At 46.0% G+C, this 115,343-nt stretch carries 114 protein-coding genes (2 of these 114 cut by a window edge); 51 read left to right on the forward strand and 63 right to left on the reverse strand.

The window, feature by feature from the left end; translation table 11 throughout:
• From BEL04_RS14995 to kaiC, 6 genes are all read right to left on the reverse strand, one after another.
• Positions 1-652, reverse strand: partial view of an ATP-binding cassette domain-containing protein gene (locus BEL04_RS14995; protein WP_066005460.1) — the beginning only. It extends 848 nt beyond the left edge of the window; 652 of the gene's 1,500 nt are visible here — the first part of the coding sequence; its start codon is at positions 650-652; its stop codon lies off the left edge, out of view.
• A 104-nt stretch (positions 653-756) separates the two neighbouring features.
• Positions 757-1,248 carry a hypothetical protein gene (locus BEL04_RS15000; RefSeq protein ID WP_066005462.1) on the reverse strand — a complete coding sequence of 164 codons (492 nt, stop codon included), beginning with the start codon at positions 1,246-1,248 and terminating at the stop codon, positions 757-759.
• 187 nt (positions 1,249-1,435) lie between these two features.
• Positions 1,436-3,100 carry a PAS domain-containing sensor histidine kinase gene (locus tag BEL04_RS15005; RefSeq protein ID WP_066005465.1) on the reverse strand — a complete coding sequence of 555 codons (1,665 nt, stop codon included), beginning with the start codon at positions 3,098-3,100 and terminating at the stop codon, positions 1,436-1,438.
• Entirely contained in the window at positions 3,100-3,432 is a 333-nt protein-coding gene (locus tag BEL04_RS15010) for a circadian clock KaiB family protein (protein WP_066005466.1), read from the reverse strand. The genes BEL04_RS15005 and BEL04_RS15010 overlap by 1 nt, the downstream gene beginning before the upstream one ends.
• Before the next feature lie 11 nt (positions 3,433-3,443).
• Positions 3,444-3,734 carry a circadian clock KaiB family protein gene (locus BEL04_RS15015; RefSeq protein WP_066005469.1) on the reverse strand — a complete coding sequence of 97 codons (291 nt, stop codon included), beginning with the start codon at positions 3,732-3,734 and terminating at the stop codon, positions 3,444-3,446.
• Positions 3,735-3,737: 3 nt separating this feature from the next.
• Complete coding sequence (gene kaiC, locus BEL04_RS15020; protein ID WP_066005471.1) at positions 3,738-5,453, reverse strand: circadian clock protein KaiC; 1,716 nt, start codon at positions 5,451-5,453, stop codon at positions 3,738-3,740.
• Positions 5,454-5,665: 212 nt separating this feature from the next.
• Between kaiC and BEL04_RS15025 the strand changes: the two genes are divergently transcribed.
• The 5 genes from BEL04_RS15025 (at position 5,666) to BEL04_RS15045 (ending at position 10,159) form a co-directional block, all read left to right on the forward strand.
• Positions 5,666-6,568 (forward strand): DnaJ C-terminal domain-containing protein, encoded by a 903-nt coding sequence (locus BEL04_RS15025; protein WP_066005480.1) that lies wholly within the window; start codon positions 5,666-5,668, stop codon positions 6,566-6,568.
• 72 nt (positions 6,569-6,640) lie between these two features.
• Positions 6,641-7,765 carry a cyclic dehypoxanthinyl futalosine synthase gene (mqnC, locus tag BEL04_RS15030; protein ID WP_066005482.1) on the forward strand — a complete coding sequence of 375 codons (1,125 nt, stop codon included), beginning with the start codon at positions 6,641-6,643 and terminating at the stop codon, positions 7,763-7,765.
• A 270-nt stretch (positions 7,766-8,035) separates the two neighbouring features.
• A complete protein-coding gene (scpB, locus tag BEL04_RS15035) occupies positions 8,036-8,596 on the forward strand; it encodes an SMC-Scp complex subunit ScpB (protein ID WP_066005484.1) in 561 nt (186 codons plus the stop codon).
• A 154-nt stretch (positions 8,597-8,750) separates the two neighbouring features.
• The gene (locus BEL04_RS15040; protein ID WP_066005487.1) at positions 8,751-8,942 is read left to right on the forward strand and encodes a hypothetical protein; all 192 of its coding nucleotides are present in this window, start codon (positions 8,751-8,753) and stop codon (positions 8,940-8,942) included.
• A gap of 98 nt (positions 8,943-9,040) precedes the next feature.
• Positions 9,041-10,159 carry a hypothetical protein gene (locus tag BEL04_RS15045; RefSeq protein ID WP_066005489.1) on the forward strand — a complete coding sequence of 373 codons (1,119 nt, stop codon included), beginning with the start codon at positions 9,041-9,043 and terminating at the stop codon, positions 10,157-10,159.
• Positions 10,160-10,163: 4 nt separating this feature from the next.
• On the opposite strand, the gene bshB1 is transcribed toward BEL04_RS15045, so the two are convergent.
• Genes bshB1 through BEL04_RS15060 form a run of 3 tightly spaced genes read right to left on the reverse strand, consistent with a single transcriptional unit; the run spans position 10,164 to position 12,003 of the window.
• A complete protein-coding gene (bshB1, locus tag BEL04_RS15050; protein WP_066005491.1) occupies positions 10,164-10,886 on the reverse strand; it encodes a bacillithiol biosynthesis deacetylase BshB1 in 723 nt (240 codons plus the stop codon).
• A gap of 1 nt (position 10,887) precedes the next feature.
• The gene (locus BEL04_RS15055; RefSeq protein WP_066005494.1) at positions 10,888-11,388 is read right to left on the reverse strand and encodes a glutathione peroxidase; all 501 of its coding nucleotides are present in this window, start codon (positions 11,386-11,388) and stop codon (positions 10,888-10,890) included.
• On the reverse strand, positions 11,389-12,003 hold the full coding sequence (locus BEL04_RS15060; protein WP_066005496.1) for a DUF4294 domain-containing protein: 615 nt from the start codon (positions 12,001-12,003) through the stop codon (positions 11,389-11,391).
• Positions 12,004-12,120: 117 nt separating this feature from the next.
• Here BEL04_RS15060 and BEL04_RS15065 point away from each other — a divergent pair, with 117 nt between their 5' ends.
• The 4 genes from BEL04_RS15065 to BEL04_RS15080 all read left to right on the forward strand — a co-directional run bounded on the left by BEL04_RS15065 (position 12,121) and on the right by BEL04_RS15080 (position 17,668).
• A complete protein-coding gene (locus tag BEL04_RS15065) occupies positions 12,121-14,340 on the forward strand; it encodes a bifunctional (p)ppGpp synthetase/guanosine-3',5'-bis(diphosphate) 3'-pyrophosphohydrolase (protein WP_066005499.1) in 2,220 nt (739 codons plus the stop codon).
• A 103-nt stretch (positions 14,341-14,443) separates the two neighbouring features.
• Positions 14,444-14,911: a Fur family transcriptional regulator gene (locus BEL04_RS15070; protein WP_066005504.1), complete on the forward strand. Its 468-nt coding sequence runs from the start codon at positions 14,444-14,446 to the stop codon at positions 14,909-14,911.
• Positions 14,912-14,956: 45 nt separating this feature from the next.
• Positions 14,957-16,234: an adenylosuccinate synthase gene (locus BEL04_RS15075; RefSeq protein WP_066005507.1), complete on the forward strand. Its 1,278-nt coding sequence runs from the start codon at positions 14,957-14,959 to the stop codon at positions 16,232-16,234.
• A 162-nt stretch (positions 16,235-16,396) separates the two neighbouring features.
• Positions 16,397-17,668, forward strand: a complete 1,272-nt coding sequence (locus BEL04_RS15080; RefSeq protein WP_066005509.1) for an anthranilate synthase component I family protein — start codon at positions 16,397-16,399, stop codon at positions 17,666-17,668.
• 9 nt (positions 17,669-17,677) lie between these two features.
• On the opposite strand, the gene BEL04_RS15085 is transcribed toward BEL04_RS15080, so the two are convergent.
• From BEL04_RS15085 to BEL04_RS15110, 6 genes are all read right to left on the reverse strand, one after another.
• On the reverse strand, positions 17,678-18,058 hold the full coding sequence (locus BEL04_RS15085; RefSeq protein ID WP_175404090.1) for a hypothetical protein: 381 nt from the start codon (positions 18,056-18,058) through the stop codon (positions 17,678-17,680).
• A gap of 140 nt (positions 18,059-18,198) precedes the next feature.
• Positions 18,199-18,924 carry a YqjF family protein gene (locus BEL04_RS15090; protein ID WP_066005514.1) on the reverse strand — a complete coding sequence of 242 codons (726 nt, stop codon included), beginning with the start codon at positions 18,922-18,924 and terminating at the stop codon, positions 18,199-18,201.
• Between the two features lie 35 nt (positions 18,925-18,959).
• Entirely contained in the window at positions 18,960-19,751 is a 792-nt protein-coding gene (locus BEL04_RS15095) for a M48 family metallopeptidase (RefSeq protein WP_066005516.1), read from the reverse strand.
• Position 19,752: 1 nt separating this feature from the next.
• Positions 19,753-20,400, reverse strand: coding sequence for a glycerol-3-phosphate 1-O-acyltransferase PlsY (gene plsY, locus BEL04_RS15100; RefSeq protein ID WP_066005519.1), 648 nt, complete (start codon positions 20,398-20,400; stop codon positions 19,753-19,755).
• A 44-nt stretch (positions 20,401-20,444) separates the two neighbouring features.
• Positions 20,445-21,296, reverse strand: a complete 852-nt coding sequence (gene nadC, locus BEL04_RS15105) for a carboxylating nicotinate-nucleotide diphosphorylase (protein WP_066005521.1) — start codon at positions 21,294-21,296, stop codon at positions 20,445-20,447.
• Between the two features lie 39 nt (positions 21,297-21,335).
• Positions 21,336-21,725, reverse strand: coding sequence for a DUF4783 domain-containing protein (locus BEL04_RS15110; protein ID WP_066005523.1), 390 nt, complete (start codon positions 21,723-21,725; stop codon positions 21,336-21,338).
• Positions 21,726-21,845: 120 nt separating this feature from the next.
• Here BEL04_RS15110 and gpmI point away from each other — a divergent pair, with 120 nt between their 5' ends.
• Positions 21,846-23,375 carry a 2,3-bisphosphoglycerate-independent phosphoglycerate mutase gene (gene gpmI / locus BEL04_RS15115; RefSeq protein WP_066005524.1) on the forward strand — a complete coding sequence of 510 codons (1,530 nt, stop codon included), beginning with the start codon at positions 21,846-21,848 and terminating at the stop codon, positions 23,373-23,375.
• Complete coding sequence (locus BEL04_RS15120) at positions 23,362-23,907, forward strand: hypothetical protein (RefSeq protein WP_066005525.1); 546 nt, start codon at positions 23,362-23,364, stop codon at positions 23,905-23,907. Before gpmI ends, BEL04_RS15120 begins: the two co-directional genes overlap by 14 nt.
• A gap of 3 nt (positions 23,908-23,910) precedes the next feature.
• On the opposite strand, the gene BEL04_RS15125 is transcribed toward BEL04_RS15120, so the two are convergent.
• The gene (locus BEL04_RS15125; protein ID WP_066005527.1) at positions 23,911-24,540 is read right to left on the reverse strand and encodes a tetratricopeptide repeat protein; all 630 of its coding nucleotides are present in this window, start codon (positions 24,538-24,540) and stop codon (positions 23,911-23,913) included.
• A 341-nt stretch (positions 24,541-24,881) separates the two neighbouring features.
• On the opposite strand from BEL04_RS15125, the gene lon reads away from it, so the two are divergent.
• Both lon and BEL04_RS15135 read left to right on the forward strand, forming a co-directional pair.
• Positions 24,882-27,356 carry an endopeptidase La gene (lon, locus tag BEL04_RS15130; RefSeq protein ID WP_066005529.1) on the forward strand — a complete coding sequence of 825 codons (2,475 nt, stop codon included), beginning with the start codon at positions 24,882-24,884 and terminating at the stop codon, positions 27,354-27,356.
• A 65-nt stretch (positions 27,357-27,421) separates the two neighbouring features.
• On the forward strand, positions 27,422-28,366 hold the full coding sequence (locus tag BEL04_RS15135) for a lipid A deacylase LpxR family protein (protein ID WP_066005532.1): 945 nt from the start codon (positions 27,422-27,424) through the stop codon (positions 28,364-28,366).
• An 8-nt stretch (positions 28,367-28,374) separates the two neighbouring features.
• Here the strand turns inward: BEL04_RS15135 and arfB are convergent, their stop codons facing one another.
• Positions 28,375-28,785, reverse strand: a complete 411-nt coding sequence (arfB, locus tag BEL04_RS15140) for an alternative ribosome rescue aminoacyl-tRNA hydrolase ArfB (RefSeq protein ID WP_066005534.1) — start codon at positions 28,783-28,785, stop codon at positions 28,375-28,377.
• A 24-nt stretch (positions 28,786-28,809) separates the two neighbouring features.
• On the opposite strand from arfB, the gene cmk reads away from it, so the two are divergent.
• Positions 28,810-29,490 (forward strand): (d)CMP kinase, encoded by a 681-nt coding sequence (cmk, locus tag BEL04_RS15145; RefSeq protein ID WP_066005536.1) that lies wholly within the window; start codon positions 28,810-28,812, stop codon positions 29,488-29,490.
• A gap of 46 nt (positions 29,491-29,536) precedes the next feature.
• Here cmk and BEL04_RS15150 read toward each other — a convergent pair whose 3' ends face one another.
• From BEL04_RS15150 to BEL04_RS15200, 12 genes are all read right to left on the reverse strand, one after another.
• On the reverse strand, positions 29,537-30,718 hold the full coding sequence (locus BEL04_RS15150; RefSeq protein WP_066005538.1) for a PLP-dependent aspartate aminotransferase family protein: 1,182 nt from the start codon (positions 30,716-30,718) through the stop codon (positions 29,537-29,539).
• Between the two features lie 37 nt (positions 30,719-30,755).
• A complete protein-coding gene (locus BEL04_RS15155) occupies positions 30,756-31,184 on the reverse strand; it encodes an OsmC family protein (protein ID WP_066005540.1) in 429 nt (142 codons plus the stop codon).
• Positions 31,185-31,349: 165 nt separating this feature from the next.
• Positions 31,350-31,526 carry a hypothetical protein gene (locus BEL04_RS24395; RefSeq protein WP_175404091.1) on the reverse strand — a complete coding sequence of 59 codons (177 nt, stop codon included), beginning with the start codon at positions 31,524-31,526 and terminating at the stop codon, positions 31,350-31,352.
• 583 nt (positions 31,527-32,109) lie between these two features.
• Positions 32,110-32,715 (reverse strand): DNA alkylation repair protein, encoded by a 606-nt coding sequence (locus tag BEL04_RS15160; protein WP_066005542.1) that lies wholly within the window; start codon positions 32,713-32,715, stop codon positions 32,110-32,112.
• On the reverse strand, positions 32,712-33,122 hold the full coding sequence (locus tag BEL04_RS15165) for a DUF3830 family protein (protein ID WP_066005545.1): 411 nt from the start codon (positions 33,120-33,122) through the stop codon (positions 32,712-32,714). Before BEL04_RS15165 ends, BEL04_RS15160 begins: the two co-directional genes overlap by 4 nt.
• Positions 33,123-33,195: 73 nt before the next feature.
• A complete protein-coding gene (locus tag BEL04_RS15170; RefSeq protein ID WP_139113065.1) occupies positions 33,196-33,756 on the reverse strand; it encodes a hypothetical protein in 561 nt (186 codons plus the stop codon).
• An 8-nt stretch (positions 33,757-33,764) separates the two neighbouring features.
• Complete coding sequence (locus BEL04_RS15175; protein ID WP_066005549.1) at positions 33,765-34,784, reverse strand: hypothetical protein; 1,020 nt, start codon at positions 34,782-34,784, stop codon at positions 33,765-33,767.
• A 59-nt stretch (positions 34,785-34,843) separates the two neighbouring features.
• Positions 34,844-35,413, reverse strand: a complete 570-nt coding sequence (locus BEL04_RS15180) for a DUF1572 family protein (RefSeq protein WP_066005550.1) — start codon at positions 35,411-35,413, stop codon at positions 34,844-34,846.
• An 8-nt stretch (positions 35,414-35,421) separates the two neighbouring features.
• The gene (locus BEL04_RS15185) at positions 35,422-35,811 is read right to left on the reverse strand and encodes a VOC family protein (RefSeq protein WP_066005551.1); all 390 of its coding nucleotides are present in this window, start codon (positions 35,809-35,811) and stop codon (positions 35,422-35,424) included.
• 75 nt (positions 35,812-35,886) lie between these two features.
• On the reverse strand, positions 35,887-36,147 hold the full coding sequence (locus BEL04_RS15190) for a hypothetical protein (RefSeq protein ID WP_066005552.1): 261 nt from the start codon (positions 36,145-36,147) through the stop codon (positions 35,887-35,889).
• 9 nt (positions 36,148-36,156) lie between these two features.
• The gene (locus BEL04_RS15195; protein WP_066005555.1) at positions 36,157-36,573 is read right to left on the reverse strand and encodes a DUF3052 family protein; all 417 of its coding nucleotides are present in this window, start codon (positions 36,571-36,573) and stop codon (positions 36,157-36,159) included.
• A 3-nt stretch (positions 36,574-36,576) separates the two neighbouring features.
• Positions 36,577-37,020 carry a DinB family protein gene (locus BEL04_RS15200; RefSeq protein WP_066005561.1) on the reverse strand — a complete coding sequence of 148 codons (444 nt, stop codon included), beginning with the start codon at positions 37,018-37,020 and terminating at the stop codon, positions 36,577-36,579.
• 44 nt (positions 37,021-37,064) lie between these two features.
• Here BEL04_RS15200 and BEL04_RS15205 point away from each other — a divergent pair, with 44 nt between their 5' ends.
• From BEL04_RS15205 to BEL04_RS15220, 4 genes are all read left to right on the forward strand, one after another.
• Positions 37,065-38,243 (forward strand): M14 family zinc carboxypeptidase, encoded by a 1,179-nt coding sequence (locus BEL04_RS15205; protein ID WP_066005564.1) that lies wholly within the window; start codon positions 37,065-37,067, stop codon positions 38,241-38,243.
• Between the two features lie 22 nt (positions 38,244-38,265).
• A complete protein-coding gene (locus BEL04_RS15210; RefSeq protein WP_066005566.1) occupies positions 38,266-39,516 on the forward strand; it encodes a nucleoside recognition domain-containing protein in 1,251 nt (416 codons plus the stop codon).
• A gap of 16 nt (positions 39,517-39,532) precedes the next feature.
• On the forward strand, positions 39,533-41,590 hold the full coding sequence (locus tag BEL04_RS15215; protein WP_066006234.1) for a S9 family peptidase: 2,058 nt from the start codon (positions 39,533-39,535) through the stop codon (positions 41,588-41,590).
• Between the two features lie 116 nt (positions 41,591-41,706).
• On the forward strand, positions 41,707-42,315 hold the full coding sequence (locus BEL04_RS15220; RefSeq protein WP_066005567.1) for a hypothetical protein: 609 nt from the start codon (positions 41,707-41,709) through the stop codon (positions 42,313-42,315).
• A gap of 49 nt (positions 42,316-42,364) precedes the next feature.
• Here the strand turns inward: BEL04_RS15220 and BEL04_RS15225 are convergent, their stop codons facing one another.
• The gene (locus BEL04_RS15225; RefSeq protein WP_066005568.1) at positions 42,365-42,553 is read right to left on the reverse strand and encodes a hypothetical protein; all 189 of its coding nucleotides are present in this window, start codon (positions 42,551-42,553) and stop codon (positions 42,365-42,367) included.
• Between the two features lie 194 nt (positions 42,554-42,747).
• On the opposite strand from BEL04_RS15225, the gene BEL04_RS15230 reads away from it, so the two are divergent.
• Positions 42,748-43,773 (forward strand): PorP/SprF family type IX secretion system membrane protein, encoded by a 1,026-nt coding sequence (locus BEL04_RS15230; protein WP_066006235.1) that lies wholly within the window; start codon positions 42,748-42,750, stop codon positions 43,771-43,773.
• Positions 43,774-43,854: 81 nt separating this feature from the next.
• Entirely contained in the window at positions 43,855-44,268 is a 414-nt protein-coding gene (locus BEL04_RS15235; protein ID WP_066005569.1) for an OsmC family protein, read from the forward strand.
• A 67-nt stretch (positions 44,269-44,335) separates the two neighbouring features.
• On the opposite strand, the gene BEL04_RS15240 is transcribed toward BEL04_RS15235, so the two are convergent.
• Both BEL04_RS15240 and BEL04_RS15245 read right to left on the reverse strand, forming a co-directional pair.
• Entirely contained in the window at positions 44,336-44,575 is a 240-nt protein-coding gene (locus BEL04_RS15240; RefSeq protein WP_066005571.1) for a hypothetical protein, read from the reverse strand.
• Between the two features lie 161 nt (positions 44,576-44,736).
• Positions 44,737-45,246, reverse strand: a complete 510-nt coding sequence (locus BEL04_RS15245) for a DUF4126 family protein (protein ID WP_066005574.1) — start codon at positions 45,244-45,246, stop codon at positions 44,737-44,739.
• A 710-nt stretch (positions 45,247-45,956) separates the two neighbouring features.
• On the opposite strand from BEL04_RS15245, the gene BEL04_RS15250 reads away from it, so the two are divergent.
• Complete coding sequence (locus tag BEL04_RS15250) at positions 45,957-46,814, forward strand: BadF/BadG/BcrA/BcrD ATPase family protein (protein WP_066005577.1); 858 nt, start codon at positions 45,957-45,959, stop codon at positions 46,812-46,814.
• Between the two features lie 75 nt (positions 46,815-46,889).
• On the opposite strand, the gene BEL04_RS15255 is transcribed toward BEL04_RS15250, so the two are convergent.
• The 5 genes from BEL04_RS15255 to pth all read right to left on the reverse strand — a co-directional run bounded on the left by BEL04_RS15255 (position 46,890) and on the right by pth (position 53,746).
• Complete coding sequence (locus tag BEL04_RS15255) at positions 46,890-47,786, reverse strand: LysR family transcriptional regulator (protein ID WP_066005583.1); 897 nt, start codon at positions 47,784-47,786, stop codon at positions 46,890-46,892.
• Positions 47,787-47,880: 94 nt separating this feature from the next.
• Positions 47,881-50,103 carry a M1 family metallopeptidase gene (locus BEL04_RS15260; RefSeq protein ID WP_066005586.1) on the reverse strand — a complete coding sequence of 741 codons (2,223 nt, stop codon included), beginning with the start codon at positions 50,101-50,103 and terminating at the stop codon, positions 47,881-47,883.
• A gap of 86 nt (positions 50,104-50,189) precedes the next feature.
• Positions 50,190-50,540 (reverse strand): Spx/MgsR family RNA polymerase-binding regulatory protein, encoded by a 351-nt coding sequence (locus BEL04_RS15265; RefSeq protein ID WP_066005588.1) that lies wholly within the window; start codon positions 50,538-50,540, stop codon positions 50,190-50,192.
• 12 nt (positions 50,541-50,552) lie between these two features.
• Positions 50,553-53,012, reverse strand: coding sequence for a TonB-dependent receptor domain-containing protein (locus BEL04_RS15270; protein WP_066005590.1), 2,460 nt, complete (start codon positions 53,010-53,012; stop codon positions 50,553-50,555).
• 173 nt (positions 53,013-53,185) lie between these two features.
• Positions 53,186-53,746, reverse strand: coding sequence for an aminoacyl-tRNA hydrolase (gene pth / locus BEL04_RS15275; RefSeq protein ID WP_066005591.1), 561 nt, complete (start codon positions 53,744-53,746; stop codon positions 53,186-53,188).
• A 439-nt stretch (positions 53,747-54,185) separates the two neighbouring features.
• Between pth and BEL04_RS15280 the strand changes: the two genes are divergently transcribed.
• A complete protein-coding gene (locus BEL04_RS15280) occupies positions 54,186-54,557 on the forward strand; it encodes a ribonuclease E inhibitor RraB (RefSeq protein WP_066005592.1) in 372 nt (123 codons plus the stop codon).
• A gap of 81 nt (positions 54,558-54,638) precedes the next feature.
• Here the strand turns inward: BEL04_RS15280 and BEL04_RS15285 are convergent, their stop codons facing one another.
• Positions 54,639-55,646, reverse strand: a complete 1,008-nt coding sequence (locus tag BEL04_RS15285) for an aspartate-semialdehyde dehydrogenase (RefSeq protein WP_066005594.1) — start codon at positions 55,644-55,646, stop codon at positions 54,639-54,641.
• 217 nt (positions 55,647-55,863) lie between these two features.
• On the opposite strand from BEL04_RS15285, the gene BEL04_RS15290 reads away from it, so the two are divergent.
• The 3 genes from BEL04_RS15290 (at position 55,864) to BEL04_RS15300 (ending at position 58,552) form a co-directional block, all read left to right on the forward strand.
• A complete protein-coding gene (locus BEL04_RS15290; protein ID WP_066006236.1) occupies positions 55,864-56,817 on the forward strand; it encodes an NAD-dependent epimerase/dehydratase family protein in 954 nt (317 codons plus the stop codon).
• 103 nt (positions 56,818-56,920) lie between these two features.
• A complete protein-coding gene (locus tag BEL04_RS15295) occupies positions 56,921-57,649 on the forward strand; it encodes a YebC/PmpR family DNA-binding transcriptional regulator (RefSeq protein WP_066005596.1) in 729 nt (242 codons plus the stop codon).
• Positions 57,650-57,874: 225 nt separating this feature from the next.
• Positions 57,875-58,552, forward strand: a complete 678-nt coding sequence (locus BEL04_RS15300) for a hypothetical protein (protein WP_066005598.1) — start codon at positions 57,875-57,877, stop codon at positions 58,550-58,552.
• A 216-nt stretch (positions 58,553-58,768) separates the two neighbouring features.
• Here BEL04_RS15300 and BEL04_RS15305 read toward each other — a convergent pair whose 3' ends face one another.
• Positions 58,769-59,458, reverse strand: a complete 690-nt coding sequence (locus BEL04_RS15305; protein WP_083227953.1) for an NUDIX domain-containing protein — start codon at positions 59,456-59,458, stop codon at positions 58,769-58,771.
• A 128-nt stretch (positions 59,459-59,586) separates the two neighbouring features.
• Here BEL04_RS15305 and pfkA point away from each other — a divergent pair, with 128 nt between their 5' ends.
• Genes pfkA through gap form a run of 3 tightly spaced genes read left to right on the forward strand, consistent with a single transcriptional unit; the run spans position 59,587 to position 62,424 of the window.
• Entirely contained in the window at positions 59,587-60,567 is a 981-nt protein-coding gene (gene pfkA, locus BEL04_RS15310; protein ID WP_066005601.1) for a 6-phosphofructokinase, read from the forward strand.
• A gap of 4 nt (positions 60,568-60,571) precedes the next feature.
• Positions 60,572-61,420, forward strand: a complete 849-nt coding sequence (locus BEL04_RS15315) for a BadF/BadG/BcrA/BcrD ATPase family protein (RefSeq protein WP_066005602.1) — start codon at positions 60,572-60,574, stop codon at positions 61,418-61,420.
• A gap of 8 nt (positions 61,421-61,428) precedes the next feature.
• Entirely contained in the window at positions 61,429-62,424 is a 996-nt protein-coding gene (gene gap, locus BEL04_RS15320; RefSeq protein ID WP_066005604.1) for a type I glyceraldehyde-3-phosphate dehydrogenase, read from the forward strand.
• A 146-nt stretch (positions 62,425-62,570) separates the two neighbouring features.
• Here the strand turns inward: gap and BEL04_RS15325 are convergent, their stop codons facing one another.
• The 4 genes from BEL04_RS15325 to BEL04_RS15340 all read right to left on the reverse strand — a co-directional run bounded on the left by BEL04_RS15325 (position 62,571) and on the right by BEL04_RS15340 (position 67,868).
• The gene (locus BEL04_RS15325) at positions 62,571-63,122 is read right to left on the reverse strand and encodes a type 1 glutamine amidotransferase domain-containing protein (protein ID WP_066005606.1); all 552 of its coding nucleotides are present in this window, start codon (positions 63,120-63,122) and stop codon (positions 62,571-62,573) included.
• A gap of 288 nt (positions 63,123-63,410) precedes the next feature.
• Positions 63,411-64,202, reverse strand: a complete 792-nt coding sequence (locus BEL04_RS15330; RefSeq protein ID WP_066005608.1) for a prolyl oligopeptidase family serine peptidase — start codon at positions 64,200-64,202, stop codon at positions 63,411-63,413.
• A 139-nt stretch (positions 64,203-64,341) separates the two neighbouring features.
• A complete protein-coding gene (locus BEL04_RS15335) occupies positions 64,342-65,277 on the reverse strand; it encodes a rhodanese-related sulfurtransferase (RefSeq protein WP_066005609.1) in 936 nt (311 codons plus the stop codon).
• Positions 65,278-65,432: 155 nt separating this feature from the next.
• Positions 65,433-67,868 (reverse strand): DUF5686 and carboxypeptidase regulatory-like domain-containing protein, encoded by a 2,436-nt coding sequence (locus BEL04_RS15340; RefSeq protein WP_066005613.1) that lies wholly within the window; start codon positions 67,866-67,868, stop codon positions 65,433-65,435.
• 136 nt (positions 67,869-68,004) lie between these two features.
• On the opposite strand from BEL04_RS15340, the gene kbl reads away from it, so the two are divergent.
• The 10 genes from kbl to BEL04_RS15395 all read left to right on the forward strand — a co-directional run bounded on the left by kbl (position 68,005) and on the right by BEL04_RS15395 (position 77,062).
• Positions 68,005-69,195, forward strand: coding sequence for a glycine C-acetyltransferase (kbl, locus tag BEL04_RS15345; RefSeq protein WP_066005614.1), 1,191 nt, complete (start codon positions 68,005-68,007; stop codon positions 69,193-69,195).
• An 80-nt stretch (positions 69,196-69,275) separates the two neighbouring features.
• Positions 69,276-70,007: a hypothetical protein gene (locus BEL04_RS15350; protein WP_066005618.1), complete on the forward strand. Its 732-nt coding sequence runs from the start codon at positions 69,276-69,278 to the stop codon at positions 70,005-70,007.
• Positions 69,994-71,028, forward strand: a complete 1,035-nt coding sequence (pheS, locus tag BEL04_RS15355; protein WP_066005620.1) for a phenylalanine--tRNA ligase subunit alpha — start codon at positions 69,994-69,996, stop codon at positions 71,026-71,028. Before BEL04_RS15350 ends, pheS begins: the two co-directional genes overlap by 14 nt.
• A gap of 124 nt (positions 71,029-71,152) precedes the next feature.
• Complete coding sequence (locus tag BEL04_RS15360; RefSeq protein ID WP_066005623.1) at positions 71,153-71,563, forward strand: nitrite reductase (NAD(P)H) small subunit; 411 nt, start codon at positions 71,153-71,155, stop codon at positions 71,561-71,563.
• Between the two features lie 3 nt (positions 71,564-71,566).
• Positions 71,567-72,145, forward strand: a complete 579-nt coding sequence (locus tag BEL04_RS15365; protein WP_066005625.1) for a TetR/AcrR family transcriptional regulator — start codon at positions 71,567-71,569, stop codon at positions 72,143-72,145.
• Between the two features lie 133 nt (positions 72,146-72,278).
• Entirely contained in the window at positions 72,279-73,031 is a 753-nt protein-coding gene (locus BEL04_RS15370; RefSeq protein WP_066005630.1) for a hypothetical protein, read from the forward strand.
• 221 nt (positions 73,032-73,252) lie between these two features.
• Positions 73,253-73,996 carry a ferritin-like domain-containing protein gene (locus BEL04_RS15375; RefSeq protein WP_066006237.1) on the forward strand — a complete coding sequence of 248 codons (744 nt, stop codon included), beginning with the start codon at positions 73,253-73,255 and terminating at the stop codon, positions 73,994-73,996.
• A 711-nt stretch (positions 73,997-74,707) separates the two neighbouring features.
• On the forward strand, positions 74,708-76,120 hold the full coding sequence (gene rlmD / locus BEL04_RS15385) for a 23S rRNA (uracil(1939)-C(5))-methyltransferase RlmD (RefSeq protein WP_066005635.1): 1,413 nt from the start codon (positions 74,708-74,710) through the stop codon (positions 76,118-76,120).
• Between the two features lie 4 nt (positions 76,121-76,124).
• On the forward strand, positions 76,125-76,520 hold the full coding sequence (locus tag BEL04_RS15390) for a hypothetical protein (RefSeq protein ID WP_066005637.1): 396 nt from the start codon (positions 76,125-76,127) through the stop codon (positions 76,518-76,520).
• 32 nt (positions 76,521-76,552) lie between these two features.
• Positions 76,553-77,062 carry a phosphoribosyltransferase family protein gene (locus BEL04_RS15395; protein ID WP_066005640.1) on the forward strand — a complete coding sequence of 170 codons (510 nt, stop codon included), beginning with the start codon at positions 76,553-76,555 and terminating at the stop codon, positions 77,060-77,062.
• On the opposite strand, the gene BEL04_RS15400 is transcribed toward BEL04_RS15395, so the two are convergent.
• The 4 genes from BEL04_RS15400 to BEL04_RS15415 all read right to left on the reverse strand — a co-directional run bounded on the left by BEL04_RS15400 (position 77,063) and on the right by BEL04_RS15415 (position 80,706).
• Positions 77,063-77,587 (reverse strand): shikimate kinase, encoded by a 525-nt coding sequence (locus tag BEL04_RS15400; RefSeq protein WP_066005644.1) that lies wholly within the window; start codon positions 77,585-77,587, stop codon positions 77,063-77,065. It abuts the gene before it with no gap.
• Positions 77,588-77,928: 341 nt separating this feature from the next.
• Positions 77,929-78,987, reverse strand: a complete 1,059-nt coding sequence (locus BEL04_RS15405) for an ABC transporter permease (protein ID WP_066005646.1) — start codon at positions 78,985-78,987, stop codon at positions 77,929-77,931.
• A complete protein-coding gene (locus BEL04_RS15410; RefSeq protein WP_066005649.1) occupies positions 78,988-80,166 on the reverse strand; it encodes a BT_3928 family protein in 1,179 nt (392 codons plus the stop codon).
• 3 nt (positions 80,167-80,169) lie between these two features.
• A complete protein-coding gene (locus BEL04_RS15415) occupies positions 80,170-80,706 on the reverse strand; it encodes a DUF1599 domain-containing protein (RefSeq protein WP_066005651.1) in 537 nt (178 codons plus the stop codon).
• A 125-nt stretch (positions 80,707-80,831) separates the two neighbouring features.
• Here BEL04_RS15415 and folP point away from each other — a divergent pair, with 125 nt between their 5' ends.
• Positions 80,832-81,701, forward strand: coding sequence for a dihydropteroate synthase (gene folP / locus BEL04_RS15420; RefSeq protein ID WP_066005656.1), 870 nt, complete (start codon positions 80,832-80,834; stop codon positions 81,699-81,701).
• An 88-nt stretch (positions 81,702-81,789) separates the two neighbouring features.
• Here the strand turns inward: folP and BEL04_RS15425 are convergent, their stop codons facing one another.
• The 5 genes from BEL04_RS15425 to recJ all read right to left on the reverse strand — a co-directional run bounded on the left by BEL04_RS15425 (position 81,790) and on the right by recJ (position 87,431).
• The gene (locus tag BEL04_RS15425) at positions 81,790-82,335 is read right to left on the reverse strand and encodes a hypothetical protein (protein WP_066005658.1); all 546 of its coding nucleotides are present in this window, start codon (positions 82,333-82,335) and stop codon (positions 81,790-81,792) included.
• Positions 82,325-83,089, reverse strand: a complete 765-nt coding sequence (locus BEL04_RS15430; protein WP_217493649.1) for an intradiol ring-cleavage dioxygenase — start codon at positions 83,087-83,089, stop codon at positions 82,325-82,327. Before BEL04_RS15430 ends, BEL04_RS15425 begins: the two co-directional genes overlap by 11 nt.
• A gap of 235 nt (positions 83,090-83,324) precedes the next feature.
• On the reverse strand, positions 83,325-84,842 hold the full coding sequence (locus BEL04_RS15435) for a GH3 auxin-responsive promoter family protein (RefSeq protein WP_066005663.1): 1,518 nt from the start codon (positions 84,840-84,842) through the stop codon (positions 83,325-83,327).
• A gap of 15 nt (positions 84,843-84,857) precedes the next feature.
• The gene (gene lptB, locus BEL04_RS15440; protein WP_066005665.1) at positions 84,858-85,595 is read right to left on the reverse strand and encodes an LPS export ABC transporter ATP-binding protein; all 738 of its coding nucleotides are present in this window, start codon (positions 85,593-85,595) and stop codon (positions 84,858-84,860) included.
• A gap of 135 nt (positions 85,596-85,730) precedes the next feature.
• On the reverse strand, positions 85,731-87,431 hold the full coding sequence (gene recJ / locus BEL04_RS15445) for a single-stranded-DNA-specific exonuclease RecJ (RefSeq protein WP_066005667.1): 1,701 nt from the start codon (positions 87,429-87,431) through the stop codon (positions 85,731-85,733).
• A gap of 89 nt (positions 87,432-87,520) precedes the next feature.
• On the opposite strand from recJ, the gene BEL04_RS15450 reads away from it, so the two are divergent.
• Positions 87,521-88,297 (forward strand): MBL fold metallo-hydrolase, encoded by a 777-nt coding sequence (locus tag BEL04_RS15450; protein WP_066005668.1) that lies wholly within the window; start codon positions 87,521-87,523, stop codon positions 88,295-88,297.
• Here the strand turns inward: BEL04_RS15450 and BEL04_RS15455 are convergent.
• The 4 genes from BEL04_RS15455 to BEL04_RS15470 all read right to left on the reverse strand — a co-directional run bounded on the left by BEL04_RS15455 (position 88,287) and on the right by BEL04_RS15470 (position 93,075).
• Positions 88,287-88,703 (reverse strand): response regulator, encoded by a 417-nt coding sequence (locus tag BEL04_RS15455; protein WP_066006238.1) that lies wholly within the window; start codon positions 88,701-88,703, stop codon positions 88,287-88,289. The genes BEL04_RS15450 and BEL04_RS15455 overlap by 11 nt on opposite strands.
• 140 nt (positions 88,704-88,843) lie before the next feature.
• Positions 88,844-89,167 (reverse strand): antibiotic biosynthesis monooxygenase, encoded by a 324-nt coding sequence (locus tag BEL04_RS15460; RefSeq protein WP_066005669.1) that lies wholly within the window; start codon positions 89,165-89,167, stop codon positions 88,844-88,846.
• A 152-nt stretch (positions 89,168-89,319) separates the two neighbouring features.
• Positions 89,320-92,211, reverse strand: coding sequence for an aminomethyl-transferring glycine dehydrogenase (gcvP, locus tag BEL04_RS15465; RefSeq protein WP_066005670.1), 2,892 nt, complete (start codon positions 92,209-92,211; stop codon positions 89,320-89,322).
• A gap of 144 nt (positions 92,212-92,355) precedes the next feature.
• Positions 92,356-93,075, reverse strand: a complete 720-nt coding sequence (locus BEL04_RS15470; protein ID WP_066005677.1) for a pyridoxine 5'-phosphate synthase — start codon at positions 93,073-93,075, stop codon at positions 92,356-92,358.
• Between the two features lie 100 nt (positions 93,076-93,175).
• Here BEL04_RS15470 and BEL04_RS15475 point away from each other — a divergent pair, with 100 nt between their 5' ends.
• A complete protein-coding gene (locus BEL04_RS15475) occupies positions 93,176-94,159 on the forward strand; it encodes a polysaccharide deacetylase (RefSeq protein WP_066005679.1) in 984 nt (327 codons plus the stop codon).
• Here the strand turns inward: BEL04_RS15475 and BEL04_RS15480 are convergent.
• The 5 genes from BEL04_RS15480 to BEL04_RS15500 form a co-directional block, all read right to left on the reverse strand.
• Entirely contained in the window at positions 94,156-94,590 is a 435-nt protein-coding gene (locus BEL04_RS15480; RefSeq protein ID WP_066005681.1) for a hypothetical protein, read from the reverse strand. The genes BEL04_RS15475 and BEL04_RS15480 overlap by 4 nt on opposite strands.
• A 13-nt stretch (positions 94,591-94,603) precedes the next feature.
• Positions 94,604-95,248 (reverse strand): START domain-containing protein, encoded by a 645-nt coding sequence (locus BEL04_RS15485; RefSeq protein ID WP_066005682.1) that lies wholly within the window; start codon positions 95,246-95,248, stop codon positions 94,604-94,606.
• 174 nt (positions 95,249-95,422) lie between these two features.
• Entirely contained in the window at positions 95,423-96,742 is a 1,320-nt protein-coding gene (gene ahcY, locus BEL04_RS15490) for an adenosylhomocysteinase (protein WP_066005683.1), read from the reverse strand.
• A gap of 48 nt (positions 96,743-96,790) precedes the next feature.
• Positions 96,791-97,204, reverse strand: coding sequence for a polymer-forming cytoskeletal protein (locus BEL04_RS15495; protein ID WP_066005685.1), 414 nt, complete (start codon positions 97,202-97,204; stop codon positions 96,791-96,793).
• A 7-nt stretch (positions 97,205-97,211) separates the two neighbouring features.
• On the reverse strand, positions 97,212-98,078 hold the full coding sequence (locus tag BEL04_RS15500; RefSeq protein ID WP_066005687.1) for a M23 family metallopeptidase: 867 nt from the start codon (positions 98,076-98,078) through the stop codon (positions 97,212-97,214).
• 212 nt (positions 98,079-98,290) lie between these two features.
• On the opposite strand from BEL04_RS15500, the gene BEL04_RS15505 reads away from it, so the two are divergent.
• The 8 genes from BEL04_RS15505 (at position 98,291) to BEL04_RS15540 (ending at position 108,294) form a co-directional block, all read left to right on the forward strand.
• The gene (locus BEL04_RS15505; RefSeq protein WP_066005689.1) at positions 98,291-98,701 is read left to right on the forward strand and encodes a BrxA/BrxB family bacilliredoxin; all 411 of its coding nucleotides are present in this window, start codon (positions 98,291-98,293) and stop codon (positions 98,699-98,701) included.
• Positions 98,702-98,987: 286 nt separating this feature from the next.
• The gene (locus BEL04_RS15510; RefSeq protein WP_066005692.1) at positions 98,988-102,056 is read left to right on the forward strand and encodes a tetratricopeptide repeat protein; all 3,069 of its coding nucleotides are present in this window, start codon (positions 98,988-98,990) and stop codon (positions 102,054-102,056) included.
• Positions 102,053-103,870, forward strand: coding sequence for a hypothetical protein (locus BEL04_RS15515; RefSeq protein ID WP_066005694.1), 1,818 nt, complete (start codon positions 102,053-102,055; stop codon positions 103,868-103,870). The genes BEL04_RS15510 and BEL04_RS15515 overlap by 4 nt, the downstream gene beginning before the upstream one ends.
• Before the next feature lie 39 nt (positions 103,871-103,909).
• Positions 103,910-104,974 carry a hypothetical protein gene (locus tag BEL04_RS15520; RefSeq protein ID WP_066005696.1) on the forward strand — a complete coding sequence of 355 codons (1,065 nt, stop codon included), beginning with the start codon at positions 103,910-103,912 and terminating at the stop codon, positions 104,972-104,974.
• Positions 104,971-105,681: a MotA/TolQ/ExbB proton channel family protein gene (locus BEL04_RS15525; RefSeq protein WP_066005698.1), complete on the forward strand. Its 711-nt coding sequence runs from the start codon at positions 104,971-104,973 to the stop codon at positions 105,679-105,681. Before BEL04_RS15520 ends, BEL04_RS15525 begins: the two co-directional genes overlap by 4 nt.
• Entirely contained in the window at positions 105,678-106,076 is a 399-nt protein-coding gene (locus BEL04_RS15530; RefSeq protein ID WP_066005700.1) for a biopolymer transporter ExbD, read from the forward strand. Before BEL04_RS15525 ends, BEL04_RS15530 begins: the two co-directional genes overlap by 4 nt.
• 3 nt (positions 106,077-106,079) lie before the next feature.
• Positions 106,080-106,874 carry an energy transducer TonB gene (locus tag BEL04_RS15535; protein ID WP_066005703.1) on the forward strand — a complete coding sequence of 265 codons (795 nt, stop codon included), beginning with the start codon at positions 106,080-106,082 and terminating at the stop codon, positions 106,872-106,874.
• Positions 106,875-107,004: 130 nt separating this feature from the next.
• Positions 107,005-108,294 (forward strand): folylpolyglutamate synthase/dihydrofolate synthase family protein, encoded by a 1,290-nt coding sequence (locus tag BEL04_RS15540; RefSeq protein WP_066005705.1) that lies wholly within the window; start codon positions 107,005-107,007, stop codon positions 108,292-108,294.
• A 143-nt stretch (positions 108,295-108,437) separates the two neighbouring features.
• Here BEL04_RS15540 and dacB read toward each other — a convergent pair whose 3' ends face one another.
• The gene (gene dacB / locus BEL04_RS15545) at positions 108,438-109,832 is read right to left on the reverse strand and encodes a D-alanyl-D-alanine carboxypeptidase/D-alanyl-D-alanine-endopeptidase (protein ID WP_066005707.1); all 1,395 of its coding nucleotides are present in this window, start codon (positions 109,830-109,832) and stop codon (positions 108,438-108,440) included.
• Positions 109,810-111,246 carry an APC family permease gene (locus BEL04_RS15550; protein ID WP_066005708.1) on the reverse strand — a complete coding sequence of 479 codons (1,437 nt, stop codon included), beginning with the start codon at positions 111,244-111,246 and terminating at the stop codon, positions 109,810-109,812. The genes dacB and BEL04_RS15550 overlap by 23 nt, the downstream gene beginning before the upstream one ends.
• 243 nt (positions 111,247-111,489) lie before the next feature.
• On the opposite strand from BEL04_RS15550, the gene BEL04_RS15555 reads away from it, so the two are divergent.
• Together BEL04_RS15555 and BEL04_RS15560 are read left to right on the forward strand one after the other, a co-directional pair.
• Positions 111,490-113,724 (forward strand): sodium-translocating pyrophosphatase, encoded by a 2,235-nt coding sequence (locus BEL04_RS15555; RefSeq protein WP_066005709.1) that lies wholly within the window; start codon positions 111,490-111,492, stop codon positions 113,722-113,724.
• A 114-nt stretch (positions 113,725-113,838) separates the two neighbouring features.
• A protein-coding gene (locus BEL04_RS15560; RefSeq protein WP_066005710.1) for an amino acid permease crosses the window boundary here: on the forward strand, positions 113,839-115,343 show its 5' portion. The gene runs 52 nt beyond the window's last position; the window shows 1,505 of its 1,557 coding nt (coding positions 1-1,505); it begins with the start codon at positions 113,839-113,841; the stop codon falls past the right edge of the window.

Consider the following 115,343-nt stretch of genomic DNA (forward strand, 5'->3'; position numbering starts at 1 on the left):
GCGAAGTTGCCATTACAATAGTAATTCCCGATCGGGCTATTTCGTTGATGATCTGGTCGAAGCCTGCCCTGCTGTGCACATCCAACCCGGTTAAAGGGTTATCCAGCAACAGCAAAACCGGGTGTTTAAGCAATGCCGCTGCAATCATCAAGCGTTTGGTTTCGCCGTTACTTAATTTAATAAGCTGCTTATCGCGAAGTGGCTGCAGGTTTAACCTGTCGATAACCCGCTCAATCGTCCAGAACTGACTGATATGGCTTACCGGTTCGATACCGTTCAGGTAAGCCTCAACAGTCGGAGCATCTTCCGAGTCGGACGAGTTAAAGCGTTGCTGGTAGTAAAAATCGGCCGTGTTCGATAGGTTGCGGAAACTGTGCTTGGGCGACACTATTGCAATCAGTTTATGATGGGTAAGATAAGCGTCCTGATCCGGATTTGCCTTCAGCATGTTCTCAAAATACCAATGATGGATACTTCCTCCAACCACATTAAATTTACCTGCCATAGTTTGCAACAGGGCGCTTTTGCCCGAGCCGCTCTCGCCTACAAGTGCCCAGTGTTCGCCTTTGCTGATATCAAAATCAAGGTTAGTAAAAAGTGTTTGATCGAGGTAACGTACGGTGATATTCCGGATAGACAGCAGCTTATTCATAGCAGTATGGTAACAGGCTGCTAAACTATGTTTTTAAAACTACCGGGCATAAAAAAAGGCTGTTTATTTAGATAACGGCCTTCTTCGTATTCTTTTATCGATGATCAGTTCGAATTCGATTCTTCGTTAATTACCGGCGGAACGTAATACTCGCCATCTTTATAAAAATCAAAATTGAATAACTGCCCGTTAATGTATTCAAACTCGGCAAACTTGTTGTCTTTGTAATTGGTCGCTAACTTGTTATCTGCTGTCTGCTGAAAATCGCGGTCGAGGCCCGACCCCTTTTTATAAAACGTAAAATATACAGCCGGGTACCTTTTCAATTCGTTGTGTAACGAATCTCGTATAAAATCCTTTATCCTGTCTTTAGTCAGTTCGGTATAATCAACACTCTCGTTAATAAGGTAATATTTGATCTTGATGCCGTTACGGCGCTCTTTACCTACATCCTCATCTTTATCAAACTTTACACTATCGATGTAAGGACTAAGCGGGTATATTTTGATGAGGTTGCGGCGTGAAGCCTTTAGCGTACAGCTATAAACAGTAATTATAAAAACAAACAGGGTAAAAAGGTAAAAGTATTTTCTCATCAAGTCAACAAAAGTTTAATTAATCAAGTGTCTACCGGTATACGGAAACAATACTGTTTTGGTTTAGCGCACAGTTACATTTTAAACGTAACTACATCAAATTCACCAAAATAAGCCGCAAAAATACAATTTAAAGTCGAAACCACACCTGGTACCGGCAGTTGTGAATAAATATTTTAGATACCTGCTATAATAGCGGCAAATCGAAATAGAAAGTTGAGCCCTTGCCAAACTCGCTGATCACTCCGATATCTCCACTGTGTGCTTTGATGATCTCGGAGCAGATATAAAGCCCCATACCCAAGCCGCTGGCCAGAAATTTTTTATCCTCTACCCGGTAAAAACGCTCGAATATTTTATCTTTCTGTTCATCGGTTAAGCCGATGCCGAAGTCGGTTACAGATACACGTACATAATCATGATGGCATTGCCCGCTGATAATAATGTGTTTGCTATCCTGAGAATATTTCACCGCATTACTTATAAAATTCATCAACACCTGCTCTAACCGCTCGGTGTTGCCTTTTACAAAAACATCTTCAATGTTTTGGATTTCAAAATGGTGCAGCGGGTAAATATGGCGCGCGTTATCTATACAACTATCTACCAGCTCCCTAACCCCCACTCTATTCATCTGATACTCAAGCCGCCCGGCGTTTATCTTGCTTACATCAAGCAAATCATTAACCAGGTATTGCAGTTTGCTTGCCGCATCGGTTGCTTTATTGATAAACAGTTTAACAGGCTTAGGTACTGTTTCGCCTTTATAGTTATCGATAATTTGCAGATAACCTTTGAGGCTGGTTAAGGGCGTTTTTAATTCGTGGCTTGCAATGCCGATAAATTCGTCTTTCTTCTCCATCGCCCGTTTCTGGTCTTCGATATCCGTAGCAGTTCCCACCCAAAGGGTGATCTCACCGTCCTCGTTATACAAGGGGATGCCCCGGTTAAGGTGCCAGCGGTAAGTACTATCGGATGCGCGTTTATAACGGTTTTCTATTTCAAAGGTATGGCCTGTTTGTAAAGCCGAACGATACCGTCTTAACGTTTCAGCTACATCATCGGGGTGTATAACCAGCTTCCAGCTAAACGCGCTTACAACATCAATATCTATGCCGGTATAGTCATACCATTGCTGATTGTTAAAATTGACCGAACCATCCGGCAAATTGGTCCATATCATTTGCGGAATGTTATTGGCAAGGAACCTGAAATGCTCCCGGCTCGCGAAAAGCTCCTGAGTGCGTGCTCTTACCAGTGTTTCCAGTTCATTGTTAAGCTTTTCGGTCGCGCTGCGCGCTTCCTCTAACTGATCGTTCTTTATCCTTAATTGTTGCTGCGTTTCTTTTTGTGCCGAAAGGTCGGTAACAATGATACTAAGGGCCATACCCTCATCAAATTCGAGCGTTGTGCATGAAAGCAGGAAAGGTACTGCATTGCCGTTTGCGGTGTTAAGCACGATCTCATCTTTACAATCGGCATCCCAACCGCGTTTAAACAAGTTTAAAAACTCCTCTTTAAGCTGCGGGTGTACAAAGGTCTCGAATGCAACCCCCATCACCTTTTCGAGCGACGAATCCAGCATTCGGGCAAAGCGCGAATTACTGTAAAGGATTATTCCGTCCTCGTTAAGCGTAACGGCCCCTTCGGCCATTTTTTCAATAAATACCCGATAGGTTTGGTCGGCGCTTTTTAAAGTATATAACTGGTTTTCGCCGTCCTCGCCCCGCACCACAAGGGTATCAACCTTACCGTTCCTTATCGCATCAATGGTTTCATTGGCTTCCTCCAGCCGGTGCTTCAGCTCCCGGTATTCGCTTAGTAATTGATCATATGCTTTCGGCTCGTTCATCACTCCTCCTGCTTCTTCAACTCAAGTCCGCGTAATACTTTGTCCGTGTCAGACATATCTCCGATCATCCGGCGCTCCGGCAAAGGGAACTTCCGCATTAACATGGGTATGGCTATCAGGTCTTCGCTGGCGGCTATAAAGGGCTGTTGATGAACATCAATTATCTCGAGCTCATAACGGCCGTTCAGATACTTTTCGCAAATATTTTTGGTGTTGGTTATTGCGCGTATAGAATTAGGCGATGCTCCTGTAACAAATAACCTCAGGATGTATCTTTTTTCACCGCTCTCACCAAGCTTTAAATTATCGGGCACTACGGGTTGCTCATCCATTATCAGCTATTTTATAGCGGCCTGATATTCAGCCCTACCAGTACTTTTTCTTCGTTTGATAAATCCCCAATAATTTTCCGTATGGGTTCGGGTACCTTACGCACCAGGGTTGGGATAGCCAGTATCTGGTCGCCCTCGGCAAGCTGCGGGTTAACAAGCAGGTCTATAACCTCAATCTGGTACTGGCCCTTCAGGTGCTCTTCGCAATACTTTTTAAGGTTTTGCAAAGCAGTTACCGATTTGGCGGTTTTCCCGGCAATATAAAGCCTCAGCTCCCATGTAGTATCTTGTTGCTCTGTCATGTTCTATTCCTGATTGGTGCCGTCGTTGCCTTTTCCTGTGCGCTTATCGGTCAGGTCCTGCCTGTTTTTATCCAATATCTCCTGCTTAAGCTGTTCTTCAACGTATGTCTTATTCAGTTCTTCCTCTACCGATTCAAACTCGGTTTGCAGGCTGGCAATCTTCGCTTCAAGCACCTTGCGTTTTCTTAGTATTTCGCGGTCTTTACTTGATACGGCATTGTTCTTAATTACTTCATTAGTGTGCTCTCTGAGCATCTCTGCTTCGCGGGCCGATCCGATCAGAACTCCCTCGGGGCCAAGGAACACGTCGACAAGGTCGAGCCCCTGGTCGGTTATCACAAATTCGCGCACCTGGTTGGAGTGTTTCATCCCGCGCGATTTCATGATATACATCCCGCGGTTACGCTCGCCGTTATATTCGATATCGCGCACGGCCATCCAGGCGTCCACTAACGATGATACCCCTTCGTCGGTCTGCTCGGTCACCGTATTGTTTAAGGTAAGTGCGGTAAACATTACAGTAATCTGTTCTTCCTGTAAAAAGTCAATCAGCCTGATCAGCATCGATTTCACCTCACTAACCGAACCGACTGTTACCAGGTTTGTGATCGGATCGAGTACCACTGCGGCAGGCTTAAATCGTTTTATTTCTTTATATAAGCTAACCAGGTGCATTTCGAGACCATACATAGTTGGCCGCGCGGCGTGGAACTTTAATAAGCCCTGATCAATGTAAGGCTTAAGATCGACGCTGATTGACCGCATATTCCTGACGATCTGTTGCGGCGACTCTTCAAACGCGAAATAGATGCATTTCTCGCCGCGCTTACAGGTTTCGCTGGCAAAATAGGCGGCGATACTTGTTTTGCCCGTTCCTGCCGTTCCGGATACCAGCACGCTGCTACCCCTGAAAAAGCCTTTTCCGTTGAGCATTTTATCCAGCGCCGGTATACCCGAAGATACCCTGTCGGATAAAACAGGTTTTTCGAGCGTGAGCGAGGTTACCGGTAATACCGAAATGCCTTCTTCATCAATCAAAAACGGATACTCATTGGTACCGTGCAAACTTCCCCGGTATTTAACGATCCGCAACCGGCGCGTTGATATCTGGTTGATAATCCGGTGATCAAGCAGGATCACACAGTCCGACACATATTCTTCGAGCCCCTGGCGCGTGAGCTGACCTTCGCCGCGCTCGCCCGTGATAATGGCGGTAACACCTTTTTCTTTAAGCCAGTGAAACATCCTGCGCAGTTCGGCCCGCAAAATGGTTTGATTCACTAATCCCGAAAAAAGGTTTTCAATCGTATCCAGAACCACCCTTTTAGCGCCTATGCTGTCAATTGCGTGGCCTAAACGAATAAATAAACCGTCCAGGTCGTATTCGCCGGTTTCTTCTATTTCACTTATCTCGATGTGTACGTGGTCAACCCTGATCTTCTTCTCATCCTGTAATTTCTGCAGGTCGAATCCCAGCGACCGTACGTTCATATACAGTTCTTCGGCTTTTTCTTCAAATGCCATAAAAACACCGGGCTCATCATACTGCAAGGCTCCCCGTACAATAAACTCTGTCGACAGTAATGTTTTGCCGCTCCCGGCCTCGCCGCAAACTAAAGTTGGGCGACCTGTTGGAAGACCTCCGCCCGTGATCTGATCCAAACCGGCAATCCCGGTTGGCGTTTTAGGCAAGTGATTTCCATTTCTTATTTCACTCATAAATTATCTTAATAATTAATTTTTTAAATTTATACAAGAATCTCAACTTGCAAAATTTTTAATAAAACTTAACCGTTAATTCTTTTTTTTGTTTAAATCAATTTTCCAACAAGTTTGTGATCTTCAACACTTTTGCCTGATATAACCTTCTCCCGCAAACATTGTTGGATGTTTATATGTAAATTTGATATGACAATCTAATACAGATAAAAGTGGATTATAAGGATTATTACAAAGTTTTAGGTGTTAAAAAAAACGCCTCGGCAGATGAAATAAAAAAGGCATACCGCAAGCTTGCCGTAAAATATCATCCCGATAAAAACCCCGGGGATAAGGTAGCCGAAGAAAAATTTAAAGGGGCCAACGAAGCCAATGAGGTTTTAAGCGACCCTGAGAAACGCAAAAAATACGACGAACTTGGCGAAAACTGGCACCAGTACGGCCAATATCAGCAATATGCAAACCCGAACCGCGGCGGGCGCGGCGGGGGGTTTAGCACCGAGGATTTTTATGGCGACGGCAGCCAGTTCTCCAGTTTTTTCGAATCGATATTTGGCAGTGGCGCCGGTTTTGGCGGGGCAAGGCAACGTAGTTCAAGGCCGCAGAAAGGCGATAACCAGGAGGCGACTATTACACTCACCCTCGATGAATCATTCCACGGCGCATCAAAACAGGTGACGCTTAATGGGGCCAAACTCAATCTAAAATTCAAGCCCGGCACCGCACAGGGGCAGGTTTTGCGGCTGAAGGGCAAAGGCGCGCCCGGTTATTTTGGTGGTGAAAACGGCGACCTGCTCATCACCGTAAACATCGCACCTAACCCACGCTATGAGGTTAAGGGTAACGACCTGTATTTCGATCAGCCGCTTGATATTTACACCGCCATCCTGGGTGGCAAAATTACTGTTCAGGGGATAGACAAGGCAGTTACCATGACCATCCCCGCAGGTACCGACAGCCATAAAACACTACGCCTGAAAGGTATGGGTATGCCTGTTTTCGGTAAAACCGACGAACGGGGCGACGCCTACGTACGCATGGTGATCCAGGTGCCCAAGCATCTATCGGCCGAGGAAAAGGAATTATTTACGAAATTGGCCGAACTGAAGAAATAATTGATTCATCGTATTGTCAATTCTGGGCTTCAACCATAAACAACCAATCTGCATAGTACGTATCTTTGTTGTATGAATACGACCGACCTGCTAAAGCACGCCCTCAATTTTGAATTTCTAAGTATCGAAGAAGGGTTATATTTATATCGGCATGCCTCAACACCCGATTTGATGTATGTCGCTAACGAATTGCGGAAGATTCAGGTGCCGCATGGCAAGGTTACCTGGCAGATAGACCGGAACGTGAACACCACCAACGTTTGTATCGCCAACTGCAAGTTCTGTAACTTTTTCCGCAGGCCCGGCCACGAGGACAGTTATATTACCGATATAGAGACCTATAAACAAAAGATAGAGGAAACATTTCGTTACGGCGGAGACCAGTTGTTGCTGCAGGGCGGCCATCACCCCGATCTGGGTCTGAAATTTTACGCCGACCTGTTCAAACAATTAAAGGAGCTTTACCCTGCGCTTAAACTACACTCCCTTGGCCCCCCGGAGATCGCACACGTTGCCAAACTGGAAAGCATGAGCCATTACGATGTATTAAAAGCGTTAAAAGAGGCTGGCCTTGATTCATTACCCGGTGCCGGTGCCGAAATACTGAACGACCGTGTACGCCGACTGATTTCAAAAGGCAAATGCGGTGGTAAAGAGTGGTTGGATGTAATGCGTGCCGCGCACCAGTTAAACTTACCTACCTCGGCTACCATGATGTTTGGCCATGTAGAAACGCTGGAAGAACGTTTTGAGCATTTGGTTTGGATACGCGAGGTACAGGCCGAAAAGCCCGAAGGGCATTACGGCTTTATCGCATTTATCCCATGGCCTTTCCAGGATGACGGCACCTTATTACGCAAAGTCCGCGGCATAACCAACAATGTTAGCGGCGACGAGTATATCCGGATGATCGCCCTGAGCCGCATTATGCTGCCTAACATTAAAAACATACAGGCATCGTGGCTAACCGTAGGTAAACAGGTAGCACAGATTTGTTTGCATGCAGGTGCGAACGATTTCGGTTCGATCATGATCGAAGAGAATGTAGTATCGGCAGCAGGGGCTCCGCACAGATTTACTGCCAAAGGTATTCAGGATTCTATCCGCGAGGCAGGTTTTGAACCACAGATGCGCAACCAAAAGTACGAGTGGCGCGAGATACCGGCGCAGATAGAAGAGCAGGTGATCAATTATTAATCCATCAACATAAGGCAAAAAAATAGCCGGTCACTCTCGCAGTTTCCGGCTATACATCTACCTATGAAAAACTGTCTTTAAGTAAAAAGACTTGTTAATCATTGGTCAAAGCCTGTGCCATTTAATAAAACCTCAATTTTACTGTCAAAACAGCCGCTGTTTTTATCAATTTCATAAAAAATGGGGAATTATTTACAGGGGAACGTGGTGCACATTACCCAAACCGACGATTTTATGGCTTAAACAATTATATTTGCCCGCACAACAATTTTGGAGAATTACGCACTATATATCGAAGCCCTGATTTTCGCCTCCGAAAACAGCATTCGTCTGGAAGAAATTGTTTACTGCCTGCAGTTAAGTTTTGAGCAGGATTTTGCCGAAGCCGATGTAAAAGAGTATATCAAAGCCATCCGTGAAAAATACCAGCAGCCCGATTTTGCTATTGAGTTGGTGCACATTAACAACGGTTACCAGTTTCTTACCAAACCGGAGTATCATATCGTCATCAAACAGTTACAGATACAGCGCTCCAAAAAAAAGCTCAGCCAGGCTGCGATCGAAACCCTGGCCATCATCGCCTATCAGCAGCCGGTTACTAAGCTTGAGATTGAGCAGATACGCGGTGTAAACTGCGATTATACGATCCAAAAGCTGCTCGAAAAGGAGCTGATCGTCATCAGCGGGAAGGCTGAAAGCGTGGGCAAGCCCATAATTTATGCAACCAGCCCGTTTTTTATGGATTACTTTGGCATAAACAGTATAAACGAACTTCCTCAATTAAAGGAACTTACAACAGACGATTCGGCCATAGGTGAGCAGGCTGAATAATTTTTATCCTTTTTTTTCTTGAAAAATGATTTTCGTTATTTTTGGGTAACAGAAATCTTTAAAAAATTTATCCAAAAAAAACTTTGGTTATTCGATTTCTTAGTAAATTTAAATAACCAAAAAACTACAATTGAAACGCTAATCTATTTTCCCGATGGAAACGCCAAAAAAACCGTTAAAGAAAAGTGCAGGCTCTGCAGGAGCTAAAAAGAGTGCCGACAAGCCAGAGGCAAAACCTAAAAGCAGGTTTGTTGATGACGACGATGATGACGAGTTTGACAACACTCTTGACGACCTGTCTGCATACGAAAGCTTTGACGGATTAGAAGAAGACGACGATTATTAACCACTTGCCCTTGCAAGGCGCAGAATAAATTATACATAAGCATCCGGCTTACGCTGGATGCTTTTTTTGTACTTTGGCGAAATACTTTCTGCAAAAACATGACCATTACCGAAGTAAAAACCAAAGCCGATAAAAAGGCTTTCCTGGATGTTGCCCGAATTTTATATAAAAACGACCCGGTTTGGGTATGCCCTTTGGATAATGATATCGAAGCGGTTTTTGATCCTGAAAAAAATAACTTTCACCGGCATGGTAAAATTAACCGCTGGATACTGCGTACACATAACGGCAAACTGATTGGCCGGATAGCCGCTTTTGTTAACGAAGAAAAGGCGTACAAAAATGAGCAGCCAACCGGCGGCTGCGGTTTTTTTGAATGTATAAACGATCAGCAAGCTGCCTTTATGTTGTTTGATACAGCCAAAGAATGGCTAAAACAACAAGGTATGCAGGCCATGGATGGCCCCATAAACTTTGGCGAGAACGATAAATTCTGGGGCTTACTGGTAGAGGGATTTACGCATCCATCGTACGGGATGAATTATAACCCGCCTTACTACAAGGCATTTTTTGAGAATTATGGCTTTAAAAGCTTATATCAGCAAATAACCAACCACCTTGAGGTTTATAAGCCTTTTCCCGAAAGGTTTGATAAGATAGCGAATTGGGTAGCTAAAAAACCCGGCTATGATTTTAAACATTTAGAGACAAATAAAATTGAGCAATATGCTGCCGATTTTATGGAGATCTATAATGACGCCTGGAAGGGCTTTGAAAACTTTGTGCCTATCAATAAAGCTACCATTATGGAAAGCTTTAAGCAGATGAAAGCCATTATGGATGAGAAGCTGATCTGGTTTGCCTATGTCAATGGTGAGCCGGCATCGTTCGTCATTATCCTGCCCGATGCCAACCAGATGATCAAATCGCTTAACGGCAAACTCAACCTGATCGGCAAACTCAAATTCGTGTATAATCGATGGAAAGGTGTGTCGCGAATGCGTGCCATTGTGATGGGTACAAAAGAAAAATATCAGAAACACGGCCTCGAATCGGGCATGTTCATCAAATTAAAAGAATACGTTTTACCTCTTAATCAATATGAGGAACTCGAACTATCCTGGGTAGGCGATTTCAACAACAAGATGATCGCGATACATGAAGCCACCGGCGCGGTGTTCGGTAAAAAACACCTCACCATGCGGTATATCTTCTAATGTATTATTTAAGCGCCGAAAGGTTGTCGACACCCAGTATCTTACGCGAGGTAAAGCCTTCGCCATATTTTACCTGTATAGACTTGCCAAACTCGCGCGCGCGCCCTTCAATCACCTGGTAAAACCCTTCGGACGAAATATAGGTTTGATGTTCTTCCTTCCACTCGGGGTTAAAAAACTGTGAGCCGTAAGCTTTTACACTTTCGATCTTTTTATCCCAGTACTCGGTCACATCAACAATGATATCCGGTTTGATATAATTATCCTGTATAAAATGCAGTACCAGTTTTGGCCTCCACTCTTTCTGCGGGTTACCGTCGAGCTCGGTTTCTATTTTACGCAGGCCCGATAAAAAGGCCGACGCTTCAACCAGCTCGTTCGCACGGCCATGGTCGGGATGCCTGTCATGATAAGCATTGGTGATCACGATATCGGGTTGATATTTGCGGATGGCAGTGATCACTTTCCGTTGGTGCTCTTCATCATTTTTGAAAAAACCATCGGGTAAACCCAGGTTTTCGCGAACTGTCAAACCCAATATTTCGGCGGCGGCGGCAGCTTCCTGCGCACGTATCCCGGCCGAACCGCGGGTACCTAATTCGCCGCGGGTAAGGTCAACAATACCTACTTTTTGTCCTAAGGCCAGGTGTTTCAATATGGTGCCGGCACAACCCAGTTCGGCATCGTCGGGGTGAACGGCTAATACAAGAATATCTAATTTAAGCATATTATACAGCTGTAAGCAGACGCTCTATCCGCTTCTTTATTTTTGATGTTGTGGGTTTGGTAAACGGATAAAAAAAGTCGACCACCTCGCCATTGGCATTAACTAAATATTTATGAAAATTCCAGCGTGGCGGTACGCCTATACGGCCATTCAGTTTCCTGTCGGCCAGAAATTGGTATAGCGGATGTGCGTATGGCCCCCGCACGCGTATTTTGTTAAAAGTAGTAAAATGTACGCCGTAATTGATCTCGCAAAACTCACCGATGGCCGAACCTTCTAATGGCTCCTGCCCGCCAAAATCATTCGAAGGGAATGCCAGTATCTCAAAATCGCGCCCGGCAAACTGATCTCTCAGCAGCTCAAGATCTTTAAGCTGTGGCGTAAAACCACATTCAGATGCTGTATTAACGATCAGTAAAACTTTACCTTTGTAGATAGATAAGTTAATTTTTTCACCGTTCAACTTTTCAACGTCGAACTGATAAATGCTTTTATCGCTCATTTAGTTACGGTGATATTTATATCCTGCATTGTTCAATATCGTCTCAATGTCGTGCTCTTCCTGCGGGTCGTAGGTCTCTTTCAGATTGTGCCCGAACAAGCGCGCCAGCGATTGAAACATAAATGCATTGATACCACCCTTTAACTCTTTTACCAGTTCGTAGCTGGTATCGCCGGTTTCGCGGTTCACCAGTTTGATCAATATCTCACCTTGTGTAATCGTCATGTTTTTAATTTCGTGGTTAAACAGGTCCTTCACTTCTTTCTCACAGGTCTTAACCATCTCTTTTTGTTTTTGTTTATCGTTGGTAGTTGCCAGGTCGCGCTCAAGTTGCCGGTACCGGTTACCTGCAAACATGGCATAAGGCGCCACTTTCAGCACATTATATCTCAACATATTATAATCTGCACGGGCTTTGGCATCTTTAAAAATTCGGGTATCATATATCAATACGTCTTGTAGGGGCAGCCATGGTATGTATTCACCGTCAACAATTGTCATGCCGACCCTTATGGTATCATTTTTGCCTAACTTAGGACGTTGCGGCGTAAGTGTTTGGGCGTTGGCCAGTCCCAAAAAGCAACATAACACAATAAAAAGCCCAATAAATTTCATATTTTTACCTTATACAAAATTAATGCTATTTTTTGTTAAATGTAACCCAACCCGGTAATAATTACTTTGTTACACTCGGATGGCATTTAGCAGATACTTGCAGAAAGCGTGCTGATAATGAAAGAATTAGTGATAGACCTGGAAGCCGAAAAGAACGAGATACTGAAACGGTACCGTGCTCTGCTGCGTGCGTGTAAGCCTACTTTACAGAAGGGTGATAAGCGTATGATACGTAAAGCATTCGATATGGCTTTGGAGAGCCATAAAGATATGCGCCGTAAATCGGGCGAGCCGTACATCTACCATCCTATTGCCGTCGCACAAATAGCGGCCGAGGAGATCGGGCTGGGCACGACCTCGATTGTTTGCGCCTTATTGCACGATGTTGTTGAAGATACCGATGTTTCGCTTGATGATATAGAAAGGGAATTTGGCAAAAAAGTAGCGCGCATTATCGACGGCCTGACCAAGATTTCGGGCGTATTTGATACCAACAGCTCACTGCAGGCCGAGAACTTCCGTAAGATGCTGCTGACCCTTGCCGACGATGTGCGGGTTATCCTCATCAAACTGGCCGACCGCCTGCATAACATGCGTACCATGGAGTTTATGCCGCGCGATAAGCAGCTGAAACTCTCATCCGAAACGGTTTACCTGTATGCGCCTTTGGCACATCGCCTGGGTTTGTATGCCATAAAGTCAGAACTGGAAGACCTCTCGATGAAATACACCGAGCGCGAAACTTACCAGTTCATCAAAAACAAGCTTAACGAAAAAAAGGCCGAACGCGAGCGCTTTATAAGCGATTTCATCGGCCCTATCAAAAACATATTGAAGGAGCAAGGGCTGGATGCCGATGTATTCGGCAGGCCGAAATCTATCCATTCGATATGGAACAAGATGAAGAAAAAGGCTATCCCTTTTGAGGAAGTGTATGACCTTTTTGCCATCCGTATCATTCTGGATAGTACGCCCGATCATGAAAAAGCCGATTGCTGGAAAGCTTATTCCATCGTAACCGACCTTTATCGCCCAAACCCCGACCGCTTGCGCGACTGGATATCATCGCCTAAAGCCAACGGTTACGAATCATTGCACACTACGGTAATGGGCCCGCGCGGGCAATGGGTCGAAGTGCAGATCCGCACCAAACGCATGAACGAGATTGCCGAGAAAGGTTTCGCCGCACACTGGAAATACAAGGAATCATCTACCGACAGCGGCCTCGACCAATGGGTGCAAAAGGTGCGCGATATGCTAAAAAACCCGGATGCCAACGCACTCGACTTTTTGGATGATTTTAAGATGAACCTATTCTCCGACGAGATATTCATCTTTACACCAAAGGGTGCTTTGATACAATTGCCCCTGGATGCAACCGCCCTCGATTTTGCCTTTGAGATACATACCGACGTGGGCGCAAGCTGTATCGGCGCTAAAGTGAACCATAAACTGGTACCGTTGAACTATAAACTGCAAAACGGCGACCAGGTGGAGATCATCACCTCAAGCAAGCAAACTCCTAAAGAAGACTGGCTCAATTTTGTGGTGACGGCTAAAGCCAAAGCCAAGATCAAATCATCGCTCAAAGAAGAGAAACGCAAAGTTGCCGAAGATGGCAAGGAGATATTGGAGCGTAAGCTGAAAACGCTCAAGATCACTTACAACTCCGATAATATTTATAAGCTCACCTATTACTTTAAGCTTACCTCACCGCAGGACTTATTTTACAATGTAGCCAAAGGGCTGATCGATATTAAAGACCTGCGCGAATTTGTAGCATCCGAAAAAACGATCGAAATAAAACCGCAGGATAAGATCGAGGCCGACCAGGTACAAAACCTGCTGCGCAACATCAAAGCTAAAGACAGCGATATACTGCTTATCGGTGAGGATATGCAGAAGATTGATTACAAGCTTGCCAATTGCTGCAACCCTATTCCCGGCGATGATGTTTTCGGGTTTATTACCGTAAGTGATGGCATCAAGATACACCGCACCAACTGCCCCAACGCTACCAAACTGATGTCAAACTACGGTTACCGTATTGTCAAAGCCCGCTGGACCAATCAGCAGGAACTGGCTTTCCTTACCGGCTTGCGCATTACGGGTATCGATGATGTAGGTTTGATCAATAAGCTGACAACGGTTATTTCGAACGACTTTAAGATCAATATCCGCTCTATAACCGTGGATAGCGATAACGGTATATTCGAAGGTTCGATCATGGTGTATGTAAATGATACCAATCACCTGGACGACCTGATCAAAAAACTGAATACCGTGAAAGGCATTACTTCGGTAACCCGTTTTGATTCATTAGAGAAAGCATCGTAGGTACCGAATTCGGGGCTTGCGTTAAGCCTACCAGATCAATCGACATTCTGCCTTTCGCATCAAATAAATTATTAATAACTTTGAACCAGATAATTTTTGATAAATGCCTCAACAGGAAACCATAGCTATGGTTAAAAAAATTTTCGAAGCCTATCTCGAAAATAAATCTCTCAGAAAAACTCCGGAGCGTTTTGCCATACTCGAAGAAATATACTCGCGTACCGACCATTTCGACGTCGAGTCGCTGTATATCCACATGAAAAATAAAAAATACAGGGTTAGCCGCGCCACAGTTTACAATACTTTGGAGTTGCTGGTATCGTGCGACCTGGTAACCAAGCATCAGTTTGGTAAAAACATGGCCCAGTTCGAAAAATCGTACGGGTACAAACAGCATGATCACATCATCTGCATCGATTGCGGTAAGGTAGTCGAGTTTTGCGACCCGCGCATCCAACAGATACAAAGCATGATGGGCGACCTGCTGAAATTCGATATCAGGCACCACTCGTTAAACCTGTATGGCAATTGCGCCAAGTTAAAGGCAGGGGCCTGCGACAGAAGAAATTAAACCTATAAAAATCATTCAATTTTAATTCCGACATAATAACATATAATGGCTGTTGACGTATTATTGGGCCTTCAATGGGGCGACGAAGGTAAAGGTAAAATAGTAGACGTTTTAAGTGCAGGGTACGACCTGATCGCACGTTTCCAGGGGGGGCCGAATGCCGGCCATACTTTGGAGTTCGACGGGAAGAAATTCGTGCTCAATACTATTCCATCGGGCATCTTTTTTAACAATACAATGAACCTTATCGGCAACGGCGTGGTTATCGACCCGATCACTCTGAAACGCGAACTGGATAAGCTGAAAGATGCCGGCCACGACCTGCTGACTAAGAAAAACCTGGTGATCGCCAAAAAAGCGCACCTGATATTGCCGACACACCAATTGCTCGACGCTGCTTCGGAGAAGAAGATGGGCGAAGGCAAGATCGGTTCTACCTTAAAGGGCATAGGCCCGACCTATATGGATAAAACCGGACGGAATGGCCTGCGCATAGGCGATATTTTATCGCCTGAGTTTAAAGGCCAGTACCAAAAGCTGGTTAACAAACATACTTCGATGCTGCAGGCTTTGTATGGCGAAGTGCCTGATTTCGGCGAGCGCGAAGCTGCATTTTTTGAAGCTGTCGATCTGATCAAACAATTCCCGCTGGTTGATTCGGAGCATTATGTAAACGGCTTTATTAAACAAGGCAAAAAAATACTGGCCGAAGGCGCTCAGGGTACCATGCTCGATATCGACTTTGGTTCGTACCCTTTTGTTACTTCGTCGAACACTACTACCGCAGGCGCCTGCACAGGTTTGGGCATTGCACCCCAGCAAATCGGCGATGTGATCGGTATTTTTAAAGCCTATTGCACCCGTGTTGGCGGCGGCCCCTTCCCTACTGAGCTGGAGAACGAAACAGGCGAAGAGCTGCGCCGCATCGGTCATGAATTTGGCGCCACCACCGGTAGGCCACGCCGTACCGGCTGGATCGATCTGCCGGCACTGAAGTATGCGATCATGCTTAATGGTGCTACCCAACTGGTAATGACCAAAGCCGATGTTTTAAGCGGTTTTGATAAGATTTACGCTTGTACCCACTACAAATATAATGGCGAAATCATCGATTATATGCCTTATGATATCTGCAACACTAAGGCAGAACCTGTTTACCAGGAGATTGAAGGCTGGCACGAGGATTTGACAGGGATCACCGCTGTTGACCAGATACCGCAAAAACTGGCTAACTACATCTCTTATCTTGAAAAAGAGTTAGGTGTTCCGGTAAAATACCTGTCGGTTGGGCCTGACAGGGTGCAAACCTTGACATTACATTAAAGACACGTGTCATGCTGAACTTGTTTCAGCACCCCACAGGACAGGTAACAACATGCAATTGCTGAATCTGCCCGAGAGATCCCGAAACAAGTTCGGGATGAGTTAGGAAAATAAAATTAAGGTCGGATAGCCGGCCTTTTTTATTTTTTATAGGTTTGCGTCATGATTCTATACGCCGAAAACGTCGACCCGGAAGCATTTAAACAGCAAGCCCTGCAATGGGCCTCGGGTTTTGAGGTGTCTGGCTGCCTGGACTCGGGGAATTTCGGCGACAAGTACTCAAAATTTAACACTGTTATCGCAGCTGGTGTTCAAACTGAATTGAAGTGTAACGCAGGCAATGCATTTAATTCGTTAGCCGCTTTTCGAGAACAGAATGCTGAATGGCTGTTTGGTTTCCTGACCTACGATCTGAAAAATGAGATCGAAAACCTGTCATCAGCAAACAGTGATCATTTACAGTTTCCGGATCTTTATTTCTTCGCCCCTCAACACCTGATCCTTATTGGAGCAGAGGGTATTGAGATCATTTCGGCAGAAGCTGAAAAAATATTGGAACAGATAGAACGTCAACATACGGCAAACAAGCGAAATATTCCGCACGTCGAGATCAAATCGCGGTTTAATAAGGGCGAGTATATCGACACAATTAAAACTATACAACAACATATCGTTCGCGGCGATATTTACGAAACCAATTTTTGCCAGGAGTTTTATGTCGACGGGGCCTTCATAGATCCTTTGTCGGTATTCAGGTACCTGAACGAGATATCTCCTGCCCCTTTCTCCTGCTTCTTTAAGTTTCACGATCAGTATATTATTTCGGCTTCGCCTGAGCGTTTTATGGCAAAACGGGGTGATCAATTGATATCACAACCGATAAAAGGTACCGCACGGCGCAGTACTGATGTCATCGAAGACGAGCAGTTGAAAAACGGTTTAAAGAACCACCCTAAGGAGCAGCAGGAAAATGTAATGATCGTCGACCTGGTGCGCAATGACCTGACCAAATCGGCAGTACCCGGCACCGTGAAAGTTGAGGAATTGTTCGGCATTTACAGCTTTGAGCAAGTGCATCAAATGATATCGACGGTGAGTTGCATTAAAGACGAGACGATATCGGATGTAGAAGCCATTCGCAATACATTTCCTATGGGCAGCATGACGGGCGCACCAAAGGTTAGCGCTATGCAGCTGATGGAAAAGTACGAGCGCACCAAACGCGGGGTTTATTCGGGCGCGGTTGGTTATTTCGACCCGGATGGAGATTTTGATTTCAACGTGGTTATCCGCACCATTTTGTATAACGCGGCCAATCAGTACCTGTCGTTCCAGGTGGGCAGTGCCATCACCCACAATGCCGACCCCGAAAAGGAATATGAGGAATGCCTGCTGAAAGCGAAGGCTATTTTACAGGTTTTAGGTCAGCAATAGCATTGCTATTTAGAGGCCAGATGTAAATGGGTAAAATGATTTTCTCTCCCCTAAAAACTTTATTGAATTATCATTAAGATAAGTATCCATTATATTCATATCTTTCAGGTTAGCTGGATGTAACTCTCTAAGTTTACCATCTAAAGTTTTTATTACTCTACCGTAAGTCGCTTTTTTAGCATTGTAAAAGCAATTATAATAACCTTCTATTTCACTATTTTCAATCGTCTTTCTTGAAAAAAATCTAATGAACGTTATATGTTGCGAAGCGTTATCTAATTCTATCTTTATTACTCCTCCTAAACCAATTAGTATGACTAAACCCATTAAAGACAAGATAATGCACACGAGATAAGGTATCCAGATATCATCTGTATTTTCTGTTGTCATGGCTTCTTTGAAAAATAAAATTGCAAATACAAAGCAACCCAATACAGTGAATCGTAATAGTATTTTCGTGTAGTTTGTTGAAATTGTTATCATTTATCCAATTGCATTTAACAGTAAATCTAATTAATTGTACTACGGATTTAAGCAACGATTTTACCAGCTATCCGCACAACCACCGGGGAGCCATCGGCAAAAAAGGCCGAATAAGGTTCAACACTTAAATAAGGCACAAACTCTTCGCCATAAAAATGAGCAATATCGGCATCGAAAACCGGGTTAGTTACTTCGCGTACATTCCAGCTGATATGTTCAACAGCATACTCTAAAGTTATTGTGCCGTTGAGTGCGTTGTAGCCCCAATAATGCTCAAAAATGAACTCCTCAGCACTGCCTGGCTGGATAGGACTTATTTCTTTACCGATTGTGGCGCCTAATTTATTCCAGCGTCCTTTTGATTTCCACTCGTACACGTACTCATCGTGGTGCTGATCAGTCTCCGTAACGGAATGCCGCATCGGCATGGCACGGTAGTGCTCATTATACAGCGTATTCGCCATCAGGCTGATGGCAATTTTGGGCACTATTTCGCTGATGAATACGGCGCCGCGCTTCCATTCCTTCCCGTCAAAATGCCTTACGTAGAAACGTAGGTTAACTTCTTCAAAATTGATATGGAACGGCCACCTCACGCCCAAAACGCGGGTATTGTTAAACATAAAACCTACCATGCTTACCAGGGCCTTTCCTTGCCATAAATCCAGTTCGGTTGCCGGTGGTAAATGAGGTTTAAGCAGTTCCGGATCAACCTCATAGTTTAACATCAGCAGGTTGTTCCATTCGGCAGTTAAAAACTTGGGGTTAGGCATAGGGCAAATATATCCATAACAAAAAGGCGGATTATTTAAGGCTTGTAATATTTCATAGCCTCAGGTATACGTGCCCGGATATCCGCTATTCGTTGTGCGTCAGACGGATGATCGCTCAAAAAGGCCGGCATGGAGTTTCCCTGATTTTGTTTCATCATACGTTGCCAAAAGCTTAAGGCTTCATTGGGGTCGTACCCTGCCATAGCCATAAAGGTTAAGCCCAGGCGGTCGGCTTCCGACTCCTGATTGCGCGAATATCCTAACAATACCAACGGTGTGCCTATACCATATAATTGATTGATAACCGAACTTGAGTTGTTATTTGCCCCGGAACCAAGTAAACCGCCAACACTTTGCGCAACCATTTGCTGCGATATCCTCTCGGCGGCATGATGTGCAATTGCATGGCCTATCTCGTGTGCCAAAACAGTTGCCAAACCGGCGTCGGTTTGCGTAACAGGCAAAATACCCGAGTAGACTGCAACCTTGCCCCCCGGCATGCACCAGGCGTTTACTTCTTTACTTTGTATCAGGTTAAACTCCCATTGAAAGTTGTACTGATTGCCATAGCCATTGTCTTTTAAATATCTTTCGATAGCTGTTGACAAGCGAAAGCCGATGTTTTTAACACGCTGGGCATCATTACCATTTCTGATCACGGTGGTCTTTGGATCTGATAATAACTGGGTATAGCTTTGAGCAGCAGACTGGTTAACCTCTGCATCGCTCACAGCATTAAATTGCTTGCGGCCGGTTAAAGGAACTGTGGCACACGAAAACAAAACAGCTGAAAACCCAGCTGTTAAAAGTATGTTTTTTAAATTCATGTTAAGCGGTTTTGCGTTTAAACAGATTTACCTTCGATTCTTTTCCGTTCAATAATCGTTCCACGTTCTTTTGATGAGTAACCAGTATGAGGACACAAATACACATCCCGTAAATAATGACTGACTTGTTATGCAGCGGGAAGATAAACGTAACGCCGATGAGGTAAGTAAAACTGGCGACGATGGAGCTGAGGGATACATACCGCGTAATAATCAGTACGGTGATAAACACCAGCACGCAGAGCAAGGCTGCAGGTAAGTGTACAGCTAAGATCATCCCAAAAAGGGTTGCTACACCTTTACCGCCCCTAAAACCTGCAAATATCGGGAACAGGTGGCCCATTACTGCGGTAATGCCCAATGCAAGCTGGTAATTGGTAAAATCGACAGAATGAGATGACCCTGTTGTGGATACGCCTATGAAATAAGCCAGGTTGGTTGCTCCCCAGCCTTTTAAAATATCGATCAGCATTACCGGGATACCAGCCTTTTTGCCCAGTACCCTGAAAGTGTTGGTGGCACCGGCATTACCGCTGCCATATTCGCGGACATCGACCCCGTAAAAAGCCTGTCCAATCCATACAGCCGTGGGTATCGATCCGAATAAGTAGGCCAGTATGAGTGCTGAAATCGAGTATATAGAAATCATCCCAGTACAATAATACTAATTTGACTTGGTACTATTTAATATTTTTAATCGTTTACAGCTTTCAGGCTCAGGTCGAGGCTTTTACCCGAGTGCGTTAGTGCGGCGCCTATCGAAATATAATCCACGCCGCATTCGGCATAGCTGCGCACATTCCCGGTAGTGATACCTCCCGAGGCTTCGGTTACATAACGGCCGTCAATAGTCTCCACCGCTTTTCTCAAATCAACAAGCGAAAAATTATCCATCATAATCCGCTGAACCCCGCCTGTCTGTAAAACTTCGTCGAGCTCCTGCAAATTGCGTACCTCAATTTCTATATCGAGTGTTTTATTGTTCTGGGCAAGATAGTTTTTAGCGTTGCGGATAGCGTTGGCGATGCCGCCTGAGTAATCGACGTGGTTATCCTTGATCAGGATCATATCGTACAAACCAAAACGGTTATTAACTCCTCCGCCTATTTTAACGGCCCATTTTTCAAAGTACCTAAAGCCAGGTGTGGTTTTACGGGTATCTAATATTTTGGTACCGGTACCTTTAATTGATTCAACAATAGCGTTTGTTTGGGTGGCTATAGCCGACATGCGCTGCATGCAGTTGAGCACCAAACGTTCGGCTTTTAAAATGCTGTGGCTGCTGCCCGATACATTAAGCACAATATCGCCAACCGAAATAGCTGCGCCGTCTTTCAAAAAAACTTCGGTTTTAAGAGCAGGGTCAACGGTGTTGAATATCTCCAACGCTACTTCAACGCCAGCCAGTATGCCGGCCTCTTTTACCAGTAATTTGGCTTTGCCCTGGGTATTTGCAGGTATAGTTGCCAGCGAGGTATGGTCGCCATCACCTACATCTTCAGCAAGGCTTTTCACAATAAAATCGTGGACGAGTGTTTTATCCATTGTGTGTTATTAAGCCGCAAAATTAAAAAATACTTTCAGCTATTTAGCCTTTTCTTCTTCGATGCGAAGTTCGGTAACTTCAAAGTTGCCGTTGCTGCTGCGTAAGGAGACAGAGGTGCGGTAATTACCGTTTTTGGTAACAAGGGTACAAACGGCAAATCTCATTGCTGGGTTCGAATCAACCTGGTGGATAATCCTGATACCCGAAACCTGGTTTTTTGAAAAAAATCCACTCAGTATGGTTTCGGCCTGCTCGCGCGAATACACACCTTCTTCGGAAAGGATGGTCAGTTCGACATTCGGGGCAAAGGTTTTAACCAATTCTTTTACATTGCCCTGCCTGATGAGGCCCGCAGTTTTTTCGACCGGGTCGGCTTTTTGGTAAAATGTAAAAAATGAAAAAACAAATGTAAACAGAAGTAATTTCATATTAATTGTGGATGTTTCCTTTTAGGTAAATGTTTGGGTTAAAAAACTTTACTTATATACTATTGCCCTTTAACCACATAAATATAACAAAAAGTTAACATATCGCCCTATATTTGCACCGTGGAAAATAAAAATAAAAAAGTAGCCTTAATTATTCTGGACGGCTGGGGATACGGCCGTAATGATAAATCTAATGCCATACTGGCGGCCCAAACTCCTTTCTTTGATTCGATGCTGGCTAAGTATCCTAACTCAAAGCTGGAAGCTTCGGGCATGTCGGTTGGTTTGCCCCCGGGCCAGATGGGTAACTCCGAAGTAGGGCACATGAACTTAGGCGCCGGCCGCGTGGTTTACCAGGAACTGGGCCGCATACACAAAGCTGTCGATGATCGTGAATTGGATGAAAACGCTGTGATCAAAGATGCTTTTGACTATGCCAAACAAAATAATAAGGATGTGCACTTCATCGGTTTGGTATCTGATGGCGGTGTGCACTCGCACATCAAACACTTAAAAGGTTTATGCGATGTTGCCGATCGTTTTGGCCTGCCGCATGTATATATCCACGCATTTTTAGATGGCCGCGATACCGACCCTAACGGCGGCCTGGGTTATGTAACCGACCTGGAAAATTACATCAGCAAAAAACAGAATATCCAGGTAGCATCGGCAGTTGGCCGTTACTACGCTATGGACAGGGATAACCGCTGGGAACGCGTGCGCAAAGCGTACGACCTGATGGTGCACGGAGAAGGGAAACAAACCCACAGCATTCAACAGGCAATCTCTGAATCGTATGCTGAAGGTGTTACCGATGAATTTGTTTTGCCGATTGTTAAAACCGGCACCGACGGTAAACCAGTTGCCGTGATTAAAAACGGTGATGTGGTGATCTGCTTTAACTTCCGTACCGACCGTGGCCGCGAAATCACCATCGCGCTTACTCAAAAGCCTTTTCACGAGCAGAACATGGTGCCACTCGACCTGCACTATATCACCTTGACCACTTACGACGAAACCTTTAAAAACGTTAAAGTGGTGTTCACTAAGGACGACCTGGTGAATACCCTTGGCGAAATACTGCAAAATGCCGGCAAGACCCAGATACGCATAGCCGAGACCGAGAAATATCCGCACGTTACTTTCTTCTTCTCGGGTGGCCGCGAAAAGGAATTTGAGAACGAAAAACGCATCCTTATCCCTTCGCCTAAAGTTGCCACTTACGACCTGCAACCCGAAATGAGTGCACAGGGTATAACCGATGCCATCCTCCCTGAACTAAAAAGCGGCTGGGCCGATTTTATCTGCCTCAACTTTGCCAATACCGATATGGTTGGCCATACCGGCGTATTCAGTGCGGTTGTGAAGGCTGCCGAAACAGCCGATAAATGTACACAGGCTGTTGTTGAAACCGGTATCGCCAACGGATATTCGTTCATAATTATTGCCGACCATGGTAATGCCGAATTTATGATCAATGATGATGGCACCCCCAATACCGCACATACCACTAACCTGGTGCCTTGTATCCTGATAGATAATGATTATCACGAAATAAAAGACGGCAAGCTTGGCGACATCGCCCCTACCATCCTTAAAATGTTAGGTGTAGCTATTCCAAAAGAGATGAGCGATAATGCATTGGTGTAAAGCATCGCGCTATAACCTCATCGGTTTGTTTACGTTACTACTTGCAGCGTATGGCTGTAAACCTGATGTTAAACAAAGCAACGGCACTTTAAAATACTTCGATCTTTCGGGGTATTTTAAAGCCGAAGCAGCCCGCTTGAGCAAAAAAGCCAAACCTGTTGTAAAAACTGTCAGCTATAACGGGCAAGCCGAAACCAAGAATATCCTTATCAGAAACTGGCCGCGGGAGCTCGACCTGTTCAGCAGTTCGGATATCAACAAAGCCGCCTGGAAAGATAGTTATAACATCGCAAAAGCGGGCGACTCGGTAGTTTACACAGCTATTGATACTAACCTGCACACCCGCAAGATGGTGATCAGGTTTAGCCGTGGTCGGTTAAGCGGCGTGGCGATAACCAATTTCACCAAAAACATGCTCTACCAAACCGGCGAAAAATTGATCTATTATCCCGATTCGCTTTACTATATCGAAAAGCATCAGCATGTGAAACTACTGGGCGCCAACAATTACCAGATAAGCGGTAAGTTTTAATAATTATTTACCGGCTATAGCTGTAGCGGCAATAAGCTGCTGCCTGGAGATATCCAGCAAAGCCGCGATATCTTTACGATCGGGGTTTTCGTTCAGCACTTTCTCCAGATCGGCTACCGAAGCCCTTAAGGATTTAACGCCCCTGTCCTTATCATAAAACTTCGAGGTTTTTTGCAGTTTGAACAAACCATAATCGCGGTAGAAGATACCACGGTTCTGGTAAAACTTCATGTCAGACGGATTGATCGAAATAGCATTGGTAAGGTCGATAATCGCACCTAACAAACATTTTTCCTTATCGGCGGGCTGCGCAGCAGGATCGCGCGCCAGGAAACTTTTTGCCAGGGCCCTGAAATAGTAAGCCGATTCGTCGGTTGGTTTGAGTTCGAGCAAACGATTATAGGTAGTGATGGATTTTTTGTAGTTCTGATCGTGGTAGTAGGAATAGCCCAGCATCCATAAGGCGTTGGCGTTAGTCGAATCGACCACACAGGCTTTCTCCAAATGATTGACGGCGGTTTTAAAATCCCCGTTCATCAATGCCTGTTGCCCCATTTTAATATAAGCGCTTTGTCCCAGTACAGTTTCGACCGAGGAAATGATCAGAAAGGACAGAATAACCGAAAATTTCATTTGGAGGGGAATCCATTAAACTAACCGCCAACAACAAACACGTATTAATAACTCAATTGTAACTGTTTTATTATTGATGAGTCTGAATCATTAGCATAAAGTTATCAACAGTTACCCAAAAAATGCACGCCAAAATAGTTTTTTACTTTGATGGAATATATTCCGAACTTTGTAAACTGATCTGTTCAAATTGTACTTGAAAAATTATTTTTTACGGATAATAACAAGCTTGGCATAGCTCTTGAAATATACTTATGCTACCGGTTTACCCGGTACCAATACCCGGTTCGTTATACAACGGGCTGACAATTTGACGTTATTACATACATAGATACTACTCCATGAGTTTTGATTCATTTGATTTTAAAAGTGCATTACCCATTATAAACGAAGATTCGGAGTTTTTCCCCCTCATGTCATCCGAAGATGAGGAGGAAATGAACAATGAAGAGCTACCTGAAGTTTTGTCAATATTACCGCTGCGCAACACGGTTTTGTTCCCCGGTGTGGTCATACCTATTACCGTTGGCCGTGATAAATCCATCAAATTAATACGCGATGCCAACAAAGGCAACCGCATGATTGGGGTAGTTGCGCAACAGGATGTGGGGATTGAAGACCCTACTTTTAACCAGCTTAACCAGGTTGGCACCATAGCCCTCATCATCAAAATGCTGCAAATGCCCGATGGAAATACCACTGTCATCCTACAGGGCAAAAAGCGTTTTATGCTCAAAGATGAGGTGCAAAGCGAGCCTTATATCAAAGCTACGATACAACCTTTCCAGGAAGTTAAACTGAAAGAAGATAAAGAGTTCAGGGCTATGGTATCCTCCATCAAGGATATGGCCATGAACATCATCCAGCTCTCGCCGAATATCCCAAGCGAAGCAGGCATAGCTATCCGGAATATCGAGAGCACCTCGTTCCTCATCAACTTTATATCGAGCAACATGAACGCCGATATGGCTGCCAAACAGCACCTGCTCGAAATGAACAACCTGCGCGAGCGTGCCCGTAATGTACTGGAACACCTCACTGTGGAAATACAGATGCTGGAGCTGAAGAACCAGATACAAACCAAGGTGCGCACCGACCTGGACAAGCAGCAGCGCGACTATTTTCTGAATCAGCAGCTCAAAACCATACAGGAAGAACTGGGCGGCAATACGCCCGACCTCGAGATCGAGAACCTGCGTAACCGCGCCGCTAAAAAGAAATGGGGCAAAGAGGTTGGCGAGCACTTTAAAAAAGAACTTGAGAAACTTACACGTACCAACCCTGCAGCAGCAGATTATTCGGTACAGATCAATTATTTAGAGTTATTGCTCGATCTGCCCTGGAACGAGTTCACCAAAGATAACTTCGACCTGAAACGTGCCCAAAAAATTCTGGATAAAGATCATTTTGGTTTAGATAAGGTTAAGCAACGCATTATAGAATACCTGGCCGTGCTTAAATTAAAGCATAATATGAAGGCCCCTATCCTGTGCCTGGTTGGCCCTCCGGGTGTAGGTAAAACTTCACTGGGCAAATCTATCGCCAAAGCTTTGGGCCGTAAATATGTGCGTATGGCTTTAGGCGGCATACGCGATGAGGCCGAGATACGCGGGCACCGCAAAACATATATAGGCGCAATGCCGGGCCGGGTGATCACTTCGCTTAAAAAAGCAGGCGCGGCCAACCCCGTATTTATTTTAGATGAGATAGATAAAGTAGGCAGCGATTTCCGCGGCGACCCGTCGTCGGCGTTGTTAGAGGTGCTCGACCCTGAACAGAACGGTACTTTTTATGATAATTATGTAGAGATGGATTTCGACCTGTCGAACGTGATGTTCATCGCTACAGCAAACTCGTTAAGCACCATTCAGCCTGCTTTGTTAGACAGGATGGAGATCATCGAGGTTAATGGCTATACCATCGAAGAAAAAGTGGAGATAGCCAAACAACACCTGGTGCCTAAGCAGCGCGAAGCACACGGCTTAAAAACCAGGGATGTTACTTTTAAAAATAACGTGCTCGAGAAAGTGGTTGAGGATTATACCCGCGAATCGGGCGTACGCGCTTTGGAGAAGAAGATCGGTTCGCTGATCCGTGGCATTGCCAAAAACATCGCCATGGAAGAGGAATATAATAATGCCGTAACCAAGGAAGATGTTGAACGCATCTTGGGTGCGCCTATTTTCGATAAGGATCAATACGAAAACAATGATGTTGCGGGTGTAGTTACCGGCCTGGCCTGGACACAGGTAGGCGGCGACATCCTGTTCATCGAAGCCAGTTTGAGCCCGGGAAAAGGTAAGCTTACCCTAACCGGCAGCCTGGGCGACGTAATGAAGGAATCGGCTGTGATTGCGTTAGCGTATTTACGCTCGCATGCTGCACAATTTGATATCGACCAAAGATTATTCGATCAGTGGGACGTACATATTCACGTACCGGCAGGCGCAACTCCAAAGGACGGCCCGTCGGCAGGCGTAACCATGCTTACCGCCCTTACATCGGCATTTACGCAGCGCAAGGTTAAACCTCACCTGGCAATGACGGGCGAGATCACCCTGCGCGGCAAAGTACTGCCTGTTGGCGGCATCAAAGAAAAAATACTGGCTGCCAAGCGTGCCAATATCACGGAAGTTATCCTGTGCAAATCAAACCAAAAGGACATCAACGAGATAAAAGGCGATTATATTAAGGATATGCAGTTTCATTATGTAACCGATATGCAGCAGGTAATCGATTTGGCCTTATTGACACAAAAGGTTAAAAACCCGCTTGACCTGACGATAAAAGAAGATCTGAAACCTGTTTTAAATTAAGATAAGTGAAAGCCGGAATAATCGTCCGGCTTTTTTATTTTTGCCCGATTGATTATAACCTGTTGATGAAATTCTATTTTCTTTTTCTTCTTTCGCTTTTGCCGGGCCTGGTGTCTTTTGCGCAAACGAGGTCTTACAAAAACGAAATCGGCTTTCAAACGGATAACGATGGCTTTTTAGGTCAGGGGCAGGACAGGTATTACACCGCAGGCAATTTTTTGCATTTCAATCACGCGTTAAACTTTACCGACACCAATCGCCTGGCCAACAAAGTTTTGGGTTTTGAGCTTGGCCAGAAAATTTATACACCGCAATCCGGACTTATACTCGATCCGCATTTTATCGATCGCCCTTTTGCAGGGTATCTGTATGCAGGCTCATCATTGAACCTGCTTTACAAAAACGAAAGTAACCTGCGATTTGAAGGTCAGCTGGGCTTTGTGGGCCCCCATGCTTACGGCAAAGAAACCCAGGACCTGATCCACAAAACCTTCGGTTTTTACACCCCCGATGGCTGGGAATACCAGATACAGAACGACTTCGAGATCAACCTGTCGGCACAGTACAACAGCCTGCTTTTCCGCATTGATCAGTTTGATATGAGCTTTAGCAGTTATGCCGATTTAGGCACTGGCTTTACAGGCGCCGGATTGGGTGGTATGCTCCGGCTGGGCACAACCGGCCCTTTATATAGCTCTGTCAGCACCGGGAGCACTGTATCCGCTTCGGGTAAACCAGCCGGGCAGGAGCTGTTTATCTATTACAAACCGTTACTCAATTTTGTGGCTTATGATGCCACCATCCAGGGTAGTATGTTTGCAGGCACCCCGGCCCCAAACGAGATTGTCAGCACGATAAAACCTGTAGTGTTCAGCCAGCAGATAGGCGGCGACCTGGTAATGGGGCATTGGGTGATCGATGCATCGGTTATATTTCAAAGCCATACCACAAAACAAATGATCAAAACCGAACAATGGGGCTCAATTAGTGTGCTTTACAGGTTCAATTAAGTAAGGGCTTACTCAAAACTCGTTTTCCGGCGGTTCATTTTCTTCAATGATGCTTTTCTCTTGTTATCGAGCCTTGCGGCGATAGCTGCTTTAGAAGGTTTGCTCTTTTTACGCTTCTTTGGTTGGTGCAGCGCCCTGGTCAGGATATCGGCCAGCTTATCCAAAGCTATCTCTTTGTTGAGATACTGACTGCGCTCCTCATCGCATACGATCTGTAAAAGGCCATCTTTATTTAACCGCGATTGCAGCTTGCCAAGCAAAAGGGCCTTCTCTTCATCAGTAAAAACATCGCTGTCGCTGATGGAAAATAACAGTTCGACCTTGGTTGATACCTTGTTCACATTCTGCCCGCCCGCGCCACCGCTCCGCGAGGTTTTGTATTGGATATTTCTTTGCAGATCGGCTTTAGTAAAGTTCATTTGGTTGCGTATCTTCGTGCCTGTATGAGTAATAATATCGTAGTTGCCATTGATGGATATTCGTCGTGCGGTAAAAGCACCATTGCCAAAGCTTTAGCTAAAAAACTTCACTTTATTTACATCGATAGCGGTGCGATGTACCGCGCGGTAACTCTCTATTTTTTGCGCAATAATATCGATTTAAACGATAGCGGCCAAGTTTCCGAAGCGCTCAAAAACATACATCTCAACTTCCACTCGCGCGATTACCAGACCCACATTATGCTCAACGACGAGGAAGTGTCTGACGAAATACGCCAGATGCCGGTATCCGAAAATGTGAGCGCCGTATCGGCCATACATGCCGTGCGCGTGGAGATGGTAAAGCAGCAGCAGCGCATGGGCAAATCAAAAAACATTATTATGGATGGCCGCGATATCGGTACCGTAGTATTCCCGGATGCACAGGTAAAACTGTTTATGACAGCCGACCCTAAAGTTCGCGCCGAGCGCCGTTTCAAGGAGCTGACAGACAAAAACCCGGATCTTACTCTCGAAGAAGTTTTCGAGAACCTCGCCCACCGCGATTACGCCGATACCACGCGCAAAGAAAGCCCCCTAACCCGCGCACACGATGCGATCATCTTAGATAATACCGACCTGACGCCCGATGAGCAGTTGCAGTTTGCGATTGATAAGATAACACCGTTTTTAAAGGAGGCATAATAACTATTTTACCCCGATCTGTAGACCAGGGTAAATAATAATTAAATCAAAGCGAACTTTTATCCAGTGCCTGGCTGATATCGGCAATAATATCATCAACTTTTTCCAAACCTACCGAAATACGGATCAGGCCAGGAGTAATACCCACGGCAGCACGTTCCTCATCAGTGAGTTTGCTGTGCGTGGTACTTGCCGGGTGCGAGGCTATACTGCGGGTATCGCCCAGATTGGCGGTTACTGACAGCATTTGCAGGGCGTTCAAAAATTTACGGCCTGCTTCTACCCCGCCCTTTACTTCAAGGCAAAACACGCCGCCGCCGCCGCTCATTTGTTTTTTGGCAATATCGTATTGCGGGTGCCCTTTCAAAAAGGGATATTTCACCAAACTTACATTCGGGTGGCTTTGCAAGGCTTCGGCAGCTTTGTAGGCATTTTCGCAATGGCGCTGCATGCGTACCTCTAAAGTCTCCAGGCTTTTGCTTAGTACCCAGGCATTAAAGGCCGATAATGTCGGCCCGGTAACACGGCAAAACAGGTAGATCTCGCGGATCAGGTCGGCACGGCCAACCACTACCCCGCCCAGCACACGGCCCTGCCCGTCGATCCATTTGGTGGCCGAATGCACCACCAGGTCGGCGCCAAACTCAATAGGGCGCTGCAGCACCGGCGTGGCAAAGCAGTTATCCACGTTGAAGATCAGGTTATGCTTTTTAGTGAATTTACCAACCCACTCCAGGTCGAGCACTTCTAACTGCGGGTTAGTTGGTGTTTCAAGGTATACCATTTTGGTATTGGGCTGCACGGCAGCTTCCCATGCGGCATGGTCGCCGGCAGGCACCATAGTATAGGTAATGCCGAAATTCGGCATGTATTTTTTAATAAAGGTATTGGTGTTGCCAAATATCGAGCTGCTCACGATCATGTGATCGCCGTTTTTGAGCAGCGACATGATCGACCCTACCACGGCACTCATCCCACTCGCAGTCGAGAAACCGGCTTCGGCGCCTTCCAAGGCTACCATTTTGGCGGTAAACTCATCCACGTTAGGGTTGCTGAAGCGGCTATAAATATTATCGTCCGATTCTTCGGCGAAAGCCGCGCGCATCGACTCGGCATCATCAAAAACAAAACTGCTGGTTAAATAAACCGGCGTAGAGTGCTCGCCTTGCTGTGTGCGTGGGGTTTGTATGCGTACCGCCTGGGTTATGGGGTCTAATTTGCTCGACATTATAAAAGAGGATATTGTAGATAAAAAACGCAATTAATTAAGCCGTCGGGTGCACAAATACTTTGTATTTGATCTGCGTTCCCGAACCTGATAAAGTAGCTGCGACCGAGCAGTACTTGTTTACCGATAATTCAACAGCACGTTCGGCCTTGTCCTGGTCGACATTACCATAAATATGGAAATCGATAGACACATCTTTCCAAAGCGATGGTTCTTTGCCCGTCTCACGGTCGCCATTCACTACCATCTTGTAATCGGTAACATCCTGGCGCTGTTTTTTCAGGATACTGATCACGTCGATACCGCTGCAACCGGCCAGGCCCATCAGCAACATCTGCATAGGTCGCACGCCGAAGTTTTCGCCGCCGCTTTCGGGGCTGCTGTCCATCCGTACGCTGTGACCGTTCTCGTCCTTCGCCTCAAAACCAAAATCGCCATGCAGGCGTGCCAATTCAATAGTAGCCATTGTCTATGTAATAAGTCGCAAATTTAGCTTTTTTGCCCGAAATTGAAAGCGGGTAAATGTTTGAGAGATGTAATGTTTTGAGGCGGGGTTAGCTGGAAAGTTTGAAGGTTGAAATGTTGTGAGGTTGTTTCGCGTAAGGCATTTATAAAATAAAATCAAGTCATGCTAAACTTGTTTCAGCACCCCACAGAACAGAAACCTTTGCAAAGTTTTTTGACTTTCGAATTTTTCCTTTTGACTTAATCTGGCCAACGCCTGCTCCGGGCCGCGCTTTCCCTGCCCGTCCGGCAGGCGGGCGCTCATACTGCACAAGGCATTAGCCACAGCCTGCGCTGATCCCATCGAAGGACCGGTATCCCTGCCTGCCGGCAGGCAGGCGCTTCAATCTAACGCAGACTTATCTTTACACAAATCAGTTATTCTCCCGCCATCGTCGGTGTCCTCACCGACGATTTCTCCTCACTATCATAACCCATGGTATTTCCAATTATTGATTCTTGACTTGTGGCACATGGGTAAATATGGGTATTTTTATATTGTTTTTTTAACAAATCTACCCATATTAAGTTTAAACAAGGTTTTTGATAGTTGAACACCCATCAAACACATGGGTATGGCATGGGTATTCATGGGTATTCATGGGTATACCCAACTTTCAAATTTAAACTTCAAACAAACGGCATTTAGCTTCTCACTAAACATACAATATACGCATAAATAGCGAATTATTCAAATAAACGGCCCTCAATATACTACGCTTTAGCATTCACCTCAACCGGCATAACCTCAATGAAAATATTTTTTATTTTTTTGAAACCTTAGCTGCAACCCTTCGTACAAGTGGTTGTAGAGTTTGTTTCAAATATTATTTTAGTTAGGGTTTAGTCCCCTGTTTTCGGTTGAAGGCAGGGGATTTTTGTTGATGTTACCCGGTAGCAAGTTTATGCACAAAAGCAACTTTGGGGTCGCTCAGGTCCCACTTGTTTAGCTCTTTATTGATCAATTCAGTATGCTTTTTACCGATATCGCGTAAAGCATTACCCACCGATTTACGTACATATTCACTATCGTGCGCACGCAACCTGGCGATAAGTTTGATGGCTTCCTGTGGTTTGCTTTTAAAATATGGCCGGCCCGTCCAGATACGCAAGCCTTCAACAACCGCGCGGTTGAGGTTGTGGTGCCGGTGCCCGAGCCATAATTTTATCTCGGGCAACGCTGTTTCATAACCTGTATCTTTACAATACTGATCGAACGCTTTAGCCAGCATTTCCTGTACGCGCCAATTGGCGTCATTAGCTACGTTGGTTTTAAGCAAAGCCAGCGCGGCAGTATTGCCAGCAGACAGTTTCCCTAATAAATAAACGCCCAGCATGCGTGCCTGGTAGGCCTTATGGTTGATGAGGCTCCCGGCAATCTGCAAATGTGGCAATGTATCATCGGCAAGCAGTTTGTCTCCTGCTTCAACAATATGCTTAAACCCGTGCTCGGTTTGGGTTAGCCGGTCAATAATTAAATTAAGTTCTGTCAAAGTTTTTCAAAGGTAATGGCTTGGGTGCCCTCCTTCCAAATACGCTCGCCCAAACTTTTCAGCAGGTGCAGGTCGCCCTCAAAAACTTTGGCAAATATGTTACAGCAATCGAGGCCCTTACCTTCGCCATAATATATGCCCATACAGTTAATGGTTTTGGTGCGGAGCGCTTTCAGCGGGCCATAAACCACCTCGCCCGGCTCCGTAAATACCGAAGCGTTCTCCTGGATCACATTCAGCGGCGGGGCATCATCGATCCAGATCTCCTGGCCCGATACCCGGGCGTGCATAAACGCGCGGGTAAATGGCAGCAAAGCATCAAAAGCTTTAGCTGTGAGAGGCGCACCGGCATCATAAGAAAAACGGATGATTGCGCCATCCGCTGTTTTAAGTATAAATCCTGTCATGTTTCGTTTCACTACTCAAATCGCTAATATCGGCTCAACAAATTAATACAGGCATGTGAAAATCATTCCATCTTTAAAAATGCACTCCCGCTGTCACCGTAAAAATATCATTATTGATCTTTTGTTCATCAGTGAAATAGGACTTTAGCATAAAGTTGGTTACACCCAGATTCAGGTAAATAGGCAACGCGTGCTGCGGAAACATGTATCCAACGCCTATATGCGATGTATTTAAAACGATATCATCAAACACGTTATTATCTTTAAAATTATGACCTATCGCGGTATCAAAATAGAAACCCTTCAAAACCAATGATTCTTTTTTGCTAATGCTTTGTATCAGTCGTGCAGGAAACCAGATGAGTTGAGCTCTTACGGAAAACATCTGAAGGTCGCCCTGCCCTGATCTTGTCGAGATTGAGTTTACCGATAAATCAGGGCCTAAATTGAATGACGGCGACAAGCGCCACATATATCCGGCATTTATACCAAACCCGTTTTGATAAATCGATTTTTGAGAGCCAAACATACTGCTTACACCGGCCTCAAAAAAGTTGACATTTTGTTGAGCGGCGAGTCTCGTACTCGCCGCTAAGAAATAAAGAAAAAAAACTAAAGTTATTTTAGTACGCATAGACTATATTATATATTGTCAAAGTTGGCAATGTCTGCATATGGATTATATAGTCCCCAACCGACTAACACTTTATTGACAGCATTTGACACCGAAAATGCTGCTGCTATCCCAGCTATCATCCCAGCTCCTTCTCCCCAATCCGCAACAAATAATGCGGCTCCCAAAATTGCCCCACCAACAACGGCACCAACAAAAACAGTAGTTTTAACTACCAATGTTACAACCGGGGCTAATATATTTTGTTTAATCCATGAAAAAAAGCCATTTATCCTAATCTTTGATTTAAGAGCAGCTTGGACTTGCATCAGCTGTGTAGCAAATGCCGGACCAACATTATTAACAATTTGATCGTTAGCACTTAATAGTGCCACACAATACGCCGAACGTTCGTCATCAGTCATACTAACAGTTTGCGCATATCCAGTGTGTGCTATTAATGCATTTGAAATCGAATTAATATAGGTCGAACCGTCGTCTACGTTTAGATCGGTACTGTCTGCCTGGTATCTTTGTCTTAAATAGTTTACAGAAATGGTATCAATATCCGCATTTAAGCTCTGCATTGCATTTGTTACATTAACTGATGGATTATATGCCTGCGTCATAGCATTTGATACCTGATCATTAACCGTGCTAAGATCATCTATAGTAAAATCATCCGGAAGAGCTACGTTGGATACTCTCAATGTTTCTGTGCCGTTTGCGGTGCCATTGGTTACTATTTTTAGGACGATATTGTTAAATTTCGCTTGAATAGGTTTAAAAACTTTTTTAATATACAAATCACCATATTTTTCTCTTAGAAATTCTTTAAAACTACTATCCTTAGACACTGAAGCTTCAGAATTGGTCTTATTAGAGCTTTGAAGCTGAGTATTTTTGTAGTCTTTTATACTACTAAGAATATCTTTGCTTATTTGATCTACAACTTGTTTGTGATCACTCGTTTTACTGTCGACAGTATTGTCTTTTTTGCACGAAAATAAGGCCATCGATAAGAAGCCTAAAAGGATTATTTTTTTCATATTTATAAATTGATTATAATTAATCAAACATATATAAATATATTAAATAAAAAATATTTTTATTTCTTCAAACCGTCAGTAAAAAATCGGTTCTTTTTATCCGATGCGAATTTATCCTTGTTAAACTCTTTCGATTGTCCTTTCGGGATAGTTAACGACTGCCACGGGTCGTCCGAGATCATTTTAGCGGCGAACACGATTTGCCCTACGTGGTATGGGATATGCGCCAGCTGGCGGTTTATCGCCTCGATCACCGTATGGCCTTCGTTGCGGATGTAAACGGTTTTTAGCAGATCCCCGGCGGTAAGCGGGTCGATGGCGCTGAACAGGGCTTCCCATCCTTTTTCCCAAAGCGCCAGCATATCGGCTTTGCTCATGTCTTCGCCTTCAAACTCATCGTCCCGGTCGCGGGTGGGTTTTTCACCGTCGGAGGTTAAAAAATCCGTCCACCGCGAAATGGAATTACCGGCAATATGCTTTACAACAACCAAAATGCTGTTCGAATCGGCATTATACCGCCAGTGGATGCCTCGTTCATCCACCTGGGCCATAGCCTTATCGCCCACCGATTTATAATAACGAAATAGTTTTCTTACCGTATCGAGATAATTGGTGCTAATGTCTTCCATAGGTTAAATCATTGATTAGGTGTATCGTCCGCAATCTCAACATAATAGCCGTCCAGGTCGCGCAGGGCAAACTCTTTCCGGCCCGAAGCGGGATTAAGCCGCGGAACTTCTTCTATTACGGCGTACAGCTCGCGGGCGTTGTCCCACACCTCGTTAAAATTATTTACCCTAAAGTACAGTATCAACCCGTTACCTTTTTTGCTGTCGGGGCTAACCAGTGTCGAGTGTTCGTGCACGCCCCATTTCTGCAGGCATAAAATCGGCGTACCATCCTGCTTATCAACCAGTATCTCGAAATTATTGCCCCCGTGGGTAGTCGTACAATCCAAAAGGGTCATATACCATTCGGCGCTTTTCGGCACATTTTTCACGCCGATTATTACTTCAGTTCTGATCATTTTATCTGGTATAATACATCGAAGTTAAAAATTCTAACAATGCAATCTCGTTTTGTTACCGGTATGTTTCTTCTATTAAAACGATGCTACATTTTGCGGAGTAACATAAAATATCATTTCTCCATCCTGGCCCGATATCACACATTCAATGTCTTTCCGGGCATAGATTATCGACTTTGCAAATTGCAAGGCTTTGTCTTTGTCATCGAATATGGTGTAGATCTCCTGGTCGGCTTTAACTGCTTCTTTAAACAGTTCATCAAGCACATGGCCTGTTTTAAAATCGGCCCTCAGCAAAGTAACCTGCCCTTCCTTTAACTCTGGGAACTTCTCCATGACATCAATCTATTTAATTCTGTCGGTCAACCTGATCACCAGTTTCAGCCCGCTCCACACCTCGTCTACCGCGCAAACTTTAACATCCACCAGGCCGGTTTCCAGCGCATAATCGCGAATGATGTTTTCGGTAAGATCGGTGGGGACTTTCGATGCCTTTTTGGGCCACGATACCCAGATCATGCCGTTCTGGACGATCTGCTCTTTCAGCACCGGTAGCTTATCAAAATACTCATCCTTGTGCCGCACGAAAAAATGGATCATGTTTTTCAGTTCGTCGGGGTAATGCGTAAACACCACATCAGGCGGCATATCGCTGAACAGGTTGAGGTAATGATCGGGCGCGTTGATCAATTCGATCTTAAACTCCGGTTTGATGCCTAATTTTTTGGCCAGCGGCGTGCCTGAGTATCCTGCAGTTTGCATAATCTAAATAGTAATGATCTGTTTTAAATGATGTTCCAAATGCGCCACGTAGTCGTTGGCCAAAAACTCAACGGTATGTAAATTTACTTCTTGCTTACCGGTGTCGCAAGTATTTTGCAGCATTTGTTGCGGATAGTTTTTCAGAACGGTACTTATCTGTTTGTTGAGTAACCGCCAGAGTGTGAGCAGGTCATCTATCTTTGCTTCGTGGTAATGCTGTGCCGAAACCCATTCGTTTTGTGCATATACCAGTTTAAAATTTTGCTCGTAGGTGCAGCGTACAAAACGGTGCAGGTTATTGGTAGCGCTATCGATCAAATGCCCGATGATCTCTTTTTTCGACCATTTGTCCGCAGCAGGTTTGCGTTCCCAATCGATATCATTAGTGATCATCCATATCAAAAAGTCCTGTACCAACTGGTCGATATTTTCGGCTGCTTTTTCCATCAACGCAAATTATACATTTATATTTACACCTTTAACATTTACCGATGCCGATCGATCACAACACCTATCGCGATACAAACTTTACCAATCGCTTCATCACTCATGCGGATTTGCAGGCAAAAATAAATGCGCTTACCGCAGATGGCATTTTTAAGGTACGGCAGGCTGGATTATCAGCTCAGGGTCGCACTATTTATCATCTGAGCATCGGTACGGGCAAAACTGATATTTTGCTCTGGAGCCAGATGCACGGCGATGAATCGACGGCTACTCTGGCTCTGCTCGATCTGTTTAACTTTTTTAGCGCTGACGATGAGCATAACGGCATCCGGAAGCAGATATTGGATAATTGTACGCTCCACTTTATCCCGATGCTTAACCCCGACGGCGCTGAGATGTTCACCCGCCGCAATGCACAGGGCATCGATATTAACCGTGATTTTTTAGCGGAGCAAAGTCCCGAAGGACGGATACTGAAACAAATACAGCAGCAACTTCAACCGGAGTTCGGCTTTAACCTGCACGATCAGGGTCCGCTATGGTCGGTAACCGGGAGCCGCAAACCTGCACCCATCGCCTTACTCGCCCCTCCTGCCGACGACCGGGCAAGCGTCACCCCGTCACGCCTAAAAGCAATTAAGGTAGTAACGGCGATCAATAACTTTTTACAGGAGCAAATACCCGGACAGATAGGCCGCTGGGATGATACCTTTGAACCCCGCGCCTTTGGCGATAACTTTCAGCGCCTGGGCATGGCTACCGTCCTCATCGAAGCGGGCGGGTACGCCGGCGATCCCGAAAGGCAATTTGTACGTAAACTCAATTTTGATGGTATCCTGTTTGCTTTGCGGCAGATTGCCTCCGGTGATTATCAAAATCAAAGTACCGACGATTATTACCGCATCCCGCAGAACAACAAAGAGATATTTCATATCCTCATCCGTAATTGCCAACTGCAAACACCCGGCGGTGTGATCTCGGCCGATATCGGCCTCAATTACTCAGAGCAGTTAGATTTGCCGAATCAAACCAGTATGCTAATTTATTCCATTGCCGATATCGGCGACCTGAGCACCTGGGGCGCATATGAATATATTGACGCCAGCGGAGCTTTAGTCTCTGGTACTTTAGCTATTGACTACCGGGCCGATTTTACACTAAAAAGCCCGGCAGGTACACCGATTTGTTTTGAAAATGGTATAATTGTTTATAAAAACAATTAACTTCATCGCTTAATTTTTTTGCATGGCCTTAAATTATATCTGGGTAGCCTTTTTCCTGATCGCATTTGTAATTGCGCTGTGCAAACTGATATTTTTAGGGGATACCAACTCTTTTAACGTATTGGTTGATGCGCTTTTCGCAACGAGTAAATCGTCGGTGATGGAAATTGCCTTACCTTTGGCCGGCACCATGACGCTATGGCTTGGCTTTATGAAAATTGGCGAAAGAGCCGGAGCCATCAATTTTTTATCGCGTATCGTAGGGCCTTTTTTTCACCGCCTCTTCCCCGAAGTACCAAAAGATCATCCCGCAACCGGCAATATGATGATGAATTTTTCGGCCAATTTATTGGGACTGGATAACGCGGCAACGCCGATGGGCTTAAAAGCGATGCAAAGCTTACAGGAGCTTAACCCGAGTAAAGAAACGGCTTCGAACGCTCAGATCATGTTTTTGGTGCTGCATACTTCCGGGTTAACCATTTTACCCATCAGTATCATAGCGCAACGTGCAATACAAGGCGCCCATGATCCTACCGATATTTTTATCCCATGTATCATTGCAACCTATGTGGCAACCATTGTAGGTATCCTTGGCGTTTCCATCAAACAAAAGATCAATCTCTGGGATAAGGTGATTATCAGCTGGCTGTTGGGCCTGACAGCTTTTATAGGCGGTATTGTTTTTTACTTTACTTACTTTTTAACTAAAGCCCAGATAAGCGAGGTATCTAAGATAACCAGTAACTTATTGGTGTTTGCGATACCGGTTATTTTCATCCTGGGCGCTGTGCGCAAAAAAGTAAATGTTTTCGAAGCATTTATTGATGGCGCAGTTGAAGGCTTTCCGACCATCATAAAAATTATACCATACCTGGTGGGTATGCTGGTCGGCATCGCTATCTTCCGCACCTCGGGAGCTTTGGATTATATCATACACGGGTTCAAATGGTTTTTCGGTTTGCTTCACCTCGACACACGTTTTTGTGATGCTTTACCGGTAGCTATTATTAAACCTTTAAGCGGTTCGGGTGCCAAGGGCATGATGATAAGCATTATGTCGCAACCACCTGTAGGTTTTGGAGTGGATAGCTTTGTAGGCAGGCTTGGCTGTATATTTAATGGTTCGGCTGATACTACTTTTTATATTGTTGCCTTGTATTTTGGTTCGGTGGGTATTAAAAACTCGAGGTACGCCATACCTGCAGGGCTTCTTGCCGACCTTGCCGGCGTAATAGCCGCCATATTTGTTGGATATTTATTTTTTGGATAAATCAATTAAGAAACTGATGAAATCATTATTATGCGCACTGTTAATTTTAGTGATGGCAACGCTTAACATTAAAGCCCAGCAGCCCCTGCAAAAGCTAAACCCCGAAACGCTTTGGCGCCTGGGCCGTTTTTCGGGTGCTACGCTAACTCCCGATGGTAAAAACATTTTGTATACGGTATCAACTTACAATATCGGCACCAATAAATCCGAACCTAATATTTTTAGTGTAGGTGTTGATGGCGGGCCATCGCAGCAGATCACTAACGAACCCGGCAGTAAAGCCATCTTAAAAATCGATCCGGCAACCGGCCGCATTACTTACTGGTACGATGGCCGCATCTGGCAGATGAACAGTGATGGCGGCAGCCTGGCCATGATTACCGTTAACCAGCAGGACGATTTCGACAATATCCGCATATCGCCCGATGGTAAAAAAATAATGTACACCCGCGATGTGCAGATAGCCAAAGTTTTAGGCAAGGATAAGTACAGCGACCTGCCCAAAGCAAACGCTTATGTCATCACTGATCTGAACTACCGCCACTGGGATACCTGGAACAGCGGCAAATGCTCGCATATTTTCTTAGCTGATTACGATAACGGCAAGATCAGCAACGAAAAGGACATTATGCACGGCGAAGCTTTCGATGTACCGCAAAAACCAAGCGGCGGCTTGGAAGACCTGATCTTCAGTCCGGACAGCAAACGCATTATTTACGTTTGCAAAAAAAAGGCAGGCAAGGATTATGCCCAGAGCACCAATACCAGCCTGTACCAATATAACATCGCCACCGACGAAACCCGCGATATTACCCAGGGCATGAACGGCTACGATACCGCACCGGCTTTCAGCAACGATGGTTCGCAACTGGCCTGGCTAAGCATGAAGGAAGATGGTTACGAGGCCGATAAGAATGATATTATCATCCGCGACTTAAAAACCGGTGCAAAATTCAACCTTACTGCGCAATGGGACGAAACCATCAGTTCGTTCGCCTTTAGCAAGGACGATTCGAAGATCTATTTCCTGGCAGTTGTGAACGGCACCGAGCAATTACACAGCGTAGATATCACCGGGAACCGCGCAGCAGCAGCATCAACCATCAAACAAATAACCAAAGGGCAGTGGGACGTGAGTTCCATCATCGGCCAATCGGGCACGAGCATGATCGTTACCCGTACCGATATGAACCATGCCGCCGAGGTCTACAGCGTTAACCTGAATACCGGCTCGATGCAAAAGCTAAGCGATATCAATGATAAAATTAACAATCGCCTTGCTCCCAGCCGTGTTGCCGAACGCCATATTAAAACAAGCGACGGTAAGGATATGCTGGCCTGGGTGATCTACCCGCCCGACTTCGACGCATCGAAAAAATACCCTACCCTGTTGTTTTGCCAGGGCGGGCCGCAATCGCCTTTATCGCAGGGCTATTCTTTCCGCTGGAATTTTCAGCTGATGGCCGCCAACGGGTATATCATCATCGCACCTAACCGCCGCGGTATGCCCGGCCACGGTGTAGAATGGAACCGCGAAATAAGCGGCGACTGGGGCGGGCAGGCCATACAGGATTACCTGAGCGCCATCGACGATATTTCCACAGAGCCTTATGTAGATAAAGAACGCCTGGGCTGCGTAGGTGCAAGTTACGGGGGTTATTCGGTTTATATGCTGGCCGGCGTGCATAACGGCAGGTTTAAAACTTTTATTGCCCATGATGGCTTGTTCGACCTTAAAAGCTGGTATGGTACTACCGAAGAGCTGTGGTTTGCCAATAAAGATATCGGCGGCAATTACTGGGATAAGATGAACGCCAAGGCCCAAAAATCGTACAGCAAATTTAACCCGAGCAACTACGTGGATAAATGGAACACGCCGATCATGATCATCCAGGGCGGCAAAGATTACCGCGTACCGATAGAGCAGGGTTTACAAGCTTTCCAGGCGGCACAATTGAGAGGGATTAAATCGAAATTACTGTACCTGCCCGATGAGAACCACTGGGTGCTGAAACCACAGAACGCTTTGGTTTGGCAGCGCGAGTTTTTTGATTGGCTGAAGGAAACATTATAGAAATTTCCCAACATGTCATTGCGAGGTACTAAGCAATCGCACAGATGCAAGGCTGATATGCACAACAAGAGATTGCCGCGCTGCGCTCGCAATGATATGGCGTAATATAAAACACCGTGAACCTCCTTAACAAAATCAATTCCTGTACCTCGCATATTTCGGACGAGTTGTTGCCGAAACAAAAAACCGTTCATAACTCGGTATTTTTTCACCGGGATAATTATTGCCTGCTGGAGCTGCTGCCCGTACAAAATCTGCTAACCAAACAACCCGAACCAGGCGAAATTGATGAGCATGCCGGCAAGGATTTTACCGGGAATGGTTTTTTAAATTGTGCCTGCCGCGAAGATGCAACTTATCCGTTATCGAACCTGGATATTGATAAAAAGGAGTTTAAAGCGCTCATTGCAACAGAAAGCCTCTTTTTTTTTGATACGGTTTATACCAGCGACTCTGCTGATCGCGAATTGGTTAAAGATACCCGTGGCTTTGGTTTTGAGAACTATGTTTTGTATTATACTTTCAAAGAGGACACCATAATTACCTGCTGGCTGGATTATAACCCCATAGCCGAAACCTTAAATAATTATCCCGAAAAACTGCAGCATACTTTGCTTAAACTCGGCCATGCCTACGGCCTGGTACTGATCGACTGGAACGAGTGCTTCACGGTTAACCTGGCCAACAGGCACGCTTTATCCGATTATACGAAAGAGGCCTTGTAAAAGGCTTCGTCTGCCCGCCATAAGTTTTGATTTTAACTTTTGACTTAAGTTACATCAACTCCCTATCCTTCTTTTCGCGGTAAGCCTTATTGGCGATATAGAACAAAACAGCAGCAGGCACCAGATCGTAAAACGATGATAGGTGCATGGCCGGGTAATCCAGCCAGATATCGTAAATACTGATACCCAGCAGTACAAAGCCTGCGATGATATAGAGGTACAGATAGCTTGTCTTCACTTTACGAATTTAAACTTATTTAACAGTTTATCCGCAATTTAGTTCTCCATGAACTTTCGCCGCATTCGTGCTCTGCCACAAAAAAATAAACAAGAACGAAAAAATTAACTATAACTATTTTCTTTTTCCTCACGTATAAGCACTCACCTGGTTAATGATGATTGGACAAACACGACCAGTGTAAAACGAAAAGGATGATGAAAAGGAGATTTTTACTGCTGTTTAGCTTGTTATTTGCCGGCATTGCCGCAAACGCCCAGGACCACATCTACTCACAATTTTTTAATGCGCCAATTTACCTTAACCCTGCCCTTACCGGCCAGTTTGACGGCGACCTGCGTGTAAATATGATATACCGCAACCAATGGAGCGCCGTTGGTAAATTAAATTATTTAAATGCTTCTATCGATTATAACCTGCCACAGTTTGGCGGCGGCGTTGGCCTGATGCTTAACCGCAGCAACGAAGGCACGGCTTATTTTGTACAAAACAGCGCAGCTTTAACTTATGCGTATAGTGTAGGTGGCGAAGGTTATGTATTGTCGTTCGGTTTGCAGGCCGGTGTGGCTAACCGTCAGATCGACTTCAGCAAACTGATTTTTGCCGACCAGATTGATCCCACCTCGGGTTATATTCCGGGATCGGCAACCTCGGCCGAAGCGCCTGCTTTCAACAGCAAATACTATTTCGACTCGGGTGCAGGTATCAACCTGGTTGCGGGTAATTTTATGGGCGGCGCTACTTTGCAGCACTTAAACCGGCCCGATCAGTCGTTTACCGGCACCCCTTCAAATCTGGCCATGCGGGCGGCTTTGCATTTAAGCTATAAATTAGGTTTAGACCCATACGATAACGGCGACGAAGCCGATAGATCATATGTGATACCATCAGTGGTGATGTATAAACAAGCCGACGCCAGTACTATGAGCTTCGGCGCCGAATACAAGCGCCGCGGCGTAAGTGCCGGCCTTTGGTACCGTACCGATGGCCAGGGCAGCCCGAACGCCGTGGTGGTATCCTTAGTGTTCGACCTGTTTTTGCATAAAGATACCGGCGAGAAGTTTCGCCTCGGTGTGAGCCACGATGCCTCAATATCAAAAATGGGCTACTCGAACACCAGCGGCACAAGCGAGGGCAGCGTAAGCTATCAAACCTCTTTCCCGGGCCGCGACAGCTTTAACAAGTTTGAAGGCACCAGCCGTTGTTATACCTTCTATTAAAATACTGTTTGCTGAGTTAATTTCTAAAGGCAGTCGCTATGCGACTGCTTTTGGTTTTCGCAGGATTTTGTACTTTTAGGCATGAGCTTAAACCAGGTACCTTCGGCCAGCGCGCAGGCGCATATTGGGCGCGAACATTATCAAACAACCATTACATCGGCCGGGCACACCCTTATTGCAGATGAACCTGAAACATCCATGGGTACCGACCTTGGTATGAGCCCCTACAGTTTGCTGCTGGCCAGCCTGGGCAGTTGTACAGCCATCACGCTGCGCATGTACGCCGACCGTAAAATGTGGGTAGTTGATGGTATTGAAGTTAAGCTTGACCTGTACCGTATCAATTCGGAGACGATCATCGAACGGGTTATATCTTTCAGCGGTAATTTAACTGATGAGCAGCGCAACAGGCTGCTGACCATCGCCAACTCGTGTCCGGTACACCAGATCCTGACAGGAAATATCGACATTAAAACCCGTTTAACAGGTGCATAAAAAAACCGCCATTGCGGGCGGTTCGGATATCTGCTTTGAAAATACGGGCAACCGTTTTTACGGGCGGTTATTCGTTGCATGTTGAGGCGTACTCAACATGGTAAATAAAATCGTCCTCGCATTTAAAGGTACCTGCGCTAAACCGTATTTTACGTCCCCAGTTTTCCCAGTACATCTCGTAAATTGTTTTCTCGCCAACGTCTTCAACTTCGATAAAGTAATTGTTAGCCAATTTGTACAATGTTTTTTGGAGTTTCATTTTTGGGATCAAATGAAATTTTTTTAAAGTTTCTGCCGATATTTTCATGATAGTAGTTTTTTAAAAATTTGCCAACAATAACAAATACACTCATAAAACACCGAGAGGTAGATGGTTGTTTTAATTTGTAATTCAAATTTAATAACAAAATTGAAAAACAACCAATCAAATCGCCTACTTATACGTCATATTTTATAGTTAAACGATAATTATTTAATCATTCCATCGCCAAATTTACAAATCACTGCGGCACCTGCGGCCAGGACAAGCAAATCCTCGAGTAAACCACCTGCCGCGTTACTCAATCTGCCCGGCTTAGTTATAATTTTGCGAAAATAAAAACTGGCAAATGTTGACGCTAAGGCGCAGGCGCCGCCAAGTATGAGCCCGGTAACGGCGTTACCCCTGTTAGCCTTGAGCAGTGCTGCGCTTGTAAACGCCCCTCCGGCTGCCCGCCCGGTTAAGCTCAATAGCTCGGTGCGGTTAGGTGTAAAGGGCATCTTGTCTCCAATGAGTTCGCCAATGGCTAACACGGCTAAAGTATTTGCTACTACAGGTTGTTGCAGATATTTAAATGGAAGGTGTGAGCACTGAAGCGTTTTTGACGGATTACGGCTTAACAAATAAGCAGCAGATGTAACACCCGCAAATGAGCGCGAGCCGCATAATGACGCTAACGCAAGGCTTTTAAATAACAGATAGTCGGGAAGTTTTGTCATACATAATTTAACATTACTTCCCAACTATTGTTAGCTGGCTATTTAATAAACTTTACTATGGCTGGCCCGGTATATTACGGCCAGCACGTTAAAAACAATGAGTACTATGATCAGATCAAGCACGGCTCAACCCTCCTTTCTATTAGGTAGATAATTGGTTTATTTGAATAAATATACTGCTATAACGGGGTTCGGCGGTGGTTTGTTTCCTGTGTAGTTTTCAACATTTAAACATTTATTAACTTATATCATTATCGCCGATTGCGACTTTATTATCAATACCCATAACTAACAGAAAAAAGTATAATATATGCCCTCCTTTGTAAAAGGATCTATACTAAAACATGAGATTTTCTACAAACAAGATATTTGTTAATTTATATTAAAAAAATTATTCATAACAGCAATATTACAATTAACTTACAAATTAAACCGGCCCTGCAATGCTCCGTTATTCACTTGTATATGTTAAAATATTTGCTCACACCATAGTTCCAATTGCTTTCTTAGGATACAAGGCGCATCGGTTTATGCAATAATTGTAGATGTTACATTTTAAAATATCCTACTGTTAATCAACAAAATAGCCAAAATACTGCAACAGGTTGCAAATTATTGCAAAAACATATTTAGCTTCACGGCACAAACACAAAGTGTTTGTTTTACACTTTGATAATTCATACTTTTAAATACGCTTTAATTTATTAAATATGATCATTATTGCCGACGGTGGCTCGACCAAAACCAACTGGTGTTTGATAACGGATGAAGGGAAAAAAGTTTACTTTAATACCGAGGGGTATAATCCCTATTTCTCGTCGAAAGAGTACATCACGCAGTCGTTAAAAGAAGGTTTGCCTACCGACCTGGAGATTGAGAACGTAACCGAGGTTAACTATTATGGGGCAGGCTGTTCTGTCGACGATAAGAAGAAGATCGTCGAAGAAGCCATGCAGGCTGTATTTGTAAAAGCCAAAGTTAACATCGGCCACGATTTGCTGGCTGCGGCTCGTGCTGTATTAGGCGTTAACGAAGGCTTTGCAGCTATTTTAGGTACCGGTACCAATACCTGTATTTACGATGGCAAAGACATTGTATATAATATTGATTCGCTGGCCTATATTTTAGGCGACGAAGGGAGTGGCTGCTACATCGGTAAAAAACTTCTGGGCGATTATGTACGTGGTTACATGCCCGAGGCTGTGCGCCAGGCTTTCTGGGATACCTATAAACTGACACCCGATGAGGTGATCGACAATGTATACACCAAACCTTTGGCTAACCGCTTCTGCGCAAGCTTCAGTAAATTTGTTTACGATAATACGGTGAACATCGAGTACAGCCGTAACCTGGTAAAAAGTTCGTTCGACGATTTCTTCCGCAACCTGGTGACGCATTATCCCGACTATCAGAAATATACCTTTAACTGCATAGGCTCGGTTGGTTATAACTTCCGCAACATACTGGAAGAAGTAGTTCTGGAAAACGGCATGGTGATGGGCAATATCATCCGCTCGCCTATTGATAACCTGGTAAAATACCATTTGGAACTGGCGCCGTCTAAATAAAACACCGTAATGCCGTTCAAAACAAAAAAGGAGGTTTAAAACCTCCTTTTTTGTTTAATCCTGTACCATTAAAGCTCAACTGTTGGAGCGCATGGCAAACTGCATAAAGTTACTGGTGAGGCCAAAATCTTCCGTACCCTTCCGACGGATAAAAAAGAAGTCGCGTTTGATCTTTAAGCCATCGATAGGCACTTCAACCAAATCGCCCTCGGCAAGCGCGCGCACAATAGATGGGCGCGGCATAAAACCAAGGCACTGATCGGCCAGCAGAAAATTCTTTAAAGCTTCAGTACCTCCAAGGCGAATCTTAACCGACAGGTCGGACGGCTTAATATTGTGCTCCTGTAAGGCTTTAGTAAGCGCATTAAGTGTCCCCGAACCCCGTTCGCGAAGGGCAAGCGGCGTTTTACGCAGTTCGGCAAGGGTAAGGCTGCGGCCCGCAAGCGGGCTTTTAGCCGAGCAAACAGGTATCACCTCATCGCTCATAAACGGCTGATATGATACGGTGGTCAGTTTATTTTCGACCTCAATAATACCGATATCCACTTCATGGTTAAGCAACGCGTTTAAGATATATTCGGAGTTACGGTTAACCAGTTGTACATCCACATCGGTAAACTCCCGCTGAAAGTTGGATAATATGGATGGCAGAATATATAAGGCTATAGTCGTACTGGCTCCCAAACGCAGATGGCCCGAAGCGTTTGAAACATTACTCAGGATGGAAAGATCATATTCAATCTCGCGCTGTATCTCGCTCGCTTTAAGCAAATGCTTATACAGGATGTTGCCGGCCTCGGTCATCGATATGCTGGCTCCCTTACGCTCAAACAGCGGAACCTTGTACATATCCTCCAGCAACTTAACATTTTTACTTACAGCAGGCTGGGTAATAAATAAAACCTGGGCTGCTTTTGAGAAACTCAAATTAGCGGCAACTTCTAAAAATACCTGGTGGGCAATTGAAAGCATTAGTTAAAGTTAATAGAATAATAATGCAAGATAGATATAAAAAAAACGCCCCGGATTATTCACTCCGGGGGCGTTAAAAAAAGGTGATTTTCGCTTATTTTTTTGCCGTCCAAATATTATTTGACGGGTTGTAATCGGGCAGCTTTCCATCGGGGTTATAAGTAACCGATTCGATGGCTTCGGTCGAAGGATATTTGAACGACCAGCTTACGTTACGTTCCCATATTTCGGCCGTAAAGTTTACACGGTCGGTTTTACCGCTAACGGTTTTGATCTCGAGCACGACAGGCATGGCCATTTTTTCGAGGTTATCGATGGTAATGATTGCGCCTTTTGAAGGGTCGCCGTCAACATACCTAACTGCGCGCACGGCAACATCCAGCTTCCAGGTATTTTCAAACCAACCGCGCCAGAACCATTGCAGGCTCTCGCCCGAAGCAGCTTCCATCGTACGGAAAAAGTCATCCGGCGACGGGTGTTTGAATGCCCAGCGGTTGATATAGGTTTTGAAGGCATAGTCAAAGCGCATCGGGCCCAGGATATTCTCGCGCAGCATTACCAAACCTGCACTTGGCTTACTGTAAAGTAAAGTACCGTTATTGGCTTCCTTCAGGTTATCCGGGTTGCTCATTATCGGTTCTAACGGCGGGCTGGTATATGCGGCCCAGGTTCGGGCCATGCGCTCAGCAGGTGTCAATACCGGGCCATTGCCGCCGCCGAAACCACCGCCGCGGCCGCCACGGGCATAAGCGCCGTTACCGGCAAAAGCGGTAGACAAGGTATTGATAAAGGTGTTGAAGCCTTCGTCCATCCAGCCGTACAGGCGCTCGTTCGAGCCTACGATCATCGGGAACCAGGTGTGGCCAAACTCATGGTCGATAACGCCCCAGCCGCCGCCTAAGCTGCAGAATACAATACCCGGGTACTCCATACCGCCTGCTTTACCGGCAACACCGGTTGCATTAGGATATGGAAACTCAAACCATTTGTTCGAATTATACTCGATGGTAGCTTTGATCATTTCGGTCCCTCGGCTCCATTGGCCGCCGGCTCCCCTCCCGACCGGGCCGCCCTGGCCCGGTGCAGGCGCATTAGGGTCGGCAGCGCTCTCAACCGGGTAGGCTGATATCGCCATACATTTTTTACCGCTCGGCAAGTTGATACGCGCCGCATCGACAATAAATGCGGTAGAAGCGCCCCATGAAGCATCGCGGGCGTTTTTGATCTGGAAGTGCCAGGTCAGCTCGCTTTTACCGCTTGGGCGCGATGACGCCAGGCCGATTTCGGCAGCGCTGCGTATCATCACTGTTTTATCGCTCTGTGCAGCCTGTGCCCAGCGTTTCATTTGCTCGGGTGTATATACATCCTGCGGGTTTAACAACTGGCCCGAGCATACTACGATGTCTTTTGCAGGTGCGGTAATGTTGATATCAAAATCCCCGTATTCCAGGTAAAACTCACTTTCGCCGGTGTACGGCAAAGTGTTCCAACCCTGCAGGTCGTCGTACACACACATGCGGGGATACCATTGCGCTACCTGGAATATCTTGCCGTTTTTAGATTGGCCTGGTTTATTACCCTGCAGGATGATCCCCATACGGTCCGACCCATAATCGGGCGAAATGAACGAGTATTCTATCTTCAGCTTCAACTGACCTCCGTTGGCCGCCAGTTCTTTCGGCAGAAATACCTGCATCCGGGTATCGTCGATCAGGTATTCGACGGTAGTTTCGGTAGTTGCTTTACCACTAACCACATTCAGTATCTTTACCGATTTGATCTTGTAGCCAGCATCAAAAACCTGGCCCTGGCCCCAGTTACGGCTCGCCTGGTAAATAGTATTGCTTGCCGAATCGCGCACCAGAGGCACCTGCTTATTACCGCGCGAATCGAGCTTGAACAGGTTCTGATCCAACTGCATCCATATAAAACCAAGTTTTTGCGGACTGTTATTGGTATACGTCAGCACTTCGGTACCGGTAATGAGGTTGGTCGCTGTATCAATATGTGCGGTTAGGGCATAATCGGCACGGTTTTGCCAATATTTAGGCCCGGGCTGCCCATCAGCAGTGCGCACTTCGTTACCGTTTTTTGTGTAGAAGAACGGCTTCCAGAGTTCGTGGTAATCGTACTTGGTTGCAGGTACATTATCTTCCTGGAAAGGTGCCACACGCGGTCTTCTGAATCCGCCTGCTGCTCCGCCACGCTGGCGCGCACGGTTACCGGTATCAGTTCTGTTGGCAGGAGGTGTGGTTTGCGCTATGGCTACGTTTACAAAGCAAGCCAGTGCTAAACCCGAAATAAGTTTGTAATTCATTGTCCTAAGAATGATCAGTTAACTAAAATATTTCCTAAATATGAAGATATTTCAGCGATCTTTCTATTCGGTAAAATAAATGTTACTTAACCTTTTGCAAAATGCTTAGCGTAAACCGCTTCATCAAAACCGAAGAATAAAAAATCGCCGTCTTCGATCACCGGGCGTTTGATGATGCTTGTTTTTTCCTGAAGCAGATTAAAAGCGGCCTTTTCATTGGTAATACTTTCTTTTACTGCCGGCTCAAGACCTTTCCAGGTAAGGCCCTGTTTGTTCATCAGCTTTTCGTAGCCTGCTTTTTTGCTCCATTCGGCCAGTTTGCTTTCGCTGATGCCTGACTTCTTAAAATCATGAAACTCGTAGGCTACGTGGTTGGCTTTAAACCAGTCGAGTGCTTTTTTTACCGTGTTGCAATTGGTGATACCGTATACTTTCATGCAGCAAAAGTATCAATTTCCGGTAGGTTTAGCTGCACCGCCACCCTTGGTATCATCATTATTGATACCGCGCTGGTTTTGTTTGATATTGCTGTTGAGCTTGCCGAAACGGTAGTTTAAACGCACGGCAAAGCTGGCATAACGGTTACTATAAAAAGCATCCTGGCTGTAAGCGGTGGTATTGGTTGTGGAGTGCGATGTAAAATACTTGCTGTATGGATTGTTAGCCACGAGCGATATGGTACCTTTCTTTTTCAGCACATCGATACCGGCTACATATGAGTTATAGAGGTAATTGCCGTTACGTCCCTGCAGGTTAACATCGCCAATAAAATAACCGCCGTTAAAGCCCAGGCGGTAACCTTTATCAAACCGGTAGCCCACGTTCAAGAACGCGTTACCGCCGTAACCATCGTTGGCATAACCGGCTCCGTTGTAGGTGCCTTTCAGCCATACGTGCTGCACCTGTGCGTTCAGGCTCAGGTTAAGATTTTTGATGGTGCTCAGGTTAAAATTGAGGTTAAGCCCCAGGGTTTTGTTGGTACCCAGATTTTGAAAAGTTGTTGTGGTAATAGTATCGGTTTTACCGCCGGTGATCTGCGTGCTCGAAAAACTTACATTCTGGATCGAATTATTGGAGAAAGCATAGCTTAAACTCGCGGTAATGGCGTTCTTTTTGTAATTACTGTACGTAAGCTGGAAGGTATTATTCAGCTCGGGCTGCAGATCAGGGTTGCCGGTATTGATAAATTTAGGATTGGTTTTATCAACAAAGGGGTTCAACTGGTAAATACCCGGCCGTTGTATACGCTGTGTATAACCTAAAGTAATGCTGTTGCTTTTAAAGCTGTGCTGTACAGATATCGAAGGGATGACGTTGGTGTATGCGCGGTCAATGGCCCTGGCCCCCGCCGTCGAATCTGAATTGATCTGCGTATGCTCCAAACGTGCGCCTGCTTTGGCTGTCCACTTTTCCAGCTTCAGTTGGTACGAGTTGTAAGCGCTGTAAACATCCTGGTGATAGTTGAAATTACGCGATTGTACATTCAAACCATAATTATCGGTGCCCGGATTTTGATAGCCGGTTTCAAAATCGCTGTAATTATTGCGCAAAATGGTTTTACCACCGGCCTCCAGGTTCAGCTTTTTGCTGAGCGGCTGCACATAGTCCAGCTGGATGGTATGCTCTTTATTGCCCGCATCGTTATACTGCTGGTAATTCGACAGGCCGCTCTGCCCGATGATATTGGTAATTACATTGGTATTGAGCTGCGTATTGGGCGAGTAGCTGTATTTGTACGATAATGTCAGCAGTTGATCTTTGTTGTGTTTAAAGCCTAACTGATAGTTAAGGCTGGCATCCACGCCTTTAAAGGTATAATGCGCCAGGTTATCCAGGTTATATTGCTGTGATATCCGGCTCCCGTTAAAGGTGTTGGAAAATTGATTATTGGTTTGATCGTTCAGCCCGCCATAAAACTGGTACGATGCCGTGATCAGGTTCAGGGTATCTATCTCATAGCTCATTTCGGCATCGCCATAATGGTTGTTGCCGGTAAAATGATTGTTTGCATTTTGCACGATAGAGACCGGCGTACCGGTAAATACCTGCGTATTGCCATTAAAATTATCATTACTGCCGTTGCTGCCGTAACCGATGTATCCCGAAAGGCCGAACTTGCCTTGCTTAACAGTTGCGTTCAGGTTAACGCCCGGGCCGAATACCGAATTAAAGCGCGAATTGATACTGCCATTGTAGCCCTGGTCGGCATTCTTTTTAGTGATGATATTGATGATACCCGCCAAACCTTCGGCATCGTATTTGGCCGGCGGCGTGGTGATCACTTCTATCTTTTCGATATTGGTAGCCGGCATCGATTTCAATACATCCGATGGATTTTTGGCCATCAGGGCCGACTCTTTACCGTTAAGCAGTATTTTGTAATTGCCGTTGCCTTTCAGTTTGATGTTGTCGTTCGCATCGACCGACAGCAGCGGTACCTTGCGCATCATATCCAGCACGCTTTGGGCCTTGCTTTCCGGGTCGGCCTGTACATCGTACCCGATCCTGTCGACTTCCTGTTTGATCAGCGGTTTTGCTTCCACGATCGACACTTCTTTCAGCTGCCCCGTCGAAGGTGCCAGCAAAATATTCTTTACATCCACAACGCCATCCGCGGCATTGGGCAGGCTGATCAGTTTGGCCCGGTAACCCAGCGAAGTCACGGCAAGCTGGTATTTACCGGCAGTAACATTCGCGATATCAAAACTGCCGTTATCCGTAGTCAGGCCCGATTTAACAGGCACATTGCTGCCCGGAGCCTTGACGATCACGGTAACAAACGGCATTGGCTGGTTGGTGGCCGAATCGGTAACGATACCTTTGATCTCCATTTTAGCAACAGTTGTTTGTGCCAAAGTGCTTAAGCTAAAAAGGAAGATTAAGGAAAGGACGGGTAAGATATACTTCATAAAACGACCGGTGTTTGTTTTTTCAATTCTGATTAAAAGACATAGCAAAAATCAAATAGTTACCGTTTTTTATAAAATAACTTAACAAACCTTAACAAGCTGTTAAGCATATTTAACATTTTAATACAATTTTAACTTAATTAATGCGCTTTAAATGTGTGAATAGCACTCGATCACTTGTTGTACCGGGTCATGGTGAGTTCGGCGCCGATGGTAACAAAGCTCTTGATCATCTCGATCGATCGATCGATCAGGGCGGGCAGTTCGGGAAGCTCATCCTTATCAAAGGCGTTCAGTACATAGTTCACCTGTTTGCCTTTCGGGAAGTTACTGCCGATGCCGAAACGCAGGCGTGCGTAATTACTATGCCCTAAAGTAGCTTCAATGTGCTTAAGGCCGTTGTGGCCGGCAGCGCTGCCCTTGGGTTTGAGGCGCAGGGTGCCGAACGGCAGCGCCAGTTCATCAACCACTACCAGCACATTCTCCACCGGCACCTTCAGCTCCTGCATCCAGTAGCGCAGGGCGTTGCCGCTCAGGTTCATATAAGTGGTGGGTTTGATGAGGTGAACCGTTTTACCTTTCAGCTTAAAGTCGGTATAGTATGCCAGGCGCATATTAAAAAACTGGCATTCCTGCTGTCTGGCCAGCTCATCCAGTATCATAAAACCAATATTGTGCCGGGTATCCGCATACTCGGGGCCAATATTACCAAGGCCAGCTATCAGGTATTTCATTATGCGGCAAAGATAGGTTTTTTCCGATTTCGGATGTCGGATTTTCAATTTCGGATTTTTAAAACTACAACTAAGACAGGTCATGCCGAACTTGTTTCGGCATCCCATCATACAGAACAGCTATGCAAATATTTTTTGAATTTTAGCTTTTGAATTTTGACTTAAAACACATGGGTATTTATGGGTATTTCTATATGTTTTTTCGTCAAATATCCCTTAATTTACTCCAAATGCAGCTTTCTTGTTTTTTACACCCATAAAATACATGGGTATCACATGGGTGTTCATGGGTATACCCATGTGGGTAAATTAATACGTTGCCTCTAAAGTCTCGCGCTTCAAAGTGTATACACATAGCCTACAATATACAAAAAAAACGCGAATTATCCAATAAACCATCGGTAGTTTTTAGCTACATTTAACTGTTTAACTTATTATTATGAGCAATGATACAAACACCTATTTCACAAAAGAGCACTTCGAAAACGAAATCAGACTGGATATAAACGAAGATGTTTTAAAGAGAATTTATAACGATGGGTTAAAGCCAACAGACCAACGACCTATCAACTTCTTCTTTGTAACCGACACGGAAGAAAAAGCCATCTTATTCAAAAACTATCTTGAAGACAACTTTCCTGATTATACCGAAATTGAAGTTTGGGACTACGAGGACAACTTTGAAATCAGAGGATTCACCGCTCCTTTAACAATGGATTTAGAACCTATCAATCACTGGAATCAAGCTATGTGGGATACCGGCTATAGCCATGATTGCGTACTTGATGGCTGGGAAGTAGAAACTTCTTAAACAAAATAGGGATAACCTTCCGATCATCCCTATTAAATATTTAATAAATGCCATTGTTGGTGTTGTCACCAACAATCCGCGCTATGCTTCTACAGCCTGCCCGATCAAATGATTAGCCACCAGATACTCCGCGATCTGCACGGCATTGGTAGCGGCGCCTTTACGCAGGTTATCGCTCACTATCCAGCAATTTAAAGTATTGGGCTGGGTTTCATCGCGGCGGATACGGCCCACAAAAACCTCGTCTTTTTCGTGCGCGTCGAGCGGCATCGGGTATTTCAGGTTAGCGATGTCATCGGTAACGATCACCCCGGGAGCCTTAGCCAATAGGGCTTTTACTTCATCCAGGTCAAAATCATTAGCAAACTCAATATTAACCGACTCGCTATGGCCACCCATTACCGGGATGCGCACGGTTGTGGCGGTAACGCGGATGCTGTTGTCGCCCATAATTTTCTGGGTTTCTTTAATCATCTTCATTTCCTCTTTGGTATAACCGTTATCACCAAAAACGTCGATCTGAGGGATAACGTTCAGATCGATCTTGTAAGGATATGCTTTAGGCCCGTCAATGCCGTTACGCTCGTTCATCAGTTGCTCAACGGCTTTAACGCCTGTACCGGTAACCGATTGATAGGTTGATACCACGATACGTTTGATCTGGTAAGCATCGTGCAGTGGTTTTAAAGCCACTACCATTTGTATGGTCGAGCAATTCGGGTTAGCTATAATTTTGTCTTCGGCGGTTAAAACATCGGCATTAACTTCGGGCACCACCAGTTTTTTGGTAGGATCCATGCGCCATGCCGACGAGTTATCAACCACGGTAGTACCTACTTCGGCAAAACGCGGGGCATCTTTCAGCGAAGTGCTGCCGCCGGCCGAGAACAAGGCCAGATCGGGCTTCATGCTAATCGCAGTGTCTACCGATACCACCTTAAATTGCTTACCCTTGTAAGTAATTTCCTTACCAACACTTTTTTCAGAAGCTACGGGGATCAATTCGGTAACCGGGAAGTTGCGTTCTGCCAGAACCTGCAACATTTTAGTGCCCACTAAACCAGTGGCACCTACAACTGCGACTTTCATTTTTTTTAAATTGTTTAATAAACTAATTAATAGTTTTCAAAGATGCAGATTATTTGTCGCTTATGAAAATTTGGGAAGAAATATCAGATAAAATCTATCAAAAGAGTAGCATATTTTATGCTCTTGTGACGGCTAAATGGCCATTTTAGCATGTCGTCGCCCTCTTTTGATTTCGGCCATTTTTTTACCTTTGCTGCCAGTAACTGACAAGCAACCCATGAGCGAAAAAATTTTGGTAATTGGCGCTAACGGACAAATAGGCACCGAACTGGTAACCGCATTAAGAGGAATTAACGGAGCAGAAAATGTAATCGCCTGCGATATCAACGATCCGGCTTATGCCATTCGCAACAGCGGTCCGTTCGAGTTGGCCAATGTGCTCGATAAAGATAACCTGCACCATATTTTCGAAAAACACCGGCCAACCCAGGTTTACCTGCTGGCGGCAATCCTGTCCGCCTTAGGCGAACAAAAACCCAAAATGGCCTGGGACCTGAATATGACCGGCCTGCTCAACGTGATGGATTTTGCTGTAGAGTTTAAAGTATCCAAAGTATTCTGGCCAAGCTCGATAGCCGTCTTCGGGCCGCATTCGCCACAGCATAACACGCCGCAGTATTGTGTGATGGACCCTAACACGGTTTACGGCTTCAGCAAACTGGCCGGCGAGCGCTGGTGCGAATACTATTTTAATAAATATGGTGTTGATGTGCGCAGTCTGCGTTACCCCGGCCTGATAGGCTGGCGGGCCAATCCCGGTGGCGGCACTACGGATTATGCGGTGCATATCTTCCACGAAGCCATCAAAAAGGGTCAATATCAAAGCTTTTTATCTGCTCAGACAGCCCTGCCGATGATGTATATGGACGATGCCATACGCGCCACTATCGAATTAATGGCCGCCCCGGCAGAAAAAATTAAAATTCGTTCGAGTTATAACCTCGCAGGTATTAGCTTTACACCCGAAATGCTGGCTAACGAGATCACAAAACATCTGCCCGGTTTTAAGATGAGCTACGCCGAAAGCGATCCCCGCCAGGCTATCGCCGATAGCTGGCCCAAATCGATAGACGACAGCGACGCGCAACGCGACTGGGGCTGGAAAATGGAGTACGACCTGGCCGGCATGACGGAAGATATGTTGGTTAACCTGAAAAAACTATATTCGTAGTAGATTAGTCGATAGTCCATGGCCGATAGTCCATGGCAACAAATAAAAGTAATTAACGATAAAACTATGGTCTATAGACTATTGACCATGGACTAAACAAACAATGGGAAGAGCATTCGAATTCCGTAAAGAAAGAAAATTTAAGCGCTGGGCCAAAATGGCCGTGCAGTTTACCCGTTTGGGCAAAGAGATAGTGATGGCTGTTAAAGATGGCGGCCCTAACCCCGAAAGTAACTCACGCCTGCGTACGGCTATGCAAAACGCCAAGGCTGTTAACATGCCAAAGGATCGTGTCGACGCGGCTATCAAGCGCGCATCAAATAAAGACGAATCGAACTACGAAGAGCTGGTTTACGAGGGCTATGCGCCACACGGCGTACCTGTACTGGTCGAAACTGCTACCGATAACACCAACCGCACCGTGGCCAACGTGCGCAGCTACTTTACCAAAGTTGGCGGCACTTTAGGCAAAACCGGCTCGCTGGATTTTATATTTCAGCGGAAGTCGATCTTTAGGTTTGAGCCGGGCGATCGTGACCTGGAAGAGCTGGAATTTGAACTGATCGACTTCGGATTGGAAGAACTTTATCTGGAAACCGACGAAAACGATCATGACATTGCCGTTGCGCAAACCGCATTCGAAGATTTTGGTAAGATGCAAAAGGCTTTGGAAGAAATGCACATCGAGGTAAAGTCGGCCAAACTGGAACGTATCGCCCTATCGCACACCAAAGTTACCGAAGAGCAGGCCGCCGATGTGATGAAACTCATCGACCGACTGGAAGAGGACGACGACGTACAGGCGGTTTATCATAATATGGAGGAGGAGTAGTTTTTTGATTTCGGATTTGTTTTAATTTCGAATGTCGAATTTTCAATTTCGGATTTAAAAAGATCGCTTTTTAACCATCATGTCATTGCGAGGTACGAAGCAATCGCACGGAAGCATGTTCGCCCTGTATAGCATGCGATTGCCACGCTACCGCTCGCAATGACATTTAATATAAGTCGCCCAGCCCATTGTTAGTGTTATCACCAACAATTCAACGCCGCAAATATGACTTTCGAAGAATTCTTCAAAAAGAAAAAGATCGACCTGGTGCAGCTTAAAGCTGCCGAGCCGGCGCTTTTTGCCGAATTTGAAAGCCATTATGCGCAAATGGGCGAAAAAAGCTTCGACCATACCAAAAAATACTGGTTCAATAACCTGCGCCGCCTGTACCATACACCCGAAGAACCCAAGGTTGAAAAGGTGAAGATCGAAAACCCGCTGGCCGAACAAACCATTATCGACTCGGTCACCGAAAAGCCCGAAGCGGCACCGGCGCCAAAGGTCGGTTTTACGCCACGCTTTAAATCAGGCGCAACCAGGCCGGCGACAGAACAACCTGTTACAGAAGAATCAAAGAACCAGACTCCGGCCGTTGCCGGTACCTCCACCACCGACCTGCCAACGGAAGCCAGGAACGAAGAGTCACCTAAACCCAAAGTTGGCTTTACGCCACGATTCAAAGCCGGCGTTACCAAACCTGCATCAGTGGCAGAAACTGAACCAAAAGCTGAAGAAAGTGTCAGGCCCGCCGTTGTTGGTGTTGTCACCAACAATCAACCAACAGAGGCTAAATCCGAAGATAACTCTCTGCCAGCCGAAGAAACGCCTAAACCCAAAATAGGCTTTACACCACGATTCAAAGCCGGTGTAACCAAACCAAAGAAAGAAGAGGGCAAAGAATAAAAAATGCGTTAGGGATAGCAGCGCCCGCCTGCCGGCAGGCAGGGATACCGGCCTGTGACTAATGCCCTGCGCAGTATGAGCGCCCGCCTGCCGGACGGGCAGGGATAGCCCGGCCCAAAGGGAACGCCCAAAAATAGAATCAAGAAGCAAGAGCCAGGATAAGCATCCTGGCTAGTCATTTCTTCACCAACCACTCACCACTCACCACTCACCACACTACCCCTCCAAATCGTTCTGGAATATCTTGTTGTATTTACGCCTGTCGAATTTATACAACTTGGCTGCCCGGTACGACACGCCTTTCTGCTTCTCATCCAGTTCCTTTAAAAAGCCATAGCTCAGCATCTTCTTGCGGAAGTTGCGCTTATCTAATTTCTTGGATAAGATAGCCTCGTACAGTAATTGCAATTGCGTAAGCGTGAATTTTTCGGGCAGCAGCTCAAATGCTATGGGCTGGTAGCTTAGGCGGCGACGCAGCTTTTGGATACTGGTATCAAATATCAGGCTATGATCAAAAGCCAGCTTAGGCAAATCATTAATGGCATGCCAAAATGCTTTTTTGGCGTACTGGGTAACAGGCTTTACTTCCTTTTGCCCTATGATGCGGATCAACGCGTAATAAGCAACCGTGATTACACGCCCCAGCGGGTGGCGGTGTATTTCGCCAAAGGTATGGAACTGCTCCATGTGCATATCGCGAAGGCCCGTAAGTTCGTATAAAATGCGGGTAGCGGCGGTTTCGATGCTCTCGTCGTTCTCAACCAGGTTACCAGGCAGCGCCCACCAGTCTTTAAACGGGTCTTCGTTACGCTCGATGAGCAATACCTTCAATTCGCCTGCCTCGAAACCGAAGATGACGCAATCGATAGAAAAAGCGGAATCAAATTTGGGTAAGCCTGTTTCCAAATGGGTTAGTGTTATTTTAAAAATTTAAATATAGGCTGTTAATCCGAATGAAAAAATAAAAAAATAAATTTAGTTAGTGTAAATTTTACACACTATATTCGCAGTTTCTAAACAAGCCTTACCCGCACATGCAAAACATTCGTAAAATTGCCGTTCTAACCTCAGGAGGTGACGCGCCGGGAATGAACCCATGCATCAGGGCGGTGGTACGCACCGCCATTTACAATAATAAGGAAGTTATTGGCGTAAGGCAGGGTTACCAGGGCCTTATCGATAACAACACCTACCCTATGCATACGCGTTCGGTAAGTAATATACTGGCCCTTGGCGGTACCATTTTAAAAACAGCGAGGTGCCTCGAGTTCCGTACCGACGAAGGCCAGGAGAAGGCTTACCGTAACCTCAAGGCGCAGGAAGTTGACGCGATGGTAGTGATAGGAGGCGATGGTACCTTTACCGGTGCCCTACGTTTTTCGCGCCGTTACCCGGATATTGCGGTGATCGGCGTTCCCGGAACTATCGATAACGACCTTTATGGTTCTGATTATACCCTCGGTTTTGACACTGCGACCAATACCGTTATCGAGGCGATCGATAAGATACGCGACACGGCCGATTCACACGATCGCTTATTCTTTATCGAAGTAATGGGCCGCGATTCGGGCTGCATCGCCTTACGCGCAGGTATTGCCGGCGGTGCCGAAGCCATCATGCTGCCCGAAACCGAAACAGGTATCGAGGATCTGATCAACAAGCTCGAAAGCTCGCCAAATAAGTCATCGAGCATCGTTATCGTAGCCGAAGGCGAGCACCATGGCGGAGCTTACGATATTGCGAAAATTGTTAAGGACAGGATAAAGTCATATCACACTAAAGTTACTATCTTAGGCCACCTGCAGCGCGGGGGCAGCCCAAGCAGTTTCGACCGTATTTTGGGCAGCCGTTTAGGCTATGCGGCGGTCAATGCACTGCTGCAGGGCGAGAGCCAGAAAATGGTGGGTTTACGCGGCAATGCGATCAAACTCACCAGCCTGGAAGAAGCACTGAGCCAGCACGAGTTTAAACTGGAGGACGACCTGATGGAAATGACCAATATATTATCTATCTGACACGATGATAGCAGTTGTATACAGCGGTTCAAACTATGCCGATTGGCGCTTAGCCATCAGGGATAAAACCGTTGCAACTTTTAAAACCCAGGGCATCAACCCTTACTTCAGTGATGAAGCAGCCATTAGGGCCCTGCTCAACAAAAATATAAACCTCATACACCATGCCGAAGAGATCAAAAAGATCTACTTTTTTACCGCGGGCGCTTCATCTCCCGAAAGGATAAAAACCGTACACGACGCATTGGCAACCTTTTTTAAACATGCCAAAGTTTACGTACAGCATGATATATTGGCAGCCGCCATAGCCAGCTGCCGCGAGAAAAAGGGCGTTGTTTGCATCCTGGGCAGTGGCAGCAATGCCGCCTACTATGATGGCCGGAAAATTGTACCTAACAATTATGGTATGGGTTACATTCTGGGCGACGAAGGCTCGGCAAGCTGGATGGGCAAAATGCTCTTAAAGGGTTTTATCAACGAAACCCTTCCCGAAAAGGTATCAAAAAAATTTACCAAACGTTACGATTACGACCGCAAGCAGATACTGGATAAGGTATACCGGCAATCGCAGCCGGCACTGTTTTTAAGCTCGTTTACCGATTTTATTCACGATAACCAGGACGACGAATACATCAAAAATATGGTCGCCGCGGGTTTCCGCGAGTTTATAGCAACCTATGTTGTTCCGCTGCTCAGGCCCGAGCCCGATACCCCGGTGTATTTTGTTGGCTCGGTAGCGGCAACCTTCCAAAACCAGTTGCAGCAAAGCGCTGCCAATATGAACATCAGTATCAGCAACATCATTAAAGAACCTATCAACAATTTATTAAAATATTATTCAAGTAAAAATTAGAAAACATCATGAAAATAGGAATTAACGGATTCGGCCGTATCGGCCGTTTAGCTTTCAGGGCCGCTGTTGACAGGCCGGATATCGAAATTGTTGGCATCAACGATTTGGTTGAGCCCGATTATATGGCTTACATGTTAAAATACGATTCGACCCACGGTCAGTTTAAAGGCACTATCGCTGTCGAAGGTGGTCACCTGGTAGTTAATGGTAAAACCATCCGTGTTACTGCAGAAAAAGACCCTGCAAACTTAAAATGGAACGAAGTTGGCGCCGAAGTGATCATCGAGTCTACAGGTTTGTTCCTGACCCAGGAATCGGCTCAGAAACACATCGATGCCGGTGCTAAAAAAGTAGTGATGAGCGCACCCGCTAAAGACGATACCCCTACTTTTGTAATGGGTGTTAATCATAAATCGTTAAAAGCAGATCAGCACATTATCTCGAACGCATCGTGTACTACCAACTGTTTAGCGCCTATTGCTAAAGTATTGAACGACAAATTCGGCATCGAAGAAGGTTTGATGAGCACTATCCACGCGGTAACCGCCACCCAAAAAACAGTTGACGGCCCATCGGCTAAAGACTGGAGAGGCGGCCGCGGCGCTTACCAGAACATCATCCCTTCATCAACCGGCGCTGCTAAAGCTGTTGGTTTGGTTCTGCCTGAGCTGAAAGGTAAATTAACCGGTATGAGCTTCCGTGTCCCGGTTGCCGACGTATCGGTGGTTGACTTAACCGCCCGCTTAAAAACACCTGCTACTTATGAGCAGGTTAAAGCTGCGATGAAAGAAGCATCAGAAGGCGAATTGAAAGGTATTTTAGGTTATACCGAAGACGAAGTAGTATCTGAAGATTTTAAAGGCGATGCCCGCACCTCGATATTTGATGCCAAAGCAGGTATCTCGTTAAACGATCACTTTGTTAAAGTGGTATCATGGTACGATAATGAATGGGGTTACTCAAACAAACTGATCGATATGGTTCAGGAAGTTGGAAAACTGTAATTAGTCCGTAAGTTGAGAGTCCGTAAGTCCGAAAGATTGTGACTACGATACTTAAAAGCCAGAAAGCCCGGAAATAAACTCCGGGCTTTCTATTTCTATTGACCTTTCATCTGCGGACTTTCGGACTGCGGACTTGCCGACTCTGCCTAAACGTGCACACCCTCCGCAATCTCTTCGATCATCTTTTTGTTGAAAGCTTCCAGATCGGCAGGGCTGCGACTGGTTACCAGCCCGTTATCTACAACAACCTGCTCATCTACCCAATCGGCACCGGCATTTTTCAAATCGGTTTGTAAAGATGGGAACGACGTTAAGTTGCGCCCTTTGATCATCCCGGTCTCGATCAGCAATTGCGGCCCGTGGCAAATGGCGGCTAACGGCTTGCTTTCATCCAAAAACGCCGAAGCAAAGGCAACCGCGTCTTTATTCTGCCGCAACTTATCCGGGTTTAAAACACCGCCGGGCAGCACCAGTGCATCATAATCGTCGGGGCTGGCTTCGCTTAACTTACGGTCAACCTCTACCTCGATTCCCCAGTCGGTTTGATCCCATGCCTTGATCCTGCTTTTTCCGTTGGGCGATATGATGTGCACTGCCGCCCCGGCTGCTTCAAGCGCCGCTTTCGGACTTGTCAATTCAACCTGCTCAAAGCCTTCCTCTGTAAGGATGGCTACTCTTTTTCCACTCAGCGTTGCCATAGTATAGATATTTTAATTTATAATTAATACATCTATAACTACAGGCAGCACAACGAATGGTTTTGAGAAGTTTTAAATGAAGCGAGTCCGAAAGTCCGCAGTCCGAAAGTCCGAAAGAAATTATCTATGTTTTTTTGCTATTAATAGCGATTAAAACATGTTAGAAATTCAAAATGAAACAAAAATTGAAAGTACTTATAGTTGCCCCTCCATCTTTCGGACTTTCGGTCTCCTCGACTTTCGGACTATAAACTACTCGCCCGTTGTTGGTGTTGTCACCAACAACTACTACTTGCTATTCCCGAACAACCAGGGCAGCAAATCAGGTTCGGCAAAGGCATCGTCCCAGCTATTATGGCCATCGTTCGCGTAAAGCGTAAATTTGGGGTGGCCCCCGGCAGCTTTAATGGCATCGACCATAATGAGCGAATGCTGGTACAGCACTACATCATCCTTTTCGCCGTGGAATATCCACATCGGTACTTTTTGCGCGTATATTTTGGCGTTGCGGGTATTATCGCCGCCGCAGATGGCAAAAGCCGCTGCAAATACATCGGGCTTGCGGCGCAGTATCTCGAAAGTACCCATACCGCCGTTGCTTAATCCGCCTATGTACACCCGGTGCTTATCCACAAAAGGTTTATCCAGAAACTGGTCGACACACCCCAGCAGCATCCGCATGGCCGGTGTAGGTTCACCGCCAACTCGGAACAACTGCTTCTCCTTGCCGTTAGCATCTTTTTCAATAACCCGGTTGCTCCACGACCCATCTGCCGGGCATTGCGGGAAAACTACAATAGCTGGAAACTTCTCCCGGTAACGTACCTGCAAAAACAATTGCCCGCCGTGCACAAGCTGCGATTTATTATCATTACCGCGTTCGCCGCTGCCATGCAGCACAAATACCAAGGGATACTTTTGATTGGGATCGAAATGCTCGGGGAACAATATACGATACGGCAGGGTATCTTTTTTGTGGATGTAACTGCCATGTTCGTACATGTTATAATCCTGGGCAAGAGCGTTAACTGCGGTAGTGAAAAGCAAGGCAGCAATAAGGCAGGTGGTGCGGTTTATCATTCGGGTATCTGATTTTGATTTATCTGTCAACGCAAAACTATCAGCAATAGTTTTAAGCCCCCTCTAAATCTCCCCCTGCAGGGGAGACTTTTTTAAAAGCCGTCTTTAAGCCCTCCCTACCGGGGAGGGTTGGGAGGGGCTACTTCTTCACGTTCGCCGGCTGCGGTACTTTAACGTAATACCCGGTTCCATCATAAACACGCTTGCGCGGATGTTGCTGGCAGGCATCAGAGCAGCAGCCATCCAATCTTTCGCCGCAGGCATCGCACTGGGTAAAATGCTCGTTGCACTCGGGGTTGGCGCAGTTGATCATCTTGGCGGTAACGGTGCCGCAGTTGTAACAGGTTGATATCACCTTAGGGTTAACGGCGTTAACGTCAACGGTCAGCCGGTTATCGAACACATAACATTTACCTTCAAAATCCTCGCCGCCGGCCTCTTTACCATATTTGATGATACCGCCATGCAGCTGGTACACATCGGTAAAACCTTCGTGCAGCAACAGGGCCGATGCTTTTTCGCATTTAATGCCGCCGGTGCAGTAGGTTAGTATCTTTTTATCCTTGTATCGGGCAAGTTCGTTTATTTTGGATGGGAAATCGCGGAAGTTCTCAATATCCAGTGTCACCGCATTTTTGAATTTCCCTACCGAATGCTCGTAGTTGGAACGCACGTCGAGCACAATTACATCGTCACGGTCCTTCATAGCTAAAAAATCTTTGGGCTCCAGGTGTTTGCCGGTTTGTTTTTGCGGGTTGATGATGTTAGGGTCGCGCAGGCCTGAGTGTACGATCTCGCTTTTGTAGCGCACATGCATTTTAACAAACGAAGGCTCTTCAACCTCATCAATCTTAAAATCGATACCTGCGAAGCGCGGGTCGGCATGCAGGGTTTGCATGTAGGTGGCGCAGCTTTCGGCAGTGCCAGATACGGTACCGTTCAAGCCTTCATCGGCCACGATGATGCGTCCCACCAGGTTAAGCGATTTACAAAATTTTAAGTGATCGGCGGCGTATTGCTCCGCCTCGCTTATTGTCGAATAACAATAATACAGTAGTGTTTGGTATGTGCTCATAAATACATTGATACTGCTGCAAACAGCGTTTAATGAGCCGCAAAGATAAGGAATAAGTCCGAAAGACAGAAAGTCCGCAAGTCCGAAGTGAAAAATAGGTTAGGAGTTGATGGTCTATCTTGCGGACTTTCCGACTCGCGGACTTCCGGACTTAATTAAAACCCATAATAAATCCTTATCCCCTGCTGGTATTTGGTTGGCCCCTGGTACGATACACCGTAATCAAGCCTGAAAAAAAAGCGCTGCATCCCGACATAAAACTCGGTATAATTGTGATTGTCGCCCGGTTGGGTAAGATAGTTTGCACCAATGATCTCCTCCAGCTTAAGCACCCTTAAACCGGCAATACGGTTAAAAAAATATCCCGAAAAATTATGCTCGATATGCCCTTCCAAAAAACTGGTGCTGTTGTAGGTATAATACGGTAGAAAATGGAAACTTCCGATCACAGGGGTAAAAGTTAAACCCTGGTTACCTTTAAACTGTTTGTAATCGGGATATATAAGGGCGGTGTTGTTAAAAAAATTGCCGGCTTTAAACATATACGAGGTATAACCATAAACGCCGGTTTTAACCCTGTCCTGTATCACTTCTATCTCGCCGTAATCATAATCCACGTCGGAGCCTAATACACTTTTAATGCCCTTGCGGTAAGTTATTTTAATCTGCGGATATTTTGATGGTGCATCAAACCTGCCGGCGGGAGTGGTGGTATACTCCTGCATAAAGTTATAAGTAGCTGATACTTTTAGTGTGACTGCATTGTTTTCCGTAAAAAGTATCGGGTAGTCGGTTAGCGGTGTAACCGGATTATTTGACGTAAAAGTGCTGTTTTGAAATGCGAACACCGTGTTATTCACCAGCGCATTACGTTTGGCGTATTCTATCTGCCCGTCGAACAGCAGTCCGCGGGCCATATCGCGCTGCAGGCCTATCCGCAAATAGCGCGATCGGTAGAGCTTTAAGGCATTGCTTTTAAAAAACAGCGTGCTTATCGTATTGCTGAACTGGCTTACCGACGATTCGCTGTTGATATCCAGTATGTCGCTGCCAAAGCTCCCGTAAACCATGGCCCTGTTTAGCGCATCGTAGGCATAGCTTGCGCTGATGTTGGCATTGAGCAGCTTATTGGCGAAACCATAGCGCAGGTTTGGGGCAATGGAGTATTGCCTGCCATATTCAAACTGCTTGTTGTACGCAGGCTTAAAGTTGATCCCCCAACCCTCCACGGTATTATAAAAAACAGTCTCGTACAAAGGGGGGAAGCTCAATGACGTTTTGCGGCGGAAGTTGACCACCGAATCGACAAAGAAAACGTAACCTACCGGGTTAAATTTGTTTTTTTCGCGTTGCAGCGAATCGAGGTATTTTGGTGTTTCGTGCTGCTGGGCTATCGCATCGCGCAGCTTATAATTACGCGCCTCTTCGGGCGATAAAGGCACAGGGCGGTTTTGCGACCAGTAAGCCGAATCGCGCCGGGCGGTTTGCTCATCGATATGGACCACCTCTCCGTTAAAAAAATTATCGGGGAATTTAGGATCGAGGTTATAATCGGTATAGCAACCCAGTATATAACCATCAAACCTGAAGCCAAAAACATTCCCGCTAAAGGTAAATGCTACCGATGCAGGCTGCCACACATCGCCCTGCAGGTTCATGTATTGCTGATCGATATTCAACGTATCTACCAGGTTAATGCCCGCCTTTTTCGTAACGTACAGGTGCGCATTGTAAATACGCCAGTCGCCATCAGTAATGTAAATATTGCCGGCAAAAGTTGCGCCGTGTACCAGCTTTGGCAACACCTGTATCTTGTAAATAAGGTGCCCGCTTTCGATAACGGTACCCAGCAGTTTGTAATCGTAATAATTTAAGGCCCTGTCGGCAATGGGCGATATAAAACCGCGCGGATTAAGGCCTTCGATATCAAAAATATTTTTATAAAAGTTAACCTGCAGGTCGGCTGCCCGGTTAAAATTAAAAGCGTTGTTATTGCCCGCCGCTTTTGACGACACCATGATCTCCTTATACCGGTGCGGCCCGTCGTAATTAAATTGCGATTGCGATTCTGATAGATACAGGATACCTTTTCCATCCGGCCCGAGCATCAATTGCGTGGCTACTGCCGGCGTTAGCAAACTTTTAGGCGCGCTGATCAGTTTTTGCGTCCCCCTGATGTACACGTTACACGAGTAGCCCTTGGTTTCTGCGAGATAGGCAGCCCGTTTGCCGATAGCCTTACGGATGATATCATAGGCTTTATCTCCATTATCGCCCGGCTTTAACTGGTAATCCTCCTTTTGCAGTTGTACGGCATGACCAGGCGTATTGGTACTGATTTCGATATCTTCGGTGAGTTGTTTATAACCGATAGCACGGTAAATGAGGTGGTATTTGCCCGGGTTAAGCTTCAACTGATAAATCCCTTCGGTATTACCTGCAGTACCCTGCGTAGTGCCTTTAACGTATACCGAAGCAAAAGCCACCGGGTCGCCCAGCGCACTGGTTACTTTACCTGTTAACACAACCTGCTGTGCCGAAACCTGGATGGTCATAATCAGGGCAAAAAGCAGCAATAAATTATTTTTCATATAGTAACTGCTTATAAAAGCTGCTTCAGGCTAAAAAAGTTTGAGTTGCCAGATAGTATTATTTTGAAATGATAATCCCCTTGCCGGGAAATGGACGGTATTGCTTAATTTCGCAGCAGTAAACTGACTAACCATTATGTACAATACCCTGAAACCTGTACTGGAACAAGAGCTTGCCGAAATTGAAAAAGCTGGCCTGTATAAACGCGAACGTGTGATTACCTCACCGCAAGGCGCCGATATTACCGTTACCGGCGGCCAGCACGTCATCAACTTTTGTGCGAATAATTACCTGGGCCTGTCATCGCATCCCAAGGTTATCGCAGCAGCTAAAGCAGCTATTGATACGCATGGCTATGGCATGTCGTCGGTGCGCTTTATTTGTGGTACGCAGGATATCCATAAAGAACTGGAGCGCAAGCTGTCGGAGTTTTTAGGTACCGAAGACACCATCCTGTATGCTGCTGCTTTTGATGCGAACGGCGGTGTTTTCGAACCTTTGTTTAACGATCAGGATGCGATCATATCCGACGAACTCAACCACGCCTCCATCATCGACGGCGTAAGGTTGTGTAAGGCACAGCGCTACCGTTACAAACACGATGACATGGCTGACCTCGAAGCCAAACTCCGGGAAACGCAAAACCTGCGCCACCGCATCATCGTTACCGACGGCGCATTTTCGATGGACGGCACCATCGCGCAACTGGATAAAATTTGTGCCTTGTCCGAAAAATACAATGCTTTGGTGATGATCGACGAGAGTCATTGCTCCGGCTTTATGGGCAAAACAGGCCGCGGTACGCACGAGCATCACAACGTAATAGATAAGATCGATATCATCACCGGTACGCTTGGTAAAGCCCTGGGCGGTGCGTCGGGCGGGTTTACCTCCGGCAAAAAAGAGATCATCGATATGCTCCGCCAGCGCTCCAGGCCGTACCTGTTCTCCAACACCCTCGCCCCTGCCATCACCGGCGCTTCGATAGCTGTAATTGATATGCTGAGCGAAACCACCGAGCTTCGCGACAAGCTCGAAAAAAACACGCAATACTTCCGCAAGGCCATGACCGATGCAGGTTTCGATATCAAACCCGGCGTACACCCTATCGTGCCTGTAATGCTGTACGATGCCAAGCTATCGCAAACCTTTGCCGCACGAATGCTGGAAGAAGGCATTTATGTCATCGGTTTTTATTATCCCGTGGTGCCGCAGGGCAAAGCGCGCATCCGCGTTCAGATATCGGCCGGGCACGATACCCACCATCTGGACAAAGCCATCGCTGCTTTTACCAAAGTGGGCAAAGAGCTGGGCGTGATCAGGTAAATATCTTACATTAAGCAAAATATGAGCCTGGATATGATTTTTAAGAGTTAATCGTTATCTTTCTTTAATCATTTACATACATGAAACGTTTAGCCCTTTTATTATCATTACTCCCTATATTTACCTTCACACAAAACGGCTTCGCTCAAAAAAAGAAGATCGTTGACGACATGTACGGCAAAGATACCAGCGATGCTCCGCGACGTACCGTTGTAACCGATACCAAATTCAGCGTAAAAGATTTTGCCAGCGGTTACCTGGTAATGCCCGATGATAGCCTGCTGTATGGTTGGGTGCGTTTTAACGGCAGCGTTGCCATTTTTAAAGATACGCTTACCAATAAAATAAAGCGTTACGGGCCAAAGGATATTAACGGCTTTGTAGCCGGCACCGATACCTTTAAAACTTTTGTAGATACTATAGTACTCGAGGCGAATCCCTACTACCGTGGTTATTACGGCAACCAGATGTTTCTGAATACACAGTTTGCCCAGCAACTCATCCATGGCAATAAGGTGAGCCTGTATAAATCGGTGCGCGAATACCCGAATATCAATAATTTTAGCGGCTATGGCTACTATCCTTACCGTTATTATCGCGGTGCCGATGGGACTATTAGTCAGGACGCATTATATTTGCAGCGTAAAGGCCAATGGGGATACATCTATGTACCCAACGATAAGCGTGCTTTTAAACGGTTGATGTTACGCTACTTTGCCGATAACCGTGAGCTGGTGCAGGAGATCAACTCCGGTAAACTAACCTACGACGACTTAGACGAAATTGTAAAACGATATAATGATACAAGATAAAATAGACCGGTACACTGCCGAGATCAAAGCCTTCGCGACAGGCAAAGCCGACGAGCTGGAGGCCTTCCGCATTAAATTTTTGGGCACCAAAGGCTTAATTAAAAACCTGTTCGAAGAATTTAAAACTGTTAGCCCCGAAGAAAAACGCACGTTTGGCAAGGTATTGAACGAGTTTAAGCAGTTTGCCGAAGCCAAATACCAGGACCTTAAGGAGCAGTTCGACTCGCAACCCGCAACTGAAAGCTCGCAACTTGATCTTACATTGCCGGGCGATGGCATGGCTGTGGGTTCGCGCCACCCCTTATCGCTGGTGCGTAACGAGATCGTGGACATATTTAAGCGCTTAGGCTTTGTGGTTGCCGAGGGCCCGGAGATCGAGGACGACTGGCATAACTTTTCGGCGCTCAACTTCCCCGAAGAGCACCCCGCCCGCGATATGCAGGATACCTTCTTTATCAAAAAGGGCGCAGGTAACGACATCGCTTTGCGTACGCATACCTCATCTGTACAGGTACGGATGATGGAAGCCGGCAAACCGCCTTTCCGTGCTATTATGCCCGGCCGCGTGTACCGTAACGAAGCTATTTCGGCACGTGCGCATTGCTTTTTCCACCAGGTTGAGGGTTTGTATGTTGATGAGAATGTATCGTTCAGCGATCTGAAACAAACGCTTTACCACTTTGTGCAGGAGCTTTACGGCGAAGGTACGCAGGTGCGTTTCCGCCCGTCGTATTTCCCTTTCACCGAGCCATCGGCCGAGATGGACGTGTCGTGCACCATCTGCAAAGGCGCAGGCTGCAATATGTGTAAATATAGTGGCTGGGTTGAGATACTGGGTTGCGGCATGGTCGACCCTAATGTATTGGAGAACTGCGGCATCGACAGTAAAAAATATACCGGCTTTGCATTTGGGATGGGCATTGAGCGCATCACCAACTTAAAATATGTGATACGGGATCTGCGTTTGTTCTCGGAGAATGATGTCCGCTTCCTGGGCCAGTTCCAAACCGAAGTTATTTAACCGGCGGGGGATTAGCAAGGTGTACGTTTTTTGCAAAACCATAAGGGTATAACAAAACGTATTTAGTAAAATTGGCGGGCATTTCGGTAGTTCATAAATTAAGGATACTTTTATGCTTATATTGATGAAGAAATATTGGGCCTTAGCTTTGATATTGCTGTGCTGGAGTTGTGGTAAAAGTAACCAGGGCTATATTCCGGATGTACCGGTAAGCTTTAGCGCGCCGCTTTCTGATCCGCGTTTAGCTGCCTTGAACAGTTATGGCGGGGCAGTTTTACTAACCGGTGGCGTGGCAGGTATCATTATCTACCGCGAGCCTAACGGCGGTTATGCGGCGTACGACAGGTGCAGCAGCTACCAGCCCGAAAAAAAGTGCGCTGTTACGCTGGATAGCCCTACGTTAACCGTAACCGATCCGTGCAGCGGGTCGAAGTTTTCGTTAACCGACGGGTCGCCGGTAAAGGCCCCCGCAACACGATCGTTAAAATCGTACACGGTTAATGTGGGTAATAATGAAATATCGGTATACAACTAATAAATGGAAGTTGATAAAATAAAAGAGAGCATCAAAAAAGCTGCTCAGGAGTTGTTCAGGAAATTTGGTTACCATAAAACAAGCGTAAACGAAATTGCCCGCCGGGCCAAAATAGCCAAGGCCACCATTTATAAATATTTTGAAAGCAAGGAAGATGTTTTACACGCCCTGCTGATGGATTATATCAAGGTTAGCGTGGATGACCTGATCCACAATTACAACAACGAGATGGACGAGGAAACCCACCTCACCAATCTCATCATGAAAACCAGCCGCCTGAGTTATACCATTTGCAACGAGTTTATCGGCTGGGATTTTATCCGCGAAAGCACCAACAGCCAGGATTTTTTAAAAAGCCTGAGCAACGAGCTCGAAGAACTGCTCATCAGCTCTTTTACCAAGGTGAGCGATTTCCGTAAAGACGAAACCTACCCCCAGCGCCTGCGTTTTCTCATCAAATCGAGCAAAAGCATCGTTTTCAGCTTTGCCTTTACCTCGGTAAGCGATTCGGACGTGCGCAAAAACTTCGTATCCTTTCAAAAAGAGATATTGCCTTATCTGGTAAAGGCGGCGCTGAAATAAAACAAGCGATTAAACCCGTAGCTAAAAGGATGGCAGCCTCGTAATTGTAATCCATACGAGTTTATTTAGGTGCAAGATAATCATTGGGTCCGCGCATCTATTCCTCACATATTTTTTTATTTTTACAGGTAATATGTTCAACCTGTTCCATTTAAGTGGGTATTATTATATCCCTGTTGCATTGCAGGCTTTTTGCTGCTTTCATGCCTACAGGCGTGGCACCCTGAATAATTGGCTATGGATAATCGTGTTTGTGCCGGTTATAGGTTCAGTCATTTATCTTTTTTCGGAAGTGTTCTCATCGCGCGGTGTTCGTCGCCCCAAAATAGATGTAGGCGCCATCGTCAACCCCGGCGGCAAGCTCAAAAAACTGGAGAATGAGTTGCGCTTCTCGGATACCTTTGCTAACAAAATTAAACTGGCTGATGCCTATCTGGCTGCAGGCTATATCGATAATGCACAGGAGTTGTACGAGGGCGCGTTGACCGGCTCGTTTGCTGATAACGAGCACGGGCTGTCGCAGTTACTGGTTATTTACTACAGGCAGGAAAAATATAGCGATGTGATCAATATCGCGAAAAAGATATCACGATCACAGAAGTTCCCAAAATCGACTGCCCATTTACTTTACGCCCAGGCACTGGAGCATACCGGCGAGACCGAACTGGCCGAAAAAGAATTTAAAGCGATGAAGGGCCGCTACTCCTGCTTTGAGCAACGTTACGAATACGGCTTATTCCTGAAACGCCAGAATCGGCCTCAGGATGCCGAACGTATCTTTAACGAAATACTGGACGAGGTACCGCAACTAAGCTCGATGGAAAAGAAAAATGCCCGCGCCTGGGCAGCTAAAGCCAAGCTCGAAATGCGCGATATGGTGAGTTGAACGCCCCTCCGCCGCCCTGTTACCCGCACGTATCCGACTTCAAACCCTACCCTGTTTTGATCTTTAACTTAAATTTATTTGCATTTATAAAGTATTTATATTTACTTTGAAATACAAAGTACTTTATGGTCAAACAACTACTTTGTAGCAGCCAGCTAACATCGGTTATATTTTTAGTTATTAACTCTGAAATACAAAGTACTTTAAAAACCCAAAAAAATATGCACACAAGTAATTACTGGATAAATCATTTCAAGGAAAATGCAACCAAAAACCGGATCTATTGGGCTGCCGGACCTGAAATCTCTGCCGATGAAATTAAAACTATACTGCCATCGTTACAAGCCTGGCAACTGGGCGAAACATCAGAAGGGCTGCATCTGATCGCCGCTTCGACCAAATATGCCCATAAAATCGGCGATGCCGATTATGTGGACGCTGTACGGTTATTTATTAAAGAAGAACAAAAGCATGGTAATAACCTGGGCCGGTACCTGGACGAAATTGGCCAGCCGCGGATAAGGCAAAACTGGGGCGATACCCTGTTTCGTAAAATAAGGTACTTTAACACCAGTATGGAGATATGGACGCTGGCCGTGATCGTAGTTGAAAGCACCGCCCAGGTTTTTTACCAGGCTTTAAAGGATGCTACTCAATGTGATCTGCTCAGGCAAATATGTACCGATATATTAATTGATGAGGCTTACCATATCACCTTTCAAACAGAGCGCCTGGCTATGATCTATCATAACAAGCCTGGGTTCTCAAAATCCTGGCGAAAGCTGGCTTATAAGTATTTTTTTTATGCCACAGCTGCCCTGGTATGGTTTGCACACCGCAGCCTGTTTAGAGCCGGGGGCAACAGCTTCAACGTGTACATACACAAAATGATTTTAAAATACCAGAAAACTTTACACTTTATAACGCAACGCATAAGCACACAATTAGATAGCGCTGCAATTTAAGATCAAAGAAATAAACCGACAATAGCAAGCTAAAGAATCTCCAGCTAAATTTTTTTTCATAATTTCTAAAATACTTATCTTATGAACATGAATAATCACATCGAACACCTGTATTTCAAGTCGAAAAAGACCTCATTAATCGTATTGGCGGCAACGGCTGTCATTTGCTCAAGGATGTTTTTTTTCTTTTTCAATGATCCTGAAGGTCCGAATCTTTTAATAGTTACAGGCTTCGCATTAGCAGTGTATTCATTATCTGCTGCGGCATATCTGTTCGCGCCTGTCAAAATAACGGGTGCCAAGAGGCTTTCGGCAGTAATTTTTCTCCAAATATTATCGGTTACCGGCCTCTATTTCTGTATGAAGTGATTAGTTTCTGCTTTCTGCCAGAAATATCATTCACAATTAACATAAATTTAACATAATTATACCAAAATCAAATTTGGTTTTTAGTATAATTTTTACTATGCTTGCATAATATTAAATTCAAATGCCATGAGTCGCGAATTGAAAGATTTTTCAAACATGATCGATGAGCGCTTTGAATTAGCTGACGCAAACGAACCGGAAGGATTTTGGGAATTTATTATTTGTTTGTTCATCTAAACCAGGCCTCAAGCTGATCCCTGCTTCCACGCTTTTAAAGGGTGCTGAGCTATTTTGTGCCTGTATTTTAGCAAATCCGATATTTCAGGTTAACTTTGCAGCCGAATGAGGACCTACGCTGTAAAAGAAAAAAAAGTAATAGAAAACGTTACCATAATCGACATTGCCGAAGAAGGCAAAGGCGTTGGTAAAACCGACGACCTGGTAATATTTGTGGAAAAAGCTATCCCTGGCGATGTGGTGGATGTAGAGATCTATCGTAAAAAAAAGAACTTCGCCGAGGCTAAGATCCTTAACCTGGTAAAACCATCCGGATACCGCACCGAAGCCTTTTGCCAGCATTTTGGGGTTTGCGGCGGCTGCAAATGGCAGCACATGCTGTACGACGCTCAGCTCACCTACAAACAAAAATCGGTTACCGATGCTTTACAGCGCCTGGCCAAGGTCGAGCTGACCGGCATGATCCCCATCCTGCCCTCAAAATTCACCAGCTATTACCGCAACAAGCTCGAGTATACCTTCAGCAATAAACGCTGGCTCAACGATGGCGAGATCCGCACCGACGATACCGATATGAATGCCCTGGGTTACCACATCCCGGGCCGTTTTGATAAGATACTGAACATTGAGCACTGCTACCTGCAGGCCGATCCGTCGAACCAGATCCGCAACGGCGTACGCGAATATGCGCTTAAATACGGCATGAGCTTTTACGATGTACGCGAGCATACCGGCGCTTTGCGTAACCTCATCATCCGCAGCTCGTCAACCGGCCAGCTGATGGTGATCGTGGTTTTCGCTTACGCGGATGGAGAGCAAATTGAAGGCATGATGCAGTTTGTTGCAGATAGCTTTCCGCACATCACTTCGCTGTTGTACATCGTTAACCAGAAAAAGAACGATACCATATTCGATCAGGAGGTAATTACTTACCGTGGAGAAGATCATATCCTCGAAGAAATGGAGGGTATCAAGTTCCGTATCGGGCCAAAATCGTTCTACCAAACCAACTCGGAGCAAGCCCTGCACCTGTACGAAATTGCCCGCGACTTTGCAGGTTTTAAAGGCGACGAACTGGTTTACGATCTGTACACCGGCGCAGGTACCATTGCTAACTTTATAGCTGCCCATGTAAAACAAGTGGTGGGTATAGAGTATGTGCCGCAGGCTATCGAGGATGCCAAAGTAAATTCGTTCATCAACAACATCACCAATACCAAATTTTTTGCAGGTGATATGAAGGATGTGCTTAACGCCGATTTTGTAACAGAACACGGCAAACCCGATGTGATCATCACCGACCCGCCACGCGCAGGCATGCATGCCGATGTGGTTGCCCGTCTGATGGAGATCGAAGCGAAGAAGATCGTGTACGTAAGCTGTAATGCCGCCACACAGGCCCGCGACCTGCTGGTACTGAAAGAAAAATACGACGTGGTTAAAATACAGCCGGTAGATATGTTCCCGCAAACACAGCATGTTGAAAATGTGCTGCTTTTACAATTACGAATTGCTTAACACAATGGACCCCGAAGAACTGTTAAACGACAATACCGAAGGCCAGGCCAAAAAAGAAAGCCCTTTGAAAAGCCTCGAGGCCGATCTGAAAATCTATAGCGAATCTATACGCGAGGTAGCTATCGAGATCATGGTTGAAGGCATTTCGCTCTATCCTATCTTCATAGCTCACCAGCACGAGGTAAAGCTTGGCGAAGTGATACTCGACCGTATCGAACTCAACACCAACTGGACCATCAACGCCTCCACTTTAGAGGAATTTGTTGAAGCCGGCGTGATCAAAAAACAACTGCAGGAGCGCTTTATCAAGACCTATAAAAAACCCGAAGACTTTATGTGCATATTTGCCGTAGTGCCCGAAGGAGCTAATTTTATATTTTTCCCATACGCCAAAAATTAATTTTTACCTTAGTCAACACAAAGCTATTGCTCATGCCCGACAAAAAAATATTGGTACTTAACGCACAGCAAATACAGCAGAAGATAGACCGTATTGCTTACCAGGTATTGGAAGACAACCTGGACGAAAAGGATATCATTATTGCCGGCATTTTACCCCGGGGCAACTTTGTGGCCGAAAGGCTGAAAAAGGTTTTGGATGATATCGCCCCCTTCACCAGCAAACTCATCACGATCGAACTCGATAAAACAAGTTCATCGCTCAAAGCCAAAATGGATGTAAATGTTGCCGAATGCGCCAATAAGGTAATTATCCTGGTCGACGATGTATTGAGCAGCGGCAAAACCCTGGCTTATGGCTTAGGCGTTTTTTTAGATGTGCCGCTTAAAAAAATGAGCACCGTAGTATTGGTCGATCGTAACCACAAAAGTTTCCCCGTAGCTACCGATTACGCGGGCGTAGCCTTATCAACCGTTTTAAAAGAGCATATCGATGTTGTTTTAAACGAAGCCGGGCAGGAAGACGCCGTTTACCTGCGCTGATCAGCTGGTTGCGACGAGTGCAGCCATATCATCCACATTCAGCGTCAGCCCATCTAAAATATGCGTTGCCTGGTTGTAAAAACCTTCACGTTCGGCCAGTTTACCGTCAATAAAAGCAACGAGTTCATCACCTTTTTTGCCTTGCAGTACCGGGCGCACCACTCGTGCGTTCTCCAGCCTGTCGGCCAGCGTTTTTGGTGATAGTTTAATGTACAGTGTTTGGCCGTGCGTATTCATCCAGTCCATATGATCGAAAAAGCAAGGCAAACCGCCGCCGGTTGATATCACGGCCTTTTCGGGATAAGGATACTGTTTCAGCACTTCCGATTCAAGCCTACGAAATTCCTCTTCGCCGTGTTCGGCAAAATATTCAGCTATGCTTTTGCCAACCCTTTCAACCAAAACCGTATCCAGGTCAATAAACTCATACTCCAGCCTGGCCGCCAGTTTTTTGCTCCAGGTAGTTTTACCGCAGCCCATAAAGCCGATTAAATAAATATGGTTTGGATTAGAATTGGTTGACATGCGGCAAAAATAATGGGGATTTATCAATATTTAAATTATTTCAAATAATAGGTTGGTATGATGTTTTATTATGCTCTGTAGGAGTTACCTGTTTATAGAAAATATTGTGGGAGTATTTTTGCCCTGTAAGGGCTACTCTCAATTTACAAGTATTTGGGCGTGTCCCCATCGGGCCGGGCTATCCGCTCATACGCCTTCAGGCATTAGCCACAAGGCCGGTATCCGCTTCTATCCATCACGCATTAGAGAGCCGGAAGCACGAAGCTTATAGCCAGAAGCAAAAAACCTTCAAGCTTGCCGCTTCAAGCTAAAATCCGAAATTGAACATCCGAAATCCGAAATCAAGAAAGTTTTACCCTCGGGTCGACAGCTGCGTACAGCAGATCAACCAGGATGCTGATCACCACGAAGATAAAAGCGATGAAAAGGATCGAGCCCATCACCACCGGGAAATCGGCTTTCTCCAAAGCATCTACCGTAGCCTTACCCAGGCCATTATAACCAAAGATGTATTCCACAAAAAACGAGCCTGCCAGTAACGAAGCAAACCAGGAAGCAATAGCCGTTATTACCGGATTTAAGGCATTTTTTAAAGCATGGCGGTAGATGATCGTCCGCTGCCCTAAGCCTTTTGCCCTGGCGGTGCGGATATAATCCTGCCCTAAAACATCCAGCATGGCGCTGCGGGTAAGCTGTACAATAATGGCCAGCGGTCGCAAACCCAAAGTCACCATTGGCAGCATCAGGTTCTTAAGCGTAAGCACCTCACCTTTAAACGGGTCGTAGGTAAACAAACTGCCCGACATGTTTAACCCCGTGTACCTGCTCAACACAAAACCAAACACCCAGGCTATCAGTATCCCCGCAAAAAAAGCTGGTGCCGATACCCCGATCACCGAAAAGCTCACCCAGAATTTATCCAGCCAGGTATCCTTGCGCACGGCGCACACTATTCCTAAAAATATCCCGATCAGGGTAGCAAATATCATAGCTGTAGTAGCCAACACCAGCGTATTCGGTATCACATCCATTAAAGTAGCGGCAACCTCTTTACGCGTTTGATACGAGCGGCGCAGGTACGGCCATTTCAGGGCCAGTACATGAGTTGTCGAAACCGGGAATAACCTGGCATAATGGTATTTGGCCTGCTCTTCCGGCGTATTCAAATGCGCGCCGACCGGCGAAAGGTCGTTCAAATAATAAGCAAACTGCACCGGGATAGATTTATCCAGGCCAAACTCCTTACGTACCGCCTGCAGCGACTGTACATCGGCACGCTGCCCCTGCGTCATCCGGGCGGGGTCGACAGGTAAAATATTGAACAGAAAAAACACCACAACCACCACGCCCAGCATCACCACCAGTCCGTACCCTATTTTGCGTAGTGTGTAGCTAATCATTTACGGATGCTGCAAATAGTTTTTAACCAGTTTATCGAATGATGGCATAGTATGGTAATGCCATTTGTTGACGATGCTGCCGTTCTTCATCAGCAAAATGCCGGGGTTCGAGCGTACCATGCTTTTCAGCGGAACGCCATCGGCATAAAATATTTCGCTCACCAGTTTATGCTGTTTGGCAAAAGCTTCGGCATTGCGCGGCGCGTCCGACGTTAAGATCACCGTGCGGATGTTGTAATTATCGGTCAGGGTAATAGCTAAGGCATTTAAACGCTCCATGGCCGGGATGCTGGTATGGCTCAGGTCGTACGCTACGATGATCACATTATAAAACGGATTACTTAACAGTTCCTTGGTATACTCGTTCCCCTGGGCATCGTTTATCCGCAGGTCCTGGATTTTCGGGGCGAAGCCTTTTTTAACCAGTTTACTTTCAGGGTTGCCTACAATCGTCCAGCTGCTGTCTTTCCAGATACCGCTTTTGATGTATTCCTTGTCGGTCATATCCTGTACAGCGGCAGTTTTCTTGTTCTTTAAATGATAGGTGATCTGAAACTCATCGGGCATAGCTCCCGGCGGCGTTTTCATCTCATCCAAAATATTAGCGCCTACCTTGTATGGCAAAAAGTCCATCACAGGCAAAAAGTTATAGGTATAAAAACCAACCCCGAACGACAGGATGATAGCCACCCAGGTTACTCTCTTTTCAATTTTCCTATCCTTAAATACCGGCGTGATATATGCCCGTTTAATAAAAATAAAGATGATAAACAACAACAGGATCAGGTCTTTACTGAAAGATTGCCAAGGCGTTAACACAATGGCATCGCCAAAGCAGCCGCAGGTTTGCACCACTTTAAAAAAGGCCGAGTAAAACGTTAAAAAGCTAAAAAAGATGATCAGCAGCAGCAAGCCCCAGGCTATCCTTTTGCCTTGCGTGCCGATGAGCAGGGCAAAGCCGAAGAACATTTCCAGTGCGCATAAAAATATGGCCATACTTACCGTCAGCGGGCCTAAAAATGTAAGATGGAATACCTCGAAGTACTCCTCCAGCTTGTACGAAAAGCCCAGCGGGTCGTTAGCCTTGATCAGGCCCGAAAAGATAAAGAGCAAGCCAACAAGGATACGGCACAGCCAGAGTATCCAGGTAACCGAAACCGAAATCTTTCTGTCTGCCATGGCTTAATTCGTCAATTTAATTAGTGCAAAAACCGAATAGTTCAGCATATCCTGGTAATTGGCCTTCACCCCTTCGGATGCCAGCGTAGCGCCCTGGTTATCTTCAATCTGCTTTACGCGGAAGATCTTCATCAGTATCAGATCAGTTAACGAGCTGATGCGCATATCGCGCCATGCCTCGCCGTAATCATGATTTTTGGCGAACATCAGTTCCCTGGTCTCTTTTACTTTTTCCTCAAACAGCTGGCTCACCCGGTCGAAAGGCATTTCCATCGGGTCGTCGGCTGTCAGTTCCAGTTGCATCATCGCTATAACGCAATAATTAACAATGCCGATATATTCGCCTTTAATATCATCGCCTACTTTCGATACTTTTTTTTCTTCGAGCGTGCGGATGCGCTGTGCTTTAATAAAAATCTGGTCGGTGATGGATGCCGGTCTTAGTATGCGCCAGGCTGTTCCGTAATCGCGGGTCTTTTTTAAAAAAAGCTCGCGGCAGGTATTAATAACGGTATCGTATTCGTGTGCTGTATTTGCCAAGTTTCCTTTTGTTGTTGTAATGTTGTAATGTTGTAATGTTGAAAAGTTTTGATCTGCTTCAGGCAGATTCTGTGCAAATTAACATTTAAACCTTTCAACGTTCAAACATTTCAACTGTCTTCCGAATGGCTAAAGATACGTTTTTTCGCAAAAACACCACCCTCAATGTACACGGTAAATTGATCGGTTTGACCCAACCAAAAGTTATGGGCATCATCAATATCACGCCCGATTCGTTCTATGCCGGCAGCCGTAAGCAAACCGTTGAAGATGCGTTGGCACAAGCCGAAAAAATGCTTACCGACGGCGCTGATTTTCTGGATATCGGCGCTTACTCGTCCCGGCCCGGCGCTGCCGACATCTCCGTGCAGGAAGAGATCGACCGGCTACTGCCCATTGTCGAAGCTATTACTCAAGCTTATCCCGAAGCCATTTTATCTGTCGATACTTTTCGTGCCACGGTTGCCTTTGCGGCGATAAAAGCCGGTGCGCGTATCATTAACGATATTTCGGGCGGCGGGCTGGATGAAGATATGTTTGCCACCGTAGCCAAACTGCAGGTGCCCTACATTTTGATGCACATGCGGGGAACGCCACAAAACATGATCCGCCAGACTGATTATACCGACGTATTCGGCGAGGTATTTGATTATTTTGCCGAACGCATTTACCGCCTGCGTAAACTGGGTGTACACGATGTCATCATCGACCCGGGCTTCGGCTTTGCCAAAACACATGAGCAGAGCTACGAACTGATGCGCCGTTTGCAGGAATTTGAGCGCCTGGAACTGCCCGTATTGGTCGGCGTATCGCGCAAACGCATGGTGTTCAACCTAACCGGTGGCACCGCAGCCGATGCGCTAAACGGTACTACGGTATTCAATACCATCGCGTTAAGCAAAGGGGCTAATATTTTACGCGTGCACGATGTGAAAGAAGCCGTTGAAGCAGTGAAAATATGGCAGGCCTGCCAACAGGCAGGGGGGAAATTGTAAGAAAAATTTGCACCGTTCTTACATCTATCCGTGTTTGAGTGTTGCTCCTAAACTTTAAATATACTCATTTATTAGCAGTTATACAATTTCACCCGGCTAAAACATTGTCCGTATTCACGCCTTGATGCTGCAATTTTATTGAATGAATACTCAGGTAAGGCTGCATCGCAAAAAGTTCCGTCAATGTTTCGGCATTATCCCCATCAGGTTGCTGCACACTTACCAGCAACTGGTTCCCGATCGTATCTATCCAGGTCATCGGCTTGCTGAACAGCTCAATGGCTATACGGTGTTTGCTTTTATCCCGTATGTCCGATTCCACAATCTCGAATTTATAGCTGCCGAAAGGCACAAACAGCTTCCCCAGGTTATTCAATACATCAGGCATTTTGCCGTTCAGTTGTTGCAGGTAAGGCGTAACCGATGCGCTTACCAAAAAATGCAGCTTTTCGGCTTTGGGCACATTGTTCCGTAACTCGCTGAAGGTGTGATACTGCGTTTCTGCATTATACAGCTGCGATTGCATTAAAAACTCGGCATAGGTTGCATCAAACACATACTTTTCCCAAATGTTCTCCGCAGCCGCGTCGATAATCTTGCGGTACACCAGCCTGATCTTGCCTTTATTCGCCATGGTTTACGCAGCTACATAAATGGTATGCGTCAGCACATAACCGGCCCGATACGCTCCCGGTAACGGTTGCCAGTTCGTTGCTTAACGAATCTGAAAAAACAGTGTCTGCTGTGTTGGCCGTATCCTGTGTACCATGCGCCTTATAATCGCTGGCAGTGGTATAAACCGTATTGCAAATATCGGTAGGAAAAGCAATTTGCGTTATCAGCAACGATGTGCCCGAAGCATTATAGATATGTGCATGGATATGCGGCGCACGGCCCGAATACCAGCCGGGGAAAATACTCGTAAAAGTTACCAGCCCGTTAGCATCGGTAGTCTGGCGCCCGCGCAGGTAATGCAACCCTGTCAGGTCGACCGTCGAATAACTGCCGCCGGGGCCATCAACATATTCAGAGTAATAGCCTACAGCAGTGCAGTGCCAGATATCAACCATCGCATTAGCCAGCACAGCGCAATTGTCGTTGGTATTTAAGATGCTGATCTTGATGGTGAGCGGCACACCGGCCTGCCCGTCGGTAATATTCGATCGTACGTAGGATGACGGCGATTTGGTGGGGTACGGCCCAGCGGTCTCTGTCGGACTAACCGAACACGAGCCCGACGATGATGAACTAGCCGATGAACTGCTGCTTGCCGGCGAAGCGATACTGCTGTCGTCATAAGTCGATTTTTTGCAGGAGCTTGCGAGTGGCGCGATGGCAGCCAAACCCAGGGCGGTAAGGCCGTTGCGTAAAAATGATTTTCTTTCCATGCTGAAATAGTTTAAGTTAATTAGGGGCTGACGGCCGGACAATTTTTGAGCCTTTATCCAACCATCATGATGCTAAACTATCGCCCGAAAATGAAAAGGAAATGAAAGGTAATATAGCTGTTACTTTTTAACAAAAATTAACGTTTTGGGACTGATTATTTCACGCAAAGGCGCATAAGTCGCTAAGAGGATGCCTTAGAAAAACTTAGCGCCTTAGCGAGAAAAATTCGGAAGATTACACGTCTTTCATCAGCTTTAAAACCGAATCCACATACTCCCGGTCATTTGCTAAACGCGGCACTTTGTTTTGCCCACCTAATTTGCCGCGCTGTTTCATCCAGTTAAAAAAGGTATTGTGTGGCGCCGAATGCACCTTGGGGCGGTGCAGGGCCATATCTTTAAAGCGCTTGGCGTCGTAATCGGAGTTGATCTTGCGCAGGGTTTCGTCGAGCAGGTCGACGAAGCGTTCAAACTCGGCAGGCTTTTTCTCGAACTCGATGATCCACTCGTGCCCGCCTGCCTCACCTTCCGAAAAATAAATAGGAGCGGCGGTATAATCGCGGATGATGGCGCCGGTTTGCCTGCAGGCTTCGTTCAGCGCGCGCTCGGCATTATCGATGATCACCTCTTCGCCAAAGGCATTGATAAAATGTTTGGTGCGGCCGGTTACCTGTATACGGTACGGCGCCAGGCAGGTAAAGCGGATGGTATCGCCTATCATATACCGCCACAGGCCCGCGTTGGTACTGATAATGAGCGCGTAGTTTTTAAACAACTCTACCTCATCAAGCGTAAGCGTTTTGGGATGCTCGTCGTGAATATTTTCAAGCGGTAAAAACTCGTAAAAAATACCGTAGTCAAGCATCAGCAGCATTTCACCGCTATCGTCTTCATCCTGCAAACCAAAAAAACCTTCGGAAGCGTTATAGGTTTCGAGGTAATACATGTCATCCTTGCCGATGAGCTTATTAAACTGCTCGCGGTACGGCGTAAAGCTTACCGCACCATGAAAGTAAAGCTCCAGGTTGGGCCAAACATCTATGAGGTGTTTTTTACCGGTTATTTCGAGCACGCGTTTAATGAGCAGGATATTCCAGGTAGGGACGCCGCTTAAACAGGTAACGTTCACATCAAGCGTAGCGCTGATCATTTTTTCGATCTTCTCGTCGTAGTCTTCTATCAATGCTATCTCGATGTTGGGCGTGCGCAAAAATTCGGCCCACATGGGCAGGTTTTTCATGATCACGGCGCTCAGGTCGCCAAAAAAGGTATCGGGCGCAAAGCCGCTGGGCTGGTGGCTGCCGCCTAAGGTCAGTGCTTTTCCGGTAAATATTTTGGTATCGGGGCGGTTGTTGCAGTACAGGGTCAGCATATCCTTACCGCCTTTAAAATGGCATTCGGCAAGCGATTCTTCGCTCACCGGGATAAATTTGCTGCGGTTATTGGTCGTGCCCGAAGATTTGGCGAACCATTTAATTTCGGATGCCCAAAGCACATTCTGCTCGCCTTTCAGCATCCGCTCGATATAAGGCCGCAACGTATCGTAAGTTTGTATGGGTACGCGCTCTTTAAACTGCCTCAGGTTGCTGATGCTCCGGTAATGATGCTCTTTGCCCCATTCGGTATTTTCGGCGCCGGCAATGAGTTGCTCAAACCATTCGTCCTGCACCTCGTTGGGATATTTCTGAAAAAGCTCTATCTGGTGGATACGCTTCTTCATAAACCAGGTAAAAACGGAGTTGATGATCGTCATAAGGGCAGGGGCCGGTTATGCAAAGGTTTTTCTTTTCAAAACAAAGTTGGCGCCCAGGTAAACCTTGCGCACCATTTCGTTAGCGGCCAGCACTTCGGGTACGCCGCTTTCCAGTATCTTGCCTTCAAAAAGCAGGTAGGCACGGTCGGTTATGGATAGGGTTTCCTGCACGTTGTGGTCGGTTATCAGGATGCCGATGTTACGATGGCGCAGCTTGGCCACCATCGATTGTATCTCCTCTACCGCAATCGGGTCTACACCCGCAAAAGGTTCATCCAGCAAAATAAATTTAGGGTCGGCAGCCAGGGCACGGGCAATCTCGGTACGGCGCCGCTCACCGCCCGAAAGCAGGTCGCCCCGGTTTTTCCGCACTTTATGCAGGCTAAATTCGTCTATCAGTTCTTCCAGCTTATCTTTCTGCTGTGCGTCGGTCAGCTTGCCCATTTCGAGTACAGCCTTGATATTGTCTTCAACAGATAACTTCCTGAATACCGAAGCCTCCTGCGCCAGGTAGCCTATCCCCTTTTGTGCGCGGCGGTACATGGCGTCGCCGGTAATATCCACATCTTCCAGGTATATAGTGCCCTCGTTAGGTTTGATCAGCCCGACGATCATATAAAACGATGTGGTTTTACCCGCACCGTTAGGGCCAAGCAATCCCACAATTTCGCCCTGCTCAACGCTGAACGATACATCGTTCACAACAGTACGCTGTTTATATTTTTTTACTAAATGTTCGGCGCGTAGGATCATGGTAGCGATATTATAATTTCAAACAAAAGTAATAAAAAAAAGCCCCCGCTAAATCTCCCCCGGAAGGGGAGACTTTTAAAACCTGATGGCTCTTTAAAGCCCTCCCTTCCGGGGAGGGTTGGGAGGGGCTGGGTTCTAATAAGTCTTTACCCCTTTTATATTCAATTGTATGCTTCGCTTCTCGCGCCACACATTTTCCTCAATAGTATAACAAATATCAAAAGGTATACCTTTGGCCAGTTTCGGCAGGTATTCTCCTAAATTGAACGCGATACAATCAAACGCGGGCGAGCCTTCCTGTATAACGGTCATTTTGATATGATTAGCGCCCACCAGGCTGGCATTACCGCTAACATACACATTTCTGGTAATGAAAACCGGCGACATGTTCTCAGGCCCAAACGGACCGAACCGGCCCAGTATCCTGAAAAACTTGGCGTCTATCTGCTTTAAACTCAGTTCGGCATCAATGTTGATCTGCTGGATCAGCATCTCATCTGTAATAGTGGCATTAACCACCTGCTCAAACCGCTGGCTGAATGCTTCCACGTTTTCGGGAGCCATGGTTAACCCGGCGGCATACTTGTGCCCGCCGAACTGAATGAGCAGGTCGCTGCAATCGCACAAAGCTTCGTACAGGTCAAACCCTACCACCGAGCGTGCCGAACCGGCCACGTGCCCGTTTGAGCGGGTAAGCACAATGGTTGGCCTGTAATATTTTTCGGTAAGCCGCGATGCAACAATACCGATAACACCCTTATGCCAGTTTTCGTTAAATACCACGGTCGATTTACGCCCAACCATTACCGCATCGGCCGCTATCATGCTCAGGGCTTCGTCGGTAATATTAAGGTCGTGTTCCTTGCGCTCAACATTTTTGGAGTTGATAATGAGCCCCTTTTCAGCGGCTATATTTTCGTCGCAGGCGATCAACAGTTCAACAGCATGGCGTGCATCGTCGATACGTCCGGCAGCGTTGATACGCGGACCGATCAAAAACACAATATCGCTGATGGTATAATTCTCGGTTTTACCTACCGATTGCATTAAAGTTTTTACGCCGATGCACGGGTTGGTATTTAACTGCTGTAATCCGAAATAAGCCAGCACACGGTTCTCGCCGGTAATGTGCACAATATCGCAGGCAATGCTGATAGCCACCAGCTCAAAATAGCTGTACAGTTCCTCAAACGGGATATCGTTTTTTTGCGCATAGGCCTGTATCAGCTTAAAGCCTATCCCACAACCCGAAAGCTCTTTATACGGGTACTCACAATCTGCACGTTTAGGGTCGAGCACGGCTACCGCATCCGGTATTTCGGCACCCGGTGTATGGTGGTCGCAGATGATGAAGTCGATACCTGAAGTTTTGGCATATACTATTTTATCGACCGATTTGATACCGCAATCCAGCGCGATGATCAGGCTGAAGCCATTTTCGGCGGCATAATCGATCCCCTGGGTTGAAATACCGTAACCTTCTTTATACCTGTCCGGAATGTAATAGTCGAGATCAGGATAATACTTCTTAAAAAAGCTGTATACCACGGCTACCGAGGTGGTACCATCCACATCATAATCGCCGTATATCAGTACTTTTTCACCGTCGGTAAAAGCCTTTTCAATACGTAATATGGCTTTTTCCATATCGCGCATCAAAAACGGATCGTGCAGGTGGTTGAGGTCGGGCCTGAAAAAGGTTCGGGCTTCTTCAAAATTACGGATACCCCGTTGTACCAGAAGCAGGCTCAGAACAGGATCGATATTGAGATCGGCCGATAGTTTGCGTACATCACCATCGTCCAACTTTGCCTTTACCGACCATCTTTTTTGCATATCTTCGCTGTATAAACAGTAAATATAGTTATTGAGTTATTAATTGAATAGCTTTAGTTGATTAGTTACTCACAATCCATTGTTATACAATGCATATTTTTCCGCTTAATGAAGGTTCGTACTCCGTCGATTCCACCAAAAAGTTCATTCCCTTCGATCCGGTTACCGACAGCTATCGCGACAGGCCGGGATCGCTTTTTATCCATGTGCAGCCTTTTTTAGTTAAAACGGATACCGACCTGATTTTATTTGATTCGGGCCTGGGTTTTAAAAATAACCAGGACGAACTCATACTCCACCAAAACATCCGCAACGCCGGCTTCGACCCTGAAGACGTAAGCCTGGTGCTCATGTCGCACCTGCATTACGACCATTCGGGCGGCCTGGTTATCGAGCGTAACGGCAGATGGGAGCCGTCGTTTCCGGGTGCGGTACATGTGATACAACGCGGCGAATGGGAGACTGCTTTTGCAAGCCGTTCATCATCCTATCATAAATACATCTTTGATGCATTGCAGCGCGGCGTGCAGATTGATTTTGTTGAAGGCAGCGGTACGTATAAACCGGGCATCAGCTATGAGCTATCGGGCGGGCATTGCCAGTACCATCATGTTTTTTTAGTGGAAACCAATGGCTATAAAATATTTTTCGGGGGCGACGAACTGCCCGAACCCGAACAACTCATCCGCAAATTTATAGCCAAATACGATTACGATGGGCGGAAAGCCATGAATTTACGCGAACAATATGGGAAGAAAGCAGCTGCCGAAAATTGGATCTGTTTGTTCTACCATGCCAAATCAAACCCGGTTGGGCAGGTTAGTTATGGTGATGACACGTTTATGGTAAAGCCGGTTAGTTATTAACGAGATCAAGCACCTCTCTTATCTTTTCAACGCTTAACGGCTTGGATATAAAATCTTTAACCAAAGGGTATGATTTGGCTTTATTGATATCGTTGTTAAAAACAGATGATGATATAATGTAAATTTTGCTTTTGCCTTCGGGGTCGATGCCTAATCTTTTATACTCATCTAAAAACTCCCATCCGTTCATTATCGGCATATTAATATCCAACAAAATATAGTCCGGCAGCTCTTCCGGGTTATTATTTTGTATCTCCACCAGTTCGTCTATGGCAAATTTGCCGTTCAAACAAGTTTTGATATCTGTATTTAAAAGTGTCTTCTTGATTAATTTAACCGAGATAAAATTATTGATCTCGTCATCGTCAACAAGCAGGATACTTACAGATTTGGTATTTATAGTCATGTTTATGTTTACGGATAAACGGTATAATTGTTTTAGCCGAAGGTAGGTTTTTTCCAAACAAAACCCTATCTTTTTTATTTTGCGGCTAACCTTTGGCTAATTAATTACTAATATATAAAATTATACAATCGGTTTTACATTTAAAATTCATAATCGTGCTCAACCAGGCAAATACGCACTTTGTAATGTACATACCAGTGTTCGCGTCCATATTTCTGCGCAACAAGGTGCCGGCTGTCGGCTTTCCATTTTTTTATAGCCTCTAAAGATGACCAGTACGAAACGGTAATACCTATATCATTACGGGCCGATTCGAAACCCAGGTAGCCTTCCTGCTGTTGTGCCAATTCGAACATCTGGCCGGCCATGGCATCATAACCTTCAGCAGGGCTGTGCTTAACGGATGAAAAAATAACCGCGTAATAGGGCGGCTTAGGGGTTTGGGCAAGGACAGGTTGATTCATAGACGCAGCAAATATCGTAAACAATCTATAAGATAGTTATACGAAAATATTAAAATAAAACCCCGCAGTGCGGGGTTTTACTATGATTTCGGGCAATTGCTATTACCGTTGCAGGCTATTCGCCTTGTTTTCTGGTTCCCGATCCCTGATCCTTACTCTATCACGCTTTCCTCAAACTCGTAGCTCTCCAGAGGCGGGCAGGTACAGATGAGTGTACGATCACCATAAGTATCATTTACCCTCCCTACTGAGGGCCAGAATTTATGAGCGGCAACATAAGGCAGCGGGAACGCGGCTTTTTGGCGGGTATACGGATGCTCCCATTCGTTAGCGGTAATTACAGCGGCAGTATGCGGTGCATTTTTCAGCGGGTTGTTTGCTTTGTCAGCAACGCCTTTTTCCACATCATCAATTTCGTGGCGGATGGCGATCATGGCATTGCAGAAACGATCAAGTTCGTGCTTTGGTTCCGATTCCGTCGGCTCGACCATCACCGTGCCCGCAACCGGGAACGATACAGTAGGCGCGTGGAAACCATAGTCCATCAAACGTTTGGCAATATCGGTAACTTCGATGCCGAAGTTTTTAAAGGCGCGGCAGTCCAGTATCATCTCGTGCGCACAACGGTCGTTAGTGCCGGTGTATAATACCGGGTAATGTTTTTCTAAACGGGTTTTGATATAGTTAGCATTCAGGATAGCGTATTTGGTAGCATTGGTCAAACCATCGGGCCCCATCATCGCGATATAGGCATGCGATATCAGCAGTATCGAAGCCGAGCCCCACGGCGCCGATGACACCGCCGGGATTGACTTGCCCTGGTCGATATCAACCACAGCATGCCCCGGAAGATATGGAACCAGGTGTTTGGCCACGCCGATAGGCCCCATGCCCGGGCCACCGCCACCATGCGGTATACAGAAAGTTTTATGCAGGTTAAGGTGGCAAACATCGGCACCGATACTGGCCGGACTGGTCAACCCTACCTGCGCGTTCATGTTGGCGCCATCCATATAAACCTGGCCGCCATTGTCGTGAATGATCTGGCATATCTCGATGATCGATTCTTCGAACACGCCGTGCGTCGATGGATAGGTCACCATCAGGCACGATAATTCGTTTTTATACTGCTCGGCTTTGGCGCGCATATCGGCAACGTCGATATTACCGTTATCGTCGCATTTAACTACGATGATCTTCATGCCGGCCATGGCCGCCGATGCCGGGTTTGTACCGTGTGCCGACGAAGGTATCAAAGCAATATTCCGGTGATGATCGCCCCTATCCTGGTGGTAAGCGCGGATAACCATCAACCCTGCGTATTCGCCCTGAGCGCCCGCATTTGGCTGTAAGCTCATAGCTGCAAAGCCGGTGATCTCGCTCAGCCATCTGTTCAGTTCGTCGAACACTTCCATGTAACCGCCTACCTGATCGACAGGTGCGAACGGGTGCATTTTGCTGAAAGCCGCCCAGGTTACCGGTACCATTTCGGTAGTGGCGTTCAGCTTCATGGTGCACGACCCCAGCGGGATCATTGAGTGACAAAGCGAAAGATCTTTAGCTTCTAACGATTTGATATAGCGCAGCATCTCGTGCTCCGAATGGTAAGAGTTAAATACCGGGTGTGTTAAATACTCCGAGCTACGCTGTAACCCGGTTGGGATAACAGTTTTGATGCTTGCTTTCAGATCATCAAAATCAATATCGTTAATACTTTTGGCCTTTACTTTGGCAAAGAAACGGGTGATGGTTTTCACGTCCTCAACCGAAGTAGTCTCATCAAGAGAAATAGTTACCTCGGTACCTTTATAATGCAGGTTTACCTCGTTATTGATGGCCTGGCCATGTATCGGGCTTGCCAGTGCTCCCAAATCAAATTTCAGGGTATCGAAGTAAACTTCGTTTAGCTGTTTGTAGCCTAAAGCCTCTAAGCTATCTGCCAGTAAAACGGTTAAGCCATGTATCCTTTCGGCGATGAGTTTTAAGCCTTTAGGACCGTGGTAAGCGGCATACATACCGGCCATAATGGCCAGCAATGCCTGCGCGGTGCAAATATTTGAGGTTGCTTTATCCCTGCGGATGTGCTGCTCGCGTGTTTGCAGGGCCATGCGCAAAGCATAGTTACCCGCGCTATCAATGGTTACACCGATGATACGGCCCGGCATCGAGCGTTTGTATTCTTCTTTTGTAGCAAAAAATGCAGCGTGCGGCCCGCCAAAACCCATCGGTACGCCAAAACGCTGGGTAGTACCTACCACAATATCGGCGCCCCACTCACCCGGAGGCGTTAACAGTACCAGGCTCATGATATCAGCTGCTACGGTCAGTTTGATACCATGTTCGTGTGCTTTGGCTGCAAAGCCGCTGTAATCGTAAACGGCGCCATCGCCTGCAGGATACTGTACAATAGCGCCGAACATGCTGTCGTTCAGTTCAATGGTACGGTGATCGCCTATCAGCAGTTCGATGCCGTAAGGTTGTGAGCGTGTTTTTAAGATGTCGATCGTTTGCGGGAAAACTTCTTCAGAAACAAAGAAAATTTTAGCCTGATCATTTTTACGCAGGCTGTATTGCATAAACATCGCCTCGGCAGCAGCGGTACCTTCGTCAAGCAGTGAAGCGTTGGCTATCTGCATACCTGTAAGGTCGAGCACCATGGTCTGGAAGTTGAGCAAAGCCTGTAAACGGCCCTGGGCAATTTCAGCCTGATATGGCGTATATTGGGTATACCATCCGGGGTTTTCGAAGATATTGCGCTGGATCACTCCGGGCAGTATCATGTCATAATAACCCTGGCCGATGTACGATTTAAAAACTTTATTCTTCGATGCCGTTTCTTTCAGATCATTCAGGTATTCAAACTCGCTTTTGGCGGCCGGCAAATTAAGCGGCGCTTTAAGACGTATTTTTTGAGGTACGGTTTGATCGATGAGCTCATCGATAGTTTCAACTCCAATGGTTTGCAGCATTTCAGCAGTGTCGGCTTCATTCGGAGCGATATGACGGTGTTGAAATTTTTCCTGGTAATCGATATTTAACTTCATGAAACGGGAGAGAGTAATTTTTGAGCAAAGGTAAACAAATGCCCGCTGCTTAGCAACCCAACGGCTGTTATTAACGCTATTTTTACCTGCAACTAACTATCTGATAAATAGATTAGAACACTACAATTTCGATAGTATTTATATTTAAACTGCCAACTGCCTCAAATACATCTGGATAGTGTTTTCCAAACCGTAATACAGTGCATCGCTGATCAGGGCATGGCCGATACTCACCTCCAGCAAACCGGGTATGTTTTGGGCGAAATATTTGAGGTTATGCAGATCGAGGTCGTGCCCGGCATTCAAACCAAGCCCTAACCTTTGCGCTGCTTTGGCTGCTTCAACATAAGGTGCGATAGCTTTTTCCTTATCCGCATGATAACCGCTGGCATAAGCCTCGGTATATAACTCGATGCGGTTGGTACCTGTCGCCGCCGCTGCTTCAACCATTTCAACTACCGGGTCGACAAATATCGATACCCGTATGCCCGCCAGTTGAAATTCCTGGATGATGGTCTTCAGGTAATCCTGGTTGGCGATGGTGTCCCAGCCATGGTTAGAGGTGATCTGCCCCAATGCATCCGGAACTAAAGTTACCTGTGCAGGGCGGTTATTCAGCACCAGTTCAACAAAGCTATCCTCAACCGGGTTGCCTTCAATATTAAACTCAGTTGCGATGGCTTTTTTCAGATCGTACACATCCTGGTAACGGATATGACGCTCATCGGGCCGGGGATGCACGGTGATGCCTTCGGCGCCAAAACGCTCACAATCTAAAGCTACCTTTAACAAATCGGGATTATTACCACCGCGCGAATTACGCAGCGTGGCTATTTTATTGATGTTTACGGATAAATGCGCCATAGGGCAAAGGTAAAATTTAATTGTTTGAATGTTGTAATGTTTAAATGTTGTAACGTTGTGTTTTGATAACAATATCAACCATCAAATGTTACTGTGTTAAATGGCTAAACGGTTCTATTTATTTGTATTCTTTTTGTTTTTCGCGATAAGCACACTATCCGCTCAAACCACCTATCCGGATATTAAAAACTATCAGGTGTACTTCGGTTCGGCCAAACGTAACACGCAGGATTGGCTGGTGCTGCGCCGCTTTGAGGATCACAATAAATCCTACCTTCTCCTGCTCGACCCGCGCGAACTGGAAACCAAAGTCGATGAAGCCTCGCTATACCAGGTTAACCATCTCACTATCGACGAATTGCGCAAATATTTTGCAGTTACGGCCTATGTCAAAGCCTTAAGCAAAGCCGAAAGCCAGGATAAGATGATACAGGATGCCGGCATACAAACGGGCATGCCTAAGGAGACGGGCATTACCCTCACGGCCGACCTGTGCCCAAGCCACCGCCCGCTGGACAGGCGAATCTTTACCGATATTTTTAATGAGTTTAAAAAGGTAGAACAACCTGTGCCCATAGCTTTATCCGTTACCGGGATATGGATGCGCGCCCACCAGGCCGACCTGGCCTGGCTGAAAGATATGCAGGCGCACCGGCAGATTAATATTACCTGGATCAACCATTCGTTCAATCATCGTGTAAACTCCAAGGCACCTCTCACTCAAAATTTTTTACTCGAAAAAGGCACAGATATTTACTACGAAGTCACCGAAACCGAAAAGGCCATGCTGAAAAACGGCCTGCTGCCTTCGTGCTTTTTCCGCTTCCCGGGTTTGGTTTCGGACGCACAGCTGGTTGATGCGATTATTAATTTTGGCCTCATCCCTATCGGCACCGATGCCTGGCTGGCCAAAGGTCAGCAACCGCAAAACGGCAGTATTGTTCTTATCCACGGCAATGGTAACGAGCCTGTTGGGGTAGCTGATTTTATCAAACTCATTCAATCCAAAAAACGGATGATCACCAATAAGCAATGGCTGCTGTACGATCTGCGTGAAAGCGTGGAAGACGAGTTTGGTAATTAATCGGTAGTGTACTTCCCGTTCTCTTTCATCTTAATTAAACTAATGGTATGCGAAATGTATTTTTTTGTAGATGGGGTTGTAAGTACCAGTGTGCTATCGGTAATTTGTTTTATGGTATCGCGCAAGGTAAACTGTACGGGTACTTTAAAAAATTTGAAGTAATAACGGCTGTAATTGTAATGCAGGTATAAAATTTTACCTTCAACGCTCCAGGATACGGGTTTAGGCAATGTTATACCAACCGGCCGGAATGTTAAGGAGCGGTCGGTAAAGCTACCGTCTGGCTTCAGAGCATAAAGCACAGGCCGGGTTTTGCCGGTCAGCCAGCGCCCGCAAAAACGTTTATCAATTGCGCCCGGGTTCGAACTTTTGTTACAGGATGTAAAAGCAATAAACAGTGCGGACGCAGCTAAATATTTTGTCGTATTCATTACGGCAAGATACTCAATCTTCAATAAATGCCAGCTTCACATTTTTATATTCGGGCTTTTGCAGGTGAAGTTTTAAACGTTCGAAGGTTTTGAGCGGCCCATCGGTAGCAAACAGGTTTACCAGCCAGGCGGGTATGCTTCCGGCAGGATCGACTGCCAACTGGTATTCTACCTTTAATGTATTGTTGTTCAAGGGGGCGATCGTCCATTTACCTGCCGAATTACTGATGCGTACTATACCAGGCTTCGCCGGGACCATATCTGCGATACAAGGTGCGTCGATAGTGATGACCTTGGTTTTAGGGTCCTGGCTCACCATAATATGCGAGATATAATCGCGGTTTTGAGCGGGCCAGGGTACGCTTACCTCGCTGTAATAATACAATTCGGAGGGCGATACCTGTTTGACCACATATGCGTTTTTACTGTGATATACCCAGCCCTCCGAGTGTTCGATATCCATGATCACCCTTACCAGTTGTGATGCGCGCACCTTCAGTTCGCACTCAACCTTAATCGCTTTGAGTTTGGAGTTAGGGATGTGCCGGGTATAAATCCGGATACCTTCCTTATCCACAGCAGGTTTCCAGGCCTCCTGGGCAAAGCAGGTAGCAAAGGCCAGCGCAAGGTAAACCGTAACCAATATCCGCTTGAACATATTAGCCACAAATTAAAGTAAAAGGTAATTGGGTTAAATTAAGATTTTGTAGTTATGACTTTGGGTCGACAAGATTTGACAACTTTTAAAAAGTTGTCAAATCTAAATCACACACAAAAAAGGGACATGGCATCAACCACATCCCTTTTGAATTTATATTTTTTGACTTTTGACTTAGTAACGGTACAGATCCGATTTGAACGGACCGTTAACCGGCACACCGATATAATCAGCTTGTTCCTGGTCTAATTGTTCCAGTTCGACGCCAATTTTTGCTAAGTGTAAACGGGCAACTTTTTCGTCGAGGTGCTTAGGCAGGGTGTATACTTTGTTTTCGTATTTATCGCTGTGCTGCCATAACTCCAGCTGGGCCAGGGTTTGGTTGGTAAACGAATTACTCATCACAAACGATGGGTGACCGGTAGCGCAACCTAAGTTCACCAAACGGCCCTCAGCCAATACGATCACATCGCTTCCGTTGATGGTATATTTATCAACCTGTGGTTTAATTTCAACTTTGGTATTGCCGTAAGCGCTGTTTAACCAGGCCATATCGATCTCGTTATCAAAGTGGCCGATATTACATACGATAGCTTTGTCTTTTAAAGCGCGGAAGTGCTTTTCGCGAACGATGTTGCAGTTACCGGTAGCTGTTACTACGATGTCGGCTTCTTTAATGGCAGTATCCAGGCGTTTAACCTCGTAACCTTCCATAGCAGCCTGCAGGGCGCAGATCGGGTCGATCTCGGTAACGATCACACGAACGCCGGCATTACGCAGCGAGTCGGCCGAACCTTTACCTACATCACCAAAACCGCAAACAACACCTACTTTACCAGCCATCATTACGTCGGTAGCGCGGCGGATAGCATCAACGAGCGATTCGCGGCAGCCGTATTTGTTATCGAATTTTGATTTGGTAACCGAGTCGTTAATGTTGATGGCCGGCATTGGCAAGGTGCCATTTTTAACACGCTCGTATAAGCGGTGTACACCTGTAGTAGTTTCTTCTGATAAACCTTTGATACCGGCTACCAGTTCAGGGTATTTGTCCAGAACCATGTTGGTTAAGTCGCCGCCATCGTCAAGGATCATATTCAACGGTTTGCGGTCTTCGCCAAAAAATAAAGTTTGCTCGATGCACCAGTCAAACTCTTCGGCGTTCATGCCCTTCCAGGCGTAAACCGAAGTACCGGCAGCAGCGATAGCGGCAGCGGCATGATCCTGGGTTGAGAATATATTGCACGACGACCAGGTAACCTCAGCGCCTAATGCCTGCAATGTTTCAATTAAAACCGCGGTTTGGATGGTCATGTGCAGGCAGCCTGCAATACGCGCGCCTTTTAAAGGCTGCGAAGCGCCAAACTCTTCGCGTAACGACATTAAGCCCGGCATTTCTGCTTCGGCCAAACTAATTTCTTTACGACCCCACTCTGCAAGCGAGAAGTCTTTTACTTTGTATTTAACAAATGCTGTTTCTGCTGTTGTCGACATATTCTTACTTTATTTTGAGGGGCAAAGTTAAGTATTTCCCCTGTCAATTTAAAGTGTGCTTAATTTCAGGTCTTTAATCCCAACTTCTTCAACCTGCACAGCCGACGGTGCAGCGGTAGAGAGCTTACCATTATAAACAGCGCCCATTTCAACCTGCAGGGTTTGGGTTTTTATCTCGCCGTTTATTTTGCCTGTGGTTTCAATTTTTAGCGATTCGGCTTTGATGTTGCCGATAACAGTACCGTAAATGATCAATTCGCGGGTATTGATGTTGCCGTTAATCATACCCTTTTCTCCTACTATTAAACCTGCATCTATATTAACATCGCCGGTTATCTGCCCGTCGATACGCACAAAATTAGGAGCTTTCAAATCGCCTTTTATTACACAACCCTCGCATATCAGGGTCGAGATAGCATGATGGCTGCCTGAGCCACTGCTTTTTTTACTAAATAAACTCATACAAATATTAGCTTTTAAGGGTTAAAAAATTAATTGGGTTAATAGGTTTGCCATCGCGGCGAACCTCGTAATGCAAATGCGCACCTGTGGAGTGCCCGGTGGATCCTACGTTACCTATCACATCGCCAACGCTAACTTTTTGACCAACTTTGACGCCGATTTTTGACAGATGGCCATATAAGGTTTCAAGGTGGTTGCCGTGTTCGATACGAATACAGTTTCCATAGCCGCCGTACCAGCCTGCCCAGATTACCTTGCCGTTAGCGGTACATTTTACCTGGTCGCCAATGGCGCCGCCAAAATCGATACCGGGGTGATACTCGGCATGCGAAGCATCGAACGGGTCGCTGCGGTAGCCAAAATTACTGGTGAGGTGATCCACACTATGCGGATAACCGAGCGGTGTAAAGGCGGTCACCATCACTATCCGGTCGAGATAATCGTTATAAGCGGCATATTGTTCGGCAGCGCTTAGTTGCGGGGCCATAGCTTTACCACCATCGCCTGTAGAAGCAGTGCCAAAACCTTTCAGACCGCGTTTTTTGAGGTAATTATTAATCAACTGGAGTTTACCCTGGATGCTTTGGATATAGCTTTGGGCCGTAGCGCTGTTATCGGCCTTAACTTTGGCCGGAATACTTACTTTAAGTTTGGATAACTGCTGGATAAGACGTTGATTTTCGGCATCCTTCAGGATGTTTTGCTTTTGCAGGTAAAAAATAGACGAACCCAGGCAGATTACCACAAGCAAAGCCGAAAGTATATACTTGTTAAAACGCTCTAAATGCTTGGTTTTGATTTGTATCGACCGCGTTTTCTGCTGGTTTTTATTGACAATAATAACGGTGCTAACATCTTTTGACTTAGTACGCATAGGTGACGGGAATAGGTGCTACAAGTTAATAAAAAGTAATGGCTATGTGAGTATCAAAATCAATTAATTATCAATAACTTAAAAAAAATTTAATTTAAAAGGGGCATCGCCTTAAACGGCCCGACCGTCAGCACAATGTTAATATTCGCCACAAATGGCTTTTAACTACCCATCATTTATTACTTTTGTACGTTATTTAAGATAAAAAAGTTATGTACCCAGAATATTTAGTTGCCCCGATGCGGGAAGACCTGACCAAAGTTGGTTTTGTTGAATTGAAAGATGCCGATGCCGTTACCCAGGCTATCGAAAGCGAAGGCACTGTTTTTGTGATGGTTAACTCGGTTTGCGGTTGTGCTGCTGCAAATGCCCGCCCTGCTGCCAAGATCGCTTCGCAAAACGAAAAACACCCCGATAAACTGGTAACTGTTTTTGCCGGTATGGAAAAAGAAGCGGTTGACAAGGCACGTGGTTACATGCTGCCCTACCCGCCGTCGTCGCCATCGATGGCTTTGTTTAAAGATGGCAAGCTGGTACACATCATCGAGCGCCACCAGATTGAGGGCCGACCCGCGCAAATGATCGCTGATAACCTGATCGGCGCGTTTGAGCAATATTGCTAAAAGATATTTTTTCATAAGAGAAGCCTGGTTCATTTAAACCGGGCTTTTTTATTCCACATAAGTGTCATTGCTTCGTACCTCGCAATGACATAAAGAAATAAAACGTGAACCTTGAACAACCACGCTTTTAATCAGCCCAATCAACAATTCACTATAATTATCCACATCAATAACAATGAGTTAAGCCTTGCGTTCTAAAAACGGGTTTTCAACACTTGTGAATTACTAATGTTAATTACACTTTTGCTTTAAACGTATTTTAGCAACATCGTTTATCAGTCTGTTTATGGCCAAAACAAAATATCTTGTCCTGCTTGTTCTTATCTTCACAATAACACGGTTAAAGGCGCAGCAAAGCGCGGCGTTCGAAATTTACCGCACCTACCATGCCGCTACCGACCTGATGGATAAAGGCGAATACACCGCTGCCGCCGAGCAGTTCCGCCTGGTTGAAAAATCGCGGTTAAGCACCACCAATCAGCCCGAATTTGAATCGCAGTTATCTTTACTCAAAGAAAACGCTCAATACTACGAAGCCTTTTGTGCACTGCAATTGAATAACGACGATGCCGAGAGCCTGCTGGTGAGGTTTATCAAAGAGCATAACGAAAACCCGCTGAGCAAACTGGCCTATTTCCAGGTGGGCCGCTCCTACTCCAAACAGGAAAAGTATGCCGACGCCTTAAAATGGTTTGATAAGGTACAGGCCAGCGACCTGAGCGGCAGCGAATATGTAGAGTATAAGTTCCGTAAAGGTTATGCGTACTTTGCAACCAACGATTACAAAAACGCACAGCTGCTTTTCAGCGAAGTAAAAAACACGCACTCGCCGTTCACCGAGGATGCGACCTACTACTTTGCGTACATATCTTATTTGAATAAAGATTATAGCATCGCACTCGTTAACTTCGAAAAGCTGAAAAACTCGAAGAAATACGAGGCCAGCTACCCGTATTACATCACAGCCGTTTATTTTTTAGATAAGCGTTACGACGATGTGATCAGCTATGCCATCCCTATTGTTAACAACACTAAACAGCTTAACGAAACCGAGATATTGCATCTGATAGGCGCAGCCTATTTCGCTAAAGCGGATTATAAAAACTCGGCTGCTTATTACGCCCGTTTCCAGGATGAGGACCTGGGTAAAACCCAGAACACACAGGACGATTACCAGATAGGTTATGCCAATTTTAAAATAGCCAATTACCCGAAGGCTATTAAGGAACTGGAAAAATTGGTCGACCGTAAAGATATCTACAGCCAGAACGGTAGTTATACCTTAGGTAATGTGTTTTTAAAGGTAAACAACAAGCAAAGCGCCCGTAACGCATTTTTGGTAGCATCGAAATTGGATTTCGACCCGCTTTTGCAGGAAGATGCATTGTACGAGTACGCCAAGCTATCCTACGAACTGGATTTTAACACCCAGGCTTTGGATGCGACACGCCTGTACCTGAAAAAATATCCGAAGACTTTAAAGCTCGACGAAGTAAAAACCTTACTGGCCGAAGAGTTGCTTAACTCACACAATTACCGCGAGGCGATCGATATCCTCGAACCTATCCCAAATAAAACAGCCAGCGCAAAAGAGGCTTACGAAAAAGTGACCTATTACCGCGGTTTGGAATTTTATAACGAACGTGCCTTTGAGAATGCCATAGGCGTATTCCTGCGCTCACTGAAATACCCGGTTGACCCTAAAATAGAAACGTTGACCGTTTACTGGATGGCCGAAGCCATGTACGAAGTGCGTAAATACGGCGAGTCGGTGGAGAACTTTGAGAAGTTCCTGGATATGCCCGAAGCCCGCAATACACCGGTTTACAACTATGCTAACTACGCCCTGGCTTACGCAGCTTTTGGTGGTGAGCAGTATAAAAAGGCTGCTATTTACTTCGAAAAGTTTTTAGATGGCGATGAACGCGATAAAAACACCATCAACGACGCAACTACACGAATTGCCGACAGCTATTTTGTATTAAAAAGCTACAGCAAAGCGCTTACCTATTACAACCGTATTATTGATGACCATGCCCCGGGCGAAGATTACGCATTGTTTCAGCGCGGTATGATACAGGGTTTGCAGGGCCAGCCCGACGCCAAGATATCTACCTTAAAAGATGTATTGGTCAAATTCCCGAACTCGAATTATGCGGATGATGCTTCGTTCGAGATTGCTTACACCTACTACCTTAAAAATGATGGCGACCAGGCCAAAACCGACCTGATGGCGCTTATAGACAAATACCCGCGCAGCAGCTATATCCCGCGTGCACTGGTGACCATGGGACTGATCGACTACAGCGCCGGCGGCAAGGATGATTTCGCGATCCAATCGTTTAAACGGGTTATACAGGAATATCCGTCGACAGAAGAAGCCAAACAGTCGTTAAAACAGATTGAGAAGATCTATACCGACAAAGGCGATGCGCAGACTTTTATCAATTACGCAGCTACTACGCCTATCGGTAATTATACCACCGCCGAGCAGGAAAATATTATGATAACTGCAGCCAACAACCTTTATTTAAAAGGCGACTGGCAAGGTACGGTATCGGGCGTGAATGCTTATTTTGATAAATTCCCGAAAGCGATTTACGATAAACAGGCTAAGTTTATCCGCGCGCAAAGTTTGGTACGGTTGAACCGCCCGGATGAAGCAGTACCGGATTATACCTATATCCTGAACGATTGGACCAGTCCGTACACCGAAAAATCGCTGCTGAGCATGTCGCAGATCTACATCGCACAACAAAAGTATAACGAAGCGGTACCTTTCCTCAAACGGTTGGAAACCAACTCCGAATATCAGGCCGATTATGGTTACGCGATTGATAACCTGATGCTGTGCTATGCCGAAATGGAAATGGCGGATGATGCGCTGAAATACGTAAACCTGGTACGGGCCAACACCAAAACATCCGAAGAAGATAAGTTCCGCTCGAGCCTTTACGCCGGTAAAGCTTACCTGGCCAAAGGCGACACCACTACCGCACTAAAGGAGCTAAACGATGTGGTAAATAATACCAAAACCGTTGCCGCAGCCGAAGCTAAATACAACATCGCCAATGTGGAGTATCTGAAACATAAGTATAAAGAATCGCAGAAAACCTGTTTCGACCTGATCAACAAGCTATCGGCTTACGATTACTGGGTCACCAAAACCTATATCCTTTTGGCTGATACCTATGTCGGCTTGAAAGATGTCTTCCAGGCAAAAGCGACATTGCAGAGCGTGATAGACAATTATAAAGGCGACGATGATATTTTACCGACAGCCAAGCAAAAATTAGAAGCCCTATCAGCCGGAACTGAAGTGAAGAAAGACGACAACAAGGAGAACAAGCAATGAAATTAAGATATATCACCCTCATTACTGTTGCGGCGCTGTTTTGCTTTGCTGACGTAAACGCCCAAACCCCGAATAATAAAAAGAAGACCACGGCTAAACCTGTCGCAAAAAAGCCGGCCGCCAAAGCCCCTGTGGCTGATAAAAAAGCGGCAAGCTTAGCTAAATCTCTGCCTGTAACTATTGATACCACCAAACGTGGTGGCGGCAAAACGGCAAATCCGGTTAACCCGGTTAATCCTAACAATAGTCTGTCCGAAGAAATTGTGGTAACCACGGCCTACAAACCGGTATTAGCCGAGGCAGTGAAAATACGCCGCAATCCTGATCTGGAAGACCAGGAGCCATTTAAGGCGCCTCTGAATTATAATCCGCTGGATAAAACCCTGCAGTTGAACACCGACATCCGCCAGTTTGAGGCGATGAAAATGCCACGCGAGCAGCCTGCCGAAGTGTTTAATAACTACGCTAAGTTAGGCGGCGGTAACCTAAAAACCACCTATGGCGAATTGTATGTAAATAACGGCGGCGACCCGGGTTTGCAGTTGGGCGGCTTCCTGAAACATTTCGGCCAGTCGGGCAGCCTGTATCAGCAAAATTACAGCAAGGAAGAAGCGGGTATCTTCGGTAAGAGCATCGGCGAAAGCTCAACCCTGAGCGGCCGTGTAAATTACAGCCTGCGCAACAATTATTTTTACGGGTACAACATTATGCAGTTGCCGCCGGCCGGCCTCAATGCCGATAAACAACATTTCAGTGCCTTATCGGGCGAAGTTGAATTGGCCAAAAACACTACCGAAGAGGAAAAACAATTTATCTACGCTTTAAAGCTTGGTGGTTATACATTCAGCAACGCTTATAAGGCTAACGAGAATAACATCGTAGTATCTGGTTACATCAACCAGATTGTTGGGCAATTTTATGCAGGTTTAAACGGCAGCATCGATTTCACTACAGTAAAAGACAGTGTGTATAACCGCAGCAATAACCTCATCAGGGCCAATCCGTACATTAAGCTGGAAGGTGAGAATTACAAGATCGATGCCGGTGTGAAGATCGTGAGCCTGATCGGTTACAAAAACGAGATCAATATTTTTCCGGCTGCCCGCCTGGAGTTTCAAATCGTACCTAAATATATACGCTTGTTTGCCGAAGCCAGCGGCGATGTCGACCGTTCGTCGATACGTGATTTTACCGAGGTCAACCCTTTCCTGGGCAAAAACATCAACATTCAGGATGCTATAGATCAGCTCGACCTGACCGTAGGTTTAAAAGGTATGCTTGCTCCCGGCCTGGGTTTCAAAGCGAGCATCTACCGCAACAGCGTTAAAGATATGCCACTGTTTGTAAGCGATTTTAATGCTACCCAAACCTATAACCGTTTTAATGTGATATACGATAACGGCAAATCGCGCGTAAGCGGTTTTAATGGTGAACTGGATTATAAAGCATCTGACGATTTCGATATTTTCGGCCGGGTGGAGTTTAAAGATTACCAACTGGCATCGGAAACACAAGCCTGGAACCTGCCTAAGTTTAAACTGACTGCCGGTACGACGATCCATATCAGCAAACAGATCAATATCAACGGTTCGCTGATGTTCCGTGGCGCTACGTACGATCGTACCGGTGCGGCCAGCCAGATTGTGAATATCAACTCGTTTGCCGATATCAGCGGCGGCGCCGAGTATAAAGTGAACAACAAATTCTCGATATTTTTGCAAGCCAACAACCTGTTGAGCAATGGTTCGCAAACATGGTTGTACTATCCTAACTATGGTTTTAATATATTTGGGGGCGTGGGCTATAAGTTTTAGTCCTTTTGATGTTAGTTAAAATCCGTATTTTTAGCCGAAATGGACATTACTGCCTTTATTAACGACTTATTGGCCCGAGAAGGCGTGTTGATAGTACCCGGACTTGGCACCTTTAACAAGACACGGGTTGAGGGCTATTATAATAAGGATCAGCAACACTTTTACCCGCCGACCCGGCAGATACAGTTTAAGACCGATCAAAGCGATGATAGTACGCTGGCGAACCTGATAGCCGAAGAACGCCAGATATCCGTTGCCTCGGCTAAGTATTTTATCGAAAAATTTGTAACCCATATTTTAGAGCAGGCCGGCACAGGCAGCGTGCCCTTTGGTAATATGGGCGCATTCAGCACCCGCAGGGGGTCGCTTATTTTTACCCCGAGCGAATTGAACGAAACTGATGAAATGTTTTACGGGCTCGCACCTGTACGATTGAAACGAAACAGTTCGTTCAGGCAGCAGCAAGCTGCGTTTGTACCGCCACCAAAACCAGCCGAACCACCTCCAGCCCCGGTACCCGAACCCATGCCTGTTATTCCGCAGCCCGAACCTGTTGAAGAACCCGCAGAACCCGGGCCTGTTGAAGAAGAATACATTGAAGAGGAAGAGGCAGAGCATCACAGGGTTAATATCTGGCTGGTACTGGCCTTAATTATTGTAGTTATCGGTGTTGCCATTATCGGCATTTACATTTATAAACCTGCACTTTTCAGCCGTTTCAAACCAATTCTGGGCAAGCTATCGCACAAAACGGCCCCGGCACCAGCAATATCTACGGCCGACTCGCTGAAACGTGCGCAACAGGCCCAAAAAGATATAGGCATTGTACATACTGTACCTTCGTTGCAAAAAGACAGCGTCGGCACGGACACCTTCCGGATTGTTGTGGGTTCGTGGCAAGGTTTAAAAAAGGCAACGCAGGACGCAGAAGACCATACCAAACAAGGTATAAATGCCGAGGTGCATCGGTCAGGCGGCAAATATCAGGTTACAGTAGCAACCTTTAACAACAATGATTCGGCAAAAGCAGCGTTACCTGTTTTTAAAGAAAAACTAAAAAAACAGGACATCCGTATACAAACTTATCCATTTAAAAAACCATGATGTTATTATTATTGCAAGCAACCGATACCGTAAATAAAGTTGTAGATACGGTAGCCAAAGCCGCGCTGCCGGCACAAATGCCCCAGGAAGAGATCCGCTTTGGCGATCTGCTGGTTAAAGGCGGCTGGGTATTACTACCTATCGGCCTGCTGTTCGTGCTGGCGCTGGTTATATTTTTCGAGCGTTATTTTACCATCCGCAAGGCAGCTAAAAGCGAAGCCGACCTGATGGCAAACGTACGCTCAAGCGTTATATCCGGCAACCTTGAAGCGGCGATAGCTATTTGTAAAAACAGCAATACCCCATTGGGCCGCATGTTGCAAAAAGGTTTGTTGCGCATCGGCCGCCCGATAAAGGATATCGAAGGCGCTGTTGAGAATATCGGTAAGCTTGAAGTATCCAAGCTGGAAAGGAATATACCGATTATTGGTATTGTGGCGGGTATTGCGCCAATGTTCGGCTTTTTGGGAACAATTTGGGGCGTGATCAAGATATTTTATGATATCTCCAAAACCGATAACATCAGCATGGGTGTTATTTCGGGCGGTTTGTATGTAAAGATGGTAACCTCGGCAGCGGGTTTACTGGTAGGTATCATCGCTTATGTGCTGTACAATATTTTAAATATCATGGTCGATAAAGTGATCCTGAAACTGGAAACAGATGCCATCGAGTTTATCGACCTGTTAGAAGAACCGAGCAAATGAATTTAAGAACACGACATAAAAGGCATTCGGCCGAGGTGCATACTTCAGCAATGAACGATATTATGTTCTTCCTGCTGCTGTTCTTCCTTATTGCCTCTACGGTTACCAATCCAAACGTGATCAAGCTGATGCTGCCCAAATCGGCTTCGGGGAAATCGGTATCCAAAAAAACCATCACGGTATCGGTAACCAAAGAGCTGAAATATTTTGTAGATAGAAAAGAAGTGCAGGAAGCCGACCTTGACAAGACGTTATCCGAATACAAAAAGTTAGCAACCGAACTTACTATCGTTTTATATGTCGACCGTACCGTAGCTATCCAAAATGTAGTATCGGTAATGGATGTGGCACAAAAACTGAATATCAAGCTGGTGTTAGCCACCGAGCCTAAATAATACATGGAGTACAGGGAAAGTAATTATCCGAAGGCATTTGCCGCTACCACGGTCATCGTAGCCATCCTGTTTGCGCTGTGCTACCTGCTTACCATTGGTATGCCCATGCAGCAGCCCGAAGGTACCGGTGGTATTTTGGTGAACTACGGCACCACCGACGAGGGCAGCGGTAACGATATCAGCAGCCTGGAAGACCCGTCGCAATCAGAAAAAACGAGCCATAACAGGCCCGATAAAACTACGCCCAACCCTACCGATAAGTCGGAATCTGAAAACAGCAATAAAAACATCGTCACCCAAAATACCGAGGATGCACCGGTGGTGAATGCCAACGATAAAAAGCCGAGCAATACGGTATCTACCGAGCAAAAGACCGCGCCCCAGCATGTTGTCGATCAGCGGGCGATCTACAAAGGTGCGACTCATACTTCCGGGAACGGCGGCGGAGACGGTACCTCAAATAAAATCGGCAACCAGGGCAGCATTAACGGCTCAACCCTGAGCGATAACTACGGACCGGGTGGCTCAGGTACCGGCTTAAACATGCCGCACTGGGGTTTTGTGAGCCCGCCGGATGTGAGCAACATCCACAGGGTTCCCGGTACTGTGGTGATAGACTTTATAGTCGACCCTGAAGGTAACGTGTTGCAGGCCTCGTCGAACAGGCAACAAACCCGCGCCACGCTCGACCTGATACAAAGCTGTATCGATGCCATCAAGCGTACAAAATTCCATTCGTCGACCCCGGTTACAGGGAATACCCCAGGCCAGTACAGGTGGGTATTTAAAGTGGATTAGCAGGGGTCAATAGTCAATGGACCATAGTCTATTGTTTAACTTGCAAACATTTCCTTGTAATATCTTATACTTCGCGCTCATCGTATAACTTTGCACTATGGACTATCAACTATAGTCTATGGACTAAAAAATGACCTACGCCCAAACCATCGATTACCTGTATAACCAACTACCCATGTTTACCCGTGTTGGCGCTTCGGCATTCAAAGCCGATCTGACCAATACTTATGCTTTGTGCGGCAGGATCGACAACCCGCAGCATAAGTTTAAGAGCATACATATAGGCGGCACTAACGGCAAAGGCTCAACATCGCACATGCTGGCGGCAATTTTGCAAACAGCAGGTTATAAAACCGGGTTATATACCTCGCCCCATCTAAAAGATTTTCGCGAACGTATCCGTGTAAACGGGCAAATGATATCCGAACAAACGGTTGTCGATTTTGTGCAGCAGCACCAGCCGGATTTTGATGAGATACAGCCTTCATTTTTTGAAATGACTGTTGCTTTAGCTTTTGATATTTTTGCAAAGGAGAAAGTCGATATCGCCGTTGTGGAGGTTGGTTTGGGAGGTCGACTGGATAGCACCAATGTCATCTCCCCGCTCCTGTCGGTAATTACCAATATCGGTTGGGACCATATGAATATGCTGGGCGATACCCTGCCGCTCATCGCAGGGGAAAAAGCGGGAATCATTAAAACCAATACGCCAGTCATTATCGGCGAATATCAGGAAGAAGTGGCCGGTGTATTCGTTGCGAAAGCAAAGGAGAAAAATGCGAAATTGGTATTTGCTTCGAAGGAGTTTAAAGTTGAAAGTTTAAAGTCAAAAGCACCAAATAGTATTGATCTTGTCATAACTCACAACTCACAACCCACAACTCACAACCTACAGCTCGACCTGCCCGGTTCCTACCAAACCAAAAATGTAAAAACCGTTTTGGCTGCGGTTGACGAACTGCGTAAACAAGGTTTTGTTATCAGCGATGCGCATATCGCGGAAGCACTGAAACAAGTAAAAACCCTGACCGGCCTGCGCGGGCGCTGGGATACCTTAAGTACCAATCCGTTGGTGATATGCGATACCGGCCATAACCCCGATGGCATTGCCGAAGTGATGAAGAATATCGCGGCAACGCCTTACCAGCAACTCCATTTTGTTTTAGGTATGGTGAACGATAAAGATCACAGCAAAGTGCTCGATATGCTGCCTGAAGATGCGATATACTACTTCTGCAAACCTGACATACCGCGGGGATTGGAAGCAGAGAGCTTAAAGCAGAAAGCCGAAAGCTTTGGATTGCAAGGATCGGTTTATGCAAGCGTTCCCGAAGCTTTTAAGGCTGCCAAACAAGCCGCAAAGCCCGATGATCTGGTGTTTGTTGGCGGGAGTACTTTTGTGGTGGCAGAGGTGGTGTAGGTTTGTATTAAAAAAAACTGTCATTTCGAGCGATAGTGAGAAATCTTCTACTACAGAAAAGTATACGGCAAACCTGTCCGTAGCAGAAGATCTCTCCTAAGTCGAGATGACAAGATAGAAAACTACTCACTATTCACCACTCACTACTTCAACTCATCCAATACCTTAAACATCTTTTGTTTGATGCCCGAGGTACTGCCGTTATAATTATTTACCATGATCGAAAAGCAATACTCACGCCCATCTTTCGAGGTTTGAAAACCGGCATAGGTCAGCACATTATTGATACTGCCACTTTTCATTTTAGTGTTATTGTAGGTAGGCAGGCTTTCATAAAAATCGGGAAACCAGGGCATGGCTTTAGCCGATTGCAGGATAGTGGCCATCGTGAGCGTAGTTACCCTGTCGCCGGGTGAAAGGCCGCTGCCGTCGACGATGTTTAACGAATGCGGATCGATGCCTTTGGCTTTCCAGAACTCATGCTCCACCTCTACCCCACTGGCTGTTGTTACCGGTTTACCCGATGCCAGAGCGATGGTTTTGAGCAACTGCTCGGCGTACAGGTTGATGCTTTTTTGGTTGAGCCAGTAAATGATCCGGCTCAGTTTGGGAGAATTGTAACTCACCAGCAAAGTACCGCCGGCAGGTGGTTGTAGTAAAGTACGTACCGATACCGGGCCGCCACCTACATCGATGCCCAATCGTTTAAGTGTGTCCGCCAGCCTGAAAGCTGCGTCATACGCCGGGTCGGGTACGGCAACCGATATACTTTTCTTGCTTTGATCCTGGGCATAGGTACCACGCAAGTACATTATGTTATTATCCACAGGTAAAAACGCGTACGACCGGTCGCCGGTGCCCGCCTCGGCATTAGTCAGTTCGCTTTTGATATTGAGGTAAGGCACTTCCGGTACGGTTCTCAATACACCAACCGCCGAGCCAACGCTGCCTGTTTTAAGCTTGATATCGAATTGGTTTTCGCGCCAGCAAAGGCCCGAAGTGCCCGCGCCGTAATAATTGCCGATATCCTGCCATATCCAGCCATCGGGGATAGATGCCGTGCCAAAAGCTGAATCGTCGGCGATAATACGACCGTTGATATGTTTAATACCTGTTTTCCGTATGGCATCAACCCACAAACTTAACACGGCGTTTTCCCGTGTTTCGGGATAACGCCAGCTGCCCAGAGTAGGGTCGCCGCTGCCTTTGATGACCAGGTCGCCGCTGAGGGTACCATTATCGATCGTACCTAAATAATTAAGGTTAGTGGTATATTGGTAATCCTTACCTAAAATATTAAAGGCTGTGATCGTTGTAATAGTTTTAAGCGTAGACGCCGTTGCCAGGCCCATATACGGGTTGACGGTAAAGACCTGTTCGCCGGTTTTGGCGTCGAGCACCGTTAACGATATCGAGGCGTAACGGCTCTGGCTATCCTGTTGCAGCTTATTGAACGCGTTTTGCAGGCGTACCTGCAAATTTTGCGCACCTGCATGTAATCCTAAAAAACAAAGACTAAGTAGTGCTAACTTCTTCATTACCTAAAAAACGCTTAGCCAGAAAATAGATCGGTATACCCAGCAATACAATAATTAAACCGCCTTTGGCGTACTCAGGTTTGTATAACAATAATAAAACGCAGAAAGCCACTCCCATTAAAATATAAAGCGCCGGTAACACGGGGTAACCAAAAGCTTTATAGGGCCGCTCGGCATCGGGGCGCTTAACACGGAGAATGTAGATTCCCAGAATAGTGAGAATGTAAAAAATCACCACTACCAACGATATCATATCCAGCAAATTACCATAGCTTCCGCTTAACGATAACGCGCAGGCAACGATGCACTGTACCCATAAGCCAAACTCGGGCACCGCAAATTTGTTGAGGTCGCCGGTGCGTTTAAAGAACAAGCCATCCTTAGCCATGGTGTAATAAACGCGGGCACCGGCCATAATTAGTCCGTTATTACATCCAAAGGTCGATATCATGATCATAATTGCGATGATAGCCGTGCCGATATCACCAAAAATGACATGCGATGCTGATACTGCTACACGGTCTTTAGCTGCGGTGGCAATATCATGCAAGGGCAAAACGCCGATGTAAACCACGTTTGCGCTTACGTAGATCAGCGTTACGATCAACGTGCCAAAAAACAGGCTTAAACCGATGTTACGTTTGGGGTTGGTCATTTCGCCGGCGATAAAGGTTACGTTGTTCCAGGCATCGCTGCTGAAAATCGAACCTACCATAGCTGCCGCAATAGCACCCAGTGCGGCCGACATGGTATAAGCCGCCACCGTAGCATTGCCATTTTTATCCAGGCCGTGCAGGTTCCAGGCATTTGTCCAGTTAGTGTGCCATACATCGCCTTTAAGGGCGATCAAACCGAAAACAATGAGCCCGAATAAACTCAGTATCTTAGTCAATGTAAAAATGGTTTGTATCCATTTGCCGCTTTTAACACCGCGTGTATTGATAAAGGTGAGTAATACAATAATGATAATAGAGACGCCCTGGGCGTGTGATATTTTAAGCGAACCTATATTGAAAAGAACAAGGTCTTCGCTCAAAGCAGGGAATAAATAAGCCGCAAATTTTGCGAAAGCCACACCTACCGCTGCAATAGTGCCGGTTTGTATCACCGCGAAAAAACTCCAGCCGTATAAAAAAGCGATCAGTTTACCATAGGCTTCCTTTAAATAAACATATTGCCCGCCTGCTTTGGGGAACATGGCGCTTAATTCGCCGTAACTTACAGCAGCGGTCAATGTCATGAAACCGGTCAGCAACCAAACCACAATGAGCCACCCGGCCGAGCCAACATTACGGGTGATATCGGCGCTTACGATAAAGATACCGGAGCCGATCATTGAGCCTACAACAAGCATGGTGCCGTCTAAAAGGCTCAGCTCGCGCTTCATTTCTGGTTGTGGTGTTTCTGTTTGCATGGAGTCAGTTTAGGGTTTAAGTCACTAATCTATTTAAAAATTTAACAGGTTGATATTTTTAATTGGCATTTCATATTAAATAGTTACTTAATGTTACATTTTTCCATTTAAAACGCATGCGCAGCAATAAATTCAGAAGCGCTCAAATTCAAGAAATTAAATTTGGTAATTTGCTTGTTCTCCTTAATTTTACCGACTTTCAAAAGTATAAACCAATTTTTTCCTATTTCTATAATTGACCGTATGGATTTTCTAAACAATTACTTAATTTATTTAATACCTGTATTTGGCCTGGTGGGTATTGTGGCTATGCTGATCAAATCGGCCTGGGTTACCAAACAAGAAACAGGCGATGCCAACATGACGGAGCTTTCGGGTTACATTGCAGATGGGGCAATGGCCTTTTTACGTGCCGAGTGGAAGATACTAAGCTATTTTGTTGTTCTCGCGGCCATATTATTAGCATGGTCGGGTACTACGGTTCACAACTCGAGCCCGCTTATTGCCGGCTCGTTCCTGATAGGCGCATTTTTATCGGCTTTCGCCGGATACCTGGGCATGCGCATTGCAACCAAAGCAAACGTCCGCACTACACAGGCTGCTAAAACCAGCCTTGCGCAGGCTTTGAAAGTATCGTTTAGCGGCGGAACTGTAATGGGGCTGGGCGTTGCCGGTTTGGCGATCATCGGCCTGGGCTCGCTGTTCATTGTATTTTTCAGGATGTTTATTAAAGTTGATGTTAACGGCGAGGATATGGCCAAGGCGCTTGATGTGCTGGCCGGCTTTTCGCTGGGTGCCGAGTCTATCGCCTTATTTGCCCGTGTAGGCGGCGGTATCTATACCAAAGCCGCCGACGTTGGCGCCGACCTTGTAGGTAAGGTTGAAGCAGGCATCCCTGAGGATGACGTGCGCAACCCGGCTACCATTGCCGATAACGTAGGCGATAACGTTGGCGACGTTGCCGGTATGGGTGCCGACTTGTTCGGATCGTACGTGGCAACTATGCTGGCTACCATGGTATTGGGCCGCGAGATCGTATCGCACGATCAGCTTGGCGGAATAGCCCCGGTTTTGTTGCCAATGGTTACTGCGGGCTTAGGTTTGATATTTTCGATAGTTGGCGCTGCACTTGTCAGAATAAAAGGCGAGCACGACAGCGTGCAGAAAGCGTTAAACATTGGCAACTGGTCGTCAATCATATTAACTGCTATAGCTACTTATTTTGTGGTGCAATGGATGTTGCCCGCAGGCGATCTGTTCATGTCGCGCGACTTAGCCAACGGCGTACCCCGTGTGGGTGCATCATTTACCCGCGATGGCGTATTTATGGCCATCCTGGTTGGATTGGTGGTAGGCACCCTGATGTCGGTCATCACCGAATATTATACAGCTATGGGTAAGCGCCCTGTGTTAAGCATTATCCGTCAATCATCTACCGGTCACGCTACCAACATCATCGGCGGTTTGGCTATCGGTATGGAATCGACAGTACTGCCGATCCTGGTGTTGGCAGCCGGTATATTTGGTTCGTTCCATTTTGCAGGTTTATATGGTGTGGCTATCGCTGCCGCAGGTATGATGGCAACCACGGCAATGCAGCTGGCTATCGATGCTTTTGGCCCTATTGCGGATAACGCAGGCGGTATTGCCGAAATGAGCGGCTTGCCGCCGGAGGTACGTGAGCGTACCGATAACCTGGATGCCGTAGGTAATACTACCGCCGCTACCGGCAAGGGTTTCGCTATCGCATCAGCCGCGTTAACTTCGCTGGCCTTGTTTGCTGCCTTTGTGGGCGTTGCGGGTATTGCACATATCGACATTTACAAAGCCGACGTTTTGGCCGGGTTATTTGTCGGCGGTATGATTCCGTTCATCTTCTCGGCGTTGTGCATCTCGGCTGTCGGCCGTGCGGCCATGGCCATGGTTGAAGAAGTTCGGCGTCAGTTTCGCGAGATACCGGGCATTATGGAGTACAAAGCCAAGCCTGAGTACGAGAAATGCGTGGCCATATCAACCAAAGCTTCGATCCGCGAGATGGTTGCCCCTGGTTTGATCGCTTTGATCACGCCAATTATTGTAGGCTTTATTTTTGGCCCCGAAGTTTTGGGCGGTTTATTGGCCGGTGTTACCGTATCGGGCGTACTGATGGGCATCTTCCAGAGCAATGCGGGTGGCGCGTGGGATAACGCCAAAAAATCGTTCGAAAAAGGTGTGGAGATCAATGGAGAGATGTATTACAAAAAATCAGAACCGCATAAGGCTTCGGTAACAGGCGATACCGTGGGCGATCCGTTTAAAGATACTTCGGGTCCGTCGATGAACATCCTCATCAAACTGATGTCGATCGTATCGCTGGTTATTGCACCGCACCTGAACCCGGCCAAATTGCCTCCGCCATCGGTAAAAAATAACCCTGTAAAAGAGATAAAAGCACCAACGGCCGCTATTACAAAATTAAATACGGCAAAATACCAATAAAACTATCCGTATTGTTACTTAAAAGGGATTCCCTAACCGGAATCCCTTCTTCGTTTTGCAATATATTTTAACTATGTTTGGAAAGTACATTAAATTAATACACTAAACTGACTGATGAATTTATTTGTAAAGAAATCCATTGACACCTTAATGGCAGCCTCGAAAGAAGGCGAAAAAACATTAAAACGAACGCTCGGCGTAGGTTCGCTTATTGCATTGGGTATCGGCGCTATTATTGGCGCAGGTATTTTTGTGCGTACGGCTGCCGCCGCCGGCGAGCACGCTGGCCCTGCTGTAACCATATCGTTCCTTATTGCTGCAGCAGGCTGCGCCCTGGCAGGTTTATGTTATGCCGAGTTTGCCAGTATGATCCCGATCGCCGGTTCGGCCTACACCTACTCTTATACCACCATGGGCGAATTCATCGCCTGGATCATCGGGTGGGATTTGGTTTTGGAATACGCTTTAGGCGCTGCTACGGTAGCCATCGGGTGGTCGCAGTATTTCAATAATTTTCTCGAAACATTCTTTAATTGCCACATCCCGTTCGCGCTGTCGCATTCGCCGTTCGAGGTGTCGACAACAACCACGGGAATGTATGCGGCAGAAATAGGCACCCGCGGCCTGATCAACCTTCCGGCCATATTCATCCTGTTAATGCTTACCCTGTTGCTGATTAAAGGCACAGCCGAATCGGCAATAGTTAATAATATCATCGTTATTGTTAAGGTAGCCATCGTATTAATGATCATCGGTTTAGGCTGGCAATTCATCAACCCTGCCAACCATACGCCTTACATGATACCCGAAAACGCGGGCGACGTAAAAACCAATACCGGTATTGTGCACTATGCCGATACGTTTAACCACGGATGGCTTGGGGTGTTACGCGGCGCAAGTGTGGTATTCTTTGCATTCATCGGTTTCGACGCCGTATCAACTGCAGCACAGGAAGCCAAGAACCCACAAAAAGATATGCCGAAAGGTATCCTGATCTCGCTGGCATTTTGTACTATTTTATACATCCTGTTCTCGCACGTATTAACCGGTTTGGCACCTTACAAAGAGTTTTTAGTAAAAGGTAAAGAGGCGTCGGTAACTTATGCCATCACTACTTTTATGACAGGGTACGGCTGGTTGGCCAAACTGGTTACCATAGCCATCTTAGCCGGTTTTTCATCAGTTATCCTGGTGATGTTACTGGGCCAGACCCGTGTGTTCTATACCATGAGCATCGACGGCCTGATCCCACCTGTGTTTTCAAAACTGCACCCTAAATTCCGCACACCATACAAATCCCAATTGTTCTTTTTTGTATTCGTATCGCTGTTTGCGGGTTTTATACCAGACAGTGTAGTAGGTGAAATGGTAAGCATAGGTACCCTGTTCGCTTTCGTACTGGTTTGTATCGGTATCCTGATCCTGCGCCGGAAAAGCCCTGATCTGGTACGTCCGTTTAAAACGCCATTATACCTCATCGTTTGCCCGCTTGGCGCTTTGATCTGCCTGGCTATGATGGGCAGCGAAGGCCTTGAAAACTGGCTGCGTTTGATTATTTGGATGGCTATAGGTATGTTTATCTACTTTGGTTATAGCATTAAAAACTCGCACGTAAGGTT

Source organism: Mucilaginibacter sp. PPCGB 2223 (assembly GCF_001705515.1).
Lineage (GTDB): Bacteria > Bacteroidota > Bacteroidia > Sphingobacteriales > Sphingobacteriaceae > Mucilaginibacter.

Bases quoted from the DNA above. Each gene is read 5' to 3' on its own strand.
- BEL04_RS15000 (WP_066005462.1), bottom strand. From the start codon at position 1,248: ATGAGAAAATACTTTTACCTTTTTACCCTGTTTGTTTTTATAATTACT.
- BEL04_RS15005 (WP_066005465.1), bottom strand. From the start codon at position 3,100: ATGAACGAGCCGAAAGCATATGATCAATTACTAAGCGAATACCGGGAG.
- BEL04_RS15010 (WP_066005466.1), bottom strand. From the start codon at position 3,432: ATGGATGAGCAACCCGTAGTGCCCGATAATTTAAAGCTTGGTGAGAGC.
- BEL04_RS15015 (WP_066005469.1), bottom strand. From the start codon at position 3,734: ATGACAGAGCAACAAGATACTACATGGGAGCTGAGGCTTTATATTGCC.
- kaiC (WP_066005471.1), bottom strand. From the start codon at position 5,453: ATGAGTGAAATAAGAAATGGAAATCACTTGCCTAAAACGCCAACCGGG.
- mqnC (WP_066005482.1), top strand. From the start codon at position 6,641: ATGAATACGACCGACCTGCTAAAGCACGCCCTCAATTTTGAATTTCTA.
- BEL04_RS15040 (WP_066005487.1), top strand. From the start codon at position 8,751: ATGGAAACGCCAAAAAAACCGTTAAAGAAAAGTGCAGGCTCTGCAGGA.
- BEL04_RS15045 (WP_066005489.1), top strand. From the start codon at position 9,041: ATGACCATTACCGAAGTAAAAACCAAAGCCGATAAAAAGGCTTTCCTG.
- bshB1 (WP_066005491.1), bottom strand. From the start codon at position 10,886: ATGCTTAAATTAGATATTCTTGTATTAGCCGTTCACCCCGACGATGCC.
- BEL04_RS15055 (WP_066005494.1), bottom strand. From the start codon at position 11,388: ATGAGCGATAAAAGCATTTATCAGTTCGACGTTGAAAAGTTGAACGGT.
- BEL04_RS15060 (WP_066005496.1), bottom strand. From the start codon at position 12,003: ATGAAATTTATTGGGCTTTTTATTGTGTTATGTTGCTTTTTGGGACTG.
- BEL04_RS15065 (WP_066005499.1), top strand. From the start codon at position 12,121: ATGAAAGAATTAGTGATAGACCTGGAAGCCGAAAAGAACGAGATACTG.
- BEL04_RS15070 (WP_066005504.1), top strand. From the start codon at position 14,444: ATGCCTCAACAGGAAACCATAGCTATGGTTAAAAAAATTTTCGAAGCC.
- BEL04_RS15075 (WP_066005507.1), top strand. From the start codon at position 14,957: ATGGCTGTTGACGTATTATTGGGCCTTCAATGGGGCGACGAAGGTAAA.
- BEL04_RS15080 (WP_066005509.1), top strand. From the start codon at position 16,397: ATGATTCTATACGCCGAAAACGTCGACCCGGAAGCATTTAAACAGCAA.
- BEL04_RS15085 (WP_175404090.1), bottom strand. From the start codon at position 18,058: ATGACAACAGAAAATACAGATGATATCTGGATACCTTATCTCGTGTGC.
- BEL04_RS15090 (WP_066005514.1), bottom strand. From the start codon at position 18,924: ATGCCTAACCCCAAGTTTTTAACTGCCGAATGGAACAACCTGCTGATG.
- BEL04_RS15095 (WP_066005516.1), bottom strand. From the start codon at position 19,751: ATGAATTTAAAAAACATACTTTTAACAGCTGGGTTTTCAGCTGTTTTG.
- plsY (WP_066005519.1), bottom strand. From the start codon at position 20,400: ATGATTTCTATATACTCGATTTCAGCACTCATACTGGCCTACTTATTC.
- nadC (WP_066005521.1), bottom strand. From the start codon at position 21,296: ATGGATAAAACACTCGTCCACGATTTTATTGTGAAAAGCCTTGCTGAA.
- BEL04_RS15110 (WP_066005523.1), bottom strand. From the start codon at position 21,725: ATGAAATTACTTCTGTTTACATTTGTTTTTTCATTTTTTACATTTTAC.
- BEL04_RS15120 (WP_066005525.1), top strand. From the start codon at position 23,362: ATGCATTGGTGTAAAGCATCGCGCTATAACCTCATCGGTTTGTTTACG.
- BEL04_RS15125 (WP_066005527.1), bottom strand. From the start codon at position 24,540: ATGAAATTTTCGGTTATTCTGTCCTTTCTGATCATTTCCTCGGTCGAA.
- lon (WP_066005529.1), top strand. From the start codon at position 24,882: ATGAGTTTTGATTCATTTGATTTTAAAAGTGCATTACCCATTATAAAC.
- BEL04_RS15135 (WP_066005532.1), top strand. From the start codon at position 27,422: ATGAAATTCTATTTTCTTTTTCTTCTTTCGCTTTTGCCGGGCCTGGTG.
- arfB (WP_066005534.1), bottom strand. From the start codon at position 28,785: ATGAACTTTACTAAAGCCGATCTGCAAAGAAATATCCAATACAAAACC.
- cmk (WP_066005536.1), top strand. From the start codon at position 28,810: ATGAGTAATAATATCGTAGTTGCCATTGATGGATATTCGTCGTGCGGT.
- BEL04_RS15150 (WP_066005538.1), bottom strand. From the start codon at position 30,718: ATGTCGAGCAAATTAGACCCCATAACCCAGGCGGTACGCATACAAACC.
- BEL04_RS15155 (WP_066005540.1), bottom strand. From the start codon at position 31,184: ATGGCTACTATTGAATTGGCACGCCTGCATGGCGATTTTGGTTTTGAG.
- BEL04_RS24395 (WP_175404091.1), bottom strand. From the start codon at position 31,526: ATGGGATCAGCGCAGGCTGTGGCTAATGCCTTGTGCAGTATGAGCGCC.
- BEL04_RS15165 (WP_066005545.1), bottom strand. From the start codon at position 33,122: ATGACAGGATTTATACTTAAAACAGCGGATGGCGCAATCATCCGTTTT.
- BEL04_RS15170 (WP_139113065.1), bottom strand. From the start codon at position 33,756: ATGCGTACTAAAATAACTTTAGTTTTTTTTCTTTATTTCTTAGCGGCG.
- BEL04_RS15175 (WP_066005549.1), bottom strand. From the start codon at position 34,784: ATGAAAAAAATAATCCTTTTAGGCTTCTTATCGATGGCCTTATTTTCG.
- BEL04_RS15180 (WP_066005550.1), bottom strand. From the start codon at position 35,413: ATGGAAGACATTAGCACCAATTATCTCGATACGGTAAGAAAACTATTT.
- BEL04_RS15185 (WP_066005551.1), bottom strand. From the start codon at position 35,811: ATGATCAGAACTGAAGTAATAATCGGCGTGAAAAATGTGCCGAAAAGC.
- BEL04_RS15190 (WP_066005552.1), bottom strand. From the start codon at position 36,147: ATGGAGAAGTTCCCAGAGTTAAAGGAAGGGCAGGTTACTTTGCTGAGG.
- BEL04_RS15195 (WP_066005555.1), bottom strand. From the start codon at position 36,573: ATGCAAACTGCAGGATACTCAGGCACGCCGCTGGCCAAAAAATTAGGC.
- BEL04_RS15200 (WP_066005561.1), bottom strand. From the start codon at position 37,020: ATGGAAAAAGCAGCCGAAAATATCGACCAGTTGGTACAGGACTTTTTG.
- BEL04_RS15205 (WP_066005564.1), top strand. From the start codon at position 37,065: ATGCCGATCGATCACAACACCTATCGCGATACAAACTTTACCAATCGC.
- BEL04_RS15210 (WP_066005566.1), top strand. From the start codon at position 38,266: ATGGCCTTAAATTATATCTGGGTAGCCTTTTTCCTGATCGCATTTGTA.
- BEL04_RS15215 (WP_066006234.1), top strand. From the start codon at position 39,533: ATGAAATCATTATTATGCGCACTGTTAATTTTAGTGATGGCAACGCTT.
- BEL04_RS15230 (WP_066006235.1), top strand. From the start codon at position 42,748: ATGATGAAAAGGAGATTTTTACTGCTGTTTAGCTTGTTATTTGCCGGC.
- BEL04_RS15235 (WP_066005569.1), top strand. From the start codon at position 43,855: ATGAGCTTAAACCAGGTACCTTCGGCCAGCGCGCAGGCGCATATTGGG.
- BEL04_RS15240 (WP_066005571.1), bottom strand. From the start codon at position 44,575: ATGAAAATATCGGCAGAAACTTTAAAAAAATTTCATTTGATCCCAAAA.
- BEL04_RS15245 (WP_066005574.1), bottom strand. From the start codon at position 45,246: ATGACAAAACTTCCCGACTATCTGTTATTTAAAAGCCTTGCGTTAGCG.
- BEL04_RS15250 (WP_066005577.1), top strand. From the start codon at position 45,957: ATGATCATTATTGCCGACGGTGGCTCGACCAAAACCAACTGGTGTTTG.
- BEL04_RS15255 (WP_066005583.1), bottom strand. From the start codon at position 47,786: ATGCTTTCAATTGCCCACCAGGTATTTTTAGAAGTTGCCGCTAATTTG.
- BEL04_RS15260 (WP_066005586.1), bottom strand. From the start codon at position 50,103: ATGAATTACAAACTTATTTCGGGTTTAGCACTGGCTTGCTTTGTAAAC.
- BEL04_RS15265 (WP_066005588.1), bottom strand. From the start codon at position 50,540: ATGAAAGTATACGGTATCACCAATTGCAACACGGTAAAAAAAGCACTC.
- BEL04_RS15270 (WP_066005590.1), bottom strand. From the start codon at position 53,012: ATGAAGTATATCTTACCCGTCCTTTCCTTAATCTTCCTTTTTAGCTTA.
- pth (WP_066005591.1), bottom strand. From the start codon at position 53,746: ATGAAATACCTGATAGCTGGCCTTGGTAATATTGGCCCCGAGTATGCG.
- BEL04_RS15280 (WP_066005592.1), top strand. From the start codon at position 54,186: ATGAGCAATGATACAAACACCTATTTCACAAAAGAGCACTTCGAAAAC.
- BEL04_RS15285 (WP_066005594.1), bottom strand. From the start codon at position 55,646: ATGAAAGTCGCAGTTGTAGGTGCCACTGGTTTAGTGGGCACTAAAATG.
- BEL04_RS15290 (WP_066006236.1), top strand. From the start codon at position 55,864: ATGAGCGAAAAAATTTTGGTAATTGGCGCTAACGGACAAATAGGCACC.
- BEL04_RS15295 (WP_066005596.1), top strand. From the start codon at position 56,921: ATGGGAAGAGCATTCGAATTCCGTAAAGAAAGAAAATTTAAGCGCTGG.
- BEL04_RS15300 (WP_066005598.1), top strand. From the start codon at position 57,875: ATGACTTTCGAAGAATTCTTCAAAAAGAAAAAGATCGACCTGGTGCAG.
- pfkA (WP_066005601.1), top strand. From the start codon at position 59,587: ATGCAAAACATTCGTAAAATTGCCGTTCTAACCTCAGGAGGTGACGCG.
- BEL04_RS15315 (WP_066005602.1), top strand. From the start codon at position 60,572: ATGATAGCAGTTGTATACAGCGGTTCAAACTATGCCGATTGGCGCTTA.
- gap (WP_066005604.1), top strand. From the start codon at position 61,429: ATGAAAATAGGAATTAACGGATTCGGCCGTATCGGCCGTTTAGCTTTC.
- BEL04_RS15325 (WP_066005606.1), bottom strand. From the start codon at position 63,122: ATGGCAACGCTGAGTGGAAAAAGAGTAGCCATCCTTACAGAGGAAGGC.
- BEL04_RS15330 (WP_066005608.1), bottom strand. From the start codon at position 64,202: ATGATAAACCGCACCACCTGCCTTATTGCTGCCTTGCTTTTCACTACC.
- BEL04_RS15335 (WP_066005609.1), bottom strand. From the start codon at position 65,277: ATGAGCACATACCAAACACTACTGTATTATTGTTATTCGACAATAAGC.
- BEL04_RS15340 (WP_066005613.1), bottom strand. From the start codon at position 67,868: ATGAAAAATAATTTATTGCTGCTTTTTGCCCTGATTATGACCATCCAG.
- kbl (WP_066005614.1), top strand. From the start codon at position 68,005: ATGTACAATACCCTGAAACCTGTACTGGAACAAGAGCTTGCCGAAATT.
- BEL04_RS15350 (WP_066005618.1), top strand. From the start codon at position 69,276: ATGAAACGTTTAGCCCTTTTATTATCATTACTCCCTATATTTACCTTC.
- pheS (WP_066005620.1), top strand. From the start codon at position 69,994: ATGATACAAGATAAAATAGACCGGTACACTGCCGAGATCAAAGCCTTC.
- BEL04_RS15360 (WP_066005623.1), top strand. From the start codon at position 71,153: ATGAAGAAATATTGGGCCTTAGCTTTGATATTGCTGTGCTGGAGTTGT.
- BEL04_RS15365 (WP_066005625.1), top strand. From the start codon at position 71,567: ATGGAAGTTGATAAAATAAAAGAGAGCATCAAAAAAGCTGCTCAGGAG.
- BEL04_RS15370 (WP_066005630.1), top strand. From the start codon at position 72,279: ATGTTCAACCTGTTCCATTTAAGTGGGTATTATTATATCCCTGTTGCA.
- BEL04_RS15375 (WP_066006237.1), top strand. From the start codon at position 73,253: ATGCACACAAGTAATTACTGGATAAATCATTTCAAGGAAAATGCAACC.
- rlmD (WP_066005635.1), top strand. From the start codon at position 74,708: ATGAGGACCTACGCTGTAAAAGAAAAAAAAGTAATAGAAAACGTTACC.
- BEL04_RS15390 (WP_066005637.1), top strand. From the start codon at position 76,125: ATGGACCCCGAAGAACTGTTAAACGACAATACCGAAGGCCAGGCCAAA.
- BEL04_RS15395 (WP_066005640.1), top strand. From the start codon at position 76,553: ATGCCCGACAAAAAAATATTGGTACTTAACGCACAGCAAATACAGCAG.
- BEL04_RS15400 (WP_066005644.1), bottom strand. From the start codon at position 77,587: ATGTCAACCAATTCTAATCCAAACCATATTTATTTAATCGGCTTTATG.
- BEL04_RS15405 (WP_066005646.1), bottom strand. From the start codon at position 78,987: ATGATTAGCTACACACTACGCAAAATAGGGTACGGACTGGTGGTGATG.
- BEL04_RS15410 (WP_066005649.1), bottom strand. From the start codon at position 80,166: ATGGCAGACAGAAAGATTTCGGTTTCGGTTACCTGGATACTCTGGCTG.
- folP (WP_066005656.1), top strand. From the start codon at position 80,832: ATGGCTAAAGATACGTTTTTTCGCAAAAACACCACCCTCAATGTACAC.
- BEL04_RS15425 (WP_066005658.1), bottom strand. From the start codon at position 82,335: ATGGCGAATAAAGGCAAGATCAGGCTGGTGTACCGCAAGATTATCGAC.
- BEL04_RS15430 (WP_217493649.1), bottom strand. From the start codon at position 83,089: ATGGAAAGAAAATCATTTTTACGCAACGGCCTTACCGCCCTGGGTTTG.
- BEL04_RS15435 (WP_066005663.1), bottom strand. From the start codon at position 84,842: ATGACGATCATCAACTCCGTTTTTACCTGGTTTATGAAGAAGCGTATC.
- lptB (WP_066005665.1), bottom strand. From the start codon at position 85,595: ATGATCCTACGCGCCGAACATTTAGTAAAAAAATATAAACAGCGTACT.
- recJ (WP_066005667.1), bottom strand. From the start codon at position 87,431: ATGCAAAAAAGATGGTCGGTAAAGGCAAAGTTGGACGATGGTGATGTA.
- BEL04_RS15450 (WP_066005668.1), top strand. From the start codon at position 87,521: ATGCATATTTTTCCGCTTAATGAAGGTTCGTACTCCGTCGATTCCACC.
- BEL04_RS15455 (WP_066006238.1), bottom strand. From the start codon at position 88,703: ATGACTATAAATACCAAATCTGTAAGTATCCTGCTTGTTGACGATGAC.
- BEL04_RS15460 (WP_066005669.1), bottom strand. From the start codon at position 89,167: ATGAATCAACCTGTCCTTGCCCAAACCCCTAAGCCGCCCTATTACGCG.
- gcvP (WP_066005670.1), bottom strand. From the start codon at position 92,211: ATGAAGTTAAATATCGATTACCAGGAAAAATTTCAACACCGTCATATC.
- BEL04_RS15470 (WP_066005677.1), bottom strand. From the start codon at position 93,075: ATGGCGCATTTATCCGTAAACATCAATAAAATAGCCACGCTGCGTAAT.
- BEL04_RS15475 (WP_066005679.1), top strand. From the start codon at position 93,176: ATGGCTAAACGGTTCTATTTATTTGTATTCTTTTTGTTTTTCGCGATA.
- BEL04_RS15480 (WP_066005681.1), bottom strand. From the start codon at position 94,590: ATGAATACGACAAAATATTTAGCTGCGTCCGCACTGTTTATTGCTTTT.
- BEL04_RS15485 (WP_066005682.1), bottom strand. From the start codon at position 95,248: ATGTTCAAGCGGATATTGGTTACGGTTTACCTTGCGCTGGCCTTTGCT.
- ahcY (WP_066005683.1), bottom strand. From the start codon at position 96,742: ATGTCGACAACAGCAGAAACAGCATTTGTTAAATACAAAGTAAAAGAC.
- BEL04_RS15495 (WP_066005685.1), bottom strand. From the start codon at position 97,204: ATGAGTTTATTTAGTAAAAAAAGCAGTGGCTCAGGCAGCCATCATGCT.
- BEL04_RS15500 (WP_066005687.1), bottom strand. From the start codon at position 98,078: ATGCGTACTAAGTCAAAAGATGTTAGCACCGTTATTATTGTCAATAAA.
- BEL04_RS15505 (WP_066005689.1), top strand. From the start codon at position 98,291: ATGTACCCAGAATATTTAGTTGCCCCGATGCGGGAAGACCTGACCAAA.
- BEL04_RS15510 (WP_066005692.1), top strand. From the start codon at position 98,988: ATGGCCAAAACAAAATATCTTGTCCTGCTTGTTCTTATCTTCACAATA.
- BEL04_RS15515 (WP_066005694.1), top strand. From the start codon at position 102,053: ATGAAATTAAGATATATCACCCTCATTACTGTTGCGGCGCTGTTTTGC.
- BEL04_RS15520 (WP_066005696.1), top strand. From the start codon at position 103,910: ATGGACATTACTGCCTTTATTAACGACTTATTGGCCCGAGAAGGCGTG.
- BEL04_RS15525 (WP_066005698.1), top strand. From the start codon at position 104,971: ATGATGTTATTATTATTGCAAGCAACCGATACCGTAAATAAAGTTGTA.
- BEL04_RS15530 (WP_066005700.1), top strand. From the start codon at position 105,678: ATGAATTTAAGAACACGACATAAAAGGCATTCGGCCGAGGTGCATACT.
- BEL04_RS15535 (WP_066005703.1), top strand. From the start codon at position 106,080: ATGGAGTACAGGGAAAGTAATTATCCGAAGGCATTTGCCGCTACCACG.
- BEL04_RS15540 (WP_066005705.1), top strand. From the start codon at position 107,005: ATGACCTACGCCCAAACCATCGATTACCTGTATAACCAACTACCCATG.
- dacB (WP_066005707.1), bottom strand. From the start codon at position 109,832: ATGAAGAAGTTAGCACTACTTAGTCTTTGTTTTTTAGGATTACATGCA.
- BEL04_RS15550 (WP_066005708.1), bottom strand. From the start codon at position 111,246: ATGCAAACAGAAACACCACAACCAGAAATGAAGCGCGAGCTGAGCCTT.
- BEL04_RS15555 (WP_066005709.1), top strand. From the start codon at position 111,490: ATGGATTTTCTAAACAATTACTTAATTTATTTAATACCTGTATTTGGC.